This is a genomic window from Stenotrophomonas sp. Br8 (genome assembly GCF_014763005.1).
Taxonomy (GTDB): Bacteria; Pseudomonadota; Gammaproteobacteria; order Xanthomonadales; family Xanthomonadaceae; genus Stenotrophomonas; species Stenotrophomonas lactitubi.
In genome coordinates, this window is record NZ_JACGTN010000016.1 from 168,452 (window position 1) to 254,102 (window position 85,651).

Genomic DNA, 85,651 nt, shown 5'->3' on the forward strand with positions numbered 1-85,651 from the left:
TGGCCGAGGCAGGCGCCAGGTTGGCTTCGGCCTGCTTGGCGGTGCTGACCACCGTTGCCGGAGGCGGTGTGGGCTGCGGCTTCTTCGGCGCGCTGCCACAAGCGGACAGGAGCACGGCGGCGGACAAGGGCAGAAGGGCGAAGGACAAACGCATCGAGGACTCCTTGCAGGTAACACTACGGACGGCATCGTCCATGGAGGATCAACAGTTCGGCAAGCGGGTGCGAGGATCGCGTGCAGGCACCGTTCAATGGCCACCGCGGCGGCGACCGGCGCCCAGCTTGCGGGTAAGCGTATTGCGGCCGAGGCCCAGACGCGCGGCGGCTTCGGCGCGACGGCCGTGGGTGATCTGCAGCGCGGCCTCCAGCAGGGCGTGGTCGACCCGTTCGCGTACCTGTGCGTGCAGGCCCTCGGTGCCTTCGGCCAGCTGCCGGCGTGCCCATTCGGACAGCAGCGCTTCCCATTGGCCCGGATCACCAGCGGCCGTGCTGCTGCGCCGGCTGCGGGTGCGGTTGAGCGCGGTATCGACATCGGCCACGCCAATCGTGTCTGCAGCAGCCAGTGCAGCCATGCGCCAGCACACGTTTTCCAGTTCGCGGACGTTGCCCGGCCAGTCGTGCTCGCGCAGCGCCTGCAATGCGGCTGCGGTCAAGCGCTTGGGCGGCGTATCGAGCTTGCGTGCGGCCGCGGCCAGGAAGGTGGTGGCCAGCTGCGCGATGTCCTCGCGGCGCTCGCGCAGCGGCGGCAGCTGCAGACGCACCACGTCGAGGCGATGCAGCAGGTCGGCACGGAATTTTCCCTGCGCGACCAGGCCTTCCAGATCCTGATGGGTGGCGGCGACCACGCGTACATCGACGCGGATCAGTTCGCGTCCACCCACGCGGAAGAATTCGCCCTGCGCGAGCACACGCAACAGGCGCGTCTGCAGCGGCAACGGCATGTCGCCGATTTCATCGAGGAACAGGGTGCCGCCGTTGGCCTGCTCGAAGCGGCCGATGTGGCGCCGCTGCGCGCCGGTGAACGCACCCGCTTCGTGGCCGAACAGCTCGCTTTCCAGCAGTTCGGCGGGAATCGCGGCGGTGTTCAGTGCGACGAACGGATGCTGCGCACGTGGTGATTCGCGGTGCAGCGCATTGGCCACCAGTTCCTTGCCGGTGCCGGTCTCGCCGATGATCAGCACCGCCAGCGGCGCCTGCGCGAGGCGGCCGATGGCGCGGAACAGCGCGCGCATCGGTGGCGTGTCGCCCACCAGCTGCGGCGGCTGGTCGCTGGGTGCGTCTGCGGCAGGAGTGGGCGCGGCCATGGCCGGCGCCACTGCAGGCAGCACGCGCTGGGCCAGCGCCACCGCATCGTCCAGGTCGAACGGTTTGGACAGGAACTCGTGCGCACCGCCGCGGAACGCACCGGCGGTACTGGCGACATCGGTGTAGGCCGACATCACCACCACCGGCAACTGCGGCAGCGCGGCCTTCAGCTTGTCCAGGAGCACCAGGCCATCGTCGCCGGGCATGCGTACGTCGGTGAACAGCAGCGCAGGCGGCGGGCTTTCGGCCAGCGCTTTCAATGCGGGTGCGGCGCTGTCGAAGTCGACCACCTGGTAGCCGGCCTCGCGCAGCGCGGTGCACAGTACGAAGCGCACGGCGCGGTCATCGTCGACGACCCAGATGCACGGCGCGGACGAGGAAGACTCAGACATCGCGCGGGGCCTCCTCGGCGGTGGCAGTGCCGTTGCCGATCGGCAGCAGCAGGGTGAATACGGTATGGCCCGGACGTGACCGGTAGGTCAGCGTGCCGCGATGCTCGCGCGCGACCTGCTGGGCCAGCGCCAGGCCCAGGCCAGTGCCTTCGGCACGACCACTGACCAACGGCAGGAACAGGTGTTCGGCCAGTTCTTCGGGCACGCCACGGCCGTCGTCGGCGATTTCCAGGCGCAATGCCAGGGTGTGCAGCTGTTCGGCGATGCGCACCCCGTGTTCAACGCGGGTGCGCAGGGTGATGTTGCCGGCGCCGGCCTGGATGGCATTGCGCACCAGGTTCCATACCGCCTGGGTGAGGCGGTCGGCGTCGCCGTCGAATTCGGGGATGCTGGGGTCGTAGTCGCGCTGCAGGCGCACCGCCCAGCCGGCTTCGTTCTCGGCCAGACGCAGCACGCGCTCCAACGCGGCGTGGATGTTCAGCGGCGCATGCGGCGCGGCCGGCGCCGGTGACAGCAGTTGCTCCAGCAGGCCATTGAGCCGCTCGATCTCCGAGCCGATCAGATCGATCAGCTCGCGTTCGCTGGCGTCGCGCTGGGCCGCGCGGCGGGCCAGCAGCTGTGCGGCGCCCTTCAACCCGGCCAGCGGATTGCGCAGCTCATGCGCCAGACCCTTCAGCGCCGCACTGAGCGCGCTGGGCAGGGCCTGGGTCGGGTCGAGTCCGGGAAACTCATCGACCGGATGCGCCTCCAGCAGCCAGCCGCCATCGTCGCGGCGGCTCATCCAGCCTTCGGCAAAGCGCGCGCCCTCACCGGGCAAGGCCAGCGCCAGCCGGTTCAGGCGCAGGCTGTCGCGCTCGTCGCGGGCCAGGAAATGGGCCAGCGCCTCGCCCTGCACTTCCAGCGCGGCCAACGGCTGGCCGAGCAGGCGCCGGCCGCTGACGCCCAGCCAGCGCGCGAAAGCCGGGTTGCAGCCGGCGATGCGGCCATCGGGCCCGGCCCAGGCCAGCGGCGTGCCGAGGGCATCGAGGGACGGCGGGGGCGCGGGGTCGGACATTGCACCAATGTAGTGCAAAACAGGGGCACGGGGTCAGCGCCCTTTCCGGTCGGAAAGGGATCTGACCCCTCGGACCAAATGCGTCGAAGCCGGTCGCGGATGGCGATTCCCGCAGCGTCGTGCCGTTGCCACACTGCCCGCAACGTCATTCTTTCGGGCAGGCCACTCCATGCGAACCGTTCCCTACCCCGCTCCCGGCGAGATCCTGATGCACGAATTCCTGGAGCCCCTGGGCATCACCCGGTACCGCCTGGCCAAGGCGATCGGCGTGTCACAGCGCCGGATCGGCGAGATCGTCACTGGCCATCGTGCCGTGACGGCGGATACCGGGCTGCGCCTGTCCCGCTACTTCGGTGTGTCCGACAAGTTCTGGATCGGCCTGCAGGCCGATTTCGATGCTGCGATGACCAAGGAGAGACTGGCCGACGTGCTGGCCCGCATCGAACCGTACAACGCGGTGGCGTGAGTCCGCGCGGGTCGAGCAAGCTCGACCGCTACCGGCGTTGCGGTTACAGCTTCATGTTGAGGCCGACGAAGACCGCACGGCCCGGGGCAGGCGAGAACATCGGTCGGGCGCTGTCCCAGAAGAAGCTGTCGTACCACGCGTAGGTGTACTCACGGCCGGTGACGTTCTTCAGCTGCAGGTCGACGCTCCAGGCCGGGGTGATCTGGTACCTGGCGCTGAGGTCGAGCACGGCGAAGCCACCGAACTTGCCAGTGACGTTGCGCTCTTCCAGGTAGTAATCGCCCTGCGCGCGCGCCTGCAGACCCAACTGCAGGGCATCGCTGGCCTGGTAGTCCAGGCCGAGGTTGCTGATGTGGCGCGGCGTGGCCGCCACTTCGCGGCCCTGCAGGGACACGCCGGGGGCGCGGTCGTCGCGGGTGATCTTGGCCTCCTGGTAGGCATGCGAGGCCCACAGGGTCCACGCGTCTCCCAGCTGCGCGCTGATCTGCGCATCCACACCGCGGCGGCGGGTCTTGCCCAGCGTGACCGTGGTGCCGGTGGCCGGCATGTTGGACACCTCGTTTTCCGCATCCTGCTGCCATACCGCCAAGCGGGCCTGGCTGCCGGCAAAGGGCTGGAATTTCAGGCCCAGCTCCATGCCCGTGTTGGTGGAGGGCTGCATCGGTGCCTGCCCCGGGGTGAGGTAAGCCGGCGCGGTGGAACCGGTCAGCACCTGGAACGTGCGCCCCCAGTTGGCGTAGACGTGGGTGTGCTCACCCAGGCTGTGGATGACGCTCAGCTTGGGCTGGCCGATGCTGCCGTAATCCTGCAGGCGGCCGGTGGTGCCGTTCATCAGCCGGGTGTGGCCGCTGAAACGGTCCACACGGTAGGCCGGCACGATCTTCCATGCGTCGGCGGGCTGGTAGATCGCCTGCACGTACGCGCCCCAGTTGTCGAAGCTGTGGCGGTCGTTGTTCTGCACGCGTGCCGGCGGACGGCTGAAATCGGTGGGTTCGGCGTAGGCGTAGCGCTCGCGGACGTAGCCGTTGTCCTGCTGCTCGTAGTTCAGCCCGCCCTCCACGGTGAGCGTGGGGCTGGCCTGCCAGGTGAGCGTGCCGAGCAGGCCGGTCTGGCGCTCGTCCCACACACGGCGCTGGCGCGGCAGATTGCCGGTGGGCAGATCGCTGAAAGTCACCCGGCGGTCGTCTTCATAGCGGTTGTAGTACAGCCGCGTGCCGAAGGTCACCGCGTCGGTCAGCTTCATGTCCAGGTGCGCGGCGAACTGGCGCATGTCGCGGTCATCGCCGTCGTTGGCGTTGCGCAGGTCGCTGCGGCGGCGGCCGGCGTGCAGCTCTTCGGCTGTCATGAAACCGGGTTCGTCGGCCTCATGGTGGTAGGCGCGCGCGGTCAAGCCGATGCGCAGCCCGTCCTCCAGCGAACCGAAGAACCACTTGCCGCCCAGTGAGTACTTCTTCGAGCTGTCGTGGTCGCGGTAGCCGTCGCTGGCCTGGGAGCCGACGAAGTAGTTCTGCGCGAAGCCGTTGGCTTCGCGACCCACTGCCAGCTGCGCATCGCGGGTGTTGTAGCTGCCGTAGGCCAGGCGCGCGTCGGTGTAGGTGCCGCCCTGGCGCGTACCGAAGTTCACGTTGCCACCGATGTTGTGCAGGCCGTAGCGCGGGTCGTTGGTACCGCGCACGACTTCGATGTAGCTGATTTCCAGCGGAAACAGCATGTCGATGAAACGCTGGTTGCCGCTGTTGACGTTGCTGGGGATGCCGTCGATCAGCGTCTTGATGGCATTGAGGTAGCCCTCGCCGTTGAAGGCGCGGAAGCTGATCTTGCCCGACTCTGCGCCCTGCCGGGTTTCGGTCAGCTGGATGCCGGGCATCTGCCCGAGCAGTTCCCAGCTGTGTGACACGTTGCGGCTTTCGATCTGGTCCGCGCCCAGCACGTCCACCGAGGTCAGCACCTGGTGCGCGCTCAGTTGTCCCTCGCTGTGCTGGTGCACATCGACCTTGCCCAGGGTGAGCGCGGCGTCGGCAGACTGGGCGAATGCTTCAGGGGCGAACGGGGCGGCCGCGAGCGCGGCCACCAGCGTGGGAGTCTTCATCGGGAAGGGGGTGGGAGGCTGGAAATGAAACTTTATAACATTTCAATTTCGCCAGCCATCCGATGATTGCAGGCCCCTCGACCTTAAACGGGGTAGCCGGTGGCTTCCCGGGCCTTCTTCCAGGCGATCTCAAACTCGCGTGCGCTGATCTCGTCGTCTTCGTCGAAATCCATGAACGACACCGGCTGGTCAGCCAGCAGGAAACGATCATCGCTGTGGGCATGCTCATCGGCCCAGACCATCTTGGTGCCGTAGATTTCGACCTGGCGCACGATCTTCTCGCCACGGGCTTCCATCAGCACGTTGCCCTTGCCCAGGCCCGACTCGGCCCAGTGCTTGTAGTACTTCTTCGTGTTGGATTTTGCGTTGTTCTTTGCGTATTTCATTGCATTTGTCCTGGCCGCAGGTGCGGCCGGAGAGATCGGAAGGGCGCCATTATCAGGCATATGGGGTCAGATCCCTTTCCTGCGGAAGGGGATCTGACCCCTGCTGACCTACTGCGGCAGCGCCACGCCCTTCGGCCACAGCATCCAGATATTGCCCTTCTGCTTCATGTCGCCGGCCAGCTTGCCGGCGGCATCGCCGCTGCCCCAGTACAGATCGGCGCGTACCTCGCCGGCAATGGCGCCACCGGTATCCTGCGCGGCCACCGGGCGCACCACCGGCGTGCCATCCGGGCGCGTGGTCGACAGCCACAGCAGGCTGCCCAGCGGTACCACGGTGCGATCCACTGCCACGCTGTAGCCGGCGGTCAGCGGCACGTTCAATGAACCACGCGGACCTTCCGGGCTGTCCGCGCTGCGCACGAAGAACACGTAGCTGGGATTGCTGCGCAGCAGCTCCGGTACGCGTGCCGGATGTGCCTTCGCCCACGCGCGGATCGTGTCCATGGTGACGTCTTCCTTCTTCAGCTCGCCCTGCTCCACCAGCCAGCGGCCGATCGCGCGATAGGGATGGCCGTTCTGTTCGGCATAGGCCAACCGCACCTGCCTGCCATCGGCCAGGCGCACGCGGCCCGAGCCCTGGATCTGCAGCAGCTGCAGGTCCATCGGATCGGTCAGCCAGGCCAGCACCGGCGCCTTGGCCCCCTTGCTGGCGATGCTGCCGGCATCGTCGTAGGGCTTCAGCACCTTGCCCTCCACGCGGCCGCGCAGGCGCTTGCCCTTCAATTCAGGGTAGAGACTCTCCAACTGCACCACCACCAGATCATCGGGTGTGCCATAGACCGGCACCGTGGCCTTGTCGGTGCGGGTGAGGCTGCCGGGGTAGATGGGCTCGTAATAGCCGGTGATCAGGCCGTCGGCGCGATGACCACCGGCGCGCAGGGAATAGACATCGAGATCGCGTTGCAGGAATGCGCGGATCGCGCCGGCGTCCTTGTCGGATACGGTGCTGGCGGTCGCGCAGGGCCTGGCCCAGGTCGCATCGTTCTTCAGCCGGGTGCAGCTGCTGCGCCAGGCGGCAAAGCCTGCCTGCAGGTCGGCATCGGATACGGCCGGCAACGTGTTCCAGTCGACCTTGGCGTAGGTGGCGGCAGGCGTTGCTGCGGCAGGGGCTTCGGGACGGGTGCCGGTGGTGGAACAGCCAGCAAGCACGGCAAGCGCAAGAAGGCTCCAGCACGTGCGGTTGAAGGGGGCGATGAGGTCAGTCATTGCCCCAATGTAGTGCAATCGGGCGTGGCGCAGGACCGGGATCGCATCCTGCGCCACACGATGGACCCTATCGCTTGCCGCCCAGCAACTCACTGCTGCGGGTGGCGAACACCGGCGGCGGCACGTCCAGCACGGTATCGCGCACGACGCGACCGGCGAGGAAGCCGACGATGCTGCGGGCGATGGCCGGGTTGCCTGTCCACAACTCGTTGTGATGGCTTGCGTTGCGCACCAGCAGCGAGTGGCCGTTGCTGAAGCCCGGCCGCAGTGCCTCGGCGTTGGCCGGGGGCGTACGCCCATCCAGCGTACCGCTGATGAACAGCACCGGCACCTCGCTGTGCAGCGGGCCGCGGAAGCCCTCACCCAGATCGGCCAGGCCGAGGCCATCGCCGATGGCCGGGAACGGGAAGTTCAGCCCGTCGCCGAACAGGCTCTGGCGGGCCTGTGCTTCGGCCAGCGCCCGGCGCTGCGGGCTCTGCCCGGAGGCGATGTCCATCGCCAGACCCATGGCCGGGAACTTCGCGAACTGGGCGCGCCCGATCAGCACCATATCTGCCAGCGGGTCGTAGTTGCCCGTCTCGGCCTCGCGCAGCACCAACGGCAGCCATTGCTGGGGGATGCGTTGCCCCAGCATGTTGGCGATGACGATCTGCGCGTCGTACAGGCCGATGCTGACCTGGCGGCCCTCATGCATGTGGCTGCGGCCCTGCCGCGGCTGTTCACGCAGCGCCTGCAGCACGCGGGTGACCGATCCGGCGAGATCGTCGAAGCCATCCTTGCGGGCAAGCACCGCCAGCTCCTGCAGCAGCGCGTCGCTGCTCAGCGGCAGCTTCAGCGTGTCGTCGGGACCTTCGGATCCCATCAGCACCACGCGCTCAAGACCGGCACCGTGCAGGCGCACCGTGGCCAGGGCCAGATGGGTGCCATAGCTCATGCCCCACAGGCTGATCTTCGGTACGTCCAGCGCGCGCCGCAGGTCGTCGAGGTCACCGGCACTCTCTGCCGTGGTGTAAGCGCCGAGATCGACACCGGCCTGACGCCAGAACGCTACGCACTTCGCCGCCGTGGCCTGCACTGCGGCCAGGGCCGTATCGCGCTGCAGCGGTTGGGCGTCGTCGAATCGTGTTTCATGCGGACATTCCGGCGGCGGCTCGGACTGGCCGGCGCCGCGCTGGTCGAGCAGCAGCACGTCCGTCTCGCGCCGCACCTGGTCGAACACCGGCCAGCGTGGACCACGCGCGGTATCGATTCCAGAACCACCCGGACCACCGGCCAGGTAGACCACCGGTGCGGCGCGGCCATTGCCGGCCGTTGCGCGCAGGCGCACCACCTTCAGGTGCAGGCGCGGACCGTCCGGCTCGCTGTGCCGTCGCGGCACCTCCAGCGTGGCGATCTCGGCAGCAATATCGCCATGGCCCTTGGTCTGCAGCGTGTAGGGCTCGAAGGCCAGCGCCGCCGGACCGGCCTGCGCGGGAATGGCGGCGGCGAGGGCCAGGCAGAGCGCGGCGAGGGCGACGGCCACGACGGGGCGACGAACCTGGAAACTGCCGGAAGACGTAGAGGCGCTGCGGGTCATGTTGGGCTCCGATGGAAGGATGTGCGCCGCCAGCATCTGCTCCCGCGGAGCGCTGCGGACGCGTCCATCTGCCGAACGTCTCCAGACGCCGGTCCAATGTCTCCACGCAACCGATACGATGGCCGCCATGCAGATCCCACGAACCCTGGCTGTCCTTGCTGTACTGCTTGCGGCCGTGGCTGCGTGGCTGATCGTGTCGACGCCGCCACCGGAAATGAGGGTTGTGCAGGGAGCACAGATGGCACCTGCGAATGTCGGGGTATCCGGCGGTCTGCCAACGCACCCACCGCAGCACCTGGCTTGGCGGCCGCTGGACCAGCAGCAGCTGGCGGAGTGGCGTGGCCCGTACTGGCTGCGCTGGCAGGTGCCAGCGCCGGAAAGCGGTGACGATCATGGACGTACAGTGAGGCTGTCGTTGCGCGCTGCCAGCCAGCTGTACTGGAACGGGATGCCATGGATCAGCAATGGCGCTGTTGGTCGCACGCCGGAAGAAGAGAAGCCGGGGCGCGTAGACGTCGTGCGCGTGCTACCGCCGCCGTCGGGCAACGCCACCGATGAACTGCTGGTGCTTGCATCCAGCCAGCAGCAGCGTTTCGCCCTGCATGGCGCGGATGCGATGGTGCTGATCGCGCCAGCCCCCGTGCTGTACGGGCAGATCATCCTGCCATGGCTGATTGCGGCCTTCGCCACCGGTGCGCTGGCAGCCGCATGCCTGTATTTCCTGGCGGTACTGCGTGGGCAGACACGCACGCCCGGCGCGCGCCTGCTGCTGGCACTGGGTGTGGTGGGGCTGGCGCTGCCCGCGGTCGAGGCGTGGCGATCATTGCTGGGCTACACCTATCCTTGGCATGGTGTTCGCCTGGTCGCGCTGCTGGCCCTGCATGTGGCCGCTGCAGTGCTGCTACCGGCATATCTCGCGCGTCGCTTCGAGGTTCCCGTGCCGAGGGCTGGCTGTTTCATCTATCTGGCGCTGATCATGGCAGCGGCCATCGCGCTGCCCGGCTTCGACACCCGCTCAGCGGCGGTGCTGCTGTTGAGCCTGCTCGCCTCGGCGTGGGTGCTGATGCGCGCGCCCGCCGACCAGGAAGACCGATGGCCGATCCTGGCGCTGCTGTCTGCGGGCCTGCTGGCGCTGCTGGTCGCACGCGGCGCCTTCCTTGATGGCCCTTACTTCCTGCTGCTGGCGGTGCTGATGGTGTTCCTTCTGCTGCGCCACGCTGCCCAGTTGCAGGCGCTCGACCGCCACAACGCCTGGCTGCGCGAAGAGCGCGCACGGCTTTCGTTGCAGTTGTTGCAACGGGGTATCCAGCCGCACTGGCTGATGAACACGCTGACCTGCCTGCAGGAACTGATCGAGCAGTCGCCGATGCGCGCCAGCCGCCTGGTGGAGTCGCTGGCCGATCAGTTCGATCGCCTGCGCGACAGCAGCAGCCGCCAGAGCATTCCCCTGCAGGATGAGTTGGCCTTGTGCCGCAGCCACCTGGATATCGTCGGCCTTGCCCTGGACCGGCGCATGGTGCTGGAGGTCGATGGCGGGGATGCGGCGATTTCGCTGCCGCCAGGCATCCTGCACGCACAGGTTGAAAATGCACTGACCCATGCCGGCGCTGTTGCCTGTGCACTGCACCCTTTCCGCCTGCACGTGCAGCGCGACAACGCGCGCTGGATACTGGAACTGCGCAGTGCGCGAGGCTCGGCCCCGCACCGCGGCCGTGGCACCGGTACACGTTACATCGAGGCCAGCCTGGCGGCGGCCAGCCCCACCGGCTGGAGCTTCGTGCAGGGCATCGACGGTGACCATTGGTGTGGCCGGATCGAGCTGACATGCGCATCCTGATCGTCGAGGACGAACCCCTGGTGCGACAGCGCCTGCTGCGCATGTGCAGCGAGTTGGCCGGTGCACGCGCGCGTTTCGATGCAGTGGCCGATCTGGAAGCGGCCGGCGACCGCTTGCAGCGCAGCGTCTATGACGGCCTGCTGCTGGACCTCAACCTTGGCGGCGACGATGGCTTCGAGCTGCTGCGCCGCGCTGTTGCCGGGCGCTACCAGTGCGTGGTGGTGTCGGCACACCGCGAACGCGCATTGCAGGCGTTCGAGCACGGCGTGCTCGACTTCGTGCCCAAGCCCTTCTCACGCGAGCGCCTCGCCCAGGCGCTGAAACGGCTGCTCGACGCAAGCCGCTACCGGCCCGGCTGCGCCCGCTATCTCGGCATCTGGCGTGCGCAGGGGACTACGCTGGTCGAACTGGCCGACGTGCAGTGGATCCGAGCGGACGGCGACTACAGTGAGCTGCGCATGCGCGATGGACGTAGCGAACTGCATGACAAATCGCTTGCCGGCCTGGGGCCATTACTGCCGCCGGAGTTCGTGCGTTGCCACCGCTCCCATGTCGTCAACCTGCGGCATGTCCGCAGCCTGCATGCCGCATCAGGCAGTCGTTACTGGGTCGTACTCAGCGACGGTACGGAGCTGCCCGTGGGCCGCGCGCATGTCGCGGCACTGCGCACTGAACTCAATCTGGACTGAGCCTGCGGCCCGCCCCCTCAGGGAGCTGCGACGACGGATGCGGGGCGCTGCGGCGAGCTTGCATTCCGACGGCTACCAGCGCATCCGCTTCAGGACCGGATTGCCCGAGGCATGGTGCTTGATCACCGCAGCGATGTGCAGGACAAGCAGGCCGGCAAGCACCATGCAGGCGTATTTGTGGGCCGCGTTGAACGCCGACGTCAGCTGAACGTCGATGAGCGGCGGTGGAAGGGTCAGCACGTTGAAGACGTTGATGTCCCTGTCCATCATCAGCACGCCGGTTATCAGCACCACGATCGTGGTCAGATAGATCGCGAAGTGTGCAAGGCGGGCAGCCCACCCCTCCGTACTCGTCGGTTGCACTGCACTTGCCCGCAGCACTGCCAGCAGCACGCGAAGGGCGAAGAACGGAATCAGCGTAAAGGTCAGCGAGACGTTGAGGAAGCCGATGGCATGCCGGGTAGCGTCCGCGACATCGAACAACGCCACGTAGAAGCCACTGAGGGTTGCCCACAGAATGATGATGGCTGAGAACCAGTGCAGCAGCACCTGGATTCTGGTGTAGGTCATTGAATATTGCTCGCCGGTAAGGCCGAGCGACATTAGGGGTTTACCTATCCAGTTTGAATCGGACAGCTTGCAAAACGCAGGGTGAGCGTTCGATTCGGTGAACCTGATCCGCTTTCAGGGCGTCTGCAGCAACAGCGAATGCAGGATGCGCGCGTCTTCGGCGTCGAGTGTTTTCGGCAGGGTGTCGCTACCCCGGAAACGGCGGTGGAACGCCCGTACCGCTGCTTCGCGGTTGTCGAGTGGATAGCCGAAGCGCCCCAACGCAGCCCATGCATCGAAGCCTTCCGGCGCAGCACCGTCGGCAGCGCGCGGCCACACGCCGAAACCAGCTTCAGCCAGCTGCTGCCACGGGAAGAAGCGACTGGGATCTTCCTTGCGCGTCGGCGCCAGGTCGGCGTGGCCGATCACCTGCCGCGGTGGGATGTTCAGCCGTTCAGTGAGATCGCGCAGCAGCACGATCAGTGATTCGATCTGCGCGGGGCTGAAGGGCGTACGGCCGTCATTGTCCAGCTCGATGCCGATGGACGCGGAGTTGAGGTCGGTGATGGTGCCCCAGCGCCCGGAGCCGGCGTGCCAGGCGCGGCGCTCATCGGCCACCAGCTGGTAGCGATGGCCATCGGCGCCGATCAGATAGTGCGCGCTGACCCGCCCGCCACTGTTGGCGGTACGCAGCGTGTGCAGGCTCTGCTGCACCGATTTCTGCTCGGTGTGGTGGATGACGATGATCACCGGCGTGCGCGCGTTCTGGTTCGGCGACGGCACCCAGGTGGCAAGCGGGTTGCGGATTTCCTGCGGCGTGGAGGCGCAGGCGGCCAGCAGCAGGCAGGCCGAGAGCATCAGGGAAGTGCGGATCGGGTGCATGCCCTGATTGTGCGTGATAAGCGCGGACGATGCAGTAGAGCCACGCCATGCGTGGCTGGGCCACCGACCGTGCCGACCAACGGTCGGCATCCACCAGGGCAGAGCAGTCCGGAGCAGGAGCAGTGCCAAGCAAGCTTGGCACCTACCAGAGCAGGTGCAGTGCCGACCAACGGTCGGCACCCACCATGTAGATGCATCAGGCCTCGTAGGCCGATTCACCGTGCGAGGTCACATCCAGGCCGGTACGCTCGGCCTCCTCGGTCACCCGCAGGCCGACCACCACCTTGACCAGCAGCAGGATGGCTGCGGTCACCACCGCCGACCAGACCACGGTGAGGCCGACGCTGACCACCTGCACCCACACCTGGTGGCCGATATCCAGATCGGCCTTGGTGCCGCCCAGCGACTGCGCGCTGAACACACCGGTGAGGATTGCGCCGACGATGCCGCCCACGCCATGCACACCGAACACGTCGGCGGTGTCGTCCACCTTCAGCAGGCGCTTGAGGCCGGTCACGCCCCACACGCAGACCACGCCAGCAACCAGGCCGATGACGATCGCGCCGAGCGGGCCAACAGTGCCGCACGCCGGGGTGATGCCGACCAGACCCGCCACCGCACCTGAGGCTGCGCCCAGTGCCGACGGCTTGCCTTTGCTGATGGCTTCAACCAGCGTCCAACCCAGCACCGCTGCGGCCGTGGCCAGCACAGTGTTGAGGAAGGCCAGCGAGGCGACGGTGTCGGCGGCAGCGGCCGAACCGGCATTGAAGCCGAACCAGCCGACCCACAGCAGCATCGCGCCGATATAGGTGAACGGCACGTTGTGCGGCTTCAGTGCGGTCTGCCCGTAGCCCAGGCGCTTGCCGACGAACCATGCAGCCACCAGACCGGCCACGCCGGCGTTGATGTGCACCACGGTGCCACCAGCGAAATCGATCGCGCCCATCTCACCCAGGTAACCACCACCCCAGACGATGTGCGCCATCGGGATGTAGCTGAGGGTGAACCACAGCGCCGAGAACAGCAGCACCGCGCGGAACTTGATGCGCTCGGCGAAGGCACCGACGATCAGCGCCGTGGTGATGCCGGCGAAGGTCGACTGGAAGGCGACGAACAGGTAGTCCGGCAGGCCCTTGATCGGCGTGTTGCCCACAGACTCCGGGGTGAAGCCCTTGAGGAAGGCGAATTCGGTGAATGAGCCGAAGAACGGATTGCCGGCGCTGAACACTGCGCTGTAGCCATAGGCCACCCACAGCAGCAGCACCAGCGAGAACACCACGAGGATCTGGCTGAGCACCGACAGCACGTTCTTCGAGCGCACCAGGCCGCCGTAGAACAGGGCCAGGCCCGGCACCACCATCAACAGCACCAGCAGGGTGGAGGTGAGCATCCAGGCAACGTCGCCATGGTCGTAGGCGGGCGCAGCCACCGCTTCGGCAGCAGCCGGCGCAACGGCGGTCGGGTCCTGCAGGGGCTCGACGGCCACGGCCTCGCTCTGCAGCGGCGTGACCTGGGCCTGGGCATGTGCACTGCCGGGCCAGATACCGGCGGCCAGCGCGCTGAGCAGCATCAGCAGGCACACCAGATGGAACCGGGCTTGCCACCCGATGAGAAGGCGCATCTTCATGGGGGAGTCTCCGGAAGGGGGTTTACAGCGCGTCAGCGCCGATTTCGCCGGTGCGGATGCGGATGACCTGCTCGACAGCGGTCACGAAGATCTTGCCGTCGCCGATCTTGCCGGTGCCTGCAGACGACTGGATCGCTTCGATCACGGCGTCGGCACGCTCGTCGGTGACGACGGTTTCGATCTTGATCTTGGGCAGGAAGTCGACAACGTACTCGGCACCGCGATACAGCTCGGTGTGGCCCTTCTGGCGGCCGAAGCCTTTCACTTCGGTCACGGTGATGCCCGACACGCCGGCATCGGACAGGGCCTCGCGGACCTCGTCGAGCTTGAACGGTCGGATGATGGCGGAGATCAGTTTCATGCGCATGTCCCGATGGTGGATGGGGCCAGCGCGCCAACGCGCGATGGCATCAGGCAACCACGGGCCATCGTGGTGATGGCCGTGGCTGTTGCACCGGACACGAACCGGGCCGGGACAGCCGTGCCTCTCTCCTTGCACGGCCGACGCGGGAGGGAGGGCGGCCCATGTCGCGTATCCGGTCTCTCTCTTGCCCCTGGATCGGGGGTCCTTGGCGTGGGGTCAGAGCCCTTTCATGCATGAAAGGGATCCGACCCCGTGCAACGACCCCGATCTGACCGCGGCTCCCCAGCCGCGAAGACGGATGCGATGGCGGCGGGTGGGAGGGGTTACCCACCGCCATCGCAACCGGTCAGCTGGCGTAGTACAACTGGTATTCCAGCGGGTGGGTCGCCGCGCGGAACTTGGTCACTTCCTGCATCTTCAGCGCGATGTAGCCGTCGATGAAGTCATCGCTCATCACGCCACCGGCCTTGAGGAACTCACGGTCCTTGTCCAGCGCTTCCAGGGCCTGGTCCAGCGAGGAGCAGACCTGCGGGATCAGCTTCTCTTCTTCCGGCGGCAGGTCGTACAGATCCTTGTCGCTCGGTGCGCCCGGGTCGATCTGGTTCTTGATGCCGTCCAGGCCGGCCATCATCAGCGCGGTGAAGGTCAGGTAGCCCGACTGGATCGGATCGGGGAAGCGCATTTCGATGCGACGCGCCTTCGGGTTGGACACCCACGGAATGCGGCACGAGGCCGAACGGTTGCGCGCCGAGTAGGCCAGCATCACCGGGGCTTCGTAACCCGGCACCAGGCGCTTGTAGCTGTTGGTACCCGAGTTGGCGAAGGCGTTGATGGCCTTGGCGTGCTTGAAGATGCCGCCGATGTACCACAGCGCCATCTGGCTCAGGCCGCCGTAGCCGTCACCGGAGAACAGGTTGGTGCCGCCCTTGGACAGCGACTGGTGCACGTGCATGCCGCTGCCGTTGTCGCCGACGATCGGCTTGGGCATGAAGGTGACGGTCTTGCCGTTGCGGTGGGCGACGTTCTTGATGACGTACTTCATCCGCAGCAGTTCGTCGGCCTTCTGCACCAGGGTGCTGAACTTGGTGCCGATCTCGCACTGGCCGGCGGTGGCCACTTCGTGGTGCTGCACTTCCACTTCGATGCCGACCTGTTCCAGGGTCTTGCACATCTCCGCACGCAGGTCATGCAGGGTGTCGGTCGGCGGCACCGGGAAGTAACCGCCCTTCACGCCCGGACGGTAGCCGCTGTTGGCGCCGTCGTACTTTGCGCCGCTGTTCCACGCCGCTTCTTCCGAATCGACCTGGAAGAAGGTGTGGCCCATTTCATTGGCGAAGCGCACCGAATCGAAGATGAAGAACTCCGGCTCCGGGCCGAAGAACGCGGTTTCGGCAATGCCCGAGGACTTCAGGTAGGACTCGGCACGCTTGGCGATGCCGCGCGGGCAACGGCCATACGGCTGCATGGTGGCCGGATCGAGGATGTCGCAGCTGATCACGATGGTCGGATCGGCGTAGAACGGGTCGACGTAGGCGCTGGCGGTATCCGGCAGCAGCACCATGTCCGATTCGGCGATGCCCTTCCAGCCGGCGATCGAGCTGCCATCGAACATCTTGCCTTCTTCGAACAGCGACGGCTCGACGATGCTGACCGGGAAGGTCACGTGCTGTTCGACACCACGCATGTCGACGAAGCGCAGATCGACGAACTCGATCTGGTTGTCCTTGATCAGCTTCTCTACGGTTTCCACGGACATCGGTACGACCTCGGATGGGGATGAATGCCTGCTGAGGTACAGCAATGACCGTGCCAACTTTTCGGCTTTCACAAGTCGTTGATTTCAAAGCCGCTGCCCCAACGGGGTGCAGAACCAGGTGCACCAAACGGGTGCGTCGATCACCGGACGCACCCGTTTGGTGCGGCATGGATCGTCTATTCTTTCGAGCTTCTTCCGCCGCCAGCGCCCGCACCGTCCATGTCCGATCTGCTCTCCGCCCTGCTGCTGGGCATCCTCGAAGGCTTGACCGAATTCCTGCCGATCTCCAGCACCGGCCACCTGCTGATCGCCCAGCACTGGCTGGGCGCGCGATCGGATTTCTTCAACATCATCATCCAGGCCGGTGCGATCCTGGCCGTGGTGCTGGTGTTCCGCCAGCGCCTGCTGCAGCTGGCCACCGGCTTCGGCCAGCGCGAGAACCGCGAGTACGTGTTCAAGCTCGGCGCGGCCTTCCTGGTGACCGCCGTGGTCGGCCTGGTGGTGCGCAAGGCCGGCTGGTCGCTGCCGGAAACCGTCAGCCCGGTGGCCTGGGCCCTGATCATCGGTGGCATCTGGATGCTGCTGGTGGAGGCCTATACCGCGCGCCTGCCCGACCGTGACCAGGTGACCTGGACGGTGGCCATCGGTGTCGGCCTGGCGCAGGTGGTGGCCGGTGTGTTCCCGGGTACCTCGCGCTCGGCCTCGGCGATCTTCCTGGCCATGCTGCTGGGCCTGAGCCGCCGCGCGGCCGCCGCCGAGTTCGTGTTCCTGGTCGGCATCCCCACCATGTTCGCCGCCAGCGCCTACACCTTCCTGGAACTGGCCAAGGAAGGAAACCTGGCCAGCGAGAACTGGACCGACGTCGGTGTCGCCTTCGTTGCCGCCGCCATCACCGGCTTCGTCGTAGTGAAGTGGCTGATGGGCTACATCAAGTCGCACCGCTTCACGGCCTTCGCCTTTTACCGCATCGCCCTGGGCGCTGCGTTGCTGCTGTGGTTGCCCTCCGGCAGCTGAACAGCGCCGGGGCACGGTAACCCCGTTGCCGGCCCCGATCCGTTTCCCCCTCGGTTCCCCAAGGAGAATCACCATGAACCGCAAGCTCACCCTGCTCCTCCCGCTGGCCCTGCTGGCCGCCTGCAGCCAGACCCCCGCCCCCGCCGGTACCGGTGGTGACGACCTGGCCCCGGCTGCGGCCAAGGCCGGCGACCAGAAGGCGCTGGCACACCTGGATGCGCAGCGCCTGCAGAGCCAGCACTGGCTGCTGCAGCAGGCCACCGCGGCCGATGGCAAGCGCATCGATGCGCTGTTCGCCCGCGAAGACAAGCCGGTCTCCCTGGACTTCGTTGATGGCCGCCTGTCGGTCAGCAACACCTGCAACCGCATGGGCGGCGGTTACACCCTGGCCGACGGCAAGCTGAGCGTGAGCGCGATGGCCTCGACCATGATGGCCTGCACCGACAAGGCGCTGATGGCGCTGGACGAAGCCGTCTCCAGCCGTCTGCAGGGCGAACTGAAGGCCGAACAGGACGCCAACGGCGTGCTGACCCTGACCACCGCCAAGGGCGACGTGCTGGTGTTCAACCCGGAACCGACCGCTGAAACCCGTTATGGCGGCGCCGGCGAGACCGTGTTCCTGGAAGTGGCGGCGAAGACCGAGAAGTGCTCGCACCCGCTGATCCCGGATTACCAGTGCCTGCAGGTGCGCGAAGTGAAGTTCGACGACAAGGGCCTGAAGCAGGGTGAGCCGGGCGCGTTCGAGAACTTCTACGGCAGCATCGAGGGCTACACCCACGAAGACGGCGTGCGCAACGTGGTGCGTGTGAAGCGCTACGAAGTGAAGAACCCGCCGGCCGATGCGCCGTCGCAGGCGTACGTGCTGGACATGGTGGTCGAGTCGGCCATCGAGAAGTGATGTAGAGCCGACTGTTAGTCGGCTGGCTCTTGAAGGGCGGCCGCGAGGTCGCCCTTCTTCGTTGTGGGTAGAGCCGGCCGCTGGCCGGCTGCTGCACACAGCTCCGGCGACATACGGAATATGCCGGCCAGCGGCCGGCACTACCTATATGCATCAAGGAGACCGACATGAAACGGACGTACATGCTCGCACTGGCCTTGCTGGCCATCGGTAGTGGCAGCAGTGCATACGCCGCCAGCACACCCACCACCGACCAGCTTGAAGCCCATCTGTGGCAACTCGCGCGCGCCACCGACGCGCAGGGCAAGCGCATCGACGCGTTGTTCGTCAGGGGCCGTGAGCCGTACACCCTGCGCTTCCAACCCGGCTACATGAGCGAGTTGAACCTGTGCAACTACGCAAGCAGCCAGTATCAGCTGCAGGGCGACCGGCTGATTCTGGAGAACGGGGTTGTTACCACAGCTGGCTGCATACGCGCCGAGGTTGCCGAGCAGCAACGGCGTGCCAGCACACTGGTCAATGGCCGGCCGGCCCCGACGCTCGCACTGGACGACAACGGCAGCCTGGTCCTGCGCAACGTGCATGGCGACACGGCGATATTCACCCCCGCGCCGCTGCCGGTGAAATGAAAAGGGCGGCCTTGGGCCGCCCTTCCTCGTTGACTGGCAAAGCCGGCCGCTGGCCGGCTGCCATCTACAGCGGATGCCGGCCAGCGGCCGGCACTACCCGAAGCCTGGTATCAGGCCAACGCCGGGTTCAATGTGTAGGTGCCGTGCAACGCTGCTTCGGCCAGCACGTGGCCGTGCATGGCTCGGAACGCATCGGCGGCGGTGAAGCGCTCGGGCAGCGGCAGCGAGGCGATGTCCAGCGCGAACACGCGGAAGAAGTAGCGATGCACGCGCTCGTCGTTGAACGGCGGGTACGGACCGTCGTAGCCGAGGTAGTCACCGGCCATGTCCGGATTGCCGGCGAACCAGCCGGTGAAATCGTTCAGGCCCTGGCGGCTGCCGGCCGGGCCGGCCGGCGCGGTCTTGCCCTTCACGACGAAGCCATCGCTGCAGCTGCCCGCGGCGATCTCCTGCACCGAGGCCGGGATGTCGGCCATCACCCAGTGCACGAAATCGCAGCGCGGCTGATCGCGCGGCACGCTCATGTCATCGCGGCCAACCGTCTCCGGCACTGTCGGTACGTCCGGGTCCACGCATACCAGCAGGAACGAGCGGGTGCCGTCGGGCACGCCGCTCCAGGCCAGGTGCGGGTTGCGGTCGGGGGCGAAGCCGTCGGCATCGCCGGCGGCGAACTCACGGTCGATCGGCGCGGCGTTGACCAGGCTGTGACTGCTCAGTTGCATCTGATGCTCCTCACTCTTCCGGGTAACCCAATCGCACCGCGACCGGGGTGAGCTGGGCGAAGGCGGCGCCCATCACGTCGCGATACCTGCGCCAGTGGCCGGCAGGCAGGCGCGGCGCGCCCAGCTGTGCAGCCGGCGGCATCGGACGTCCGAACACGCGGCCCAGCAGGTCGGCCATCGCATGTGCATCGTTGCCGATCTCGTCGATGCGCAGCAGCACGTGCGGATACAGATCCTCCTCGTGCAGTGCGGCGATCTGGGTCAGCGAACGCACCAGCCACTGGCCGGCTTCGGCCATCGAGGTCATCGCCAGCGGTGCAGCGGCACCATAGGCGACCCAGTCCAGCAGCATGTCGCGCGGGTCGCGCAGCACCAGCAGCAGGCGGCCCTGCGGCAGCTGCGGGCGCAATGCCCACAACAGCGCGTTGTCCCACCACAGCAGCCAGTCGATCACGGTGTCGCTTTCCAGACCGCGGGCTGGCAGGTTCTCGCGCCAACGCTCGACCAGGCGTTCCGGGCTCAGCACGCCCGACGCCAGGTCCTGCAGCGTGTTGTAGTTCTGGAAGGCATCGTCGGGTGGATTGGCGGTGTAACGGTCGCTGCGCAGTACCGGGCTGGCAGCGGCCAGGCCGGTTGCCACCCGCTCCACGCCCGAGCCCGGGGCGCCCCACAGGAAGATCGGTGCCGAGCCGCTGTCGCGCGTCGCTTCGTCGATGCTGGCCATCTCCGGCCAGCTCGGCGGTGCCTTGGCCTGCGGCGGCAGCGGCAGCCGCTGCGAGGCCTGGTCGGTCTGCAGCGCCATCCACGTACGCAGCGCTTCTTCCGGCTGCCCGGCGCGATCCTGGATTTCGCCCAGCCAGGTCCGCAGGTCGGCGCGGTGTCCCTCCGGTGCCTGCGCGATCAAGGCCTGCACGCGCTCCACGGCGGCGGCCGGGTCACGCTGCAGCAGACCCTCGACACGACGGCTTTCACCGCTGACGCGGCCCGGTTCCAGGGTGATGATGCGCTCGGCGATGGCTTCGCCCTGCTCGTGTTCACCGGCCATGTCATGCAGGCGCATGCGCGCTTCCAGCGCCGGCAGGTGGCCGGGCATCGCTGCCATCCAGCGCTCCACGGTGGCTACGGCGCCGGCACTGCCGACGTCTTCCACGGCCAGTCGTGCCAGCCACAGGTCATGCAGCTGGTCATTGCTTTCCAGAGCCTCATCCAGGCGTGCACGGGCTTCATCTTCGCGGCCCAGGCGCTGCCAGGACATCAGCAGCAGCTGCAGCACCTGGCGCTCACCCTGCAGCGATTGCAGCAGCGGCAGCAGGTGCTCCAGCGCCTGCAGCGGCTGGCCACTGCGCAGTGCCAGCTCGCCGGCCAGGCGGCGCATCGGCGGTACATCCAGCTCCGGCTGCTGCAGCGCCTGCTGCATTGCCTCGGCGGCGGCCTCGACGTTGCCCTGGCGCAATGCCAGCTGCACCACCATGCCGTGCAGCGAGGACATCTTCGGGTTCAACGCCAGCACGCGACGGAACGCCTGCTCGGCGAAGGCCAGCATGTCCTTGCCCAGATAGGCAAAGCCCAGTGCGTACAGCACGCGGGTATCGTCCGGCAGCGCCTGGCTGGCCGCCGACAGCAGGGCCAGCGCGCGGTCGGCGTCGCCACGACGCAGCGCGACCATGCCATCGATGGTCAGCAGTTCCGGATGGTCCGGCTCCAGCCGCGATGCCAGGGTCGACAGCCGCTGGGCCTCGTCGAAATCGTTGCGGCCCACCGCCAGGTGCGCCTGCATCAGGTAGGCGGGGAAGGCGTTGGGGTCCAGCCCGGTGGTGCGCAGCAGGGCTTCATCGGCGCCGTCGAACTGGCGCAGTGCCAGCAGCAGGCCGGCGTGCTGCAGGTGCAGCTGCGCGTCATCGGGCGCCAGCTGCAGCGCCTGCTGCAGCGCCTCCATTGCGGCCTCGGCCTGGCCCTGCTGCTGCAGCGCAAGCGCCAGCCAGCGGTGGGCCTCGGCCTTGCCGGGTTCGTCACGGGTCCACGCCTGGGCCAGCTGCACGGCCTGGCCGGCATCGTTCTGGCGCAACGCTTGGAGGATCTGGTCTTGCATGGCCGTCCGGTTCAAGGTCAAACCCGCATTGTAGCGGGCCGCGCGCCGGTGCCGGTTCAGCCCGGCAGGACCCGCCGCAGACGCTGTGCGACCCAGCGTTCGGAGAAACCATCGCCGCGCCAGTTTTCCAGGAAGCCACAGTGGCCGCCCCAGCAGGCGGTTTCCAGCCGCGCCTGCTGCGGCAGCTGCCAATCGCGGAAGGTCGCGTAGGGGATCACCGGATCGTCCTGCGCCATCAGGATGTCGGCAGGTACCTGCAGCGTGGACAGGCGGTTGCCGGCGATGGAATAGCCATCGAAATAGGCCTGCAACGAACCAAACGTGGTGTGCCGTTCGACCAGCCAGGCGGTCAGCGAACGGATGTCCATGTTCAGCACGCGGTCGTCGCAGTCGCTCAGTTCGGGGAACAGATCGCGCTTGCGACGCAGCGAGCCGGCCCACTTGCGGCGGAAATACCAGTCGTACATCGCCGGGCCGTTCTCGATGTTCTCCATGGTCAGCCCCGGGTCCAGCACCGGGCAGACGGCGGCCACGTGCTGCAGCGGCACGCCCGCGGCCGGCGCGCGCAGGGCCAGCCGCAGCACGAAGTTGCCACCCAGCGAATAGCCGGCCGCAACCAGCGGCAGATCGGGCCAGCGCTGGGCGACATCGCCTGCGGCATGCACCACTTCGTCGATGAGGTTGGAGTGGAAGATGCCGGGATTGAGATGATGGGTGTTGCCGTGGTCGCGGAAGTTCAGCCGCACCACGTCGAACCCCTGCTCGAGCATGCGGGCAGCGGCCATGCGCATGTAGCTGGATTCGGCGCTGCCTTCCCAGCCGTGCAGCAGCAGGGCGATGCCGCGTGGTTCGCGCCCTTCGACATGGCTGTGCCAGCCCTGCAGACGCACACCCTCGCCACCATCGAGGATCAGCTCCTCGCTGACCGCGCCGGTTGCAGCCAGCAGCAGCAGACCGCGCTGCAGGCGCATGCGGCTGGAACTGAGCATCGACTGCAGGTGCGGATTGCGCAGCCAGCGCGGCGGCTGATAGTCGGACGCGGTGAGCATCGGCGCATCAGCGTCGAGGGTCGGTGGCGGAAAAACGGCCACCATGGCCTCAGTCCCCGCTCATGGCCGCCACGATGCGCGCGCGCGAGGTCTCCGCGATGCGCCGACGGCCTTCCAGGTCCTGGGTGCCGATCGGCTCCAGGAAATGCACTTCGGTATGCCGCGCCGGCTCACCGAGCAGGCGCAGGAAATTGGCGAAGAAACTCTCGCCCGGGCCGAAGGCCACGATGGTCTGTGCATCGCCGCGCACGCCATAGACCAACGCCACCGGCTGCACCGGTACGCTGGTTTCGACTGCCGCCTGGAAGATGCGCGCGTGGAACGGGCCAACGTCGTGGCCACCACGGGTACGCCCTTCCGGGAATACGCCCACGGCCTTGCCGGCGCGCAGACGGTCGGCCATCACCTGCATCACCCCACCGAGCGATTCGGTGTTGCCACGCTGATGGAAAATGGTCTGGCCGCGCGCGGCAAGCCAACCCACCACCGGCCAGCTGGCGATCTCACGCTTGGCGACAAAGCCCATCATGCGCTGGCTGTGCAGGATGGAGATGTCGACCCAGCTGACATGGTTGGCAACGAACAGCACCGCGCCTGGCAGCGGCTGGCCGACACGCGACAGGCGGAAGCCGAAGATCCACATCAGCCCGCCCTGCCACCAGTTCACCACCTTGGCGCCGAAGGTATCGTCGCCCACACGCAGCTCGCCCCATGGCGGAAGCATGCCGATCAGGATCAGCGGCAGGAACACGGTGATGTGGACCAACAGCAGCGGTACGCGGTACAGGTAACGGCACACACGCGCCACGCCGCCGCGGGGGGCAGGAGTGGGGGAAGTCATCCGCGCACGATACCGGAGGGCTGCCATCGCTGCCAGCCGAATTCGGCCATAAGTCTCATTGACGGCGGCCATCGGCGGGGAACGCTGGGTTCCGCCGCCGTCACTGCTGCCGCCAGGGCTCAACCGTGCCCGGCCGCCACCACGGCCAGGGTCAGCCGCGAGATGCAGACCAGCCGGCCCTGCTCGTCCTCGATGCGGATTTCCCACAGCTGGGTGCTGCGGCCCACGTGCACCGCGCGCGCGGTACCGGTGACCGTCCCCGAACGCACGGCGCGTACGTGGTTGGCGTTGATCTCCAGGCCCACGCAGATCTGCTTGGCGGTATCCACGCAGAGGTTGCCGGCGCTGCTGCCCAGGGTCTCGGCCAGCACCACCGAAGCACCGCCGTGCAGGATGCCGTACGGCTGGCGGGTGCGCTCGTCCACCGGCATGGTTGCCTGCAGCCAGTCTTCGCCAGCGGCACTGAAGACGATGCCCAGGGTGCTGATGGCGGTGTTCTGGCTGAGTGCGTTGAGCTGCTCGATGGAAACGGCTTCGCGGAATACCTGGGTCATGCGGCTACCTTCAGAGGATGGGAACGAGGCCGGCGCCGAATGCGGTCAGCATGCGTACCAGCAGCCACTTCGGCCCGACATTGACCTCGGGGAAGTCGCCCACCGCGACATAGCAGCGATGGAAATCAGCGCTCTGCCGCGGCAGTGGCTGCGGACACTCCGGGCCCGGCTTGAACTCGTAGTCGGTGGCGTAGCGCCATGGCCAGAAGTCGAGGATCGGCAGCGCCTCGGACGCCTTGCCGACGCTGTAGTTCAGGCCGGACAGGACTGGCGGCTTGGCACGCGGCGCCACCGTCCAGGAGTTCTGCGGATGGGTATCGCGCAGGATGCTCTGGGCCAGCTGCTCGGCGAAGGCCGGATCGTCGATGATCACCGCGCCTTCGGTGTTGTAGTTCTCGCTGCGCGGATCGAAGTTGTGGGTACCGACCACGCCGATACGGCGGTCGACCACCAGCGACTTGGCATGCAGGCCCATGCGCGCGCCCTTGCGGGTGACCGGCAGCGGTTTGTTGACCGCCTTGCTGCCCAGGAACGACGGGCGCGTTTCGGTACGCAGCAGGCGGGTCTCGACTTCGCTGCCGGCGGCACGCCGGCGCGCACGACCGTTCTCATAGGCGCTGCCGGTACGCGGATGGATCACCCGCGGCTGCGGGTCATCCACGTCCGCAGTAGCCACCACGTCACCGCCGCCACCGGCATTGCTGCCTGCTGCGCTGCCACCGATCAGCGGATTGCGTCCGGTATCGCTGCCCGGCGCCGCGATCGGGTCGGGCAGCAGGTTGCGGTAATCGACCGGAGCATCCAGCGGGAACGGCTTGAATTCAAAAATGTTGAAGCCCAGCTCGCGCATGTTGCGCCGCTTGTACTTGTACGACAGCGCATACACGATCGGGTTGTCGGTGGCGGCCAGACTGTTGCTGGACACCACCACGCGCGGTGGCTGCGGGCGCTTGCGCAGCTCGCGGAACAGCTTCTGTGCCGGCTTGGACAGCACCAGGTAGGGCGTCTGCAGGATCACTTCGTGCTGCGCACTGGAGATCAGTGCATCCAGCTGCGGCTCGGTGACATGCTGCCCGGCCAAGGGTGCGTCGGCGCGCTCGCGGCGATGCTTGCGCGGCAGATCGGCCACATAGCGCACCGAGGCGACCGGCAAGGCGGTGTCCACGAACGAACGGGTGACGAAGTCGACGTCGTTGGCTTCCTCGCTGACCCGCTCCACCCGCTCGGGCCTGCGGAACTGCGCGGGCGGCAACACCGGCACGCCCTGCTTGAGCAGGGTACGGCCGACATCGTTCAGGCGCTCGGCCGGTACGCTGCGCTGCGCGCGCCAGAAGGCATCGAAGTTGGCCGCCATCGCGCGTGCTTCGGGGCCGGCGATCAGCACGTCCCGGTCGCGGAAGTTGTATTCGCGGTCCCAGTCGTAATAGTCGTCCTGGTAGTTGCGCCCACCGACCACGCCGATCGCATCGTCAACCACCAGCAGCTTGTTGTGCATGCGCTGGTTGAAGCGGCGGAAGCAGCACAGCACGCTGCCGGCATAGTCGAAATAGTTCAGCCGGGCCTTGCCGAACGTCGGGTTGTAGACCCGCAGCTGGAAGTTCTGGTGGGCGCCGGCCAGTGCGCCGAGGATCTGCAGGTCGGAGATCGCCGAAAGCTGGTCGATCAGCAGCCGTACCTTCACCCCGCGCCGCGACGCCGCCAGCAGCTCGTCGATGACCAGGCGGGCGCTGTCGTCCTTGTCGAAGATGTAGGTCTGCAGGTCGATGCTGCGGGTGGCGCTGCGCAGCAGGTTCAGGCGCGCGACCAGCGCGCCTTCGCCCTCGTCCAGCAGGGTGGCATAGTGCCGCGGCTGTTCCGGGGTCGATTCGCTGAACGCCCGGCCGGCCAGGGCCCGCAGGGGCGAGTCCAGCGCGCAGCGGTCGGCCTGCTGGCAATCCACCTGGGTCGAGCGCGCCTGTACGGCGATCGCCTCGGCGCGATCACGCTGGGCATGCGACAGCGACGCGCAGCCGCTGCCCAGCAACACGGTTGCCAGCACCAGTACACGCAGCAATGGATTCACGGTTTCGACGCCTCGCTGAGACGTGCACGCAGTACGAAAGTCACTCGGTCACTCAAGGCAAGCTGCCAGCTGTCCATGCCGTACCGGCCTCGTTGCACGGTACCGCGGCTGACGACGTCGCAATCATAGCCGGGTCGGGCACATTCCGCTTTCTCGACCTTGAGCGTCTCCGGATGGCTGACGCCGCGCAGGGTCAGCCGGCCATCGATGTCGCCACCGTCGGCGACCGTCTCCGGCCAGTACGGCAGCGAGTCGAACTCGACGAAGGGGTAACGACCGGCGTCGAAGAACTCGGGGCCGCGCATCCAGCCGGTATAGCGTTCCTTGCCGGGGATCTCCACGGTGCGGGTGAACATCTTCAGGTGGACCTGGTGACGGCCATCGGACAGCACCTCGATGCGCCCCTCGAACCGCGGGAACACGCCCTCGATACGCTGGCCGAAGCGGGTGCGGACTTCAAAGCCGATCTGCGAGCGCACCACATCCAGCTGCAGCGTACGCGGCGACTCGGCCACGACCGCCGGCAGCGCGGTCGGTGGCGGTGCAGCGGCCCAGGCCGGGCCGATCGCCAGAACGACTGGCAGCAGGCAGCGGCCCGGCAACGCCAACCTCATCGGCTCACGGCCACCAGAAGGCATTCAGGCTGGCCACGCCCGGCTCGATCGTTGCCTCGCGGGCGAAACCGAGCACGGCCACGCCGCCGGGCGGCATGCCGCGGTAATCACTGCTGGTGCCATCGGTCATCAACGCCACCAGCTGCTCCAGCCCGGGGTTGTGGCCGACGATCAGCACCCGGTCCAGGTCACGGCGCTCGTCCACCAGCGCCGCCAGGGTGCCGGGGGTGGCCTCGTAGATGCGGTCTTCCAGGCGCTTTTCGACATAGCCGATGGCCGCCATCACCGCTTCCAGGGTTTCGCGGGTCCGTCGCGAGGGGGAACACAGCACGCAGTCCGGCAGCAGGTTGTTCTCCTTCAGCCACTTGCCGGCGGCTTCGGCTTCGGCGAGCCCCACCGGCGACAACGGCCGGTCGAGGTCGGCCTGGCCGGTAGTGGCAGGTTCGGCGTGGGCGTGGCGGAGCAGGATCAGTTCGCGCATTGCGGGATTCCAATAAAGGGATGGAGACCTACGGCTCTTACAGTTTCAGCCAGGACAACAGGGGTTCCCAGTCGGCCTGGTGCTCGCGCACCTGGGCGGAGCGGTAATCGAAAAGACTGCGACCCAGGCCGGTCATGACCACATAGCTCTGGCTGTCGCGCAGTTGGGCGACCACCGGATAGGGCCAGTCACCCAGCATCTGCAGGGCCTGCTGCGAGGTCTGGGTCCAGGGCTTGGTGCGGTTCAGCACCAGCCCGACCGGCAGCTTGCGGCTGTGCACGCGGGGCACCTGGGCGAGGCTGTTGAGGAAGCCAACGATGGCTTCGATGTCCAGTGCCGAGGGCAGCACCGGCACCACCACGGCATCGGCAGCGTCGAGGAAATGCGGGATATCGTCGGCCAGTGCGCCGGCCGGTGCATCGATCACCACGGTATCGGTACCGTCGGGCAGCTTCTGCACCCATTGCTTCTTGCGGTACACATCGATCGGCAGCACCGCGCTTTCCAGCCCGGCCCGGCGCTGTGCCCAGCGCGTGCTGGAGCCCTGCGGGTCGGCATCGGCGATCACCGTGGCCTTGCCTTGCAATGCCGCGTACGCGGCCAGGTGGGTGGCGATGGTGGTCTTGCCCACCCCGCCCTTGGAACCGGCCACCAGGATCGTCTTCATGCCAGCCTCGCTTCCGGGTACGTGCCCCGAGCGTACACCGCCGATGGTGACGGAAGGTAGAGCCGTGCTGAACCAGCGCCCCCGGCCTTTGCTATCGTGGCGCCCCCGAAGGACCGAACCGCCATGAGCGAACTGCAGGACCTGAGCGCACTGATCCGCGCCAACACGCCGTTGATCGTGGTCGAGACCCAGGATGAGGGTCGCATCGTCGAGCTGTTCCGGCAGACGCTGATGCATGTCTGGCGGGCCCTGCACCGCTGGTCGATCACCGAGGGCCTGCGCCGCATCGACCTGGAGCGCGAGGACGAGCCGGTCGGCCCGCCCGACGCCAGCGCCGCACTGCAGATGATCCGCCAGGCCGACCAGCGCGGGGTGTACCTGCTGCTCGATTTCCACCCCTACCTGGGCTATGCCAGCCACCAGCGCGCGCTGCGTGACCTGATCCAGCGCCGCCACAGCGAACCGCACGTACTGGTGCTGATCGGCGCCAAGGTGGAACTGCCGGCCGAACTGGAAGCGCTGGCGGTGCGCTTCAACCCGCGCCTGCCCGACGCCAATGCACTGCTGAAGATGCTGCGCGAAGAAGCCGATGCCTATGCACGCGAACACGGCGGGCGCCGGGTGGAAGTGGACAGCGAGGCGGTCAAGAAGATCCTGAAGAACCTGCAGGGCCTGAGCCTGGTCGATGCGCGGCGCATCGCGCGGCAGCTGATCTATGCCGATGGCGCGCTGCGCGACGACGACCTGCCACAGCTGGCGCGGCTGAAGTTCGAGCTGCTCAACCGCAGCGGCCACCTGTTCTTCGAGCACGACAGCGCCCGTTTCGGCGACGTGGCCGGGGCCAACCGGCTGAAGCGCTGGATCAACCAGCGTCGCGTCGCCTTCATCGCCGGCTCGGCACCGGCCGGGCTGGACCCGCCACGCGGCATGCTGCTGCTGGGCGTGCAGGGCTGCGGCAAATCGATGCTGGCCAAGGCCACCGCCGCCGGCTTTGGCGTGCCGCTGCTGCGTCTGGACGTGGGCGCGCTGTACAACAAGTACCACGGCGAGACCGAAGCCAACCTGCGCCAGGCGCTGGCCTCGGCCGAGCAGCTGGCGCCATGCGTGCTGTGGATGGATGAGATCGAAAAGGGCCTGGCCACCGGCACCGAGGATGGCGGCGTGTCGCGCCGCGTGCTCGGCTACCTGCTGACCTGGATGGCCGAGCGCAAGGCGCCGGTGTTCATCGTGGCCACCGCCAACCAGGTACACGAGCTGCCGGCCGAGCTGCTGCGCAAGGGCCGCTTCGACGAGATCTTCTTCGTCGACCTGCCCTCGGCCGATGTGCGCGTGGAACTGCTGCGGCTGCATCTGGGGCGGCGCCAGCTCAATGCCGACGACTTCGCGCTGCCGGCACTGGCAGCGGCGGCCAACGGGTTTTCCGGTGCGGAGATCGAGCAGGCGATCGTGGCGGGGCTGTATTCGGCGCATGCCGAAGGCCGGCCACTGGATACCGAGCTGCTGATGGGCGAGATACGCACGTCGCGGCCGTTGTCGGTGTTGATGGCCGAGCAGGTGGCGGCGTTGCGGGAGTGGGCGTCGGGGCGCACGGTGTCCGCGGACGACTGAGGGTTTCCTGCGAACGGCACAGCCCCTCGTGGGTGGTCGCTGAAGGCGCCAGCTGTGGGTTGGCCGGGCGGATAGGCTGCGCAGGGGTCGCTGCAAGTACGTCCATGTAAGCTCGGTCGCCGCATCCATGCGGCTCACGCCCCTGCGCAGCCTACCCGCCCGGCCACGGACAGTTTCCGTGGGCGGCCAGCCACGGAAAAGAAAAAAGAAGAGCAAAAGCAAAAGCGGTTGGCTGGCCACTTTTTGTAGCGCCGAGCCCACGCTCGGCCGCATTCCGATCAGATATCGATCATTCGATTCCAATGCATATTCATCCACGCATGGCGTGGATCTGCGTGTCGACCAAGGTCGACACCTACCAACAGCACCAGGAACCTGTCGAAGGTGGGGCACTGTGGGCTTGCGGGGTGTGAGCGCCATGGATGGCGCGACCAAGCCCCCATGGATGGGTTCACGGCGGCCCCGCAAACCCACAGTGCCCCGCCATCCCCCAGCAAACCGCTTTGGCTTTGGGCTTTGGCAGTTGCCTCTGCAGGTGCCGGGTGCAACCCGGCCGAACCCCAACCTCAGGGCCAGGCCGGTGGCACGGCCGCCCAGGCCTGCTGTACTTCGGCCAACGTCGCGCGTTCGTCATCGCGCCAGCCCGGCAACAGCTGCGCGTAACGACTGCTGTCGCGCCATTGCCCCGGCTCGGTCCGTACGGCAGCGGCGTACCACTTCACCGCCTCCTGCTGCTGTCCGGCCCGCCACAGCGCCAGCGCATAGCTCGGCGGCACCCAGCCGGGATTGCTGCGCAGGGTGCCGGCAGCGGCCTGCCACTGCTCCAGCGCGGCCAACGCCTGGCCCTGCCGCAACAGGTCCCAGCCATAGTTCCAGCGTACGCTGCGGCCCAGCGCGCTCTGCACCGGCGCTTCGGCCAACGCCTCGCGATAGAGCTTGTCGCCCAGTTCCGCGCGCCCCTGCGCAATGGCCACCGACGCCAGCTGCGCCGTAGCTTCCAGCCCCTTGCGGCCACGCTCGCGGTGCTTCAGCAGCTGTGCCACCAGGTCTTCGCCTTCACCCTGCACCACTATGATCGGCGCGGCGGCGGCGTCGCTGTCGAAATAGAACTCCTGCGGTGCCGGCAATGCCGGCGCGGCCCACGCAGTGGCCGCTCCCGAGACCAGCAACACGCCGGCCAGGAACTGTCCTGCAACTGACATCCAGATTCCCCCAAGGTTGAAACACCAACCCTCCCTCTCTCACCCCGATCCTAACCCCAGCACGTCCTTGGCGCGAGTGCCGGGGCTTTTGCCCCCCACTGTTACAATTCGCGCCTTTCCCGCCGCGTGTACCTGCGCGGCCGGTGCCAGCCGATCCTGACCAGGCCAGCCATGACCAGTACCGCGCAACTCACCTCACCCGCCTCCGCCGACCTGCTCGACCGTGATTACACGCTCGACCACAAGTACACCCGCAACGAAGGACGGATCTACCTGAGTGGCGTGCAGGCGCTGGTGCGGCTGCCGCTGATGCAGCGCCTGCGCGACGAAGCCACCGGCATCGACAGCGCCGGTTTCATCAGCGGTTATCGTGGCAGCCCGCTGGGCGGCTTCGACCTGGAGCTGTGGCGAGCGCGCAAGCACCTGGAAGCGGCCAAGGTGAAGTTCACCCCCGGCCTCAACGAGGACCTGGGCGCGACCATGGTGTGGGGCACCCAGCAGACCAACCTGTTCCCCGGCGCCAACGTGCAGGGCGTGTTCGGCATGTGGTACGGCAAGGGCCCGGGCGTGGACCGCTGCGGCGACGTGTTCAAGCACGCCAATGCCGCCGGCACCTCGCGCCATGGCGGCGTGCTGGCACTGGCTGCCGATGACCACGCCTGCCGCAGCTCGACGTTGCCGCATGGCAGCGAAGACGAATTCGTCAGCGCGATGATGCCGGTGCTGAACCCGGCCGGCGTGCAGGACATCCTCGACATGGGCCTGCTCGGCTGGGCGATGAGCCGTTACACCGGGCGCTGGGTCGGTTTCAAGACGATCGCCGAGACGGTGGAATCGTCGGCCTCGGTCGAGGTCGATCCACTGGCTCGGCGCATCGTGCTGCCGGAGGACTTCGACATGCCTGTCGGTGGCCTCAACATCCGCTGGCCCGATCCGCCGCTGGACCAGGAGATGCGCCTGCACCGCTACGCGGTGAAAGCCGCGCAGGCCTTCGCACGTGCCAACGGCATCGACAAGGTGGTGATGGATGCACCGCGTGCGCGGCTGGGCATCGTCACCACCGGCAAGAGCTACCTGGACGTGCTGCAGGCGCTGGAATACCTGGGCCTGGACGAGCAGGCCTGCGCCGACATCGGCATCCGCGTGTACAAGGTCGGCATGACCTGGCCGCTGGAACCGGAAGGCATTGCACGCTTCGCGCAGGGCCTGGAAGACATCATCGTGGTGGAGGAGAAGCGTGCCTTCATCGAGCGCCAGATGAAGGAGCAGTTCTTCAACTGGCCGGCCAGCTGGGGCCAGCGCCCGTCCATCGTCGGCAAGTACGACGAGGCCGGCGAGTGGATCCTGCCGTCCACCGGCGAACTGACCCCGGCCACCATCGCCGGCGTGATCGGTCGCCGCATCCAGAAGTTCTTCAACAACGACTCCATCGAGCAGCGCCTGCAGTGGATGCAGGAAAAGGAAGCCGAGCTTGCGTTGCCACGCGCCAGCTTCCCGCGCGTACCGCACTACTGCTCCGGCTGCCCACACAACACCTCCACCACCGTGCCTGAAGGTTCGCGCGCGCTGGCCGGCATCGGTTGCCATTACATGGTGACCTGGATGGACCGCAGCACCGACACCTTCACCCACATGGGTGGCGAAGGCGTGACGTGGGCCGGGCAGGCCGCGTTCACCGATACCCAGCACGTGTTCCAGAACCTGGGCGACGGCACCTATTTCCACAGCGGATCGCTGGCGATCCGCCAGGCGATCGCGGCAGGCGTCAACATCACCTACAAGATCCTCTACAACGACGCGGTGGCGATGACCGGCGGGCAGCCGGTGGACGGTCCGCTGAGCGTGCCGGACATCGCAAAGCAGATGCGTGCCGAGGGCATCCACACCATCATGGTGCTGTCGGACAACATCACCAAGTGGACGCGCCAGCGCGAGCATTTCCCCAGCGACGTGGAGTTCCATGACCGCAGCGAGCTGGACGCGGTGCAGAAGCGCCTGCGCGAAGTGAAGGGTGTTTCGATCCTGATCTACGAACAGACCTGCGCCACCGAGAAGCGCCGTCGCCGCAAGCGCGGCAAGCTGGAAGATCCGCAGAAGCGGGTGATGATCAATTCGCTGGTCTGCGAAGGCTGTGGCGACTGCGGCAAGAAGAGCTTCTGCGTGTCGGTGCTGCCAAAGGAAACCGAGTTCGGGCGCAAGCGCGACATCGACCAGTCCAACTGCAACAAGGACTATTCCTGCGTCAACGGCTTCTGCCCGAGCTTCGTCACCGTGCACGGTGGCCAGCCGCGCAAGGGCAGCAAGCGCGATGCCTCCACGCTGCTGGACAACCTGCCGGCACCGGTGGTGCGCGGCACCTTGGAGCAGCCCTGGAACATCCTGATCACCGGCGTTGGCGGCACCGGCGTGGTGACCATCGGCGCCCTGCTGGGCATGGCCGGTCACCTTGAGGGCAAGGGCGCCTCGGTGCTCGACCAGACCGGCCTGGCGCAGAAGGGTGGCGCGGTGACCACGCACATCCGCATCGCCCGTCGCCCCGAGGATATCCACGCCGTGCGCATTGCCGCTGGCGAAGCCGACCTGGTGCTGGGCTGCGACATGGTGGTGGTGAACGACTATTGGGCACTGTCGAAGGTGCGTGCCGGCCGTTCGCAGGTGGTGCTCAACACCTATGAAGCGATGCCGGGCACATTCACCACGCGACCGGACATGCAGTTCCCCGCCGCCGATATCATCGCCGGCGTGCGCGTGGCTTTGGGTGGCGAAGAGCCGCTGCTGCTGGACGCAACCCAGCTGGCTACCGCATTGCTCGGTGATGCGATTGCCGCCAACCTGTTCATCCTCGGCTACGCTTGGCAGCAGGGCCTGGTGCCGCTGTCGTTCGAGTCGTTGATGCGTGCCATCGAACTCAACGGCGCGGCCGTGGCGATGAACCAGCAGGCCTTCGCCTGGGGCCGCCTGGCCGCGGTCGATCCGCAGGCCGTGCAGCAGGCGGCAGGCGTGGTGCGCAACCGCCATACCGACACCGAAAATACCCCAGGCCCGCTGCATGCACTGCCGCCGGGCGAATGGGAAGGCAACGAGTGGGGCGCTACCGCCGCACCGCGCAACACCGGCGACGAGCGCGAGCTGCGTGGGTTGCCGACCCATGGTGGCGATGTCGCCTTCCTGCCGTTGGACGACGCGCGCCTGTCGCGCTCGCTGGACGAGATGATCGAGCGCCGCTCGGCATTCCTGACCGACTACCAGGATACCGCCTACGCCAACCGCTACCGCACGCTGGTCGAACGCGTGCGCGCGACCGAAGCCGAGCGCATCGGTGGGTCCACCGCATTGACCGAAACCGTGGCCCGCTACCTGTTCAAGCTGATGGCGTACAAGGACGAGTACGAAGTGGCCCGCCTTTACACCAGCGGCGATTTCCAGCGCCGCCTGCAGCAGCAGTTCGAGGGCGATTACCAGCTGCGCTTCCATCTGGCACCGCCGCTGTTCGCGAAGAAGGACGAGCAGGGCCGGCTGCTGAAGAAGGAATACGGCCCGTGGATGTTCAAGGCGTTCGGCCTGCTCGCGAAGCTGAAGTTCCTGCGTGGCGGCCGCCTGGATGTGTTTGGCCGCACCGAGGAACGCCGCATGGAGCGCCAGCTGATCACCGATTACGAGGCGACCGTGCAGGTGCTGCTGGACGGCCTGGATGATGACCGCCTGGCGCTGGCGGTGGAGATCGCCAGCGTGCCCGAGCACATCCGCGGCTTCGGCCACGTCAAGGAAGCCCATTTCGAGAAGGCCAAGGCCCGCGAAGCGGTGCTGCTGGCGCAGTGGCGCAACCCGAAGGCACTGCATATCGTGCAGGTGGCGTAGTAGCACACCGCAAAAAGAAACCTATTGATTGCCTTTTGAGAATGCAATCAATAGGTTGCCTGTGCCGCAGGAAAGAGATAGGTTGCGTGTCGTAAAGCAACCTATCCTTTGCGTACGTGATGGCGTACGGTCATCTTTCCCGAGGACTGCCGGTATGGACAGGCCGCCGCATACGGTGAGAACACCGCAGCAACTTGCGCCGCTGATGCGCGCGTTCAGACGCCAGGCCGGGCTGAGTCAAGCACAGCTTGCCGAGCGACTGGGCATCTCCCGCCAGGCAGTCGGCGCATTGGAACGCGATCCAGCGTCTGCCAGCTTCGAGCGATTGATGCGAGTCTGGGCCGTGTTGGGCCTGGAAATCAGCCTGCAGCAGCGAAGTCCCCGGGAAAACACGTCGACTTCGGAGTGGTAAGCCATGGGTACGTTGCGGGTCTGGATGAATGGTGTCGAGGTAGCGCTCTGGGATGATGCGCGGAACCGGGCATCCCGCCTTTCCTACATCAGCCAATGGATTGGTTCGACGCAGTCGCGACCGCTGTCCCTTTCGCTCCCCCTGCTGCCCGACGGTGAAAGCCATCAAGGTCAGGTCGTCAACGACTACTTCGACAATCTTCTCCCCGATAACGTCACCATCCGCAACCGGATCCGCGACCGGTTCGCCACGCGCAGCAGCAATACGTTCGATCTGCTTGAAGCCATTGGCCGGGATTGTGTGGGCGCGGTGCAGCTGTTGCCACATTCGCGCACACCGGATGCCATCCAGCGGATAACGTTCGAACCATTGAATGACTCAGGCGTCGCTGAAGTCCTGCGCCAGGTCACAACAAGTGCATTGCCTGGCACTTCTTCCAGCGACGATGCGTTCCGCATTTCCATCGCTGGAGCGCAGGAAAAGACCGGCCTGCTGCTGCACGATGGTCAATGGTGCATTCCTACCGGAAGTACGCCGTCCACGCACATCTTCAAGCTGCCGTTGGGTATCGTCGGCAACATGCGTGCGGACATGCACCAGTCCGTGGAGAACGAGTGGCTGTGCATGCACCTGCTGGCAGCCTTTGGTATTCCCGTCGCGGATACGCAGATGGGGCGTTTTGAAGATCAAGGTGCACTGATCGTCGAACGTTTCGACCGGCGACTGGCCGCGGATCGCACGTGGTGGCTTCGCTTGCCGCAGGAAGATATGTGTCAGGTCTTTGGCCTCCCCGCTGCCCGAAAGTACGAATCCGATGGCGGCCCCGGCATCGTGGCCATCATGGATCTGCTTCGGCAATCCGAGCAGCCTGAGGATCGAGCAACCTTCTTCAAGACGCAGATCCTGTTCTGGATGCTTGCCGCGACCGACGGCCACGCAAAGAACTTCAGCGTCCACATCGACGCGGGTGGGCGCTTCCGTCTGACTCCTGTCTACGACGTGCTGTCGGTATATCCCATCCTCGGCCGGGGGCCCAATCAACTCGATCCGCACAACGCGCAGCTTGCCATGGCGGTAGAGGGCAAGAACCGCCATCGAAAACTGCATCTTGTGCGACGCCGGCACTGGAACGAAACCGCACGCGCCTGTGGCGTAGCCGATGGCGCAGAACCATGGATCGAGACATTGCTGGAGACCGTGGAACCTGCCATCGAACAGGTCACACGCCAGCTTCCAAGCGGCTTCCCTTCGACCGTGTCCGAACCTGTTTTCAAGGGACTGCGTGCTGCGGCGACCCGCCTTTCCAGCATGGCCCCCGACGCCTGATCACCCCAGGCGCCACAACAACACTCGGTTGTTGGCCGGCATGGCCAGATCACCCAACCGGGTGAATCCGTTGTCCGCCGCCAGCGCCTGCACGGCTTCGGCATCACGGATGCCGCTACGCGGATCACGCGCTTTCAGCCAGCCATCGAATTGCGCGTTACTGTCGCTGCTGTAACGGCCGCCGTAATTGAAGGGGCCATACACCGCCAGCAGCGCGCCATGGCGCAGCAGGGGTGGAAGTGCGGCAAACAGGGCCTGCACGTGTTCCCAGCTCATGATGTGCAGGGTGTTGGCAGTGAATGCAGCATCGAACGTGCTGCCTTCCGGCAGGCTCAGGCCGGTCGCCGGTGGCAGCTCGACCTGCAGCGCCACCGGCGGCAGCAGGTTCAACAGCGCCGCCTCCGCGCGCCAGGCCTCGATCCCTTGAAGATGATCCGGATGGTCGCTGGGCTGCCAGCGCAGCCATGGCCAGCGCTCGGCGAAGAAGGCCGCATGCTGGCCGGTACCACTGCCGATCTCCAGCACCCGGTGGCGGTCGCCCATCCACGGGTCGAGCGCAGCGGCGATGGGTTCGCGATTGCGCTCGCAGGCTTCTGAATACGGCTTGCTCGACATCGAGACGGCGTCCAGGCGGGGTCGACTCATTGTGCACGAGGGGGTTACTGAGCAGGGCTGCGCCCTGCACCCGCAGAGGCAACGGCAACGGCCGAAGCAACAGCCCAAGCAACAGCAAAAGCTGGTTTCCTGTGGGTTGGCGGGGTGGGTCCGGTTGAGGGGGACGCCGTAAACCCATCCATGGGGGCTTGGTCGCGGCATCCATGCCGCTCACACCCCCTCAACCGGACCCACCCCGCCTTCGACAAATTTTCGCGATCTGTCGGAAGGGATCTGACCCCGGATTCATTTCGATATCTGGCAGATGTGTCGACCAAGGTCGACACCTACCAACAGCCGCAGGAATCTGTCAGAGGCGGGGCGGTGTCGGATTGCGGGGTGTCCGCGGCATGGATGCCGCGGCCAAGCCCCCAGGGATGGGTTTACGGCGTCCCCGCAATCCGACACCACCCCGCCAACCCACGGATAGCCAGCTTCTGCCGTTGACGTTGACGTTGATTCGGCAGGTGCAGGGCTGCAAGCCCTGCCGAAACCCACCCCTACCATGACTGCAGTCACTTGCCCGAATGGCCGCCGCTGGCGAAAGTCGAGGAGTTGACGTGATCGGATCGGTCCTTTGCCGGCCGCACGGAAGTGAGAGAGAGACGCAGTGCAACGACGTGAGTTCCTGGCATTTTCCGGTCTGGGCCTGGCGGGCCTGGTCCTGCCGCATTCGCGGCTGATCGCCGCCGAGCAGTTGCTGGCCCCGGTCGACCCGGCCAAGCGCCGACGCCTGGCCGAGGTCGCCCTTGCCGCCGCGCGCGCGGCCAAGGCCAGCTACTGCGACGTGCGCATCGGTCGCTACCTCAACCAGTCGGTGATCACCCGCGAACACCAGGTCGGCAACGTGACCAACCGCGAGTCGTCCGGTGTGGGCGTGCGGGTGATCGTCAACGGTGCCTGGGGTTTCGCCGCCACCCACCAGCAGACCGAAGCGGCGGTGCGCACCGCCGTCGAGCAGGCCACGGCCATTGCCCGCGCCAATGCCAGCATCCAGACCCGGCCGGTGCAGCTGGCGCCCACTCCCTCGGTAGGCGAGGTGCGTTGGCAGACACCGATCCGCCGCAATGCGATGGAAGTGCCGATTCAGGACAAGGTCGAACTGCTGCTGGCACTCAATGCGGCCGCGCTGAATGCGGGCGCTGACTACATCAATTCCACCCTGTTCCTGGTCAACGAGCAGAAGTACTTCGCTTCCAGCGACGGCTCGTTCATCGACCAGGACATCCACCGCATCTGGCTGCCGTTCACCGCCACCGCCATCGACAAGGCCAGCGGCAAGTTCCGCACCCGCGCCGGCCTGTCCTCGCCGATGGGCATGGGCTACGAATTCCTCGACGGGGACGCGCGTGGCAAGGTGCAGCTGCCCGGTGGCATCACCGCCTATCGCGATTCCTACGACCCGGTCGAGGACGCCATCGCCGCCGCCCGCCAGGCGCGCGAGAAGCTGAAGGCGCCCTCGGTGAAACCCGGCAAGTACGACCTGGTGCTGGATCCGTCCAACCTGTTCCTGACCATCCACGAGAACGTCGGCCATCCGCTGGAGCTGGACCGCGTGCTCGGCTACGAAGCCAACTACGCCGGCACCAGCTTCGCCACCCTGGACAAGCGCGATGCCGGTTTCCGCTGGGGCAGCGACATCGTCACCTTCTTCGCCGACAAGACCCAGCCGGGCAGCCTTGGTGCGGTCGGCTACGACGACGAAGGGGTGAAGACCCAGCGCTGGGACCTGGTGCGCGACGGCATCCTGGTCGACTACCAGGCTACCCGCGATGAGGCGCACATCCTGGGCCGCGACGCCTCGCATGGCTGCAGCTATGCCGACTCGTGGTCCAGCGTGCAGTTCCAGCGCATGGCCAATGTCTCGCTGGCACCGGGCAGGAAACCGCTCAGCGTCGAAGACATGGTCAAGGACGTGGAGAACGGCATCTACATCCACGGCCGTGGCTCCTATTCCATCGACCAGCAGCGCTACAACGCGCAGTTCGGCGGCCAGCTGTACTACCAGATCAAGAACGGAAAGATCACCGGCATGGTCGAGGATGCGGCCTACCAGATCCGCACGCCGGAGTTCTGGAACGCCTGCACCGCCATCTGCGATGAACGCGATTTCCGCCTCGGCGGTTCGTTCTTCGACGGCAAGGGCCAGCCCGGCCAGGTGTCAGCGGTCTCGCATGGTTCGTCCACCACCCGTTTCAACGGCATCAACATCATCAACACCGCGCGCAGTCTCGGCGCTTGAGCCACCCGTCCTTCATGGAGAGCAGCCTTGCACAGACGTGACTTCCTGGCCCTGACCGGGCTTACCGCTGGCGGCCTGATCGTGCCGTCGTTCTTCGGCAAGGCGATCGCCGCCGAGCACCTGCAGTCCAGCCTCGACCCTGCGCTGAAAAAACGCCTGGCCGACGCCGCCCTGCAGGCCGCACGCAGCGCCGGCGCCACCTACTGCGACGTGCGCATCGGCCGCTACCTGCGGCAGTTCGTGATCACCCGCGAAGACAAGGTGCAGAACGTGGTCAACACCGAGTCCACCGGTGTGGGCATCCGCGTGATCGTCAACGGCGCCTGGGGCTTTGCCGCCACCAATGCACTCAGCACCGCCGACGTGGCTCGTGCGGCACAGCAGGCGGCGGCGATCGCCAAGGCCAACGCGGGCGTGCAGACCGCGCCGGTGCAGCTGGCCAAGGCGCCGGGCGTGGGCGAGGTCAGCTGGAAGACGCCGATCCGCAAGAATGCGATGGAGGTACCGATCAAGGAGAAGGTCGACCTGCTGCTGGACGTCAACGCCGCGGCGATGGGCGCCGGCGCCAGCTTCGTCAATTCGATGCTGTTCCTGATGAACGAGCAGAAGTACTTCGCCTCCACCGACGGCTCCTACATCGACCAGGACGTGCACCGCATCTGGGCACCGATGACGATCACCGCCATCGACAAGGCCAGCGGCAAGTTCCGCACCCGCGAAGGCCTGTCCGCGCCGATGGGCCTGGGCTACGAGTACCTGGATGGCGCCGCTGCCGGCAAGGTGCTGACGCCCAATGGCGTGGTCAACTACGGTTCGTCCTACGACATGAAGGAAGATGCCATCGCGGCGGCCAAGCAGGCGCAGGAGAAGCTGAAGGCGCCGTCGGTGAAGCCTGGCAAGTACGACCTGATCCTGGATCCGTCGCATACCTGGCTGACCATCCACGAGTCGATCGGCCACCCGCTGGAACTGGACCGCGTGCTCGGCTACGAAGCCAACTACGCCGGCACCAGCTTCGCCACCCTGGACAAGCGTGAGCAGCATTTCCAGTACGGCAGCGAGCACGTCAACATCTTCGCCGACAAGACCCAGCCGGGCAGCCTCGGCGCGGTGGCGTACGACGACGAAGGCGTGAAGTGCAAGCGCTGGGACCTGATCAGCAACGGCAAGCTGGTGGACTACCAGACCATCCGCGACCAGGCCCACATCCTCGGCAAGACCGAATCCGATGGCTGCTGCTACGCCGACTCGTGGTCCAGCGTGCAGTTCCAGCGCATGGCCAACGTGTCGATGGCGCCGGGCAAGTCGCCGCTGAGCGTGTCGGACATGATCAAGGACGTGGAGAACGGCATCTACATCATCGGTGACGGTTCGTTCTCGATCGACCAGCAGCGCTACAACGCGCAGTTCGGCGGCCAGCTGTTCTACGAGATCAAGAACGGAAAGATCACCCGCATGCTTGAAGACGTGGCCTACCAGATCCGCACGCCGGAGTTCTGGAACGCCTGCAGCGCCGTCGCCGACGAGCGCGATTACCGCCTGGGCGGTTCGTTCTTCGACGGCAAGGGCCAGCCCGGCCAGGTCTCGGCGGTCTCGCACGGGTCTTCGACCGCGCGCTTCAACGGCATCAACGTCATCAACACCGCACGCAGCCTCGGCTGACCGGTCAGGAGCCCTTACACCATGAGTATCTTCACCGAAGCCCAGGCCAAGGCCATCCTCGACAAGGTCATCGCCCTGTCCAAGGCCGATGAGTGCACCGCCGTACTGGCGGGGTCGATCAACGGCAACATCCGTTTCGCCCTGAACAACGTGTCCACCAGTGGCATCGTCGACAACACCGAACTGGCCGTTACCGTGGCTTTCGGCAAGCGCGTGGGTACCGCTTCGATCAACGAGTTCGACGACGCCGCGCTGCAGCGCGTGGTCCGTCGCGCCGAAGACCTGGCCCGCCTTGCCCCGGAGAACCCGGAGTTCATGCCGGCCATCGGCAAGCAGAGCTACCGCGCCAGCCCGACCTTCAGCGAATCCACTGCCGCCATCGATCCGGCCTTCCGTGCCAAGGTCGCCGCCGATTCGATCGCGCCGTGCCGTGGCAACGGGCTGATCGCCGCCGGCTTCCTGGAAGACGGCCAGGGCTTCTACGCCACGGCCAACAGCAACGGCAACTTCGGTTACCAGCGCAGCACCAACTTCGACTACACCTGCACCGTGCGCACCGAAGACGGCCGTGGCTCGGGCTGGGTGGGTCGCAACCTGAAGGACGCGGCCGACTTCAAGGCCGACCAGGACATCCGCATCGCGATGCGCAAGGCGACCGAGTCGCAGGAAGCCAAGGCGCTGGAACCCGGCAAGTACACGGTGATCCTGGAACCGGCGGCGGCCGCGGGCCTGATCAGCTTCATGATGAACTTCTTCAGTGCTCGCTCGGCTGACGAAGGCCGCAGCTTCCTGTCGAAGAAGGGCGGCGGCAACAAGCTGGGCGAGCAGGTCTACGATCCGCGCGTGAACATGCACGCCGACCCGTGGCATCCGGATGCGCCGGTGCTGCCGTGGGATGGCGAAGGCATGCCGCGCGAGCGCATCGCCATCATCGAGAACGGCAAGGTCGCCAACCTCGACTACTCGCGCTTCTGGGCACAGAAGCAGGGCAAGACCGCCAAGGCCACGCCCGGCAACCTGCTGATGAGTGGTGGCGAGAAGAACACCGCCGAGCTGGTGCGCGGCACCCAGAAGGGCATCCTGGTCACCCGCACCTGGTACATCCGCATGGTCGACCCGCAGACCGTGCTGCTGACCGGCCTGACCCGCGATGGCACCTTCTACATCGAGAACGGACAGATCAAGCACCCGGTGAAGAATTTCCGCTTCAACGAGTCGCCGGTGATCATGCTCAACAACATCGAAGAGCTGGGCAAGCCGGTGCGCGTGGCCGGTGACGAATCCAGCTTCGTGATGATGATTCCGCCGATGAAGCTGCGCGATTTCACCTTTACGTCGTTGTCCGACGCGGTCTGATGGATCGCCGGGCCTGCCTGCGCTGGTTGGCCGCTGCCGCTTCGGCGGCGGCGCTGCCGGCATGGGCACAGGCAGGCCCGCGCAGTTCGCGCTACGACTTCTGGTTCACCCGCCTGCAGTACGACTCCGGTGACTGGGACGTGGACGCGCGCATGCCGTCCAACCTGATCACCTCGCTGATCGACTACACCTCCCTGCGGGTGGACCCGCAGGAACGCGTGGTGGCGTTGGCCGACCCGCGCATGCTGGAGGCGCCATTCTGCTACCTGGCCGGGCACACCCTGGTCGAGTTCAACGCCGCCGAACGGCAGAACTTCGTGCGCTACGTGCGCAATGGTGGCTTTGTTTTCGTCGATGACTGCAACCACGATATCGATGGCCTGTTTGCCACCTCGTTCGAAGCGCAGATGGGCCGGCTGTTCGGGCCGAAGGCGCTGCAGAAGCTGCCCAACAGCCACGCGCTGTACCGCAGCTTCTTCCGCTTCCCCGACGGCCCTCCCGCAACCAGCTTCGAGCTCAACGGGTGGGGCGATGACCTGGTGCACGACTACCTGAAAGGCATCGAAGTCGACGGTCGGCTGGGGCTGCTCTACAGCAACAAGGACTACGGCTGCGAGTGGGACTACGACTGGCGCAACAAGCGTTTCCTGGCCGAAGACAACACCCGCTTCGGCGTCAACATCGTGATGTATGCATTGAACAATTGAACGGACCACGCCCATGACTTCCCCCGACCTCGATACCCTGCTGCCGCGCCTGCACGATCTGCGCGCTGCGCTCGCCCACGCCGTGGTCGGCCAGCACACGGTGGTCGAGCAGTTGCTGATCGGCCTGCTGGCCGGTGGCCACTGCCTGCTGGAAGGCGCGCCGGGGCTGGGCAAGACCCTGCTGGTTCGCTCGCTGGGGCAGGCACTGGAACTGCAGTTCCGGCGCGTGCAGTTCACCCCGGACCTGATGCCCAGCGACATCCTCGGCACCGAACTGCTGGAAGAAGACCACGGTACCGGCCATCGCCATTTCCGCTTCCAGCAGGGCCCTATCTTCACCAACCTGCTGCTGGCCGACGAGCTCAACCGCACCCCGCCCAAGACGCAGGCCGCGCTGCTGGAAGCGATGCAGGAACGCACCGTCAGCTACGCCGGCACGACCTACACGTTGCCGGCGCCGTTCTTCGTGCTGGCCACGCAGAATCCGATCGAACAGGCCGGTACCTATCCATTGCCCGAAGCGCAGCTGGATCGCTTCCTGCTGCACGTGCTGGTCGATTACCCCAGCGAGGAAGAAGAGCGGCAGATCCTGGAACAGACCACCGGTAGCGCCACTGGAAGCGTGCCGAAGGTGATGGATGCCGACGCGGTGATCGCGCTGCAGGCAGCGGTGCGCCAGGTGCATGTCAGCCCCGACGTGCTGGCCTGGATCACCCGCTTGGTGCGCGCCAGCCGTCCCGGCGAGGGCGCACCGGCGGCAATCAACCAGTGGGTGAAATGGGGTGCAGGCCCGCGTGCCGGGCAGTCGCTGGTGCTGGCCGCCAAGGCGCGCGCACTGCTGCAGGGACGTTTCGCCGCCACCCGCGAGGATGTGCAGGCGCTGGCCGCACCGGTGATGCGTCATCGCCTGCTGCTGTCCTTCGCCGCCGAGGCCGAGCAGAAGCGGGCTGACGATGTGGTCGCCGCACTGCTGCAGGCCGTTCCATTCCCCGGTTGATCCACTGGTGACTGCCGGCACGCCGCTGCTGCTGCCACCCGACCTGCGTGCGCGCTTGCGTGCGCTGCGGCTGTGGCCACGCCTGGCCAGCGGCGCGAGCGGCATCGGCCAGCATGCCAGCCGCAGTCGCGGTGCCGGCCTGGAATTCGCCCAGTACCGTGCCTACGAGCCCGGCGACGAACTGCGCCAGATCGACTGGAAGCTGTACGCGCGCTCGGATCGCTTCTTCGTGCGTGAATCCGAGCGCGAAAGCCCGATCACCGTGTGGTTGCTGCTCGATGCCACCGCCTCGGCGGGCCAGGCCGACCGCGCGGCACCTGGACGCAGCCGCCTGGATCACATGCGGCAACTGGCAGCCTGCGTGGTCGAGCTGGCACTGCAGCAAGGTGATCGCTTCGGCCTGCTGGCCATCGACGGCGAAGGCCTGCAGCTGGTGCCGGCCGCACATGGCGCGCGCCAGCGTGACCGCGTGCACCTGCAACTGCATGCCCTGCAGGCGCGTGGCGGATGGCCGACCGCCGAGCGCCTGCGGCCGCTGTGGGAGCGCGTGCGCCCTGGCGATCTGCTGCTGGCCATCGGCGATGGTTTTGATGACGCAGGCATCGTGCTGCTGGAGCAGTTGGCCAGCGCGCGCCGCGAGGTGATGCTGCTGCAGGTGCTGACCGCCGACGAACGCGATTTCCCGTTCGACGCAGGTCATCGTTTCCGCGACCCGGAAACGGGCGATGAACTTCTCGGCGATGGCGCCGCGATCCGTGCCGACTACCTGCAGCGCTTCGCCGAGGCCCATGCCGCGCTGCAGGCGCGGTTGCAGTCCAGTGGCATCGCCACCGCCACCGGTTGGCTCGACCAGCCGCTGGACCAGCCGCTGCAGGCGCTGTTCGGCCGCAGGGGCGGCGCATGAGCCTGCTGTTCCCGCTGGGCCTGGCGGCGCTGGCTGCATGGCTGTTGCCACTGCTGATCCACCTCGCCCGTCGTCATCCCTATACGCCGCTGGATTTCGCTGCGCTGCGCTGGCTGCGCGCCCAGATACGACCGCGCCAGCGCATCCGCTTCGATGATTGGCCACTGTTGCTGGCGCGCCTGCTGTTGCTGGCCGCATTGGCCCTGCTGCTGGCGCGCCCGGCGCTGACCGGTCCTGCACCGGTGCCAGCGGCGTGGACGGTGGTGGCACCGGGCCTGGACGCGAACGCACTGCGCGGCAACGCCGATGCACGCAACTGGCATTGGCTGGCGCCGGGCTTTCCGCCCATCGACCAGCCCACGCCGGTGGACGCTGCTTCCCTGCCCAGTCTGCTGCGCGAGCTGGATGCGCAGCTGCCGGCCGGCACCGCGCTGACCGTACACGTACCCGATCCCTTGCCCGGCCTTGATGGCGCCCGCCTGCAGTTGTCGCGCGAGGTGCAATGGCAGCCACACGCGCTGGCCGTCACCGCAGCGCCGCACGCCTCCGTGGCACCACGCCTGCGTACGCGCAGCGATGCCCCGGCGGCAGCGCTGCAATGGCTGGGCGCGTTGCAGCGCGCATGGAGCACGCAAGCGCTTGCGGCTCCCCTGGCCGACGATGCGTTGCCGGGCCGCGGTGAGATCGGCGTGTGGACCGGCACCGATGTACTGCCTGGCACCTGGCAGAGCTGGCTGCAGCAGGGCGGCACGGTGCTGACCGCTGCCAAGCCGCCAGCGGGCGCAGCCGTCCTGCTGCGTGATGCAGACAATGTGCCGCTGCTATGGCTGCAGCGCATCGGCCAAGGCCGCCTGCTGCATCTGCGCGGCGAATGGAACGCGGCCCGCAACAGTGCACTCCGCGATGACAGCCTGCCCCGCGACCTGCTGCAGGCCCTGCAACCGCCATCGACCCCGCACCTGGGTGACGCGCAGGACCAGGCGCCACGTCGCGCGACGCTGCCAGCGGCAACGCCGCCCCTGCGTGAACCGACCTCCTGGCTGCTGCTGATGATCGTGCTTCTGTTCGCGCTTGAGCGCTGGATGGCGAGCAGCGCGCGACGCAGGGCTGCACCATGAAGACGCTGCAACAGGCATGGCAGCGCGCACGCCGGCGCCGCGCCGCGGTCACTCTGCTGCTGGGCCTGCCATGGGCGTTGGCGGCGGCGGCACTGGCGCTGCGCCTGTCGGGTTTTGATATCGCCTGCGTCGTGGCGACCGTGGCCCTGCTCCTCATTGCGGCCGTGGCAACCACGCGCGCCCGGCAGCTGGACCGGCGCTGGCTGCAGCGCAGGCTGGATGCCAGTGGTGCCAGCGAGGACAGCGCCGACCTGCTGTTCGCCAACGCCGCCACACTCAATCCACTGCAGCAACGCCAGCGCACGCACGTGCTGGCGGCGCTTGAACGCAATCTCCCCGAGCTGCGACCACGCTGGCCGCGCAGGGCGGTGGCGCTGTGCTGGATCGGCGGCATCGCCGTCGCTGGGCTGGCACTGGGCTGGCCGCACAACGCCGCACCGCGCACCGCCGCCCTTGCGACACCGCAAAGCAGCAGCCAGGCCGGTCCACTGCGTCTTCAGTCCACCCGCCTGCACATCGATGCACCGGCCTACACCGGCCAACCCACGCGTACACAGAACGCACTCGACGCCAAAGTCGCCGCCGACAGTCGCGTGTTCTGGTCGCTGCGCTTCGACCGTGCACCCAGCAAGGCCTGGCTGCAGTTCCACGATGGCCGTCGCCTGCCATTGCACGAGCACGACGGTGAGTGGCAGGCGCAGGATGTGGCGCGCACCCCGGTGCTGTATCGCGTGGTCAGCGAACCGGCGCTGGCCGACACCCGCCTGCATCGGCTCGACGTGGTCGCCGACCGTGCGCCCACGGTGCGCGTGATCGACCCTGCTGCCAGCCTGGTGTTGGGCAGCCCCGGGCAGCGGCAGTGGACGCTGCGCTTCGAGGCCAGCGACGATCATGGCGTCCTCCCGCAGGCGACGCTGTCGATCACCACCACCCAAGGCAGCGGTGAGAACATCACTTTCGTCCGGCGCAGCGTGACCCTCAACGGCAGCGGCGAGGCGACGGCACGGCGCTTTGCCCACACCCTCGACCTGGCCGCTCTGGGCGCACAGCCCGGCAACGATGTGATCGCCCAACTGGAAGTGCGCGACAATCACGCGCCGACAGCACAGGTCGGCCGCAGCAGCAGCGTGATCCTGCGCCTGCCCAGCACCGAAGCCGTGCTCGGTGCCGAACTGGAAGGCCGCATCAAGAAGACCCTGCCTGCGTACTTCCGCAGCCAGCGGCAGATCATCATCGATGCCGAGGCGTTGATCCGCGAACGCCGGGGCGTTGCCGCCGATACCTTCATCAAGCGCAGCGATGCCATCGGCGTCGACCAGCGAATCCTGCGCCTGCGCTACGGCCAGTTCCTGGGCGAGGAAAGCGAGGGCGCGCCGAAGCCACCGCCGACCAGCGACCTGCCCACCAGCGATACCCCCGCGGCCGACGCGCACGATGACGATCATGAGCACGATCACGAGGCGCAGGCAGGCGCACATGACGAGCACGGCCACGACCACGGCGGTGCGGCCAACGGCAGCGACACGCCGCCGGTGTTCGGCAGTGCCACCGACGTGCTGTCCGAGTACGGGCATACCCACGACCACGCCGAGGCGGCGACACTGCTTGACCCGCAGACGCGCGCCACACTGAAGGCAGCACTGGACCAGATGTGGTCGGCCGAAGGCGAGCTGCGCCAGGGGCGCCCCGAGCAGGCCCTGCCGTTTGCCTACAAAGCGCTGGCATTCATCAAGCAGGTGCAGCAGGCCGAGCGCATCTACCTCGCCCGCGTCGGCCCGGAGCTGCCGCCGATCGACGAGGGCCGACGCTTGAGTGGCGACCGTGCCGGGTTGGCCAGCCGCGCACTGCCGCTGGCCGCGCGCACGCCCCTTGACCCAGCCGTCGTCGAGGCCTGGCAGCGATTGGGCGACGAGGGCGGTACGCCCGACCTGAACATGCTGGCCGCTTGGCAGCAGCGCAACAGCGCCTTCCTGCCCGACGCACTGGACCTGGCTGCCGCCATCGAGCAACTGCGCATCGAACCCGGCTGCACCGAGTGCCGACAGCGCCTGCGTGCGCAGCTGTGGCGCGCACTGCAGCGGCCACTGCCGCAGGTGATGCGACGCAGTGCAGCCGATGCCATGGGGCAGCGCTACCTCGACGCGCTGGAGGCCCAGCCATGAGCACATCGGCATTGAATGTGTGGATCGCGCTCGTGCTGGGGCTGATCGTGCTCGTCGCCAGTGCCCGCCAGCTGCGTTCGCCCACGCGGGGTCGCGGCCGTCTGATCGCCGTACTCACGCTGCAGGCCGCCGCCGCTGCGCTGCTGTACGTCTGCCTGCTGCCGCCATCACAACGCGTTGCCCCGACCGGCCTGGTGGTGATCGGCGCCGAGGCCGACAAGGCGGGTGCGCTGCCGGCCGGCGCAACCCGGGTTCTGCTGCCGGAAGCAACGGCCATGGCCGGTGCAGCGCGCGTGCCGGACCTGGCCACCGCATTGCGCCGCTATCCGTCCTCTACGGTGACCCTGGTCGGAGCCGGTCTGGCCGCGCGTGATCGCGATGCCGGACTGCCCACCGATACGCGCTGGCAGGCAGCGCCTGCACTCAACGGTTGGATCACGCTGCAGCCGCCTGCGGACGCAGCTCCCGGTGCCCGCTTCGATGTGCACGCACAGGCACGCGGCGTGGAACGCGCGCAGGCCGAACTGCTGGACCCGGCTGGCGCCGTGGTCGATCGTGCGCCGCTGGCAGCCGATGGCCGTGTGCAGCTCAGCGGCATCGCCCGCGCCGAAGGCCGTAGCGTGTTCCAGCTGCGCCTGCTGGATGCGCAGGGCCATGTGGCCGACAGCGTGCCGGTGCCGCAGCAGACGCTGGCCGCCGCTCCGCTGCGCCTGCTGGTGCGCGCTGCTGCACCGGGCGCCGAACTGAAGTACCTGCGCCGCTGGGCCACCGATGCCGGCATCCGCGTGCAGGTACAGGCCGAGACCGGCGCAGGTCTCAGCGTGGGCGATGGCAGCGTGGCGTTGGACGCAGCCACGCTGGCGCGCAGCGACCTGCTGCTGCTCGACGAACGCAGCCTGGCCGCACTCGGCGCCGGTCAGATGGCGGCCGTGCGCCAGGCCGTGCGCGACGGCCTTGGCCTGCTGGTGCGCAGTACCGGCGCGCCATCGGCCAGCGCACGGCAACGCCTGCGCGATCTTGGCCTGCCGTTGCAGGGCGATGCCGGCAGCCAGATCGCGGCGAAGCCCGGCGAGGGTGACGCCACGATGCTGCAGGCACGTCGCGGGCCCCTTGCCGCCGGCACCCTGCCCACCGGTGATGGCGAAGAAGCGGACCGCGCGTCGCACGCAGCAGCGCTGCCGGCGCTGGAGTACCTGGCACTGCAGGCCGACGGCAGCCGCGCCCTGCTGCGGGATCGCGACGGCAAGCCCATCGGCGGTTGGCGCGCCGTCGGCAAGGGTCGCATCGGCATGCTGCCGATCACTGACAGCTGGCGCTGGGTACTGGCCGGTCGCGAGGATCGCCACGGCGAGTTGTGGAGCTCAGTGTTCGCCACCCTGGCACGCGCGCAGGCTGGTACCGAAGGCCCATGGTCGCCACAGGCACTGGCCTGGGCCGGCGAACGCCAGTCGCTGTGTGGCATGCAGGCACCGCTGCAAGCCTTCGACACACACGGCAAGGGCGTACCGCTGATCGTCGACGGCAGCACCGGCGCGGCGCGATGTGCGGGCTGGTGGCCGCGCCAGGCCGGTTGGCAGCGCCTGCAGCAAGGCGACCGCGTGCATTGGCGCTACGTGTTCGATCCGCAGCAGGCCTCGGCGCTGCACCGACAGGCGATGATCGATGCCACCGCGCAGCGGCTGGCTACATCCGCACCGGCTACCTCGCAGGCGGACCAGCGCGTTCCGGGGCCGCGCTGGCCGTGGTGGTTGGCGTTCGTGCTGTGCGCATCGCTGCTGTGGTGGCTTGAGCGACGGCGCTGATTGGAACGCAAGCACCATCCACGCATGGCGTGGATCTACTGACGCCATGCGTGAATCGACGGAATGCGCCGTTCAACGTTTCCCGGCGCGCCGGTACACGCCGTTGAAGCGCACGTTCATGCCGCCGCACTCGCTGTTGTCGGCCACGATCAGCACGTCCCCCAGCAGCTGCGCGTGCACCGTGCAGGTGTCTTCCACGAAGTCGACCTGGGCGCCACGCGGCGCCGCCTGTGCACTCACCGCGCCGATGTTCGGGCCGCCCGGGCGTTCGGCCGGCGTCGGGTTGGCCGAGGGCCAGTAGGCATCGCCTTCCACGTGCAGCTGGCCGTCACGCACGCGGATCTGCAGGCCGTTGTCACTGTCCTTCCAGTCTCCCGACCAGGCCTGCAGCGTAGGGGTGGGAACCGGCAACGCCTGCAGCTTGCTGCGATCCACCCAGCCTGCGCTGCCACCGACCTTGTTCGGGAAGAAGGCGCAGCGGTAACCGCCAAGATCGCGCCCGGTCACCACCGTATCGCCGCTCACCACGTAGCTGCGCTGGCGGCAGGCGGGTTCGCCTTTCGCGGGGCAGCCGTCCATGTCGCCGAGCAGGTACAGGCGCGGCGTGCCGACCACCTTGGCCAGGGCAAAGCCCGATTGCTCCGAAGGAAACGCGCCATTGCGGCAGGAGCCACCATCGGTCAGCTCGCTGGCGGACACGGCAAGCGGGCTCAGCGTCGCAAGCAGGAACAGGGTACGTAGCAGCATCCAGGCAGCCTCGAAGGGAAGGTCCGCAGGATACCGCCTACTTCTGAGGCGGTGCCCCGCAACCGTCCTGCTGCGCGCAGAACTGCAGTGCGCGCCGTTGCTGCTCGGCGCTCAGTTCCGGTGGCGGCCGCGCGATGGCCGACTGGATCTGGTCCGGGCCACCGGTGAGCTTGTTCACTCCCTTTGCGGCCGCCATCACGCCCTTGACCACGCCCATCATGATGTAGCCCCCGGCCATGCTGACCTGTTCGGGCGACGGCGGCTCGCTCCAGTTGCGGCTGAAGCGGTTGTTCTCGGCCTTCAGCGGATTCTTGAAGCGGTACAGGTCCAGCGGCTGGTCGTCTTCAGGCTTGAGCGCACGCACTTCACCGAGGGTGGTGACGTTGTCCTGCGGCAGGGTGCTGGAAACCGGCGCGGTGATTGCTGCCGGTGCGTCCGCAGGGGGAGCAGGCGCAGGGTCGGGCACTGTCACCGGCGCGGCCTGCTGCGCCTGCGCGATGCCGGTCAGCAGCAGGCTGGCCAGAAGTGCTCCCTGCGTTCCACGTCGTGCCACAGCCATCCACCCTGTTGGTTGCGTCCAGCGACCAAGGATACGGATGCGGGCTTCAGATTTCGTTGGCGGTGGCACGGGCGTTCAGCGCACAGCGCGCCGCACTGAATGATTCACTCCCTCCCGTCACGGTGTCTCACATGCTGAGACCCATCTGTGGTGCCATGTGACCCCCTGAAAATCCTCTTCCCATGGCCTACGAACTCGCCAAGCGCACCGCCGATGCGGAGCAGCAGCTCGCTACCCGCGATGGCCTGCCCGCCCGCGATGGCGCCCTGCTCAGTGCACGCCTGCAGCGCCGCTACCAGGATCGCATCACCGGCAGTTTCGCCATTCCCGGCCGCGAAGGCCGCTACGCGCCGATTCCCGATTCCGTGCCACCGGCCCTGGCTGCGGCACTGAAGGCACGCGGCATCGAGCAGCTCTATAGCCACCAGGCCGAGGCCTGGGACGCCAGCCAGCGTGGCGAGCACGTGGCCATCGTCACCCCCACTGCCAGCGGCAAGTCGCTGTGCTACACCCTGCCGGTGGTCAGCGCCGCCATGCAGGACAAGGCCAAGGCGCTGTACCTGTTCCCGACCAAGGCACTGGCCCAGGACCAGGTGGCCGAACTGCTGGAGCTCAACCGCGCCGGCGACCTCGGGGTGAAGGCCTTCACCTTCGATGGCGACACCCCCGGCGATGCCCGCCAGGCGATCCGCCTGCATGGCGACATCGTGGTTTCCAACCCGGACATGCTGCACCAGGCGATCCTGCCGCATCACACCAAGTGGGCGCAGTTCTTCGAGAACCTGCGCTACATCGTCATCGACGAAGTGCACACCTATCGCGGCGTGTTCGGCAGCCACGTCACCAACGTGCTGCGCCGGCTCAAGCGCATCTGCGCGTTCTACGGGGTGCAACCGCAGTTCATCCTGTGCTCGGCCACCATCGGCAACCCGCAGGCGCATGCCGAGGCGCTGATCGAAGCGCCGGTCACCGCCATCACCGAATCCGGCGCGCCCAGCGGGCCGAAGCAGGTGCTGCTGTGGAACCCGCCGGTGATCAACCCGGACCTGGGCCTGCGTGCCTCGGCGCGCTCGCAGAGCAACCGCATCGCCCGCATCGCGATCAAGTCCGGGCTGAAGACGCTGGTGTTCGCGCAGACCCGGCTGATGGTGGAGGTGCTGACCAAGTACCTGAAGGACATCTTCGACCACGACCCGCGCAAGCCACCGCGCATCCGCGCCTACCGCGGCGGCTACCTGCCCACCGAGCGCCGCGAGACCGAGCGTGCGATGCGTGCCGGCAACATCGACGGCATCGTCAGCACCTCGGCGCTGGAACTGGGCGTGGACATCGGCAGCCTGGACGTAGTGATCCTAAACGGCTATCCCGGCAGCGTGGCCGCCACCTGGCAGCGCTTCGGCCGCGCCGGCCGCCGCCAGCAGCCCGCACTCGGGGTGATGGTGGCCAGCTCGCAGCCGCTGGACCAGTACGTGGTGCGCCATCCGGACTTCTTCGCCGAGGCCTCGCCCGAACACGCGCGCATCGCGCCCGACCAGCCGTTGATCCTGTTCGATCACATCCGATGCGCGGCATTCGAACTGCCGTTCCGGGTCGGCGATGGCTTCGGCCCGATCGACCCGGAAGTGTTCCTGGAAGCACTGGCCGAAACCGAGGTGATCCACCGCGAAGGCGAGCGCTGGGAATGGATCGCCGACAGCTACCCGGCCAACGCGGTCAGCCTGCGTGCGGTGGCCGATGGCAACTTCGTGGTGGTCGACCGCAGCGATGGCCGCCAGCAGATCATCGCCGAGGTCGACTATTCGGCTGCCGCGCTCACCCTGTACGAAGGCGCCATCCACATGGTGCAGTCCACCCCCTACCAGGTGGAAACCTTGGACTGGGAAGGCCGCAAGGCCTATGTCACCCGCACCCACGTGGACTACTACACCGACAGCATCGACTTCACCAAGCTCAAGGTGCTGGACCGTTTCGATGGCGGCGTGGCCGGTCGGGGTGATTCGCACCATGGCGAAGTGCATGTGGTGCGCCGCGTGGCCGGCTACAAGAAGATCCGCTACTACACGCACGAGAACATCGGCTACGGCCCGGTCAACCTGCCCGACCAGGAACTGCACACCACCGCGGTGTGGTGGCAGCTGCCGCAGGCACTGCTGCTGCGCGCCTTCGCCAGCAAGCAGGATGCGCTGGATGGTTTCCTCGGCGCCGCCTATGCGCTGCACATCGTCGCCACGGTGGCGGTGATGGCCGATGCACGCGACCTGCAGAAGTCGGTGGGCAACGGCGATGGCACCTGGATCGCGATTGCCGACCAGAGCGGGCGCGGCCAGCTGCGTGGCAGCGATGGCGAACCGGGCGCGGTGGAACTGCTGCAGGAATTCGTGCCGACCGTCTACCTGTACGACAACTTCCCCGGTGGCGTCGGTCTGAGCGAGCCGTTGTGGCAGCGCCAGGCCGAGCTGGTACAGCGCGCGCGCGAACTGGTACAGCGCTGCGACTGCAGGGCGGGTTGTCCGGCCTGCGTCGGCCCGGTGCTGGCCGCCCAAGAAGAAGATGAAACCTCACCGCGTGCGTTGGCGCTGCGCGTGCTCGACCTGTTCGATGCCGATGCCTGCCAGCACGTCGCCGACGTGGTGGTGAGCACGCGCGACCCGATGGAGCTGATCGCCCCGTGAGCCTGAGCCTGGACAAGCTGCGCCTGCTGCGGAAGCAGGCCGGTGACCCGAAAGCAGCCACGCCTGCCGCGCCGGCGCAGGACACGCCACCGGTGCTGGTGGCCGCCAACGATGCGCGGCAGCCACCGGCCGAGCGTTCGGTGTTCGCCTGGGTGGAACAGGAGATCCGCCACAAGCCGACCGGCACCGCCACCTCCACGCCTGCGCCGCCAGCACTGCGACGGCCCGAGGTCGGCAGCCTGCATCGCCTGCTCGGCATGCGCTCGCGTGGCGGCCCGGCGCCGGCACGTGCCAGTGCGCAGGACCGGCAGTTGCCCGGTGAAGAGATCGCGCCCGGCCTGTTCCTGATCGAGTCGCTGCAGCCACAGCCGATTCCCACCATGCCGCTGTCGCTGGCGTTCGCCAAGCGCGAAGACCAGCACGTGGCTGCGCGCGACCTGCTGTTCTTCGATACCGAAACCACCGGCCTGGCCGGCGGCACCGGCACCCGCGCCTTCATGATCGGCGCCGCCGACTGGTACGTGTGCCCACAGCGCGGCGAGGGCCTGCGCATCCGCCAGTTGCTGATCTCCACCATGGCCGCTGAAGAAGCCATGCTGGCCACCTTCGCCCGCTGGCTGCAGCCGCATACCGTGTTCTGCAGCTACAACGGCCGCAGCTACGATGCGCCGCTGCTGAAGGCGCGCTACCGGCTGGCCCGCCAGCCCGACCCCATCAGCGCGCTCGACCACGTGGACCTGCTCTACCCCACCCGCCGCCGTTATCGCGGCACGTGGGAGAACTGCAAGCTGTCCACCATCGAGCGGCAACTGCTGCGCGTGGTGCGCGAGGACGATCTGCCCGGTTCGGAAGCTCCCGCTGCGTGGCTGCGTTACCTGCGCGGCGGCGATGCGCTGAACCTGCGCCGGGTGGCCGACCACAACCACCAGGACGTGGTGACCCTGGCGCTGCTGCTGCAGCGGCTGGTGCGCGAGGAACAGCGCGAGCGCGAGACGCTGGCGCTGGTAAGCGGATGATCGGGAAGGGCGGGTTCAGGCCGCGTTGACATCGCTGACACACATCCCGGCGACACTGCCGCTACTGAACGTCACCCAGGAGTACTGCCATGCGTCGATCCTCCCTGTTGCTGCTTGCGGCCATCCTGCCGCTGGCGGCCTGCAGCCATGCCGGTGGCAACACCTCCGCCGAGGTCGGCAGTCTGCCGGCCAAGGTGTCTGACGGCCCCCAGGAGTGCAAGCCTGAAACGCTGGAAAGCTTTACCGGCAGGGTCGCCGACGAAGCGACGATCAAGAAGCTGGTGGCAGACAGTGGCGCGCGCAACGCACGCGTGGTCAAACCGGGCATGGCGGTCACCATGGACTTCCGCCAGGACCGCGTGACCGTGCAGGTGGACGCGCAGAACCGCATCGAGCGCGCCAGCTGCGGTTGATCAACCGGGGTAGTGCCGGCCGCTGGCCNNTGCCGGCCAGCGGCCGGTACTACCGGTTCAGAGCCGCTCGGCCTTGCCGCTTTCCAGCGCACGCGCGATTACCTGCTCTGCCTGCTTCGCGGCCTGCACCTGCAGGCGTGCCTGACGCTCGCCCAGTGCCGCCTGCTTGCTGCCCAGCACGGCCTGCTGGCTTCCCAGCGCAGCCTGCTGACTGGCGAGACGGCTCATTTCGCGGCTGCGCTCGGACTGCAGCGCCTGGTTGCGGGCAACCTGTGACGCCCGCTGTGCTTCAACCGCGGCCTGCCGTGCAATCGCTGCATCATCCGCCGCGCCACGGGTGGCCCGCGCCGCTTCGGCTGCCGCTTCGCGGTTGATGTCGCGATCGTTGATCGCACTGCGTGCAGCCCGTGCGGCGGCAAGGGCGATCTCACGTGCCTCTTCACCCTGCAGCCTGCCCAGTTCACCCTGCTCGCGGCCGAGCTGGCCCTGCTGACGACCCAACGCACTCTGCTGGCGCCCCAGTTCGCTCTGCTGGCGGCCCAGATCGGCGGCGCCGGCATAGGCACGCTGCAATGACTGGATCAGCATCGGATCACGTACCACGTAGCGCTTGTCGCCTTGACGGAACCACAGTGCCGGGCCGTCACCAATCCGGCTGCGCGCCTGCATCACATCGTCCATGCCGGCATTGGCGAACGCCTGGCCATGATCGACCAGCACGAAGGCCTGCTGCGGTGGCGTGCCGAGATCGAGCTGGCCATGGGTGACGATGGTGGTTCCGGTGTGCGAATGGGTGCTCGTGTCCTGCTCCTCGTACTCGTCAGCATCGGCCGGTTCTTCCGGCTCAGCCGGCTCAGCCCAGTCGGCAGGCTCTGCAGGCACGGCGGCCGCTGGCGGTGCTGCGGGGGCCGCGGGGGCGGCAGGCGCGGCTGGCGGCGGCGGCGCAGGCACAGCGCGCGGCGGTGCCGGCGGCGCAGGCGGAACCGGCGCGGCCACGAGGCGCATCGGCGCCACACCCACGGCCAACACGACCAGGGTCAAGCCGACGGCCAGCAGGCGCGGGCACGCCCGGTGCGACTGCAGCGAGAGCAGGCGGCGCTTGAGGCTGGTGGTGCTGGGCGCTGCGCTGGCCACGCCGAGGTGCGGCTGCGGCGCCACACCCAGCTGCAGCAACAGGCGGCCATAGGCATGGCGGCTGGCGCCATGTTGGCCGACCACGGCCGCATCCACCGCTTCCTCGCGGGCCTGGGCGTATTCGCGCACGGCCAGTCGCAGCAGAGGATTGAAGAAGAACAGGTGCTGGGCCAGGGCCGGCAGCAGTCCCCATTGCAGGTCACGGCGCTGCAGGTGCTGCAGTTCGTGGGTCAGTGCCAGATCCAGCGCATCGCCCTGCAGTGCGTTCATTCCCGCCGGTAGCAGCAGCACCGGACGGAACGGCCCGACCAGCTGCGGCGCATCAACCTGGTCGCTCATCCAAAGGCGTGGTGCGCGGCGCAGGCCGTGCGCATCCGCGGCCAGCTGCAGCGCCTGCACCAGCGCCTGGTCCTCGCACGGATACGACGCAGCCAGCAGCGCGCGGCAACGGCGCCATTCGCCGAAGGTCCGCAACGCCATCAGCAGTACGCCGGACATCCACAGCGCGGCCAGTGCCAATGCCCACCAGGCCACCGGCGTGCTGCCGACATCGCCCATCGGCGTGTTCGCCAGCAGGTGCGCCGATGCCTCCGGTGCCATCGTATACATCGCGTCCGCGGCAAGATCCACGGTCGTCATTGCCACCGCATCGGATGCGGGCAGCCAGGCCAGCTGCAGCGGTTGGCTCCACAACAGGCCGACCACGGCCTGCAGCGAAACCAGCCACCACAAGCGGCAACGGGTGGCCGCCGACAGTGTCGGCAGCGCGCGGCACAGCAGGTACACCAGCGCCACCAGCAGCACGGTCTGCAGGCTCGTCCAGCCCAGCCGCTCCAGCATCGGAATCAACATCGAGGTATCCATGGCTCAGTCCTCCTGGCGACGCGATTGCAGTTCGGCCACCAGCGCTTCCAGTTCGGCCAGTTCGTTGTCGCTGACCTTCTGCCGCTGCGACAGGTACGCCACGAACGGCGACACCGAGCCCTGCAGGGTGTTGTCGACGAACTGGGCGACGGCACCCTGCAGCACGCTCTCCGGGCCGCGGGTGGGCTGGTAACGGTAGACGCCCTGCTGCTGCCGACGCTGCAGGTAACCCTTGGCGCGCAGGCGCTCCATCATCGTCAACACGGTGGACCGGGCCAGCCCGCGCGGTTCGCCATAGCCGCTGGCGACCTCGCCGACGCTGGCCGGCGCCTGCTCATCCACATACTGCAGCAGGGCCAGTTCCTGGTCCCCGATGGTCTTGCCACGCATGACAACACTCCCTTGACTACACGTGTCGCCACTGTTGCCGTGACGACACCTGTAGTCAACCCCCCGGAAGTCATGGGCCGACGAACGGTAGGGGACGCGGCCGGGGGCGAATCAGGGGTCAGATCCCTTTCGCATGCAGAAGGGATCTGACCCCGTCCTGCACCGGTGCAGCTGCCGGCCAGCGGCCGGCACTACCACAGCGTCAGCCGCGCGGCCCACCCATCACCGGCAGGATCACCCCGCTGATGTAGCTGGCACACGCCGGTGAGGCCAGGAACACATACGCTGGCGACAGCTCTTCCGGCTGTGCCGGCCGGCCCATGTCGCTGTCCTTGCCGAACTCGGCCACGTCCTTCGCCTGCTTGTCGGCCGGATTCAACGGCGTCCACACCGGGCCCGGCGCCACGCAGTTGACCCGGATGCCGCGCGGCAGCAGCTGGCTGGCCAGCGCCTTGGTGAACGCATGGATCGCGCCCTTGGTGGCCGAGTAGTCGATCAGTGCCTTGCTGCCAAACAGGCCGGTTTCCGAACCGGTGTTGATGATGCTGGCGCCCTCGCCCAGATGCGGCAGCACCGCACGCGCCATCTGGATGTAGCCGCCGATGTTGGTCTGCAGGGTTTCCTGCAGGTGCGCGTCTTCCAGGTCTTCCAAGCGCTCGCAGTGCAGCTGGAACGCCGCGTTGTTGACCAGGATGTCGATGCCACCGAAGGCCTTGGCCACCTGTTTCACGGCCTTGTTGCAGAAGCGCGGATCGCGCACGTCGCCGGCGATCACCACGCAGCGGCCGCCCTCCTTCTCCACATGCTGGCGGGTCAGCTCGGCGTCCTTGGTTTCGTCCAGATGCAGTACGGCAACGTCGGCGCCTTCGCGGGCAAACAGCACCGCCACCGCGCGGCCGATGCCGGAATCGCCACCGGTGACGATCGCGCGCATGCCCTGCAGCTTGCCGCTGCCGACGTAGTCCGGTGCAAGGAAGCGCGGTGCCAGTTCCAGTGCATGCTCATGGCCGGGCTTGGCCAGATGCTGCGCCGGCATCGTCTCCGGCTGCCGGCGCGGGCCGGCTTGGGTAGCGGTCTTCTTTGTCGCCTTTTTCGTCGCCTTCTTCGCTACGCGTACATCCTTCGCCTTTTCCTGGTCCTGCAGACGCCGTTGCCGCGCGGCCACACGCGCCGCGCGCGGATCGGAAGCGGCGGCCTTGCGGGTCGCGGTCTTCACCACGCGTGGGCGCTCGGACGTGGTGGCTTCGGCGGCGGCTGGCGCGGTCTGTGTACCTTTGCGCACCTTCGGCGATGCCTTGCGGCGGGCGGGGGTCTTCCTGGTGGTGGCCATGCAGGTCTCCTCGGGGGATGGGGGTTGCCGGCCAGCGGCCGGCACTACCGGGGCGCGTGCGCCGCAGTACCGGGGGCGGCGTGCGCCGCTCGTGCAGTGTCTCCACGCAGGCTGTTGGCGGCAGTGAGCGCACCGTGTCCATCGCGTGCACGGCATTCATTCCGCCACCACGCCTGTCGTCGCACCCTGCAGGCCACAACACGAGGAACGTCCCCCATGAAACATGCCATTGCCACCGCCGCCGTCTGCTTCGCTCTCGCCGCCTGCAGCAGCAGCCCCGTCGCCCAGATCCAGCCGATCGATGGGGTGATTTCCGGCCAGTGCCATTCGGACATGGTGCGCGGTGCGGTCGGCCTGGCAGCATCGGATGCCACCGTTGAGCGCGCCCGCGTCGACAGCGACAGCCTGCACGTGCAGGTGCTGCGTCACGACGGTCCGCGCGTGCCGCCCGCCAGCGAAGGCGGTGAGCGCCTGACCATCGAAAAGGGCCGCACCAACAACATTACTGCCATCTACTGCGGCTGATCGTTACGACGCGCCGCCGCGCTTGGCCAGGCGGCGCGCCCGACGCAGCACTTTCAGCGTCGCCTGTTCCCACTGCCGCGGGCCGCGCAGGCCCGCCAGTGCAGTCAGCTCGCCGCGTTCCCACCCGGCGAACACGCACGGGTCGATATAGGCCTTGCGGCATACCGCAGGGGTATTGCCCAGCCGTGCCGCCACCTGGCACACCACTTCGCGCTGCGCCTTGGCCAGCGCGCGTTGGCTGGCCGGTTCGGGCAGCTCGGTGGCGGCGAAGGTCTGCACGGCGGCCAGAGTTCCGCCCCAGGTACGGAAGTCCTTGGCGGTGAAGTCTTCGCCCATCACTTCGCGCAGGTAGTCGTTCACCGCGCCTGAATCCACCGGCTGCACCTCGCCCGCGTCGTCGCGATACTGGAACAGGGCCTGCCCCGGCAGTTGCTGCACGCTGCGCACCAGCGCGCCCAGCCGACGGTCGCCCACCGTCACCTCATGCAACTGGCCGGACTTGCCGCGGAAGCGCATGCGCACGCGGCCCCCCCGAAGCAGGTCCAGGTGACGGTTGCGCAGCGTTGTCAGGCCGTACGACTTGTTCTCCTGCGCATAGGTCTCGTTGCCCACGCGCACCAGCGTGTCTGCCAGCAGCGCCACCACCACCGCCAGCACCTTCTCACGGGGGAAGCCGCTGCGCTTGAGGTCGCGGCCGAGCCGCCGTCGCAGCGCCGGCAACGCTTGGCCGAAGGCGATGATGCGGTCGAACTTGCCGGCATCACGCACCGCCGCCCAATCGGCGTGGTAGCGGTACTGCTTGCGCCCGCGCGCGTCGCGGCCGGTGGCCTGCAGATGGCCGTTGGCATGGGCGCAGATCCACACCGCGGTGTAGGCCGGGGGCACGGCCAGCGAGCGGATGCGCTGCAGCGTGGCGGCATCGCGTATGGCATGACCGTCGGCATCGCGATAGGAGAAGCCTTTGCCAGCGCGGACGCGGCTGAAACCGGGCTGTGTGTCATCGACGTAGCGCAGGCCGGCGGCGCGCGCGGCCTGGCGTTCGGGTGTAGGGGGGGTGGGCATGCCGTCAGTCTGCCGAGCGGCGCGGCGTGGCCACGTCAATAACGCAAGACAAACACGTGAGGGTGGGTTCGCCGCTATGCTCGGCCTTTCACCGTCCCTTCCATTCCGGAGTCATGATGTCGTTCCCGATCCGCGCCCGTTCCCTCTCCGCCCTGCTGCTGCCGGCCGTGCTGGCCCTGACCGCCTGCCAGGCGCCGTCGCTGGATGAGCAGGACTCGGCCACCGCCCACGCACAGCAGGCCGCCGAGGCTGCCAAGGCGCCGGCCGACGAAGCCGGCAAGGCCACCGAAGCACCACCGGTCGGCAACTGCGACGCCAGCCAGGTGCAGAGCCTGGTCGGCCAGGCCTATACCGAAGCACTGGGCAAGCAGGCCCAGGAAGATGCAGCGGCCAAGCAGATCCGCGTACTGCACCCCAATGACGTCACCACGATGGAGTTCGTGGGCGACCGCCTGAACATCGAGGTGGACGCAAAGGACGTGGTCAGCGGCGTCCGCTGCGGCTGACCCATCCCGCGCCGGCAAGCGTTTGCCGGCGCTTTGGTTGCGGCTGCAACCGTGTATTGCGGCGTTGCAGCAACCTGTGATCTAGTCGAGGCATCCGGTGGCCTCACGATGCGCTCCAGGGATTGAGCGGGCAGGAGTGTCCCCGTTCATTTCAATCTGCATCGAGGTAGAGATGGCCCCCCGCAACCGCCAAGGGCTTTACGACCCGCGCTCCGAGCGCGATGCCTGTGGATTTGGCATGGTCGCCCAGCTCGACGACCAGCCTTCGCGCCTGCTGGTCGATACCGCCATCGCCGCGCTTTCGCGCATGACCCACCGTGGTGGTGTCGCCGCCGACGGCCTGACCGGTGATGGCTGCGGCCTGCTGCTGCGCCGCCCCGATGTGTTCCTGAAACTGCTGGCCAGTGAAGCGGGCATCGCCGTCGGCGCGCGCTTCACTGCCGGCCTGGTGTTCCTGCCGCACGATGCCGACGACGCACAGGCGTGCCGCACACAGCTGCAGCAGCAGATCGAGGCGGTGGGCTGCAAGGTGGCCGGCTGGCGCGAGGTGCCGACCGACGACAGCGTCTGTGGGCAACTGGCGCGCGATACCCTGCCGCGCATCGAACAGGTGTTCGTCGATGCCGGCGTCGGCCAGGATGACGCCGGTTTCGGCCTGGCCCTGTTCCTGGCCCGTCGCCGCAGCGAACAGCTGCTGCGTGCGCACGCCGACTACTACGTCACCACGCTCAGCCCCAATGCCATCAGCTACAAGGGCATGGTGCTGCCGGACAAGCTCAGCCGCTTCTTCCCGGACCTGCAGCGCCGCGAACTGGCCTCCAGCGCCATCGTGTTCCACCAGCGCTTCTCCACCAATACGCTGCCGCGCTGGCCACTGGCACACCCCTTCCGGATGCTCGCCCACAACGGCGAGATCAACACCATCGAGGGCAACCGCCGCTGGGCGCAGGCGCGCAGCAAGGTGTGGAAGACGCCACGCTTCGACATCGGCGAATTCGACCCGGTCATCTCCATGCATGGCTCGGATTCGCAGAGCCTGGACAACATGCTGGAACTGATGGTGTCCGCTGGCATGGAGCTGATCCAGGCCCTGCGCATCCTGGTGCCGCCGGCCACGCAGTCGTTGGAATTCAAGGACCCGGACCTGGCTGCGTTCTACGAGTTCCACGGCCTCAACAGCGAGCCGTGGGACGGCCCGGCCGGCATCGTCGCCTGCGACAGCCGCTACGCCGTGTGCACCCTCGACCGCAACGGCCTGCGCCCGGCGCGCTGGATGCTGACTGCCGATCGCCACTTCCTGGTCGCTTCCGAAGCAGGTGTGTGGGAAGTACCGACCGAGCGCGTGGTGCGCAAGGGCAAGCTCGGCCCGGGCGAGATGATCGCCATCGACCTCAAGCGCGGTGACCTGCTCGATTCGGAGGCCATCGATCGCATCAACCGCGGCCGTGCACCGTACAAGCAGTGGCTGCAGCAGGGCGTCACCTACCTGCAGACCGAACTGATCGACCCCTCGCTGGTGGAAGAGCCGTTCGACGAAAGCACCCTGCGCAGTTACCACAAGCTGTATCAGCTCAGCAGCGAGGAAGTGGAGCAGGTGCTGCGGCCGCTGGCCGAGACCGAACAGGAAGCCACCGGCTCGATGGGCGATGACACGCCGATGGCCGTGCTCAGCCAGCGCAGCCGTCCGCTGTACGACTATTTCCGCCAGGCCTTCGCGCAGGTCACCAACCCGCCGATCGACCCGCTGCGCGAAGACTGCGCGATGTCCCTGTCCACCCAGCTCGGCAAGGAGACCAACATCTTCCATGCCGGCCCGGAGACGGTGAACCACGTCATCCTCAATTCGCCGGTGCTGAGCCAGCGCAAGCTGCGCCAGCTGCTGAAGATGGACCAGTACGTACAGGCCAACCGCCTGCTCGACCTGTCCTACAGCGAAGAGGAAGGCCTGCGTGCAGGCATCGAACGCATCTGCGCCGAAGCCGAAGAGGCCGCGCACGATGGCATGGTGATGCTGCTGCTGTCCGACCGCTACCCGGTGGCCGGGCGGCCGATGGTGCATGCGTTGCTGGCCACCAGTGCGGTCCACCACCACCTGTCGCGCCTCGGCCTGCGCTGCGACGTCAACCTGATCGTCGAGACCGGCAGCGCGCGCGATGCGCACCACATGGCCTGCCTGCTCGGCTTCGGTGCCACGGCGGTATACCCGTACCTGGCCTACCAGACCCTGTTCGACCTGGGTCGTCGCGGCATCCTCAAGCTCAGCAAGGGCGGCGAGCAGTCGCAGATCGGCCGCCGCTACCGCAAGGGCATCTACAAGGGCCTGTCGAAGATCATCTCGAAGATGGGCATCTGCACCGTGGCCAGCTATCGCGGTGCGCAGCTGTTCGAAATCATCGGGCTGGAACCGGAGGTCGTGGACCTGTGCTTCCCCGATACCGCCTCGCGCATCGGTGGCGCCGGTTTCGCACGCCTGGATGCCGATGCACGTGAACTGTGCGCGCAGGCCTGGGATGCACAGCAGGGCGTGGATGTCGGCGGCCTGCTGAAGTATGTGCACGGCGGCGAATACCACATGTACAACCCGGACGTGGTGACCACCCTGCAGCGCGCGGCGCGCAGCGGAGACCCGCGTGCGTGGCAACAGTACTGCGATGCCGTGCATGCGCGCCCGCCCTCGGCGTTGCGCGACCTGCTGCAGCTGGTGCCGGCGGCGACGCCGACGCCATTGGACGACGTCGCACCGGCCAGCGAGCTGTTCCCGCGCTTCGATACCGCGGCGATCAGTCTCGGCGCGCTCTCGCCCGAGGCGCATGAAGCGCTGGCGATTGCGATGAACCGCCTCGGCGGCCGCAGCAATTCCGGCGAAGGTGGCGAAGACCCGGCGCGCTATGGCACCGACAAGCGCAGCAAGATCAAGCAGGTGGCGTCCGGCCGCTTCGGCGTCACTGCCGAATACCTGGTCAATGCCGAAGTGCTGCAGATCAAGGTCGCCCAGGGCGCCAAGCCCGGCGAAGGCGGTCAGCTGCCCGGGCACAAGGTCAATGAACTGATCGCGCGGCTGCGCTATGCCAAGCCCGGCATCGGCCTGATCTCGCCGCCGCCACACCACGACATCTACTCCATCGAAGATCTGGCGCAGCTGATCTACGACCTCAAGCAGGTCAACCCGACCGCACTGGTGTCGGTGAAGCTGGTCAGCCATGCCGGTGTAGGCACGATCGCTGCCGGCGTGGTCAAGGCCGGTGCCGACCTCATCACCATTTCCGGCCACGACGGCGGCACCGGTGCTTCGCCGGTCAGCTCGATCCGCTATGCCGGCGTGCCGTGGGAACTGGGCATCGCCGAGGCGCACCAGGCATTGGTGGCCAACGACCTGCGTGGGCGCACCCTGCTGCAGACCGACGGCGGCCTGAAGACCGGCCTGGATGTGGTCAAAGCCGCGCTGCTGGGTGCGGACAGCTTCGGCTTCGGCACCGCGCCGATGATCGTGCTGGGCTGCAAGTACCTGCGCATCTGCCACCTCAACAACTGCGCCACCGGCGTGGCCACCCAGGACGAACGCCTGCGCGAGAACCACTTCACCGGCCAACCCGAGCGCGTGGAGAACTTCTTCCGCCTGCTGGCCGAGGAAGTGCGCGGCTGGCTGTCGGTGCTGGGCGCACGCTCGCTGCAGGAGATCGTCGGCCGTACCGACCTGCTGCGCCAGCTTGAGGTCTCGCCACGCGAGGACGTGCGCGTGGATCTCTCGCGGCTGCTGGCCGACGCCAGTTACCCGGGCAGCCACTGCGCCGCACAGCGCCTGTACGAATCGCCGGACAGCCTGGCCACGCAGATGGACGGCCTGCTGGCTGAGGCCATCGAGCACAAGCGCGGCGGCGAACATCGCTTCCTGATCCATAACACCGACCGCAGCATCGGCACCCGCTTGGCCGGCGCCGTCGCGCGCGCGCACGGCAACCAGGGCATGGCCGAATCGCCGCTGGAGCTGCGCTTCCGTGGCAGCGCCGGGCAGAGCTTCGGTGCTTTCAACGTCGGCGGCCTGCACCTGGAAGTGGAAGGTGAAGCCAATGACTACGTCGGCAAGGGCATGGCCGGTGGCCGCCTGGTAGTGCGTCCGCCGCGTGGCGCACGCTTCGAGGCACGCAGCACCGCGATCATCGGCAACACCTGCCTGTACGGCGCCACCGGTGGCGAGCTGTTCGCCGCCGGCCGTGCCGGTGAACGTTTCGCCGTGCGCAACTCCGGCGCACTGGCGGTGGTGGAAGGCGCAGGCGATCACTGCTGCGAGTACATGACCGACGGCGTGGTGCTGGTGCTGGGCAAGGTCGGCCTCAACTTCGGTGCCGGTTTCACCGGCGGCCTGGCGTACGTGCTGGACGTGGACCGCGATTTCGTCGACCGCTACAACCACGAGCTGATCGACATCCATCGCGTGTCCGCCGAAGGTTTCGAGAACTACCGCCAGCATCTGCACCGTCTGATCGGTCGTCATCGCGAGCTGACCGGCAGCATCTGGGCGCAGCAGATCATGGATGAGTTCCGCGATTACATCGGCAAGTTCTGGCTGGTCAAACCCAAGGCCGCCAGCATCGAGTCGCTGACCGAAACCCTGCGCCGCGCTGCATAACGGTAGTGCCGGTCGCTGGCCGGCAACCCAGGATCACGTAGTGCCGGCCGCTGGCCGGCATCCGGAAAACACCACAGAGCCCGCCATGAGCCGCAAGCACGCCTTCCAGTTCCTCGATCTGCCCCGGACCATGCCGCAGCGCATCCCGGTCGAACTGCGCACCTCCGGCGACTGGGGTGAGCTGTACGGAAAGTTCGGCAAGGAAGACGCGCAGTACCAGGCCGGACGTTGCCTGGACTGCGGCAACCCGTACTGCAGCTGGAAGTGCCCGGTGCACAACGCCATTCCGCAATGGCTGCAGCTGGTGCAGGAAAACCGCATCCATGAAGCGGCCACGCTGTGCCACAGCACCAACCCGCTGCCGGAAGTGTGCGGCCGGGTGTGTCCGCAGGACCGTCTGTGCGAAGGCAGCTGCACGCTGGAGGAATTTGGCGCGGTCACCATCGGCGCGGTGGAGAAGTACATCGTCGACACGGCACTGGCCACCGGCTGGCGGCCGGATATGACCGCGGTGCAGCCCACCGGCCACACGGTGGCCGTGATCGGTGCCGGCCCCGCAGGCCTGGCCTGTGCCGACCGCCTGGCGCATGCCGGCATCACCGCGGTGGTCTACGACCGCTACGAGCAGGCCGGTGGCCTGCTGCAGTTCGGCATCCCCAGCTTCAAGCTGGACAAGGACGTGATCCGCCGCCGCCGCGACGTGCTCGAAGGCATGGGCGTGCAGTTCCGCCTCGGTGTGGAGATCGGCCGCGACATCAGCCTGCAGCAACTGCTGGACACCCACGATGCAGTGTTCGTCGGTACCGGCGCCTACCGCTACACCGATGGTGGCCTCGACGGCCAGGACCTGAAGGGCGTGCTGCCGGCACTGCCGTTCCTGGTGCAGAACAGCCGCATCGTCGGCGGCGATGATCCGCAGGGCCGGCCGATCGCCGGCTGGGAAGACCAGATCGCCCTGCCCGACCTCAATGGGAAGCGCGTGGTGGTCCTCGGCGGTGGCGACACCGGCATGGACTGCGTGCGCAGTGCGGTGCGACTGGGTGCCGCCAAGGTCACCTGCGCCTACCGCCGCGACGAAGCCAACATGCCGGGCAGCGCGCGCGAAGTGGCCAATGCACGCGAGGAAGGCGTGCGCTTCCTGTTCAACCGCCAGCCGCTGTCGATCGAGGCCGGCGCCGACGATGAAGTGATCGGGGTGACGGTCATCGAGACGCGTCTGGGCGAACCCGATGCCAACGGCCGCCAGAACGCGGTGCAGATCGAGGGCAGCGAGTCGCTGCTGGAAGCGGACGTGGTGATCATCGCGTTCGGTTTCTCGCCCAGCGTGCCGTCGTGGCTGGCCGAGCATGGCGTGGAGGGCCAGGCCAATGGCCGCATCCTCGCCGGAGGCAAGGGCAAACTACCCTTCCAGACCGCCCATCCGCGCCTGTTCGCCGGTGGCGACGCGGTGCGCGGTGCCGACCTGGTGGTGACCGCGGTGGCCGAAGGTCGCGACGCCGCTGCCAGCATCGCGCGGCTACTGGCGCACTGACAGACCGAGCGGCATCAGCGCTGCGGCCAGGATGGCATGCAGTGCCTGGCGCTCAACCGGCTTGGCGATGAAACGATCGATGCCAGCGTCGAGGCAGGCCTGACGGGTACTGTCGAGCACGCTGGCGGTCAACGCGATGATCGGCACCCTTGCCGCATCGGCACGCGGATCGGCGCGGATCGCGCGGGCCAGGGCAAAGCCATCCATGCCCGGCATGTGGCAATCGGTGATGACCAGCGCGAACGGTTGCGTCTGCCACGCCTGCCAGGCCTGCTCGCCACTGGCGGTTGCATGCACCTGCAGGCCCAGCTCCCGCAGGCGCTGGACCAGCAGCTGCAGGTTGGTGGGATGGTCTTCGGCAACCAGTACCCGCACCGGCGGCAACGCTGGCAGGCCAGCCGCATCATCACGATGCTCCACCGACGGCGCCTCACAGGCCGGCAGGTACAGGTCCAGCCACACCGTGGTGCCCGCGCCCGGCGTGCTGCACAGGTGCAGCTGCCCGCCCATCGACGCCGCAAGCTCCCGGCATATCGCCAGGCCCAGGCCGCTGCCGCCGAAGCGCCGGGTGGTGGAGGCATCGGCCTGGGTAAACGCTGCGAACACCGCCCGCTGGCGCTCGCGGCTGATGCCCACGCCGGTGTCGGTCACCTGCAGCCGCAGCTGCTGGCCATGCTCACGCTGCTGCAGCACCCGCACCTGCAGGTCCACCCCGCCCTGCAGGGTGAATTTCAGCGCATTGCCCGCCAGGTTGAACAGGATCTGGCGCAGGCGCAGCGCATCGGCCAACGATCCCCGCTGCAGCGCGGGATCCACCTCGCAGCGCAGATGCAGCCCCTTGCTCGCCGCCACCGGTACCAGCAGACGCTGCACCGCCCGCAGCAGCTCGGCCAGGTCAGTGGGCAGGCACTGCGGTGGCTGTGGGCCGGACTGCAGGCGTTGGCTGTGCAGCACGTCATCGAGGATCTGTCGCAGCATCTGCGCGGCATCATCGATGGTCGCCAGTACCTGGCGCTGGCGCGCATCCAGTGCGCCGCTGCCGAAGCGCTCCAGCATTCCCAGCAGGGTGCTCATCGGCGTGCGGATCTCGTGGCTCATGGTGGCCAGGAAATGGGTCTTCGCGGCGGCATCCTGCTCCGCGTCACGCCGGGCATCGTTCAACGCCTGCGTACGTGCGCGCGCCTCGGTGACATCCATCCAGTACCCGCTCCATTCCACGCCTCTGTCGCTGCAGGCAATCGGTCGCCCGTGCGAACGTACCCAGCGCCAGCCGTTGGGGCCGCGCGTGCGGAAAGTGATGTCGATGGGCCCGCGCACCAGTGCGGCGGCGTCGACGCAGGCCAGCACCGAGCGGCGGTCCTGCGGATGGACTGCGGCCAGCAGACTGCCATGGTCGACCCGCGCGGTATCCACGCTGATCCCGAACAACGCGTGCACGTCGCCGGCAATGTGGGGAACGCTGTACTCGCCGGTGCTGCTGCGCCGCGCCCGGTACACCACCGCCGGCAGGTTGGCGGTGACGTCCTGCAGGCGCTGTTCCAGCGCCTGCCTGCGCAGGCCTTCGCGGTGCAGCCGCCAGTAGCCGAACGCATACACCAGGCTCATTGTCAGCAGCACCAGCAGCACAGCGATCGACCCGCGCAGGGGTGACACCGGCGCGTGGCCGCGACGAGGGGACGTCACGATCCAGTGTGCCCGCAATGCCTCGCGCTGCTCCTGTGTCATGCCTGCCTGCAGCTGGTTGAAGCGGGCTACCAGATGCGCGCACGCCGGCAGCGTGGCCAATACCAGTGCGTCGCTGAAGCCGGCCGGCGCTGCCACGTCCAGCGCGTCGCCCGGCTGATTGCGCAGCGTGGCTTCCACGTCCACCAGGTTGCCCACCACCGCATCGACCTGGCCGCTGATCAGCAGCCGCAGTGCCGTGTCCAGTGTCGCCACCTGCAGCAGCGGCACGGCCGCACCCGACTCCTCCAGCATCCTGGCAAGCGGCACGATGTCGAGGCTGGCCACGCCGCGGCCGTGCAATCCGTCGAGGCCGATGATCGGCGGCGCGTCGGGGCGTCGCACGATCACCTGCGGCACCTGCAGGTAGGGCACGCTGGCCATCCAGCCTTTCGGCTTCTGCGCACGCGGCCAGCCGAGCACGGCCTGGGTTCCGGCAGGCAGCGCGCCGGCGGCCAGCGCCGTCGCCGCGACCGGTGTGGCGCGCAGCGTGGGGTACTGCTCCTGCAGCAGCGCCAGGTAGACCGCCACCAGGCCCTGTGGCGTGTCGTCCAGACTGGATGACAACGGTGCACGGTCAGCGGGGTAGGCAAGCAGGATGGGGCCTTCGCACTGTCCGGCCCAGGCCTGTGCTGACAACAGCGACAGGGCGACGATGCGGGCCAACGGGCCAGCGACATTCACGGTGGACATCCTCATGTCGCAGGCAGGGGCATGGCCGCATCGCGGTACGACCTCCCATCACGCTAGCGACGCGCTTCCCAGCAACAATGAGGAAATGTGTAAAACCCTCCGAAACCGTCAATAGCGACATACACTGCCGCTTCTACCGATCCCGGAGCTTTCGATGCGCATCGGCCTGGCCGCCAACCGTCTCCATCACAACGACGCGCGCGCGGCACTGTTCCGCTGGCTGCGCGCCAGCGAACCCGGGCTGCGCGAACTGGGCGTGACGCTGTGTGCGGTCGGACGTACCCACGATGCGATCCAGCGCAACGGTTTCCTTGCCGGTTACGACGGCCTGCAGCGCTATCCGTACGGTCGCGAAGGCGGGTTGATGAAGCTGGTGGCCGAAGTGGTGGGCATGGGCGCCGAGCGTACGCTGGACGGTGCGGTCTATCTGATGGATCCGGTGGATCCTTCCTCGGTGTTCCCCGAGGCGACCGCGCTCAAGCGCCAGTGTGTAATCCACGGCAAGCCTTTCATTTCCACCGTGGCCACCGCCCGCGACTGGATCGAGGTGGAACGCATCCATGCTGGCCTGGCCGCCGATGCCGGCGCCGACGAGCTGCATGCGTTCGAAGGGCAGACGCTGGCGTTGATCGCGCACGATGCGATGAAGCCGGCGATGCTGGCGTTCGCCGACGAACACTTCGACGTACTGGCGCGCTTCGGCGAACGCGTAGCCACCGGTACCACCGGCCAGCGCTTGAACGAGCTGGCCTGGAGCCGCGGCTGGCCCGCGGATACGGCGTGGGTGACGCGTTACCAGAGCGGCCCGATGGGAGGCGATGCGCAGATTGCCGACCGCGTGCTGGAAGGTCGTTGCCAGCGCGCGATCTTCTTCGAGGATCCGCATGTGGCGCGCCAGCATGAAGCGGACATCCAGCTGCTGGAGCGGGCGGTGACCACGGTGACCGATCAGGCGGTGTGCATCACCGCTCCGCGGGTGGCGGCGCGATGGGCGGAGGCGGCCGCCAAGCGCGCGGGTCGATGAGGTTATCGGCCAACGGCTGAGCCCCTCGTGGTGGCCGTTCAAATCAAAAGCTGTGCTTGGCCGGACGGGTGGGCCATGCAGGGGACGCTGCAAGTACATCCATGTAAGCTCGATGGCGCCATCCATGGCGCCAACGCCCCTGCATGACCCACCCGCCCGACCTCAGACAGTTTCCGTGCCACCACGGAAGAGAAGAAGAGCAGGAGCAAAGCGGGTCGCGCGTTGTGCGCGCTTCTGTAGAGCCGAAGGTAGCGGCAGGAGCCGCTGCCAACGTCGCTTGCGACGGCCCGGAGGGTGCCGGTCAGGACGACCGGCATAGCCATGCTCGGCTGCTCTTGGTCGCGGTGGCTGAACATCCGCGCCGCGCGCGATAGCCGAGCATGGCTCGGCTCTACAAAATCACAGTGCTACAGCAGCTGCCGAAGCATTGCTTTCAATCTGCGCCCTTCCAGCTGGAAGTAGTCGCGCTGCGCTCGCCAGTCGGGGAAGCGTTGTTCTACTTCGTGCCAGAACGCCGGCGAGTGGTTGGCCTGGATCAGGTGGCAGAGTTCGTGCACCAGCACGTATTCGAATGCGGCGGGGCTGCCCAGTACCAGTGCCAGGTCCAACGCCATGCTGCCGTCGGGGGCCAGCGAGCCCCATTGCGAGGACATCACCTTCAAGCGCAGGCGGCTGGGCGCGCGTGGCAGGCCGGGCAGGTACTTCGGCAGCCAGCGGCCGACATCGGCGCGGGTCTGTGCTTCGTAGAACTCGCGCAGCAGGCGGCGCAGGGTCGCGTCGCCGCCACGGCTCGGCCATTGCACGCAGGCACCGTGTTCGTCGATTTCCAGTCGTGCGTAGCGGCCTTCCTGCCAGCGCAGCGGCAACAGTTCGCCGCGCAGCGGCAGCACACCGTCGACGCCAGGCTGCAACGCGGCGGGCAGTCCATGCCCCTGGTAAAGGCGCAGCTGCAGGCCCAGCCAGTCACGATGCTGTTCGAGGAAGCGCTCGCCCATCACCAGGCTGGCGCGCGGCGGCAACGTCAGTCGTGCACCGCGCTCATCGACGCTGAGCTTGATCCGGCGCGCGCGCGGATCACGCACGCGCAGTACCTCGATCTCGACATCCTCCAGCCGCAGGCGAACGGTGTCGCGCTGTACGGTGGCGGCAGGGACCGGCGAGATCAGGCGGCGCAGCAGACGGCTCATGGTCCCAGCATAGCGCCGTGCGGGGCCGCCGGATGACCGGCGGCCGACGGCCTGCCTGTTCAGTCAGCCTTGCTGAGCTTGAAGGCTTCTTCAAGCAGCAGGAACAGGCGACGGATCTCCGCGCTCTGCAGGGCGAAGCGGGCGTCGAACTCGGCGCGGCGGCCGTCTTCGTCAGCGTGCTCCAGCTGGTCCAGTGCGCCGTCCAGGAACTTCAGCTTGCGCACGATCAGGTCGTCGCCCAGCACGAAGGACAGGTTGTCCTCGAACACCAGGGCCAGCTTGGTCACCTGCTTGCCGGCGTCCAGGTGCTTGTCGATCTCGTCGCAGCGCAGTTCCTGGTGCTGGCACTTGACCACCGCGCCGCCTTCCACCGGGTCCTTCATCTCGCACTCCTCACCCAGGCTGAAGCCGGTGGGCAGGGGCTCGCCGGCGATCCAGCCGGTCAGGATCGAACGCGGCGCGACCTCAGCATTCAGCGGCATCGCCGGGAAGCTGCCGAGCAGGCCACGGATGTCGGACATGAAGTATTCGCCGGTCTTGCGGCTGGAGGTGTCCACCACCACGTAGCCGTGCAGCTGGTCGATGAAGGCATCGTTGCGCGAGGACTTCACAAAGGCGCGCGGCAGCAGTTCATGCAGCAGGTCGTCCTTCATGCGCTTGCGCTCGCGGCCACCGGGGCGGCGGCCTTCCTTCTCTTCGATCTCTTCCAGCTTGCGCTCGAGCAGGTCGTTGACCACCGCGCCGGGCAGGATCTTGTCCTCGCCACCGACGGTCAGCCACAGGTGTTCGGCAATGCGGTGCGAGAGAGCTTCCTTCTCTTCGCGGCCGAACGGCGAGATGAAACCACGCGAGTTCATTTCCAGCGCGCCGACCGGCTTGAGCAGGGCGTGCGGCAGCAGGGTGTCGACTTCGGAAAAATCAGTGGAGGTCGGGAAGCGGAAGAACGTCAGGTTGCGAAAGAACATGGAATTCCGGTGTCTGAAGAAGAAGGGCGCCCGACCTTAAGCGGCAGGCGTCTCGGGAACTGCGTCGGCCAGCCAGGCATCGGCATGCGCCGCATCGCCACGGCGGCCCAGGGCCATGAAATCGAACAGGGCGGCATCAGCCAGCTGCGCAGGTCGCACGTCGGCCATCGCACGTGCGATCTGTTCGATGCGCCCGGGATGGTCCTGGTCCCACTGCTTGAGCATCAGGCCGACCTGCCGACGCTGCAGGTTTTCCTGGCTGCCGCACAGGGTGCAGGGAATGATCGGGAAGCGGCGGGCCTGCGCGTACTGCGCGATGTCGTGCTCGCGCACGTACGCCAGCGGGCGGATCACCACGTGCTGTCCATCGTCGCTGAGCAGCTTCGGTGGCATGGCGGCCAGCTTGGCATGGTGGAACAGGTTCAGGAAAAACGTAGCCACCACGTCATCGCAATGATGGCCCAGGGCGATCTTGCTGAAGCCGTGCACCTTGGCGTGGTTGTACAGCGCGCCACGGCGCAGGCGCGAGCACAGCGAACACATCGTCCGGCCTTCCGGGATGACCCGGCTGACCACCGAATACGTGTCCTGTTCGATGATCTGGTACGGCACGCCCAGCCCGGCCAGGTACTCCGGCAGGACGTGCTCGGGGAAACCGGGCTGTTTCTGGTCCAGGTTCACCGCCACCAGCTCGAACGGCACCGGCGCCTTTTTCTGCAGCTGCAGCAGCAGGTCCAGCAGGGTGTAGCTGTCCTTGCCGCCGGACAGGCAGACCATGACCTTGTCGCCCGCTTCGATCATGCCGAAGTCGGCGATTGCCTGGCCGACCTGGCGGCGCAGGCGCTTGCCCAGCTTGTCCGCCCCGTGCCCGGCCACGCGCGGGTCGCGCGAAATGCGCTGCGGGGGATCGGGCAGGGAGATCACGGCGGACATGGCGCCATTCTACCGGCTTGCGGCAGCCTGGACCCGGGGTGGGGATTCCCCTCTCCCGGCAGTCATCGTCGCTGTGTATGCTCGGAGACCGTGGACACCTACAACCCCGCCGAAATCGTCGAACACCTCGTCGCCCTGCGTGCCGAGCACCGGTCGCTGGATGAACAGATCGCGCGCATGGCCGCCAACGGCGAAGATGAGCTGGAGTTCAAACGCCTGAAGCGGCGCAAGCTGCAGTTGAAGGACTGCATCACCAAGCTGGAAAGCCTGCAGATTCCGGACGAACCAGCATAACCGGTGGCCCATCCACGCATGGCGTGGATCTACTGCAACCCCACGCCCGCCCCGAAGTCCGGTAACGACCCGGCAACATATGGTTCCACGCCATGCCGGGATGTCCCAGTAGATCCACGCCATGCGTGGATGGGGCCCTGCATCAACGCGGCAGCACCAGCTCCGCACTCCAGGCCGCCTCGCCGTCCACGGTCAGGTCGCAGCGGCGCACGTTATCGGCACCGGTGCAGCGCAGCCCCAGCGGATGGCCGTACCAGTCACCGGCAAGGCCCTGCCGAGCGGCGGGTTCATCACCGCTGATACGCACCTCGCCAGCCAGCCACAGACGGTACCGCGCCGGTTGCCCGGCCTTTGCCTCGATACACAGGCGCACCGGCGCATCGGCCAGGCGCCCCGGCAGGGTATCGTCCACGCAGGCCTCTGCAGCCTGCACCGAAGCCGCCGCAAGGCCTCCGACCGCGATCAACGCGGCCAGGCCCGACAGGCGCCGCAGGTTCAATCCTGCGGTGCCGGTTCGTCCGGGCGCGCTGCTTCCGGGCTGACCCGTTCGATGGTGTGGCGCAGCTCGCGGCCGAGGATGAACTTGGCATCCTTGGCCCAGGCATCCAGGCGCTCGTCGAACAGCAGCTTGCTGTTCTCGTCCGGCCACACCAGGCGCAGCTCGCGCAGCTTCTGGATGAAGCCGCGGAACAGCGACTTGTCGAAGAACTCCGGCGCGGCCGGCGCATAGAGCAGGCTCAGGCGCTGCGCGGCCTGCTGACACAGGCTTTCCAGTTCGGCGGCACCGAGCGTACCCGGGCCGTTTTTCACCAGTACCGAAATGGCGATGTAATACCGCTCGAACGCCTGCTGCAGCGAATGCCCGATCGCCCGCAGGCGGAACACTTCGTCGGTCTGCCCGGTGTTGCGCGCCAGGATGCCGCCGTCGTCTTCGTTGACGTTCTGCAGCAGGCCCTCACGCACGAACACGTCGATGGTCTGGTCGATGCGCTGGGCGAACTCGTCCTCGGTCCACGGCAGGAACAGTTCGGCCTGCAGGAACGGGTACACCGTGCGGCCCAGCTGGACCAGGCCGGTGCGGCTCATGCGGCGGTTGTTCTGGAAGCAGCAGGCCACCCACGACGACGCGGTGAACAGGTGCACCACGTTGTTGCGGAAGTAGCTCAGCAGCACTGCGGTATCGCCGCTGACGCTGAGCACGTCGCCCAGCGGGTGCTTGATGCGGGTAAGGACGTTGATCTCTTCGGCGTGGGCGATGATCCGCTCCGGCGAGTGCGGGGTCACCGTCACCCGGCCCGAATACGGCATCTCCACCAGCAGGGTCTTGCACAGCTCGATCTGCGCGATCAGGTCGGCCTCGCCCATCGCATGCTTGGGCGTGGACAGCAGGGCCAGCGCCAGCAGGTTGATCGGATTGACGTCGGCCGCGCCGTTGATGCGCACCTGGATGCGCTCGGCCAGGGTGTCGACGGTGGTCGACAGCCACGAGGGCTTCTCGTCCTCGGACACCGCCTCGCCACCCCACTCCGGGGCCTTCTCGGCCAATACATCGTTCAGCGCGATCGGCTCACCGAAGTTCACCACCACCTGGCCGTAGTTCTGCTTGAGCACCTTGGGGATGCCCCACAGCAGCTGCCAGATCGATTCCTTTTCCTTCGGCCGCCCGGACAGTTCATCCAGGTAGCTGCCGCCCTCCATCAGCTTCTCGTAGCCGATGTAGATGGGCTGGAACAGCACCGGTTTGCGTGGCTGGCGCAGGAACGCGCGCAGGGTCATCGAGATCATGCCGCCCTTGGGCTGCAGCAGGCGACCGGTACGCGAGCGCCCACCCTCGACGAAGTACTCGATGGAGTAGCCGCCTGCGACCAGCTGCGCGACGTATTCGCTGAGCACCGCCGAGTACAGCGCGTTGCCGCGGATCGAGCGGCGGATGAAGAACGCACCGCCCTTGCGCAGCAGGGTGCCGACCACCGGCAGGTTCAGGTTGATGCCGGCCACGATGTGCGGCGGCACGATACCGCGGTCGTACAGCAGGTAGGACAGCAGCAGGTAGTCCATGTGGCTGCGGTGGCTGGGCACGTAGACCACTTCGTGGCCCGGTGCAGCAGCCTTGAACTTGTCCAGGTGGTGCACCAGCACGCCGGCGTAGATGCGGTTCCACACGTGACTGAGCATGAAGCTGGCCGAGCGCACCACCGGGCTGGAATAGTCCGCGGCGATTTCCCAGGCGTAGGCGTGCGCCTTCTTCCAGGCATCGCTGGTTTTGCTGTTGTCGCGCTTGGCCTGGGAGGCGATCGCCTCACGCACCGTCTCGGCAGCCAGCACCTGGTCCACCAGCAGGCGCCGGGTCGACAGGTCAGGACCGATCACCGACTCGCGGATGCGGCGGAAATGGGTACGCAGCACGCGCTGCAGCTTGCGCACCGTACGCTCGGGCTCCAGGCCCTCGTCGATGGTCGAGCGCAGCGAGATCGGCGGTGCGAAGCGGACGATGGTGTTGCGGCCGTTCAGCAGCAGGCCGAGCAGGCGGCGGAAACGGCCGACCAGCGCCCAGTTTTCCGAGAACAGCACGGCGAACCAGCCGCTCTGCTTGTCCGGGGCGCGGCCGACGAAGATCGATACCGGCACCAGGTGCACATCCAGGTCGTCGCGCACGCGATGGGCCTGCAGGACCTTGGCCAGCGAATCGGAATGGGTCTTGGCACCGCGCTGCTCGGGAATCAGCGAGTTGCTGGAGCTGCGGCGCGACAGGGCCAGGTAGGCGCGCTTGCGGCCGGTGGGGTCACCGGCCAGCGGCACCAGCGGCGACGGCAGGCCGGCCTGGCGGCAGGCCTTGTCCAGGATCAGCGCGTTGGACAGGCCGTAGTCTTCCAGCACGTACATGACCGGGCGGCCATCGTTGTACTGGCCCGGGTCTTCCGGCTCGATCTTCAGCGACAGCCAGGGTTCCACCAGGCGCCCGAGCAGACGCGCCCACAGCGGGCGGCGGCCAGCAGGACGCGCGTGCACGGGCGTCGCCGCCGGCGGCGTGCCAGCGTCGGTCGAGGGGGACGCCGGCGCCGTGTCGGCGGGCGTCGGCTGGGATTCTTCGCCGGGGAACGGCAGCGGGTTCTGTTTCGACATCGACGTCATTATGGCTTAGCCGATGGCGTTGCCGCTTCCCCATCGGTTGCGGGGGCGGGTGCAGGCTCTGGCGCGGCGGCGGCGCGGGCGGCATCGGCCTGGCGCAACAGGGCGTCGGTATCGGCCAGGGTGCGGGTCAGGTACCAATGGCCCTCGCGCCGGCTCAGCGGTACCTGCACGGTCATCGCGCGGCCGGCAAGCTCGTACTGCAAGCGCACCAGGGCGTTGTCGCCCTCCACCGACAGCAGCTCACCACGCACGCTGCGCAGCGCCTCGTCCACGCCCAGGCCATAGCTGGCCAGCACGGCCTTGACGGTGTGGATGAACGGCGCCAGCTGCTGCAGGCTGCCTTCCATGCCCGCGGCCTGCAGGCCGGCGTCGTCCTGGAAACCGACCTTGGCTGCGGCACCGACGAGGGCGGCGATGCTGCTGCGGGCCCTGGCGCGGTCGCTGATGGGCGCGTCCTGGGCCCAGGCCGCCAGGGTCTGCACCAGCTGGATGTAATGCGCCTGCTGGCCAGGCGTGTAGCCCTTCTGGTGCCGCAGGTACTGCACGCCGAAGTTGCCCATCGACTGCGCCGCCTGGCGTACGGCGCGGGCCTGTCCGGCCAGCTGACGGTCGAAACTGCGCTGCAGTTGCGTGCTGGCGCCGGGCTCACGCAGCGCCGCCAGCATCGGCAGCAACTGGTCGCCGAGCGGCAGTCCCGTCAGCGGCCACTGGCTGTGGCCATCGGCCCAGGCCTGCTGCAGGCGCTGATACTGGCTGGGCGGCACCGACAGCTTTGCGTAGCCGATCAGATCGTCCTCGGCCAGCCGTTGCGCCATCGCCTGTACCGCGGCGACAGGTTCGGCCGGCGCGGCGGCCGGATCGCTGCCGGATTCACGGCACGCGGCGATGGCCAGCAGCAGCATGGCCGCCAGCCCCCATCCCCGCGCAGACCTTCCTCGCACTACAACGCTCATGCAATCGGACTCCCCGGACCGGTCCGCATCTTGCGGCCTGCGACGTGACAGCGGCAAGCCGGGGCGTCACGGTTTCCGCCATGGCACGTACTGCATGGTGGCTCCATGCCGCGAGCCGACGGGCCTCCCCGCACCGGGCAGACAAAAAAAAGAGCCCGGATCACAGGGATCGCAGACTCTTCAAACCGGCGCAAGGCCGGTGGACAGTGTTGTGGCGCATGTCCGGCCCGAAGACCGGATGGCGGCGATCCTACGCTGCCCGCAAAGTTAATGCAACACATGACAAAACATCATTCAACTCATTGATTTTATTGAATCAATCGCGTTGCCAGACCGCTTCTATGAAATCTACGGCATGTTTTTCGGCGATTCGGGCATAAACGCCGGGGTAGCCGGCCAGCGCGCAGCCTTCGCCCCAGCTGACGACACCGAACTGGGTCCAGCCCTCGCGCAGGCGCAGCAGCAGCGGACCACCGGAATCGCCCTGGCAGCTGTCGATCCCCTCGCGGCCGGCGCAGATGACCTTGCCGCGTGCCAGCTCACCCGCGTACGCCTGCTGGCACTCGGCGAAGGGCACGAACGGGGTCTGCACCGTCTGCAGCTGGGTGGGATAGAGGCGCCCTTCGCCGATGTCGGCATCGCCCCAGCCGATCACCGTGAACTGCCTGCCTGGCTTGAGATAGCTGGCATCGGGCCGCAACCGCAGCGCCACCGGCTGCGCATCGGCCAACGGCGCACTCAGGTGGATCAAGGCGACGTCATGCTCCAGCGAATTGCCGCTGTTGAACGCCGGATGCACGTGGATGGCCTTGACGTTGGATGCGCGTGCCGATGGCTCGGTGGACAACGCGGTGACGCCGCCCAGCACGGCCAGATCACCGGGGCGATCGCCCTCCACGCAGTGCGAGGCCGTCAGCACCCATGAGGGGGAAATCAGTGTGGCACCACACCAGTGGCGACCATGGTCACTGTCGCCGTACGACAGGCGCTGGATGCTGACCATGAACGGGTAGTCACCGGGCCTGGCGGCCTCGCCGCCGATGATGCGCGGCGCTTCGCGGGGCTGGGGTGCCGCCGCAGCGGGAAAGACGATGGCGGCGGCCAACAGGCTGCCGAACAGCAAAGAGGTGCTGCGATACATATCCGTGTATTCCTCTATCGATGGTTGGAACCGGCACGGCCGCGGTCCGTGCTGGTGCATCGATTGATAGAGGTCGCTCCACCCGCGCAGCGCGATGTGGCGCACAGTTTCCCGGGCTGGGGTCGGGTGCGTCAGGGCAACAGACACAAATGCGAACGCCACCCCGCATTCGGCGGGATGGCGTTCGTGGTGCCGGCGTGACCGCCGTCGGAGCGGGGCTCAGCGCGCGGCCAGAGCCGTCGCGATTTCCTGCTGGATCGCCCGTGCTGCGGCCTGCGGATCAGATGCCAGGCGGATCGGACGGCCGACCACGATGGCATCGGCGCCATCGGCAAAGGCCTGCGCCACGCCCACAGTGCGCTTCTGGTCATCGCCGACCGGGCCACCGGGGCGGATGCCCGGGCAGACGATCGAGAAACCGGCCCCGGTCGCGGCACGGATCGGACCCGCTTCCTGACCGGAGGCGATCACGCCGTCGATGCCAGCAGCCTGTGCGGCCAGCGCGCGTTCGACCACGACCTCCACCGGCTCGCGGTCGATGCCCATCTGCGCCAGATCCGCGCGGCCCATCGAGGTCAGCACGGTCACTGCCAGCAGGCGCATGTCGCCGCTGTTGGCGGCCGCACAGGCCTCCATCATCGCCGGGTGCCAGCCGTGGATGGTGGCGTAGCTGACCGGCCACTGCGCCAGGCGCTTGATCACCGCGGCGGCGGTGGCCGGGATATCGAAGAACTTCAGATCGACGAACACCCGCTTGTCGCGACGTGCCAGTTCGTCCAGCACCTGGAAGTACTCGCCGGAGGCGAGCAGTTCCATGCCGATCTTGTAGAACGCCACGCTGTCGCCAAGGCGGTCGACCCACTCCAGCGCCTGCACGCGGTCAGGCACGTCCAGCGCGAAAATCAGACGCTCGTCGTCACGCAGCGGCAGCGGGGCGCGGCTCACGGCGCGTAGTCCAGCGCGGCACGCTTGGCGTCATGGCGGGCCTGGCGCGACTGCGAGTAATCGTTGTTGAACTGCGCCGGCTCGAAGCCGCCGTAGGTCGGGTTCGGCAGCATCCACCAGCGCTCGCCGAACCAGTCGTGGTACTGCTGCAGCAGCGCGTCGCGGCCATCATTGGTGTTGGCGGTCACTTCCACGAAGTCACCCAGCTGGTCGCCGAACTGCATCAGCACGCGGTACTTCTGGCCGGCCAGGCGGCGGCGGCAGTTCTTCTCGCTGCCGGCCTGCTCGCAGCCTTCGACCACGGTGCCCAGACCGAGGAACACGCTGTCATCGGCCACCGGCAGGCCCTGCTCGCGCAGGTTGGCCAGGGTCGCGTCCTTCAGGTGCACGGCGCGGTTGGAGATGTACAGCAGGGTGACGCCCTTGGCGTTGGCGGCCTTGGCGAAGTCGACCACGCCGGGAATGGCCTTGGCCTTCTTTTCGGCGACCCACTGGTCCCAGCTGAGTTCGTCGTATTCCTTGCCGTCACGCACCAGGCGCGCCTGGTAGGGCGAGTTGTCCAGCACGGTCTCATCCACGTCCAGCACCACGGCCGGCTTCAGGCCCTTGGCCTCGTTGCCGCGCTCTTCCGGCACCAGCGCATCCCAGTGGGCTTCCTTCAGCGCGACGTCCAGGTGGTCGGCGGCGGCACGGTAGGTCTGCTCGGTGATCGCCTTGTATTCCTGAGCGCGCTGCATCCACAGCACGGCATTGAGGTTGTCGTTGGCGGTCGCGTCGAGCGCACCGTCTGCCTTGGCGGCAGCGGCCGGCGCTTGCGGGGTGGCGGCTTCGGCAGGCGCTTCCACGCGCTTGCAGGCGGACAGGCCCAGCGCCGCGGTGGCGAGCAGGGTCAAAGACAGGGACACAGGACGACGCATGGATTCACCGGCAATCAGATATACCGGCCCATTTTACCGGCAAAGGCGCCGCCGGGACGGCTATGCTTGGTGGTTGACCTGTTGTCTTCCGGAAGCCGCCATGACCGATCCTGCCCAGACCCCCGACGTTCCGCTGCTGGATGCCGTACAGGCCCGCCTGCTGGGCTGCCTGGTGGAGAAGGAAGCCACCACCCCGGACACCTACCCACTGACGGTCAACGCCGCGCAATCGGCCGCCAACCAGAAGACCGCCCGCGAGCCGGTGATGAACGTGAGCGCCGGCAGCGTGGAGCATGCGCTGCGCCAGCTGGAGACCCTGGGCCTGGCCCGCCAGCACTTCTCCTCGCGCGCCGACCGCTACGAGCACCGCCTGCAGAGCGCGCTGGACCTGACCCGGCAGCAGACCGTGCTGCTGGCCCTGCTGCTGCTGCGCGGGCCGCAGACGCTTGGCGAACTGGTCACCCGTGCCGAGCGCCTGCACCGCTTCGCGGATGCCGACGAAGCCCGCCACGCCATCGAGCGCCTGCAGCAGCGTGCCCTGCTGGTAGTGCTGCCGCGCGCCAGCGGCCAGCGCGAAGACCGCTACATGCACCTGCTGTGCGGTGAAGTGGACGGCGCGGCGTTGGCAGCGAAGTACGCCAGCAGTGGCGGCGGTGCCGAGTCGGCCGACCCCGGCCTGGCGGAGCGCGTGGCCCAGCTGGAAGCGGCCGTGGCCGAGTTGCAGGCACAGCTGGCGGAGCTGCGCGGCGGCTGAGGCGGTGGGTGCCGACCAACGGTCGGCACCCACCACGATCAAACCTCGGCCGCGCCGAGCGTGGCGTATAGGCGGCTGGGGCTGTCGATACCCGGCAGCTGAATGACCCCGCGCTCGTGCATGCCCAGACCCAGCAGGATCTTTCCGGACACCACGTGGTCCAGATCGGTGATGCCGTAGAGATCCTGCAGGCCCAGCACCGTGCGTGCGTGATTGAACACCGCCCGCGCCGCCTCGCCGGCATAGCCCTGCCCGGCGAATTCCGACAGCACCGCATAACCGACGTCCGGTCCCGGCAACCCCTCACGGCGCACCAGCCCGGCGTTGCCCAGCCACGCGCCATCGGACAGCCGCTCGATCGCATACATGCCGAAGCCATTCAACGCATAGCTGTGCAGCACCCGCAGGGCGATGTACTCGCGCGCCTGTTCCTCATCGCGCACGTTGCGATCACCGATGAAACGCACGAAACCCGGATCGTTGAGCAGCGCCAGCATCGGCACCGCATCGCGGTCCGGTTCAATGGCCCGCAGCCGCAGGCGTTCGCTTTCAATCGGTTGCACGGACAAACCTCCAGACGGAAGCCCCGATTGTGCCTCAGCCCCCGGCTGTTGATTTTGATTTTCTTTGCATTGCCGTGGCAGGACGCGCCCGGAATCTGTCAGAGGCCGGTCGGGGTGGGTTCGCGGGGGTATCCGCGCCATGGATGGCGCGGCTAAGCCCCCAGGGACGGGTTCACGGCGTCCCCCGCGGACCCACCCCGACCGGCCACACCGCGGAGCCAGCGCGCGCTCCACCACGGAGGGGCGGCGCCGTTGGAACGCCTTAGTCGAACAACGCCTCGATCGCCGCCAACCCCGCCGTCGCCCGCTCCTTCTTCCGCGCCGCATCCGCCACCGGATCCGCGCCATCGCGCTGGATCTCCTCGGCCGGAATCTCCTCGAAGAAGCGGCTCGGCTTCAGCCGCACGTGCTCACCGAACTTGCGGGTCAGCTTGCTGTAGCTCATCCACAGCTGGATCTTGGCGCGGGTGATGCCCACGTACAGCAGGCGCCGCTCTTCCTGCAGGTTGCCCTCGTCAAGGCTGACCTGGTGCGGCAGCACGCCATCCTCGCAGCCGACGATGAACACGTAGGGGAATTCCAGACCCTTGGAACCATGCATGGTCATCATCCGCACCTGGTTGCCGCCCTCATCCTTGTCGCTGCGCGACAGCAGCGCCAGCTGGCCAGCGAGATCGGCAGCGGTAGCGCCGCGCGGGCCGCCCTCGAACCACTGCGCCAGTTCTTCGATGTTGTTGGCGCGACGCTGGTAGCTGGCTTCTTCCTTGGCTTGCTGCCGCAGTTCGCTGAGCAGGCCCGATTCCTTGGCGACCTTGCGGATCATGTCGCCGGAGCTGATCTGCCGCGTCTGCGCGCGCAGGTCACGCAGGATGTCGGTGAAGCGCGCCAGGCTGTTGGCCGCGCGCGGTGGCAACTGTTGCAGCGCGCCGATCGCCTCGGCGGCCTGTGCCATCGGCATGTCTTTTTCCGAGGCCAGTTCAGCCAGTTTGGCGAGGGTGCCGGCACCGACTTCACGCTTGGGCGATTGCACCGCACGCAGGAACGCGGTGTCGTCGTCCGGGTTCACCAGCAACCGCAGCCACGCCAGCGTGTCCTTCACTTCCTGGCGCTCCAGGAACATGGTGCCGCCGCTCAGGTGGTAGGGAATGCGCAGCAGCTGCATCGCCTTTTCCAGCGGGCGCGATTGGAAATTGCCACGGAACAGGATGCAGAAATCGCTCCACGGTACGTTGCGGGTCTGCGCCACGAACGCGATCTCGGCGGCGACCTTCTCGGCCTCGTGCTCGCTGTTGCGGCACTCCCACACGCGGATACGCTCGCCGTCAGCCTGGTCGCTCCACAGCTTCTTCAGATGCTCATGCGGGTTGTTGGCGATCAACGCGTTGGCTGCGCGCAGCACGCGGTTGGAACACCGGTAGTTCTGCTCCAGCTTGATGATTTCCAGCGCCGGGTAATCGCGCCCCATCTGCTGCAGGTTTTCCGGGTTGGCGCCACGCCAGGCGTAGATCGACTGGTCGTCATCACCCACGCAGGTGAAGTTGCCCTTGTCACCGGCCAGCTGCTTGAGCAGGCGGTACTGTGCATCGTTGGTGTCCTGGCATTCGTCGACCAGCAGATAGCCGATGCGCTCGCGCCAGGCCAGCGCGATGTCCGGGTTCTCTTCCAGGATCTGCACCGGCAGCCGGATCAGGTCGTCGAAGTCCACTGCGTTGAACGCGCTCAGGCGCAGCTGGTAACGCTCGTAGATGCCGGCCGCTTCCTTTTCACGGTTGCTGCGCGCAGCGGCCATCGCCTGCTCCGGCGACAGGCCGGCGTTCTTGGCGCGCGACACCAGGTTCTTCATGTCCTCGATGTCGTCTGGCTTGGCGCCGTACATCAGGTCCTTGATCTGCGCGGCCGCGTCATCGGCATCGAAGATCGAGAAACCGCGCTTGAGCCCGACCGCGGCATGCTCGATCTGCAGGAACTTCAGGCCCAGCGCATGGAAGGTGCAGATGGTCACTTCATCGGCATCCTGCTCGCGCAGGCGTTTGGCCACGCGCTCGCGCATTTCCTTGGCCGACTTGTTGGTGAAGGTGATCGCGGCGATGCGCTTGGCCGGGTAGCGGCCACAGCCGATCAGGTGGGCGATCTTCTCCACGATCACGCGCGTCTTGCCACTGCCGGCGCCGGCGAGCACCAGCAGCGGTCCTTCGATGTGGAGGACGGCGGCAGCTTGGGGGGGATTGAGACCGTGCATTGGGGTGGGATTGTAGCGGGCGTTGGTGGCGGCCACAGCCGCCGGCCGGTGGGCTTGCTGAACAGCTTCGGCCGGTGCCGGGTGGCGTCGTACAATCGGCCGATGGCCAAGCTCTATTTCTACTATTCGGCGATGAACGCCGGCAAGACCACCACCCTGCTGCAGAGCGCGCACAACTACCGCGAGCGCGGCATGCGCGTGGCGATCCTGACCCCGCGCCTGGACGACCGTGCCGGCGCGGGCGTGGTCGCCTCGCGGATCGGCCTGCGCGCCGACGGCATGGCCTTCGAACGCGACACCGACCTGCAGCAGTGGGTCACGCAGGATCTGCAGGCCAACGGGCCGCTGGGTTGCGTGCTGGTGGACGAGGCGCAGTTCCTCAGCCGCAGCCAGGTCTGGCAGCTCAGCGAGGTGGTCGACCAGTTGCGCATCCCGGTGCTGTGCTATGGCCTGCGCACCGATTTCCGCGGCGAGTTGTTCGAGGGCAGCCAATACCTGCTGGCCTGGGCCGACGAGATGCAGGAGATCAAGACGATCTGCCACAGCGGCAAGAAGGCGACCATGACCGTGCGCGTGGACGAACACGGCCATGCCGTGCAGGACGGCCCGCAGGTGGAGATCGGCGGCAACGAGCGCTATGTGTCGGTCAGCCGCGCCGAGTTCAAGAAGATCACTCGTGGCGAGGGTCGGATCGATCCGGCGCAGGCACCGCTGCCGTTGTAAGGGTTTTTCGGCAGGGCTGCGCCCTGCACCTGCCGACGCGGTAGTGCCGGCCGCTGGCCGGCAACCTCAGAAGCAACAGCAACAGCAACAGCTGGCATTCGGTGGGATGGCGGGGCGGTGTCGGATAGCGGGGACGCCGCAAGTACGTCCCTGTAGGCTTGGCAGCCGCATCCATGCGGCTGACACCCCGCAATCCGACACCGCCCCACCTCTGACAGTTTCC

The 85,651-nt window shown here is 67.4% G+C and carries 71 protein-coding genes (1 of these 71 only partly in view); 30 read left to right on the forward strand and 41 right to left on the reverse strand.

Going from position 1 to position 85,651, the window contains the following annotated elements; all coding sequences use genetic code 11:
- From H3005_RS14855 to H3005_RS14865, 3 genes are all read right to left on the reverse strand, one after another.
- Positions 1-154, reverse strand: the beginning of a protein-coding gene (locus H3005_RS14855; RefSeq protein WP_100554361.1) for a superoxide dismutase family protein. The gene continues 416 nt to the left of window position 1, outside the view; the window shows 154 of its 570 coding nt (coding positions 1-154); its start codon is at positions 152-154; its stop codon lies beyond the left edge, outside the window.
- A gap of 93 nt (positions 155-247) precedes the next feature.
- Positions 248-1,696 (reverse strand): nitrogen regulation protein NR(I), encoded by a 1,449-nt coding sequence (gene ntrC, locus H3005_RS14860; protein WP_100554360.1) that lies wholly within the window; start codon positions 1,694-1,696, stop codon positions 248-250.
- Positions 1,689-2,750, reverse strand: coding sequence for an ATP-binding protein (locus tag H3005_RS14865; RefSeq protein WP_100554517.1), 1,062 nt, complete (start codon positions 2,748-2,750; stop codon positions 1,689-1,691). The genes ntrC and H3005_RS14865 overlap by 8 nt, the downstream gene beginning before the upstream one ends.
- A gap of 169 nt (positions 2,751-2,919) precedes the next feature.
- Between H3005_RS14865 and H3005_RS14870 the strand changes: the two genes are divergently transcribed.
- Positions 2,920-3,216: a HigA family addiction module antitoxin gene (locus H3005_RS14870; protein WP_100554359.1), complete on the forward strand. Its 297-nt coding sequence runs from the start codon at positions 2,920-2,922 to the stop codon at positions 3,214-3,216.
- A 43-nt stretch (positions 3,217-3,259) separates the two neighbouring features.
- On the opposite strand, the gene H3005_RS14875 is transcribed toward H3005_RS14870, so the two are convergent.
- The 4 genes from H3005_RS14875 to H3005_RS14890 form a co-directional block, all read right to left on the reverse strand.
- Positions 3,260-5,305 (reverse strand): TonB-dependent receptor, encoded by a 2,046-nt coding sequence (locus H3005_RS14875; RefSeq protein WP_191078491.1) that lies wholly within the window; start codon positions 5,303-5,305, stop codon positions 3,260-3,262.
- An 83-nt stretch (positions 5,306-5,388) separates the two neighbouring features.
- Entirely contained in the window at positions 5,389-5,691 is a 303-nt protein-coding gene (locus H3005_RS14880; protein WP_089241703.1) for a hypothetical protein, read from the reverse strand.
- Positions 5,692-5,799: 108 nt separating this feature from the next.
- Positions 5,800-6,957, reverse strand: a complete 1,158-nt coding sequence (locus tag H3005_RS14885) for an MltA domain-containing protein (protein ID WP_100554357.1) — start codon at positions 6,955-6,957, stop codon at positions 5,800-5,802.
- 67 nt (positions 6,958-7,024) lie between these two features.
- A complete protein-coding gene (locus H3005_RS14890; protein WP_100554516.1) occupies positions 7,025-8,533 on the reverse strand; it encodes an alpha/beta hydrolase in 1,509 nt (502 codons plus the stop codon).
- Between the two features lie 127 nt (positions 8,534-8,660).
- On the opposite strand from H3005_RS14890, the gene H3005_RS14895 reads away from it, so the two are divergent.
- Positions 8,661-10,370 (forward strand): sensor histidine kinase, encoded by a 1,710-nt coding sequence (locus H3005_RS14895; protein WP_100554515.1) that lies wholly within the window; start codon positions 8,661-8,663, stop codon positions 10,368-10,370.
- Positions 10,358-11,059, forward strand: a complete 702-nt coding sequence (locus H3005_RS14900) for a LytTR family DNA-binding domain-containing protein (protein WP_100554356.1) — start codon at positions 10,358-10,360, stop codon at positions 11,057-11,059. The genes H3005_RS14895 and H3005_RS14900 overlap by 13 nt, the downstream gene beginning before the upstream one ends.
- Positions 11,060-11,131: 72 nt before the next feature.
- On the opposite strand, the gene H3005_RS14905 is transcribed toward H3005_RS14900, so the two are convergent.
- The 5 genes from H3005_RS14905 to glnA all read right to left on the reverse strand — a co-directional run bounded on the left by H3005_RS14905 (position 11,132) and on the right by glnA (position 16,237).
- On the reverse strand, positions 11,132-11,662 hold the full coding sequence (locus tag H3005_RS14905; RefSeq protein WP_207764223.1) for a cytochrome b/b6 domain-containing protein: 531 nt from the start codon (positions 11,660-11,662) through the stop codon (positions 11,132-11,134).
- Positions 11,663-11,743: 81 nt separating this feature from the next.
- Complete coding sequence (locus H3005_RS14910) at positions 11,744-12,490, reverse strand: N-acetylmuramoyl-L-alanine amidase (RefSeq protein ID WP_100554354.1); 747 nt, start codon at positions 12,488-12,490, stop codon at positions 11,744-11,746.
- Between the two features lie 196 nt (positions 12,491-12,686).
- Positions 12,687-14,117 carry an ammonium transporter gene (gene amt / locus H3005_RS14915; RefSeq protein WP_191078492.1) on the reverse strand — a complete coding sequence of 477 codons (1,431 nt, stop codon included), beginning with the start codon at positions 14,115-14,117 and terminating at the stop codon, positions 12,687-12,689.
- Positions 14,118-14,139: 22 nt separating this feature from the next.
- A complete protein-coding gene (locus H3005_RS14920) occupies positions 14,140-14,478 on the reverse strand; it encodes a P-II family nitrogen regulator (protein ID WP_004134334.1) in 339 nt (112 codons plus the stop codon).
- Between the two features lie 349 nt (positions 14,479-14,827).
- Positions 14,828-16,237 carry a type I glutamate--ammonia ligase gene (glnA, locus tag H3005_RS14925; RefSeq protein WP_089241713.1) on the reverse strand — a complete coding sequence of 470 codons (1,410 nt, stop codon included), beginning with the start codon at positions 16,235-16,237 and terminating at the stop codon, positions 14,828-14,830.
- 219 nt (positions 16,238-16,456) lie between these two features.
- Between glnA and H3005_RS14930 the strand changes: the two genes are divergently transcribed.
- The 3 genes from H3005_RS14930 to H3005_RS14940 all read left to right on the forward strand — a co-directional run bounded on the left by H3005_RS14930 (position 16,457) and on the right by H3005_RS14940 (position 18,778).
- Positions 16,457-17,251 carry an undecaprenyl-diphosphate phosphatase gene (locus H3005_RS14930; RefSeq protein ID WP_100554352.1) on the forward strand — a complete coding sequence of 265 codons (795 nt, stop codon included), beginning with the start codon at positions 16,457-16,459 and terminating at the stop codon, positions 17,249-17,251.
- Positions 17,252-17,324: 73 nt separating this feature from the next.
- Positions 17,325-18,149 (forward strand): META and DUF4377 domain-containing protein, encoded by an 825-nt coding sequence (locus H3005_RS14935; protein ID WP_191078493.1) that lies wholly within the window; start codon positions 17,325-17,327, stop codon positions 18,147-18,149.
- A gap of 167 nt (positions 18,150-18,316) precedes the next feature.
- The gene (locus tag H3005_RS14940; protein WP_100554350.1) at positions 18,317-18,778 is read left to right on the forward strand and encodes an META domain-containing protein; all 462 of its coding nucleotides are present in this window, start codon (positions 18,317-18,319) and stop codon (positions 18,776-18,778) included.
- Positions 18,779-18,888: 110 nt separating this feature from the next.
- Here the strand turns inward: H3005_RS14940 and H3005_RS14945 are convergent, their stop codons facing one another.
- The 9 genes from H3005_RS14945 to H3005_RS14985 form a co-directional block, all read right to left on the reverse strand.
- Positions 18,889-19,500 (reverse strand): YbhB/YbcL family Raf kinase inhibitor-like protein, encoded by a 612-nt coding sequence (locus H3005_RS14945; protein ID WP_100554349.1) that lies wholly within the window; start codon positions 19,498-19,500, stop codon positions 18,889-18,891.
- A gap of 10 nt (positions 19,501-19,510) precedes the next feature.
- A complete protein-coding gene (locus H3005_RS14950) occupies positions 19,511-21,589 on the reverse strand; it encodes a tetratricopeptide repeat protein (protein ID WP_100554348.1) in 2,079 nt (692 codons plus the stop codon).
- Between the two features lie 56 nt (positions 21,590-21,645).
- Positions 21,646-22,680, reverse strand: coding sequence for an alpha/beta fold hydrolase (locus H3005_RS14955; protein ID WP_100554514.1), 1,035 nt, complete (start codon positions 22,678-22,680; stop codon positions 21,646-21,648).
- 7 nt (positions 22,681-22,687) lie between these two features.
- On the reverse strand, positions 22,688-23,479 hold the full coding sequence (locus H3005_RS14960) for a lysophospholipid acyltransferase family protein (RefSeq protein ID WP_089241724.1): 792 nt from the start codon (positions 23,477-23,479) through the stop codon (positions 22,688-22,690).
- Between the two features lie 119 nt (positions 23,480-23,598).
- Complete coding sequence (locus tag H3005_RS14965; RefSeq protein ID WP_089241726.1) at positions 23,599-24,033, reverse strand: hotdog fold thioesterase; 435 nt, start codon at positions 24,031-24,033, stop codon at positions 23,599-23,601.
- 10 nt (positions 24,034-24,043) lie between these two features.
- Positions 24,044-26,095, reverse strand: a complete 2,052-nt coding sequence (locus H3005_RS14970) for a phospholipase D family protein (protein WP_100554346.1) — start codon at positions 26,093-26,095, stop codon at positions 24,044-24,046.
- Entirely contained in the window at positions 26,092-26,709 is a 618-nt protein-coding gene (locus H3005_RS14975) for a YceI family protein (protein WP_100554345.1), read from the reverse strand. Before H3005_RS14975 ends, H3005_RS14970 begins: the two co-directional genes overlap by 4 nt.
- A 4-nt stretch (positions 26,710-26,713) precedes the next feature.
- Entirely contained in the window at positions 26,714-27,190 is a 477-nt protein-coding gene (locus H3005_RS14980; protein WP_032977995.1) for a histidine phosphatase family protein, read from the reverse strand.
- A 37-nt stretch (positions 27,191-27,227) separates the two neighbouring features.
- On the reverse strand, positions 27,228-27,857 hold the full coding sequence (locus tag H3005_RS14985) for a ParA family protein (RefSeq protein WP_100554344.1): 630 nt from the start codon (positions 27,855-27,857) through the stop codon (positions 27,228-27,230).
- A 123-nt stretch (positions 27,858-27,980) separates the two neighbouring features.
- On the opposite strand from H3005_RS14985, the gene H3005_RS14990 reads away from it, so the two are divergent.
- Entirely contained in the window at positions 27,981-29,465 is a 1,485-nt protein-coding gene (locus H3005_RS14990; protein ID WP_100554343.1) for an AAA family ATPase, read from the forward strand.
- A gap of 566 nt (positions 29,466-30,031) precedes the next feature.
- On the opposite strand, the gene H3005_RS14995 is transcribed toward H3005_RS14990, so the two are convergent.
- Positions 30,032-30,667 carry a hypothetical protein gene (locus tag H3005_RS14995; RefSeq protein WP_100554342.1) on the reverse strand — a complete coding sequence of 212 codons (636 nt, stop codon included), beginning with the start codon at positions 30,665-30,667 and terminating at the stop codon, positions 30,032-30,034.
- A gap of 171 nt (positions 30,668-30,838) precedes the next feature.
- On the opposite strand from H3005_RS14995, the gene H3005_RS15000 reads away from it, so the two are divergent.
- The 3 genes from H3005_RS15000 to H3005_RS15010 all read left to right on the forward strand — a co-directional run bounded on the left by H3005_RS15000 (position 30,839) and on the right by H3005_RS15010 (position 36,263).
- Positions 30,839-34,525, forward strand: a complete 3,687-nt coding sequence (locus H3005_RS15000) for an indolepyruvate ferredoxin oxidoreductase family protein (RefSeq protein WP_191078494.1) — start codon at positions 30,839-30,841, stop codon at positions 34,523-34,525.
- Between the two features lie 154 nt (positions 34,526-34,679).
- Positions 34,680-34,937, forward strand: a complete 258-nt coding sequence (locus tag H3005_RS15005) for a helix-turn-helix transcriptional regulator (protein WP_089241740.1) — start codon at positions 34,680-34,682, stop codon at positions 34,935-34,937.
- A 3-nt stretch (positions 34,938-34,940) separates the two neighbouring features.
- Positions 34,941-36,263, forward strand: coding sequence for a type II toxin-antitoxin system HipA family toxin (locus H3005_RS15010; RefSeq protein WP_100554340.1), 1,323 nt, complete (start codon positions 34,941-34,943; stop codon positions 36,261-36,263).
- Here H3005_RS15010 and H3005_RS15015 read toward each other — a convergent pair whose 3' ends face one another.
- Positions 36,264-36,878, reverse strand: coding sequence for a DUF938 domain-containing protein (locus H3005_RS15015; RefSeq protein ID WP_100554339.1), 615 nt, complete (start codon positions 36,876-36,878; stop codon positions 36,264-36,266).
- 649 nt (positions 36,879-37,527) lie between these two features.
- Between H3005_RS15015 and H3005_RS15020 the strand changes: the two genes are divergently transcribed.
- From H3005_RS15020 to H3005_RS15060, 9 genes are read left to right on the forward strand one after another with little or no spacing between them, the layout of a single operon-like run.
- Positions 37,528-39,159 (forward strand): TldD/PmbA family protein, encoded by a 1,632-nt coding sequence (locus tag H3005_RS15020; RefSeq protein WP_165781029.1) that lies wholly within the window; start codon positions 37,528-37,530, stop codon positions 39,157-39,159.
- A 27-nt stretch (positions 39,160-39,186) separates the two neighbouring features.
- Positions 39,187-40,821, forward strand: a complete 1,635-nt coding sequence (locus tag H3005_RS15025; RefSeq protein ID WP_191078495.1) for a TldD/PmbA family protein — start codon at positions 39,187-39,189, stop codon at positions 40,819-40,821.
- Positions 40,822-40,842: 21 nt separating this feature from the next.
- Positions 40,843-42,177: a TldD/PmbA family protein gene (locus H3005_RS15030; RefSeq protein WP_100554337.1), complete on the forward strand. Its 1,335-nt coding sequence runs from the start codon at positions 40,843-40,845 to the stop codon at positions 42,175-42,177.
- Positions 42,177-42,884, forward strand: a complete 708-nt coding sequence (locus H3005_RS15035; protein ID WP_025876014.1) for a DUF4159 domain-containing protein — start codon at positions 42,177-42,179, stop codon at positions 42,882-42,884. Before H3005_RS15030 ends, H3005_RS15035 begins: the two co-directional genes overlap by 1 nt.
- 13 nt (positions 42,885-42,897) lie before the next feature.
- Positions 42,898-43,881, forward strand: coding sequence for a MoxR family ATPase (locus tag H3005_RS15040; protein ID WP_100554336.1), 984 nt, complete (start codon positions 42,898-42,900; stop codon positions 43,879-43,881).
- A gap of 7 nt (positions 43,882-43,888) precedes the next feature.
- Positions 43,889-44,785, forward strand: a complete 897-nt coding sequence (locus H3005_RS15045) for a DUF58 domain-containing protein (protein WP_100554335.1) — start codon at positions 43,889-43,891, stop codon at positions 44,783-44,785.
- Positions 44,782-45,903: a BatA domain-containing protein gene (locus tag H3005_RS15050; RefSeq protein ID WP_100554334.1), complete on the forward strand. Its 1,122-nt coding sequence runs from the start codon at positions 44,782-44,784 to the stop codon at positions 45,901-45,903. Before H3005_RS15045 ends, H3005_RS15050 begins: the two co-directional genes overlap by 4 nt.
- Positions 45,900-48,065, forward strand: a complete 2,166-nt coding sequence (locus H3005_RS15055; protein ID WP_100554333.1) for a hypothetical protein — start codon at positions 45,900-45,902, stop codon at positions 48,063-48,065. Before H3005_RS15050 ends, H3005_RS15055 begins: the two co-directional genes overlap by 4 nt.
- Positions 48,062-49,867 carry a hypothetical protein gene (locus tag H3005_RS15060; RefSeq protein WP_100554332.1) on the forward strand — a complete coding sequence of 602 codons (1,806 nt, stop codon included), beginning with the start codon at positions 48,062-48,064 and terminating at the stop codon, positions 49,865-49,867. Before H3005_RS15055 ends, H3005_RS15060 begins: the two co-directional genes overlap by 4 nt.
- Before the next feature lie 72 nt (positions 49,868-49,939).
- On the opposite strand, the gene H3005_RS15065 is transcribed toward H3005_RS15060, so the two are convergent.
- Entirely contained in the window at positions 49,940-50,614 is a 675-nt protein-coding gene (locus H3005_RS15065; RefSeq protein ID WP_100554331.1) for a hypothetical protein, read from the reverse strand.
- Positions 50,615-50,651: 37 nt separating this feature from the next.
- Complete coding sequence (locus tag H3005_RS15070; RefSeq protein ID WP_089241765.1) at positions 50,652-51,173, reverse strand: hypothetical protein; 522 nt, start codon at positions 51,171-51,173, stop codon at positions 50,652-50,654.
- A gap of 182 nt (positions 51,174-51,355) precedes the next feature.
- Here H3005_RS15070 and H3005_RS15075 point away from each other — a divergent pair, with 182 nt between their 5' ends.
- From H3005_RS15075 to H3005_RS15085, 3 genes are all read left to right on the forward strand, one after another.
- Complete coding sequence (locus H3005_RS15075; protein ID WP_191078496.1) at positions 51,356-53,845, forward strand: DEAD/DEAH box helicase; 2,490 nt, start codon at positions 51,356-51,358, stop codon at positions 53,843-53,845.
- Positions 53,842-54,861: a ribonuclease H-like domain-containing protein gene (locus H3005_RS15080; protein WP_191078497.1), complete on the forward strand. Its 1,020-nt coding sequence runs from the start codon at positions 53,842-53,844 to the stop codon at positions 54,859-54,861. Before H3005_RS15075 ends, H3005_RS15080 begins: the two co-directional genes overlap by 4 nt.
- A gap of 89 nt (positions 54,862-54,950) precedes the next feature.
- Positions 54,951-55,274, forward strand: a complete 324-nt coding sequence (locus tag H3005_RS15085) for an I78 family peptidase inhibitor (protein WP_191078498.1) — start codon at positions 54,951-54,953, stop codon at positions 55,272-55,274.
- A gap of 57 nt (positions 55,275-55,331) precedes the next feature.
- Here the strand turns inward: H3005_RS15085 and H3005_RS15090 are convergent, their stop codons facing one another.
- The 3 genes from H3005_RS15090 to H3005_RS15100 all read right to left on the reverse strand — a co-directional run bounded on the left by H3005_RS15090 (position 55,332) and on the right by H3005_RS15100 (position 58,992).
- The gene (locus tag H3005_RS15090; protein ID WP_100554328.1) at positions 55,332-57,272 is read right to left on the reverse strand and encodes a M56 family metallopeptidase; all 1,941 of its coding nucleotides are present in this window, start codon (positions 57,270-57,272) and stop codon (positions 55,332-55,334) included.
- A 3-nt stretch (positions 57,273-57,275) separates the two neighbouring features.
- Entirely contained in the window at positions 57,276-57,662 is a 387-nt protein-coding gene (locus tag H3005_RS15095) for a BlaI/MecI/CopY family transcriptional regulator (protein WP_025876036.1), read from the reverse strand.
- A gap of 202 nt (positions 57,663-57,864) precedes the next feature.
- Positions 57,865-58,992, reverse strand: coding sequence for an SDR family oxidoreductase (locus tag H3005_RS15100; RefSeq protein ID WP_100554327.1), 1,128 nt, complete (start codon positions 58,990-58,992; stop codon positions 57,865-57,867).
- Positions 58,993-59,208: 216 nt separating this feature from the next.
- Between H3005_RS15100 and H3005_RS15105 the strand changes: the two genes are divergently transcribed.
- Complete coding sequence (locus tag H3005_RS15105; protein WP_100461762.1) at positions 59,209-59,517, forward strand: hypothetical protein; 309 nt, start codon at positions 59,209-59,211, stop codon at positions 59,515-59,517.
- 3 nt (positions 59,518-59,520) lie between these two features.
- Here the strand turns inward: H3005_RS15105 and H3005_RS15110 are convergent, their stop codons facing one another.
- Complete coding sequence (locus H3005_RS15110; RefSeq protein ID WP_100554326.1) at positions 59,521-60,579, reverse strand: DNA topoisomerase IB; 1,059 nt, start codon at positions 60,577-60,579, stop codon at positions 59,521-59,523.
- A 116-nt stretch (positions 60,580-60,695) separates the two neighbouring features.
- Here H3005_RS15110 and H3005_RS15115 point away from each other — a divergent pair, with 116 nt between their 5' ends.
- The 3 genes from H3005_RS15115 (at position 60,696) to H3005_RS15125 (ending at position 67,243) form a co-directional block, all read left to right on the forward strand.
- Positions 60,696-61,085, forward strand: a complete 390-nt coding sequence (locus H3005_RS15115) for an I78 family peptidase inhibitor (RefSeq protein ID WP_100554325.1) — start codon at positions 60,696-60,698, stop codon at positions 61,083-61,085.
- A gap of 172 nt (positions 61,086-61,257) precedes the next feature.
- Positions 61,258-65,712 (forward strand): glutamate synthase large subunit, encoded by a 4,455-nt coding sequence (gene gltB / locus H3005_RS15120; protein ID WP_191078499.1) that lies wholly within the window; start codon positions 61,258-61,260, stop codon positions 65,710-65,712.
- Positions 65,713-65,797: 85 nt separating this feature from the next.
- Positions 65,798-67,243: an FAD-dependent oxidoreductase gene (locus tag H3005_RS15125; RefSeq protein WP_100554323.1), complete on the forward strand. Its 1,446-nt coding sequence runs from the start codon at positions 65,798-65,800 to the stop codon at positions 67,241-67,243.
- Here H3005_RS15125 and H3005_RS15130 read toward each other — a convergent pair.
- Complete coding sequence (locus H3005_RS15130; RefSeq protein WP_223880264.1) at positions 67,229-69,658, reverse strand: ATP-binding protein; 2,430 nt, start codon at positions 69,656-69,658, stop codon at positions 67,229-67,231. The two genes, H3005_RS15125 and H3005_RS15130, sit on opposite strands and share 15 nt — an antisense overlap.
- A 154-nt stretch (positions 69,659-69,812) precedes the next feature.
- Here H3005_RS15130 and H3005_RS15135 point away from each other — a divergent pair, with 154 nt between their 5' ends.
- The gene (locus tag H3005_RS15135) at positions 69,813-70,682 is read left to right on the forward strand and encodes a methylglyoxal synthase (protein ID WP_100554322.1); all 870 of its coding nucleotides are present in this window, start codon (positions 69,813-69,815) and stop codon (positions 70,680-70,682) included.
- A 407-nt stretch (positions 70,683-71,089) separates the two neighbouring features.
- On the opposite strand, the gene H3005_RS15140 is transcribed toward H3005_RS15135, so the two are convergent.
- From H3005_RS15140 to ttcA, 3 genes are read right to left on the reverse strand one after another with little or no spacing between them, the layout of a single operon-like run.
- A complete protein-coding gene (locus tag H3005_RS15140; RefSeq protein WP_100554321.1) occupies positions 71,090-71,869 on the reverse strand; it encodes a SprT family zinc-dependent metalloprotease in 780 nt (259 codons plus the stop codon).
- 59 nt (positions 71,870-71,928) lie between these two features.
- Positions 71,929-72,834, reverse strand: coding sequence for a recombination-associated protein RdgC (locus H3005_RS15145; RefSeq protein ID WP_089241793.1), 906 nt, complete (start codon positions 72,832-72,834; stop codon positions 71,929-71,931).
- A 36-nt stretch (positions 72,835-72,870) separates the two neighbouring features.
- Positions 72,871-73,767, reverse strand: coding sequence for a tRNA 2-thiocytidine(32) synthetase TtcA (ttcA, locus tag H3005_RS15150; RefSeq protein WP_100554320.1), 897 nt, complete (start codon positions 73,765-73,767; stop codon positions 72,871-72,873).
- A gap of 90 nt (positions 73,768-73,857) precedes the next feature.
- Between ttcA and H3005_RS15155 the strand changes: the two genes are divergently transcribed.
- Entirely contained in the window at positions 73,858-74,061 is a 204-nt protein-coding gene (locus H3005_RS15155; protein WP_032978412.1) for a YdcH family protein, read from the forward strand.
- Positions 74,062-74,203: 142 nt separating this feature from the next.
- Here H3005_RS15155 and H3005_RS15160 read toward each other — a convergent pair whose 3' ends face one another.
- The 6 genes from H3005_RS15160 to H3005_RS15185 form a co-directional block, all read right to left on the reverse strand.
- Complete coding sequence (locus tag H3005_RS15160; protein WP_100554319.1) at positions 74,204-74,560, reverse strand: hypothetical protein; 357 nt, start codon at positions 74,558-74,560, stop codon at positions 74,204-74,206.
- On the reverse strand, positions 74,557-77,193 hold the full coding sequence (gene plsB, locus H3005_RS15165) for a glycerol-3-phosphate 1-O-acyltransferase PlsB (RefSeq protein WP_099819471.1): 2,637 nt from the start codon (positions 77,191-77,193) through the stop codon (positions 74,557-74,559). The genes H3005_RS15160 and plsB overlap by 4 nt, the downstream gene beginning before the upstream one ends.
- Entirely contained in the window at positions 77,193-78,146 is a 954-nt protein-coding gene (locus H3005_RS15170) for a hypothetical protein (RefSeq protein ID WP_100554318.1), read from the reverse strand. Before H3005_RS15170 ends, plsB begins: the two co-directional genes overlap by 1 nt.
- Before the next feature lie 316 nt (positions 78,147-78,462).
- Complete coding sequence (locus H3005_RS15175) at positions 78,463-79,287, reverse strand: serine protease (protein ID WP_191078501.1); 825 nt, start codon at positions 79,285-79,287, stop codon at positions 78,463-78,465.
- 219 nt (positions 79,288-79,506) lie between these two features.
- The gene (pyrF, locus tag H3005_RS15180; RefSeq protein ID WP_100554316.1) at positions 79,507-80,232 is read right to left on the reverse strand and encodes an orotidine-5'-phosphate decarboxylase; all 726 of its coding nucleotides are present in this window, start codon (positions 80,230-80,232) and stop codon (positions 79,507-79,509) included.
- A complete protein-coding gene (locus tag H3005_RS15185) occupies positions 80,229-81,149 on the reverse strand; it encodes a 5'-nucleotidase, lipoprotein e(P4) family (RefSeq protein ID WP_100554315.1) in 921 nt (306 codons plus the stop codon). The genes pyrF and H3005_RS15185 overlap by 4 nt, the downstream gene beginning before the upstream one ends.
- A gap of 100 nt (positions 81,150-81,249) precedes the next feature.
- Here H3005_RS15185 and H3005_RS15190 point away from each other — a divergent pair, with 100 nt between their 5' ends.
- Entirely contained in the window at positions 81,250-81,903 is a 654-nt protein-coding gene (locus tag H3005_RS15190; RefSeq protein WP_100554314.1) for a DUF480 domain-containing protein, read from the forward strand.
- A gap of 38 nt (positions 81,904-81,941) precedes the next feature.
- Here H3005_RS15190 and H3005_RS15195 read toward each other — a convergent pair whose 3' ends face one another.
- Together H3005_RS15195 and H3005_RS15200 are read right to left on the reverse strand one after the other, a co-directional pair.
- Positions 81,942-82,466 (reverse strand): GNAT family N-acetyltransferase, encoded by a 525-nt coding sequence (locus H3005_RS15195; RefSeq protein ID WP_191078502.1) that lies wholly within the window; start codon positions 82,464-82,466, stop codon positions 81,942-81,944.
- A gap of 262 nt (positions 82,467-82,728) precedes the next feature.
- Entirely contained in the window at positions 82,729-84,705 is a 1,977-nt protein-coding gene (locus H3005_RS15200; RefSeq protein ID WP_100554511.1) for a UvrD-helicase domain-containing protein, read from the reverse strand.
- A 102-nt stretch (positions 84,706-84,807) separates the two neighbouring features.
- Here H3005_RS15200 and H3005_RS15205 point away from each other — a divergent pair, with 102 nt between their 5' ends.
- A complete protein-coding gene (locus H3005_RS15205) occupies positions 84,808-85,428 on the forward strand; it encodes a thymidine kinase (RefSeq protein ID WP_099819678.1) in 621 nt (206 codons plus the stop codon).
- Positions 85,429-85,651 lie beyond the last annotated feature (223 nt).

Bases quoted from the DNA above. Each gene is read 5' to 3' on its own strand.
- H3005_RS15070 (WP_089241765.1), bottom strand. From the start codon at position 51,173: ATGGCTGTGGCACGACGTGGAACGCAGGGAGCACTTCTGGCCAGCCTG.
- H3005_RS15050 (WP_100554334.1), top strand. From the start codon at position 44,782: ATGAGCCTGCTGTTCCCGCTGGGCCTGGCGGCGCTGGCTGCATGGCTG.
- H3005_RS15090 (WP_100554328.1), bottom strand. From the start codon at position 57,272: ATGGATACCTCGATGTTGATTCCGATGCTGGAGCGGCTGGGCTGGACG.
- H3005_RS14905 (WP_207764223.1), bottom strand. From the start codon at position 11,662: ATGTCGCTCGGCCTTACCGGCGAGCAATATTCAATGACCTACACCAGA.
- H3005_RS15015 (WP_100554339.1), bottom strand. From the start codon at position 36,878: ATGTCGAGCAAGCCGTATTCAGAAGCCTGCGAGCGCAATCGCGAACCC.
- H3005_RS14980 (WP_032977995.1), bottom strand. From the start codon at position 27,190: ATGCGCGAACTGATCCTGCTCCGCCACGCCCACGCCGAACCTGCCACT.
- H3005_RS15130 (WP_223880264.1), bottom strand. From the start codon at position 69,658: ATGTCCACCGTGAATGTCGCTGGCCCGTTGGCCCGCATCGTCGCCCTG.
- glnA (WP_089241713.1), bottom strand. From the start codon at position 16,237: ATGTCCGTGGAAACCGTAGAGAAGCTGATCAAGGACAACCAGATCGAG.
- H3005_RS15075 (WP_191078496.1), top strand. From the start codon at position 51,356: ATGGCCTACGAACTCGCCAAGCGCACCGCCGATGCGGAGCAGCAGCTC.
- plsB (WP_099819471.1), bottom strand. From the start codon at position 77,193: ATGACGTCGATGTCGAAACAGAACCCGCTGCCGTTCCCCGGCGAAGAA.
- H3005_RS14935 (WP_191078493.1), top strand. From the start codon at position 17,325: ATGAACCGCAAGCTCACCCTGCTCCTCCCGCTGGCCCTGCTGGCCGCC.
- H3005_RS15100 (WP_100554327.1), bottom strand. From the start codon at position 58,992: ATGGCCACCACCAGGAAGACCCCCGCCCGCCGCAAGGCATCGCCGAAG.
- H3005_RS15110 (WP_100554326.1), bottom strand. From the start codon at position 60,579: ATGCCCACCCCCCCTACACCCGAACGCCAGGCCGCGCGCGCCGCCGGC.
- H3005_RS15190 (WP_100554314.1), top strand. From the start codon at position 81,250: ATGACCGATCCTGCCCAGACCCCCGACGTTCCGCTGCTGGATGCCGTA.
- H3005_RS14900 (WP_100554356.1), top strand. From the start codon at position 10,358: ATGCGCATCCTGATCGTCGAGGACGAACCCCTGGTGCGACAGCGCCTG.
- H3005_RS15125 (WP_100554323.1), top strand. From the start codon at position 65,798: ATGAGCCGCAAGCACGCCTTCCAGTTCCTCGATCTGCCCCGGACCATG.
- H3005_RS15095 (WP_025876036.1), bottom strand. From the start codon at position 57,662: ATGCGTGGCAAGACCATCGGGGACCAGGAACTGGCCCTGCTGCAGTAT.
- H3005_RS14885 (WP_100554357.1), bottom strand. From the start codon at position 6,957: ATGACTGACCTCATCGCCCCCTTCAACCGCACGTGCTGGAGCCTTCTT.
- H3005_RS15170 (WP_100554318.1), bottom strand. From the start codon at position 78,146: ATGAGCGTTGTAGTGCGAGGAAGGTCTGCGCGGGGATGGGGGCTGGCG.
- H3005_RS14870 (WP_100554359.1), top strand. From the start codon at position 2,920: ATGCGAACCGTTCCCTACCCCGCTCCCGGCGAGATCCTGATGCACGAA.
- H3005_RS14950 (WP_100554348.1), bottom strand. From the start codon at position 21,589: ATGCAAGACCAGATCCTCCAAGCGTTGCGCCAGAACGATGCCGGCCAG.
- H3005_RS14910 (WP_100554354.1), bottom strand. From the start codon at position 12,490: ATGCACCCGATCCGCACTTCCCTGATGCTCTCGGCCTGCCTGCTGCTG.
- H3005_RS14960 (WP_089241724.1), bottom strand. From the start codon at position 23,479: ATGACTTCCCCCACTCCTGCCCCCCGCGGCGGCGTGGCGCGTGTGTGC.
- H3005_RS15205 (WP_099819678.1), top strand. From the start codon at position 84,808: ATGGCCAAGCTCTATTTCTACTATTCGGCGATGAACGCCGGCAAGACC.
- gltB (WP_191078499.1), top strand. From the start codon at position 61,258: ATGGCCCCCCGCAACCGCCAAGGGCTTTACGACCCGCGCTCCGAGCGC.
- H3005_RS15175 (WP_191078501.1), bottom strand. From the start codon at position 79,287: ATGTATCGCAGCACCTCTTTGCTGTTCGGCAGCCTGTTGGCCGCCGCC.
- H3005_RS15085 (WP_191078498.1), top strand. From the start codon at position 54,951: ATGCGTCGATCCTCCCTGTTGCTGCTTGCGGCCATCCTGCCGCTGGCG.
- H3005_RS15035 (WP_025876014.1), top strand. From the start codon at position 42,177: ATGGATCGCCGGGCCTGCCTGCGCTGGTTGGCCGCTGCCGCTTCGGCG.
- H3005_RS14880 (WP_089241703.1), bottom strand. From the start codon at position 5,691: ATGAAATACGCAAAGAACAACGCAAAATCCAACACGAAGAAGTACTAC.
- H3005_RS15135 (WP_100554322.1), top strand. From the start codon at position 69,813: ATGCGCATCGGCCTGGCCGCCAACCGTCTCCATCACAACGACGCGCGC.
- H3005_RS15115 (WP_100554325.1), top strand. From the start codon at position 60,696: ATGTCGTTCCCGATCCGCGCCCGTTCCCTCTCCGCCCTGCTGCTGCCG.
- H3005_RS15200 (WP_100554511.1), bottom strand. From the start codon at position 84,705: ATGCACGGTCTCAATCCCCCCCAAGCTGCCGCCGTCCTCCACATCGAA.
- ttcA (WP_100554320.1), bottom strand. From the start codon at position 73,767: ATGTCCGCCGTGATCTCCCTGCCCGATCCCCCGCAGCGCATTTCGCGC.
- H3005_RS14945 (WP_100554349.1), bottom strand. From the start codon at position 19,500: ATGCAACTGAGCAGTCACAGCCTGGTCAACGCCGCGCCGATCGACCGT.
- H3005_RS14940 (WP_100554350.1), top strand. From the start codon at position 18,317: ATGAAACGGACGTACATGCTCGCACTGGCCTTGCTGGCCATCGGTAGT.
- H3005_RS15105 (WP_100461762.1), top strand. From the start codon at position 59,209: ATGAAACATGCCATTGCCACCGCCGCCGTCTGCTTCGCTCTCGCCGCC.
- H3005_RS15000 (WP_191078494.1), top strand. From the start codon at position 30,839: ATGACCAGTACCGCGCAACTCACCTCACCCGCCTCCGCCGACCTGCTC.
- H3005_RS14875 (WP_191078491.1), bottom strand. From the start codon at position 5,305: ATGAAGACTCCCACGCTGGTGGCCGCGCTCGCGGCCGCCCCGTTCGCC.
- H3005_RS14890 (WP_100554516.1), bottom strand. From the start codon at position 8,533: ATGACCCGCAGCGCCTCTACGTCTTCCGGCAGTTTCCAGGTTCGTCGC.
- H3005_RS14975 (WP_100554345.1), bottom strand. From the start codon at position 26,709: ATGAGGTTGGCGTTGCCGGGCCGCTGCCTGCTGCCAGTCGTTCTGGCG.
- ntrC (WP_100554360.1), bottom strand. From the start codon at position 1,696: ATGTCTGAGTCTTCCTCGTCCGCGCCGTGCATCTGGGTCGTCGACGAT.
- H3005_RS15010 (WP_100554340.1), top strand. From the start codon at position 34,941: ATGGGTACGTTGCGGGTCTGGATGAATGGTGTCGAGGTAGCGCTCTGG.
- H3005_RS15060 (WP_100554332.1), top strand. From the start codon at position 48,062: ATGAGCACATCGGCATTGAATGTGTGGATCGCGCTCGTGCTGGGGCTG.
- H3005_RS14965 (WP_089241726.1), bottom strand. From the start codon at position 24,033: ATGACCCAGGTATTCCGCGAAGCCGTTTCCATCGAGCAGCTCAACGCA.
- H3005_RS14895 (WP_100554515.1), top strand. From the start codon at position 8,661: ATGCAGATCCCACGAACCCTGGCTGTCCTTGCTGTACTGCTTGCGGCC.
- H3005_RS15185 (WP_100554315.1), bottom strand. From the start codon at position 81,149: ATGCGTCGTCCTGTGTCCCTGTCTTTGACCCTGCTCGCCACCGCGGCG.
- H3005_RS14985 (WP_100554344.1), bottom strand. From the start codon at position 27,857: ATGAAGACGATCCTGGTGGCCGGTTCCAAGGGCGGGGTGGGCAAGACC.
- H3005_RS14930 (WP_100554352.1), top strand. From the start codon at position 16,457: ATGTCCGATCTGCTCTCCGCCCTGCTGCTGGGCATCCTCGAAGGCTTG.
- H3005_RS15030 (WP_100554337.1), top strand. From the start codon at position 40,843: ATGAGTATCTTCACCGAAGCCCAGGCCAAGGCCATCCTCGACAAGGTC.
- H3005_RS15140 (WP_100554321.1), bottom strand. From the start codon at position 71,869: ATGAGCCGTCTGCTGCGCCGCCTGATCTCGCCGGTCCCTGCCGCCACC.
- H3005_RS15040 (WP_100554336.1), top strand. From the start codon at position 42,898: ATGACTTCCCCCGACCTCGATACCCTGCTGCCGCGCCTGCACGATCTG.
- H3005_RS15065 (WP_100554331.1), bottom strand. From the start codon at position 50,614: ATGCTGCTACGTACCCTGTTCCTGCTTGCGACGCTGAGCCCGCTTGCC.
- H3005_RS15005 (WP_089241740.1), top strand. From the start codon at position 34,680: ATGGACAGGCCGCCGCATACGGTGAGAACACCGCAGCAACTTGCGCCG.
- amt (WP_191078492.1), bottom strand. From the start codon at position 14,117: ATGAAGATGCGCCTTCTCATCGGGTGGCAAGCCCGGTTCCATCTGGTG.
- H3005_RS14920 (WP_004134334.1), bottom strand. From the start codon at position 14,478: ATGAAACTGATCTCCGCCATCATCCGACCGTTCAAGCTCGACGAGGTC.
- H3005_RS15145 (WP_089241793.1), bottom strand. From the start codon at position 72,834: ATGTTCTTTCGCAACCTGACGTTCTTCCGCTTCCCGACCTCCACTGAT.
- H3005_RS14990 (WP_100554343.1), top strand. From the start codon at position 27,981: ATGAGCGAACTGCAGGACCTGAGCGCACTGATCCGCGCCAACACGCCG.
- H3005_RS15055 (WP_100554333.1), top strand. From the start codon at position 45,900: ATGAAGACGCTGCAACAGGCATGGCAGCGCGCACGCCGGCGCCGCGCC.
- H3005_RS14995 (WP_100554342.1), bottom strand. From the start codon at position 30,667: ATGTCAGTTGCAGGACAGTTCCTGGCCGGCGTGTTGCTGGTCTCGGGA.
- H3005_RS14865 (WP_100554517.1), bottom strand. From the start codon at position 2,750: ATGTCCGACCCCGCGCCCCCGCCGTCCCTCGATGCCCTCGGCACGCCG.